We start from the raw sequence: 115,343 nt of genomic DNA, 5'->3' as shown, positions 1-115,343 counted from the left end.
TTGACGTTGCGGCCTTCAAACACGATCTCCCCGCGCTCAACGTCAAACCCTTTCAGCCTGCCGTCCTGCACCAGCGCCTGGGCGGCGGCCAGGGTGGCGTTATGGGCGTTGATAAACCCGCAGCCGTCGCAGGTGATGCCTGAGGGATTGGCAATAATGACGTCCGCTCGGCCGCCGGCCACTTCGATAGCACCGTTTAGGTGGCTTCCGTGGGGGGAATTCACCTCATTGAGTATCACGCTGGCCTCGCCACGGGCCAGGGATGAATTGCCGTCCACCAGACCGCCGAGCTGCGTTTGCGTATGTTCCCGGCTGTTATTAAGGATCACACCGGACGGATCCACATCAAATTGGCTGAAAGAATTATGGGAAAGTCCGTGTTCGTTGGGCGTTTGGATATCGATTTGCGGAATGCCGTTGGCGGTTTGGGTGATATTGGGCTGTTGATCTCCGGGAGCATGGGGATCGACTGCGAAGCTGGCCCGGGCGGAAAATGAAATGCCCCCGAAAGCCATTAGCAAACAAAAGTTCAGCGTCGCCAGCCGGCAGGGGCGACCGGCCTTCGGTAGTATCCGGCCGGGTTGGCCCCGCCCTGAGCATACGTGACCGGCGCAAGCGATATCCGCCACCACCATCAGCATGCCGCGCGCCTGGTTAAAAATGATTCGGTATAGATGTTTGTTCATTGCGTCTTCCTGGTTTCCTTGCCGACCAAATGCCGCGTCCATGTGATGGGGGGAATAGCAGATGATGATTCAGTGCTGCCAAATCAGATTGAATCCGAAGGCGAGCCCGTCGGTTCCCAGTCCGTCCGGTTTCGACAGGGGGACGCCGCTGAACACATCGTAAGAAAGCCCGATGGCGGACCAAGCGCCGCGCAACCCGGTCACGCCCCCCGCCAGGCGCCGCCCGGGAGACTTGCTGTCGATTCTGCCGTGCAATTCGCCGTAATCGATGCCCAGGTAGAGTTCCTGGCTCGGCACCGGGGTGCGCCAGGCGATATCGTTGCGCAGATACCAGCCGTTATCGGCACTGAGGGTGCGCCCGCCGTCAAAACCGCGCACCGTCCAGCGGTTGCCGATGGCGAATTGATCCGGCGGCGTCAGGAGCCTGTGGCTCAATTGATGGCTGTATTGCGCCACGTAGCGAAAACGTTCGCTCCCCAGGAAGAAGGGCGCATTGAGCAGAGCGGACCAGCGGGTGATTTTCCCCAGCGCGGTGCCGGTGCCGATGTATTCTTCGTTTGCAGGCACGGCGCCGAACCAGCGAGTGCCCTGCTGATAGCTCAATCCGGCATCCAGGGTTGCCGCGCCGATATGGTGGCGATGGGATAACCCCATTTTCCAAGCGCTGGTACGCCGCGTATGGTTGTCCAACCGGTTATTATTGAAGGAGTTTTTAGTCTTACGCGTCATGACGTCATAGGACAGCGAAGTTTTATGGCTGGCGCCGCGGTGCACCACCCGCTTTGCCTGCACCGACAGGTTGCCGCTGTCGCCCTGATAGCGTTTATATTGCGGGACGCGCGTGGCGATTTCCGCCGCGTTTTGCGTGTAGTCATAATGGCCGCCGTTGACGCTGAACAGCCAATAGCCGAACGGTACCGAATAATGGGCGCCGTAGGTTTTGATTTGTTTTTTACCGGCGAAACCTAAATCCCGGCCCAAAGTGACATAAAACAAATCGCTGAAGGACAACGGATTATCCAGAGCCAGCATCAGGCCGCTTTGGTATCGTCCGGTGGCCTGGGTGCCCCCGTCGTCCAGCCAGGTTCCCAGACGGTAGTAGCGTGATTGGCTGCGGTGGATACGGATGTCGCTTTCACCGGCAAGCTGCCCGGGGTTAAGCTCGACATCGGCTTTTACCGTGGGCAACCGTTGCATATTTTCCAGGCCCTGTTCGATATCCCGCAGGTCTAAGAGATCACCCTTGCGAGCCGGGACAGTATTTACTAAGGCGGCGTGACTTGAAGAATCATCGCTAAAGCGAACCTCACCCACCCGGCCGGGTAAGATCACCAATTTGAGATTCCCGCTGCGCAGATCCTGCTGTGGCGCCAATACGCGAGTGGTGATCCAGCCATGATCGGTCAGCCGGTTTTGCAGTGCGGCCATTAATTGATTGATCCCCTGGGCGCCGAGGCAATGGCCCTGTGCATGCCCGGTCAAATCCTTGAGCCGCAGCCAGCGCGGCAAGGCGTCGGTGCCGTCCACTGTGATGCGATGAATTATCTGGCAGGGAGATTCAGTGGGAAAAACCAGCGCCGAACGGTCCGAAGGTGGTGCGGAAAGCGTGATATCCGGCGCCTGCGGCGTTAATTGCCGTTCAAGGGCCTTTTGCTGCGCCTGCTGGTGCATATCTTGTCCGCCGCCCTGGCTGGCCGAGGCCTGAAAAGAGCAGAGCGGCGATAGCAGCATTGACCATAACAACATTGGCCTTAGCAGCACCGGCCATAACGACACCCTGGCCGGCAAAAAATAATGGGCGGGCAAGTAATGATAATGCCGTCCTAGCATAGAAATATCCTTTGATTCCCTGGAAAAGATTATCGTCTCTCTTTATCTGATATTTGATTTAGCGGGAGATGATAAGCAGTGCAATTGATTTTATGAAAGTCATGAGATATCCAATATTATATTTATTAGAGCATCTTTTCTCATGGTATTTATTAATTTATGCAATATTGGCATTGAGTAATAAGCCTAAAATGATCTTTTACATTGTTAGTACCTCATATTAATAGAAATATTGACAACAGCTTTATTTATGGAACTTCATAACTATTATCATCAGTACACTTATTTATCTTGATGGCCATGTTAACGGAGGTTTTTGAATGAGCCTCAATTTCAAAGTAAAAAAGACTAGTGGATACATGATGATAAGTTTGATTTACCTTTAAGGAACATTATATTAGGCACAAGAAGATGATCTTTATTTATAATATTGGCGATAGTAATAGATGCACACCGATGTGCTTGATTTATTTTTCCAGCATCCCTTAGCTATTAGATAACGCCTTATCATATTTATAGGTAAAACATTTTTATTTAATTTAAAGTAACTGAAATAAATAATATATCCTCCATAAAAATTCGTCTGTTGCGCTAAATGCTATATTGAGGAAATTATCATAATAAGTTAATGCCGGGCGGTCAATTTCTATTATGGAAAAATGGCGCAGAGTGATGAGCGATTTAAACACCTCGCCTTCACCGCCAACAGGCCGGGGATGGGGCGAGGGGATAGGGCCGGCCTTATGACTGTGCTGATTCGGCGACAGCGATTTCATCGGGAAAGGCATTTCGCCAGGCTTCAAATCCGCCGTCGATACTGTAGGCCGCTTTTAAACCCTGTTGCAGCAGATATTGCGCGGCGCCCTTGCTGCTGTTGCCGTGATAGCACATGACCATGACCGGACGTTCGGGGTCGGTCCGTTGCAAAAATGCGCCCAGAGTATCGTTGGTAAGGTGAAACGCTCCCGGCGTATGCCCGGCGGCATAGCTTTGCGGATCGCGGATATCCACCAATTCGGCATCGCCCTGCTGCAAACGCTGACGGGCCTGCTCTACGCTTATCGACTCAAAGTGTTCCATAGTGCTCCGCCGCCTCGCTTGAAGTCATAGATTTTCCCCCACACGGGGCTTTTCCAGTTTAGCAATCCTTCCACCGGCGTCTAGCCTTTTTCCATCGGGATTCCTTTTAGCAGATCCGGTGAAACTGTTACCTCCATCACGCATAAGTTTAAATTTTCAACAGAGACTTGGCATAGATGTTGGTTTTCGATTACAATCTTGAGCGAAAACGAAAATAAAAGAACCATTTTCGAACATCTGGAGGAAGCGATTGTGGAAACCAAAGATCTGATTGTGATTGGCGGCGGCATCAATGGGACCGGCATTGCGGCCGATGCAGCCGGGCGCGGACTCTCCGTGCTGCTGCTGGAGGCAGATGATTTGGCCTGCGCAACCTCATCCGCCAGTTCCAAACTTATTCACGGCGGTTTGCGCTATCTCGAACATTACGAATTTCGTTTGGTCAGCGAAGCCCTGGCTGAACGGGAAGTTTTATTAAAAATGGCGCCGCATATCGCTTTCCCGATGCGTTTTCGTCTGCCCCATCGCCCCCATCTTCGTCCGGCCTGGATGATCCGCCTCGGCTTGTTTATGTACGACCATCTGGGCAAACGCACCAGCCTGCCGGCCAGCAGAGGTATTCGTTTTGGCGCGGATTCCGTTTTGAAACCGTCGATTGTGCGCGGTTTTGAATATTCCGACTGCTGGGTGGACGATGCGCGGCTGGTGGTGGCCAATGCGCAGGAAGTGCTGGACAAAGGGGGCGAGGTGCGTACCCGGACCAAGGTGACCCGTGCCTGGCGTAAAGAAGGCCTATGGCATGTTGAAGCGCTGGATGCCTTAACCGGCAAAACCCTGACCTGGCAGTGCAAGGGATTGGCCAACGCCACCGGCCCGTGGGTGAAGGAGTTTATTGATGACAGCCTGAAGCTGCCGTCTCAATACGGCATCCGTTTGATCAAGGGCAGCCATATCGTGGTGCCACGCGTGCATAACGGCCAGCAAGCCTATATTTTGCAAAACGAAGACCACCGCATCGTTTTTGTCATCCCTTGGCTGGATGAATTTTCCATTATCGGCACCACCGATGTGGAATATCACGGCGACCCGAAGGGAGTGGCCATTGATGAAAACGAAATCGATTATCTATTGAACGTCTATAATGCCCATTTCAAAAAGCCGTTAAGCCGCCAAGATATTGCCTGGACCTATTCCGGCGTCCGGCCGCTCTGTGATGATGAATCCGACTCTCCCCAGGCGGTAACCCGCGATTATACCCTGTCGGTAACCGACGAACACGGCAAAGCCCCGTTGCTGTCGGTGTTCGGCGGTAAACTCACCACCTATCGCAAGCTGGCGGAACATGCCTTGGACAAGCTGGCGAAGTATTACCCATCCGCATCCGGAGCCTGGACCAAAGGCGCGATATTGCCCGGCGGCGATCTCCATGGCGATCGGGATGATTATGCCGCCACCCTGCGGCGTAAATTCGCTTTTCTGCCTGAAAGCCTGGCGCGCCGGTATAGCCGCACCTACGGCAGCCAAAGCGAACTGCTGCTGAAGGGAACCGCCCGTATGATGGATCTCGGCGAAGACTTCGGCCACGGTCTGTACGAAGTGGAGCTGAATTACCTGGTGGCGCACGAATGGGTGGTGGCCCTTGATGATGCTATCTGGCGGCGTACCAAGCTGGGTATGTGGCTGGATGATAAACAAAAACAGCATATCAGCGAGTGGCTGGCGGAACACGCCAGGACCGGCCGGTCGCTGTCGCTGGCGTCGTAGCGCAAACGACGGCTGCGCCGGGGTTTTCCTCCCATAGGCGCGGCGCTAAATGGTTCCGTCTTCTACCGCGGGGAGAGACGGTTGACTTTGCAACACCGCGGGAAGCGCCGCTAATCAGTCCGGTGTCAACGCGGCGTTTTGCACGATATGCTCCCATAGCTCTTCCGCCGTACGGGTCATCGGGGCGGCGTGTCTGAACAGGCGAACTTCAACCGGTATCTTCAATTCAGTATCGATTGGCGTCACCTGCATCAGGTTGCCTTGCAGCATCTCCCCTAATGCAATGGAAAACGGCAGCCAGGCCACCCCTTCCCCGCTCACCGCCATCGCCAAAAGCGTGCTGGCTAAATCAGACGTGAATACCGTCCGCATATGCCTGGTCAATTTCACCACCGCCGGTTGCCCGGATAAGATTCTTCCCAGGCCGGATTCGCCGCTGTAGGAAAGGAAGGGAATTGCCTTATCTTCCAGGCTCCATTTAGGCTTGCCGCTATCCGGGTCGGGAGCGCTGACCAATACCATATTATCCGAGCCGACTTTTATGCTTATGTAGTCGCCGGATTCCAGCTTAAGGTTCATTTTGGGAAGATGATGGCAAAGCAGGAATTGAGATTGTCCTTGGGTAAATATCCTTTCACAGGCGCGCATGGTATTGGAAACCAGCTGAAAAGTGTTGAGGAGATTGGCGGTTTTACTCCTCTTTATCCAGGAGGGAAAAAAGGCAAAAGATAAAGAATGGGTAGCAGTAAAAACAACTTCCGCATCGTATAACTCCGAGGTTTCCAGCGTCTTCCTGCGGGCGTTATACAGCAGGTTGATGAGCGTCGCCGCCTCGTCGCAAAAGACTTCACCGGCTTTTGTCAGCGTGACGCTGCGTCGTGAACGCTGAAACAGCATTGTGCCGATCCATCCTTCCAAAGACTGAATCCGGCGACTGAACGCCGGCTGGGTGATATTTCTGATTGAAGCGGCCTGTGAAAAATTTAATGTCTGCTTCAAGGCTAAACAGTCTTCGAGCCAGATTAACTCTATTTGAATATTCTGATGCATAGAAACCTGCGCCACGCTGTTATCAGTAATTTCAATGTAATCTATTATGCCCTCCTTCTTGTACAAAAAAACCCGTTATGGTGTTTAGATTAGTTTCAGCGCCAGGGAGATAGTAAACGGAACGGTGATCACCGCTAAAAGCGTACTTGCCATAATAGCGCATGCCGCTTTTTCAGGGTGAACATTCAATAATGTGGCAACCGCGGAAATATTACTGGCCAAAGGATTACAGGCGATCATAATTACGACTATTTTTTCAGGCTGAGAGAGATTGAAGCATGAAGAGAACAGGACGATCACCGCCACGGTATAAATCACATGTTTCCACAGCAATGCCAGACCGATAAATTTCCAATCCAGGATCAGCTTTTCATATTTGGCCAGGGATAACCCGATTATCATCATGCCTAATACACTGTATCCGCCGACAAAGGTATCCATTCCGGATATCACGATGGGAGAAAGAGCAACGTTGAAATGTTTAAGCACCAGGGCCAGGGCAGAAGCATAAAGCGTCGGCATCTTCATGACCAGTATCAAGCTGTCGACGATGGAATTTTTTCCCCGTGCGGTGAGATAAAAAGCCGTGGTAAACTCATAGATATTTGACGATACTTTGACAAAAACCACAATGGCAATGGCCACGGCTCCATATTCCGTGCCCTTCAACAGGCCGATAGCCAATGGCAAGACAAAATAACCGACGTTGCCTGCTCCACCAACCGCGCCAAATAAATTAGCGCGGCTGTCTTTCCATACCACTTTGCCGATAGCGAAAGCGATGAGTGCGGCGATACTGGCACCGATATAAAAAACAAAGGTATACACAACATACCCCACCGTGGCCGGGGATTCGTAGATAAGTATAAAACAGGCGGCCGGCGTGAAGACATAAATCAATAAGCCGGAAATATCTTTACTGTTGATTTTAAATTTTTTCCCAACGTACCATCCCAATAAAGATACGGCAATCAGGAAAGCAACGCGATATAATACTTCAGTAAACATATTATGCCTCATAATTGTAATGTAGGAAACATGACCGATGGCTATCTAATGGTATTGCTTAATCTATAAAAAATATTATTTTCAATCTCAATAACAGTCATTTAATTAAAATTGGTTATAGGCTGTTATTTTTTTCACTTACAATTTCAAGATTATCACGCAATAAAAACAGAATGCTTCATCAATATTTCCCCCGTCGTGCCGACCATAATTAAAGGTGTCATAAATAAACAATCTTAAAATACAGCATGTGGATTTGACAGATCGGTAAGCTGTCCCTTAAGCGGCGAAACGGCATAATAACTTGGCATAATAGGAAGTCTTTTTATACCAAGCCATTATGTTTGGTTTATTCCGCCAGCTCCCGCATAACCTTAATCAGATCCGATTTTCCCTCAAAGCCGATCCCCGGCAGTTCAGGCATAACGATATGGCCTTCTTCAACCCGGACAGAATCAGGGAAACCGCCGTAAGGCTGGAATAGGTCGGGATAACTTTCATTGCCGCCCAAGCCCAGACCGGCAGCGATATTGAGGGACATTTGATGACCGCCGTGAGGGATGCAGCGCGACGGAGACCAGCCGAATGCAGCCAGCACGTCCAGGGTCCGCAGATATTCCACACAGCCGTAAGACAAGGCGCAGTCAAACTGCAGGTAATCGCGGTCAGGGCGCATACCGCCATACCGCAGCAAATTCCTGGCATCCTGATGGGAGAACAGGTTTTCCCCGGTAGCCATCGGGGCGGAATAGAATTCGGCAATGGTCGCCTGTAGCGCATAATCCAGCGGATCGCCGATTTCTTCATACCAGAATAAAGGGTATTCACGCAACATTTTGGCATAGGCGATGCCGGTTTCAAGATCGAATCGTCCATTGGCATCCACCGCCAGCCTGGCTTCATCGCCTATTTCGGCCAATACCGCATCGATACGCCGGCGATCTTCGTCAATAGAGGCGCCGCCGATTTTCATTTTGACGACATTATATCCACGATTAAGATAACTACGCATTTCCGTGCGCAGGGCGGTAAGATCTTTACCTGGGTAATAATATCCCCCTGCCGCGTAGACAAAAACACGGGGATTGGCTTTACGTCCTTTCATTTCGGCAAGCAACCGGAACAAGGGCTTGCCGGCAATTTTCGCCGTGGCGTCCCATATAGCCATGTCCAGGGTGCCGACGGCAACCGAGCGTTCTCCGTGGCCGCCGGGTTTTTCATTGGTCATCATGATGTCCCAGATACGGGAAGGCTCAAGATTATCCCCTGCCTCATTTAATAGCGCTGCCGGCGGCGCCTCCAAAATCCGATTGCGAAAACGCTCCCTGATCAAGCCGCCCTGCCCGTAGCGTCCGTTGGAATTAAAGCCATAACCCACCACGCGCTGCCCGTCGCGGACGACATCGGTAACAACGGCAACCAGGCTGGTGGTCATTTTACTAAAATCTATGTATGCGTTCCGAATAGGAGAGGCAATGGGTTTGGTCTTTTCGACAACATCAATGATATGCATGCTATTTCCCTAAGATGTTAATCTTGCTGGTCTGTTTTCATATTCCCATTATATTTTTTGAATGAGTCCTGACTAATGCCCATTAATATTCTTGTTATGCTTACAGCGCATCACAGAAATATGAATCACTAAAGCGTTTTTTAATGATTGTATTATAAGGTTTTTTGATTTATGTGATTTATTTCCTAACGCTTTTTAACTGTGGTTACATTAATTTTAAGTCGTTAATTTGTGATGAGCATTACATTTTCATCCCGCGAAAGTAGCGTTTACTTTTCGTCAGGCTATATTTAAATTACAGTGTAATCACTTAGGAGGGGGGTTATAAATTTATCGTAAACGCGCAAAATATGTTCATTTATTGCCTGACAAACTTAACCGCCGACGAGAATTCACCCGTCGGCGGCTGTGGCAATAGGCGTTGCTTCACTACAACCGTATCGGTTTCACATGCCAAATCTCATCGGCATATTCCTGGATGGTGCGGTCCGAAGAGAAATATCCCATGCTGGCGATATTCATTACGCAACGGCGCGTCCATTCATCCTGATTGTGATAGAGAAGATCCACTTTATCCTGGGTATCCACATAGCTGCGATAATCCGCCAACAGCTGATAATGATCGCCGAAATTCACCAGGGTATCGAACAAATTTCTATAACGGTTGGGTTCGCCGGGGCTGAAGGCGCCGGTAGCGATTTGCGTCAACGCCTGGTTCAGTTCGGCATCCTGGTCGAAATACTCGCGCGGGTTATAGCCTTTACGTCGCAGTTCTTCCACTTGTTCAGCGGTATTACCGAAAATAAAGATATTTTCGTTCCCCATACGCTCGCCCATCTCGATATTGGCACCGTCCAGCGTGCCGATAGTCAGTGCGCCGTTGAGGGCAAATTTCATATTGCTGGTGCCGGAGGCCTCGGTTCCCGCCAGGGAGATCTGTTCCGACAGATCCGCCGCCGGAATAATCAATTGCGCCAGGCTGACGCCGTAATTGGGAATAAAGACCACTTTAAGCCGGTTCTTCACCACCGGATCGCTGTTGATTACCGCCGCGACATCGTTAATCAAATGGATAATATGTTTTGCCATGTAGTAGGCCGATGCGGCTTTGCCGGCGAAAATATTCACCCGCGGCACCCACTCCAGGTCAGGATCCTGTTTGATACGATTGTAACGGGTAATGATGTGAAGCACGTTCAGCAGTTGGCGTTTATATTCATGGATACGCTTGATCTGTACATCGAACAAGGCAGCCGGATCGGTGACGACATTCAGCTCCCGCGCCAGATAGATAGCTAAGGCCCGTTTGTTGCTCAGCTTGGCTTTCTGAATGTCCTGGATAAAGGCCGGGAAATCGATTTGGCCTTTTATCTCTTCCAACTGGCTTAAATCGGTACGCCAGGTCTGGCCGATATTCTCGTCCAGCACCGCCGACAGCGGCCGGTTCGCCAGCGCCAGCCAGCGGCGCGGCGTAACGCCGTTGGTTTTATTGCAAAAACGATCGGGGTAAATACGGGCGAAATCGGCGAAAAGAGACTGTACCATCAGCTCCGAGTGCAGGGCGGACACGCCGTTCACCTTATGGCTGGCTATCACCGCCAGCCAGGCCATTCTAACCCGCCGGCCGTCGTTCTCGTCGATAATCGACACCCGCGCCAGCAGGGCGGGGTCATCAGGAATGTCTTCCTGTACGCCGTTCAAAAAGTGGTCATTGATTTCAAAGATGATTTGTAAATGCCGGGGCAGGATTTTGCCCATCATCTCCACCGGCCAGGTCTCCAGCGCTTCGCTCATCAAGGTATGGTTGGTATAGGAGAAAACGGAGCAGACCACGTCCCAGGCCTGTTGCCAGGTGAATTTATGGTCGTCGATTAACAGGCGCATTAATTCCGGGATCGAGAGCACCGGATGGGTATCATTAAGATGGATGGCGATTTTATCCGCCAGATTATCGAAGGTTTGATGCATCAGCCAGTGGCGATTCAGGATATCCTGCATCGTGGCGGAAACCAAAAAGTATTCCTGGCGCAGGCGCAATTCGCGGCCTGAATAGGTGGAATCGTCCGGGTATAACACGCGAGAGACGTTTTCAGAAAAGTTTTTATCCTCTACCGCGGCGAAATAATCCCCCTGGTTGAATTTGCCCAGGTTGATTTCATTGCTGGCCTGCGCTCCCCACAGCCGTAGCGTATTGGTGGCGTCTGTATCAAAGCCGGGGATGATCTGGTCGTAGGCGCATGCCAGCACCTCTTCCGTCTCTACCCAGCGGGTTTTGGCGCCTTCCTGCTGCACTCGTCCGCCGAAACGGACTTTAAAACGGGTGGAGTGGCGCATGAACTCCCACGGGTTGCCGTATTCCAGCCAGTAATCCGGCGATTCGGCCTGCTGCCCGTTGATGATATTCTGTTTGAACATGCCGTATTCATAACGAATACCGTAACCCCGTCCCGGCAACGCCAGGGTCGCCATTGAATCAAGAAAACAGGCGGCCAGCCGCCCCAAGCCGCCGTTGCCCAGCCCCGGATCGTTTTCCTCTTCCAGCAGGTCGTCCAGCTCAAACCCCATATCCTCCAGGGCCGCTTTGGTATCGTCATAGATGCCCATGGCCAGCAGCGCGTTGGACAGCGTCCGGCCGAGCAGGAACTCCATCGAAAGATAATATACCTGGCGCACATCCTGTGACAGCTGGGCGCGGTTGGAACGCAGCCAGCGCTCTACCATGCGGTCCCGCACCGCCAGTAGCGTCGCATTCAGCCATTCATGTTTATTGGCCACGGAAGGATCTTTACCGATGGTAAACATGAGCTTATACGCGATGGAATGTTTCAGCGCTTCAACGCTGAGCGTGGGTGAGGCATAAATAAACGGTGAGTTCATGACATTCATTCCCCATCAGTGAATATCTACAAGCGTTGATACAGAGACTGATAAGCCCGGGCGGCGACATGCCAGCTAAAATCCAGCCCCATCGCCTGTCGCTGAACAAAGCGCCAGAGGGCAGGTCTTGACCATAACACAAAAGCCCGGCGGATTGCCCGCTGTAAAGCGGCCGCTGTAGCATCCTCAAACACAAAACCGCTGGCGATGCCGTCGGAGAGGTTTTCCAGCGAGCTGTCGGTCACCGTATCCGCCAGCCCGCCGGTGCGCCGCACCAAAGGCAATGTGCCGTATTTCAAGCCGTATAACTGCGTCAGTCCGCAGGGTTCGAAACGGCTGGGCACCATAATCACGTCCGCCCCGCCGATAATGCGGTGGGAAAAGGCTTCGTGATAACCCAGCTGCACACCCACCTGGCTGGGGTATTCCGCCGCCGCCGCCAGGAATCCCTGTTGCAGGGTGGCGTCGCCGGCCCCCAGCAGCGTGAGCTGGCCACCCTGGTCCAGTAAATCCGGCAGGACTTCCAGCACCAAATCCAGCCCCTTTTGGCTGGTGAGGCGGCTGACCACGGCAAACAGGGGTACCTTTTCATCCACCGTCAAGCCCATGGCGGTTTGCAAGTGGCGTTTGTTATGAACCTTGGCTTCCAGCACGTCGCGGTTATAACGAGTGGAAAGCATGGGGTCGTGGGTCGGGTTCCAAATAGCGTCGTCGACGCCGTTGAGAATACCCGTCAGGCGCCCCTGGGATTGCAGCGAAAGCAGTAGCCCCTCCATGCCGTAGCCGTACGCCGGCTGGGTGATTTCCCTGGCATAGGTAGGGCTGACGGTGGTGACATGATCGGCGAAAAACAGCCCGGCTTTCAAATAGGATATCTGGCCGAAAAACTCCATGCCGTAGGTTTGGAAATAGCCCTCGGGCAACCCCAGCTCCGGCAGGTGGCGCGGGGAGAACAGCCCCTGGTAGGCCAGGTTGTGCACCGTGAACACCGATTTCGCCGGCCGGCCTTTGGCGGCCAGATAGGCACAGGTCAATCCGGCGTGCCAGTCATGGGCCTGCACGATATCCGGCTGCCAGGTCCTGTCCAGTCCGGTGGCCATTTCGCTGCCCACCCAGCCCAGCAGCGCGAAACGCAGGTAGTTATCCATATAGGCATACTGATCCTGGTCGTGATACGGGCTGCCCGGACGGTCATAGAGGCTGGGGACATCGATAAGATAGATTCCGACCCCGTTAAACCGGCCGTATAATAACGTGACGTGCTGGTTAAACGCATCGAACTGATTCACGATGCGGGTATCCGGTATACCTTTACGTAAATCCGGAAACGCGGGCAGCAGCACCCGCACATCATCGCCTTCGATAATTTGCGCGGCGGGCAAAGCGCCGACCACATCCGCCAGCCCCCCGGTCTTCAGTAGGGGAAAAAGTTCGGAACATACATGTAAAACCTGCATTATCGCTCCCATTCTTATCTTATTGCTGTTCTATGACCGCAAACGTAATCGGCTTAATTAATTTAGACTCGCCAGCATTTTGCGTGTCACCAGTACGATTCCTTCTTCAGAGCGATAGAATCGTCTTTCGTCTTCTTCGGCGTTCTCCCCGATCACCATGCCTTCGGGAATGGAACAGGCGCGATCGATAATGCAGCGCCGTAGCCGGCAGGAGCGGCCCACATTGACATCCGGCAGCACCACCGCTTCATCCAGGGTGCAAAATGAGTTCACCCTCACCCTGGGAAACAGGACGGAATGCATGACATGGGTTCCGGAGAGAATGCAGCCGCCGGACACCAGCGAATTGAGGGTCACCCCATGGTTGCCGGCCCGATCCTGCACGAACTTGGCCGGCGGCAGCGGCTCCATATGGGTACGGATCGGCCATTGTTGATCGTACATGTCCAGTTCCGGCGTTACCGATGCCAGGTCGAGATTGGCGCGCCAATAGGCGTCGAGGGTGCCCACGTCGCGCCAGTAGGGCGGCGCCGAATCATCCTCGGCGGAGGAGACGCAGGATAGGGTAAAGGGGTGCGCCCAGGCTTCTCCGGCGGCGGTGATCTTCGGAATGATATCCTTGCCGAAATCATGATTGGAGCTGTCGATGAGCATGTCCTCTTCCAGCAGTTGGAAAAGATAATCGGCATCAAAGACATAGATGCCCATGCTGGCCAATGCCTGATCCGGCGAGCCGGGCATGGCCGGCGGATCCGCCGGTTTTTCCACGAAATCCAGCACCCGATACTCATCGTCAACCGCCATCACGCCAAAATCCCTGCCTTCGTGACGCGGAACCGGTAAACAGGCCACGGTGCATTTCGCCCCCTTTTCCACATGATCGATAAGCAGGCGGGAGTAGTCCATTTTATAGATATGATCACCCGCCAGAATGACGATATATTTGGCGCGGTAGCGGCGGATGATATCCAGGTTTTGATACACCGCATCCGCCGTGCCGCGATACCAGTTTTCGGTGGCGAAGCGCTGCTGCGCCGGCAGCAGATCGACGAATTCGTTCATTTCCTCATTAAGGAAAGACCAGCCGCGCTGGATATGCTGCACCAGGGTATGGGACTGGTACTGGGTAATCACGCCGATACGGCGAATGCCGGAATTCAGGCAGTTGGATAGCGCAAAATCAATGATGCGGAATTTTCCGCCAAAATGTACCGCCGGTTTGGCGCGTTTAGCGGTCAGATCCTTCAGACGCGAACCACGTCCGCCCGCCAGAATCAACGCGACGGACTGAATGGGTAATTGTCTGGCCAACATCACCGGGTCACTACTTTCAAACCTAACCATGGCCGACTCCTTATTATCGTTTTACCAGCACATAAACCGCACGGGCTTCCACGAAAAAGTGGTCGGCCGATCCCGGTTGTTCTGGGCGTTTGAACGGTTCAATTAACGTCCACTTCCCTTCAGGTAAGGTCATTTCACAGGCTTTTGTCGTGGCGTTGATCACAAAGAGATGATCTCGGGAGAGCCGGATTTGCATTTGGCGTTCGCCCTGTTCCCATTCTTGTGCGTTCAATGCCTGCCCGCGGCTATTTAACCAAAGTACCGTTTGCTCATCGTTCTCCCACCACCAGCGATCGTCTGTGAGGGCGGGTATCTTTTGGCGCAGGCGGATCAGGGCGGCGGTAAAGTCCGCCAATTCCCGATCCCCCCGCCGCCAGTCCAGCCAGGTCAATTCGTTGTCCTGGCAATAGGCATTGTTATTGCCCTGCTGGCTGTGGCCCAGTTCATCTCCCGCCAACAGCATCGGCGCGCCTTGGGACAACAACAGCGTTGCCAGCAAGGCCCGCTGGCTATCCCGCCGCGCCTGCCGGACCGAGGGTTCGGCACTGGGTCCCTCTTGGCCATGGTTGTTGCTATGGTTATCGCCGGCCCCGTCGCGGTTGCTTTCACCGTTGGCCTGATTATGTTTTTCGTTGTAGCTCACCACATCCTGCAGGGTAAAACCGTCGTGGGCGGTCAGCATATTTACCGAGGCGCAGGGGGATCGCCCCTGGGCGCCAAAGAGATCGCTGGAGGCGGCAAAACGCCGGGCGAACGTTCCCAGCGGCACATCGCCGTGTAGCCAAAACCGGCGCATATCGTCACGAAAATGGTCATTCCATTCGCCGAAAGGCGGCGGGAATTGTCCCACCTGATAGCCGCCGGGCCCGATATCCCAAGGTTCAGCAATCCACTTGCAGCCCGCAAGGTCTGGATTGTCCCGCAGCGCGGCAAACAGCGGCGCGTCGCGTACGAAATCCGGGGTGCGGCCGAGCACCGTGCCCAGGTCGAAACGAAAGCCGTCCACATGGCAGGTCCGGCGCCAGAAGGCCAGACAGTCCAGCACCCAGGCGGCGACCGCCGGGCTGCTCAGGTTCAGGGTGTTGCCGCAACCGGTCCAATTGCAATAATCGCCGTCTTCATCCAGCCAGTAATAAGCGGCATTATCGATACCGCGCAGCGAGAGCGTAGGTCCCTCGACATCCAGTTCCGCGCTGTGATTGAACACGACGTCCAAAATCACTTCGATGCCCGCCCGGTGCAGTACTTTCACCATATCGCGGAACTCATCCAGGGCGCTTTTACCGTCGAGGCCGGAGGCGTAACCCGGCTCCGCCGCATAAGGCGCCAGCACGTTATACCCCCAGTAATTGCGCAGGCCCTGCCGCTGCAGGCGCGGTTCATCGACATGCAGCTGCACCGGCAACAGCTCCACGGCGGTAATGCCGAGATGCCGCAGATAGTCAATCATCAGCGGATGCGCCAGGCCGGCATAGGTGCCGCGCACCGACTGCGGAAGGTCCGGATGTAATCGGGTCAGCCCCCGCACATGGGCTTCATAAATCACGGTTTCGCCCCAGGGCACGGCGGGGAATTCGTCTTCCTGCCAGTCGTAACGCTCATCCACCACCAGGCATTTCGGCATCGCCGACGCGCTATCGGCGGTATCGGGCTGCGCCAGGCCGCCGTTCAGGGCCGGGTCATCGGGCACCTTGCCGTCCAGCGCCCGGGCGCAGGGATCGATGACCAGCTTGGCCGGATTGAACCGATGCCCTTGCCGGGGCTCGAACGGGCCGTAAAGGCGATAGCCGTATCGCTGGCCGGCCTTTACGCCGGCCAGATAGCCGTGCCGGATATCCCCGGTGCGTCCGGGCAAATCTATTTGCCTCTCCCGCCCCTGTTCATCGAACAGGCATAACACCACCCGTTCGGCATGGGCGGAATAGAGGCTGAAATTCGCCCCGCTGCCGTTATAACTCGACCCCAACGGCGACGCGGCGCCGGCGGATATCGCATTTTCACCGTGGTCAGCGTCCGCCATCGGCGCGGCAAAGCCGGCGGACAATCCGCCTTCACCGTCAAAGCCAGCGTCCTGTGGGGCCGGGGAACCGGCGGGCCGTGGGATCATCACGCCTCCCTGGCCAGGAAAATGGTCGCCAGCGGCGGCACGGTGAGCAGCAGTGAATGCTCACGGTGGTGGCTGGGGACCTGTTCACTGTGCAGTTCGCCGCTGTTGCCCATATTGCTGCCGTTGTAATACTGAGAGTCAGTGTTGAGCACCTCGCGCCAGCGGCCGGGAGTCGGAATACCGATGCGATATCCCAGGCGCGGCACCGGCGTAAAGTTACTGACGACGATCATTTCATTGCCATGGCTGTCGCGGCGCAAAAACGCGAACACCGAATTTTCCGCATCGTCCGCCACCAGCCACTCAAAACCGTCATAGCGGTAATCAAGATCATAGAGCGGCGAATGCTGCCGGTAGCATTGATTCAGATCCCGCACCAGCCGCTGCACGCCGCTGTGCATGTTGTCGGCATCGTCAAGCAGATGCCAGTCCAGGCTGACATCGTGGTTCCATTCTTTCCATTGGGCGAATTCATTGCCCATAAACAGCAGTTTTTTGCCCGGATGGCCCCACATAAAGCCGTAATACGCGCGCAGGTTGGCGAATTTCTGCCAGACATCGCCGGGCATGCGGTTGAGAATGGATTGTTTACCATGCACCACTTCATCGTGGGAAAGCGGCAAGACGAAATTTTCACTGTAGGCATAGACCATACTGAAGGTCATTTGATGATGGTGATACTTGCGGTGCACCGGATCCAGCTGCATATAGCGCAGCGTATCGTTCATCCAGCCCATGTTCCATTTGTAATGGAATCCCAGCCCACCCGAATCCGGGGGCGCGGTGACGCCGGAAAACGAGGTGGATTCTTCCGCCACGGTAATGGCGCCGTCCCGCTGGGTGCCGACGGTATGATTGGTGTAACGCAGGAAGGCGATGGCCTCGAGATTTTCATTGCCGCCGTAATGATTAGGCACCCATTGGCCCGCCGGCCGGCTATAATCGCGATAGATCATCGACGCCACGGCATCCACCCGTAACCCGTCGATACCGTACCGCTCCAGCCAGAACAGAGCATTGCCCGCCAGATAGTTGCGCACCTCGTTGCGGCCGTAGTTATAAATCAGGGTATTCCAGTCCTGATGCAGCCCTTCGCGGGGATCGGCATATTCATACAAGGAGGTGCCGTCAAATTTCGCCAGGCCGAATTCATCGCCGGGAAAATGGCCGGGCACCCAATCCAGCAGTACGTTGATGCCTGCCTGGTGCGCGGCGTCGATAAACAGCCGGAAATCCTCCGGCGTGCCGAAACGCCGGGTGGGCGCGTAAATACCCAAGGGTTGATAGCCCCAGCTGCCGTCGAAAGGATGCTCATTGATGGGCAACAGTTCGAGATGGGTAAAGCCCATGTATTTGACATAATCCACCAGCTGTTGGGCCAATTCTCCGTAGCTGAGCCAGTAGTTGTTTTCCACATGACGGCGCCATGAGCCTAAATGCACTTCATAGATGGAAATGGGCTGGTGGCGCCCGTTGGCTGCATTCCTGGCCGGATCTCCATCGGCAATGGCGGGTATTCCCCGCGTGACCGAAGCGGTCTCCGGGCGCATCTGCGCTTCAAAGGCATAAGGATCCGCTTTCAGACGGGTTTCGCCATTGCAGTCGATGATTTCATATTTATACAGCTGACCGATCGTTACCGCCGGTAAAAACAGTTCCCAAATTCCGTTTTCGCGCCGCTGCCGCATGGGATGCCGCCGGCCGTCCCAAAAATTGAACTGGCCCACTACTGAAACGCGCTGGGCATTGGGCGCCCAGACCGCAAAACGCATGCCTTCAACCCCGTCTAAAACGTCAGGGTGGGCGCCTAAGCGCTCATAGGGCCGTAAATGGGTGCCTTCCGCCAGCAGCCAGCTATCAATGTCCTGCAATAGGGGACCAAAACGGTATGGATCTTCAATAATATAAGTATGCTCGTGCCAGGTGACGGCGAATTGATAGCGAAACGGTTTTTTGCGCCGGCTTAATAACACCGAAAAAAACCCGCGGTCGTCTTCACAGTTTAATTCCGTGATTTTACGTCCGGTTTTACTTTCAATTAATGTCACGGCACTGGCGTCTGGTAATAACGCCCTGATCTCCAATCCTTCGCTGGTGAGATGCATACCCAAAATTGAAAATGGATCCGCATAACGTCCTGAAACCAAAGCTGTGATGACCTCATGGCCCGGAAATCCCGACATGGTATTCTTCCTTAGATTACTCCATGAAATAAAAGAATATTTCCAAAAAATTCAGTTCGTATCCTTTCATCACACATCCCAGTTTCCCCAAAGCGCAGCGATCCTTGCCGACCGTGTCGGCAAGAAAAATGGGGGATGACAGCATGCTCAGAAATCCCTTCAAAGGATTATTTCACTGTGGGCATAACCATACCCATCCAATAATAAGCATAGACAAAGGTTTAAAGGAAAGATTAATACTCAACAATGAAAATTTAAATCATTTATTAAACTATTGAAAATTCATCACTTCGCTGCAAGATTTCTATTGTTAATCATTGCAATAAGTCGAGATTGATCACAGAGGAGAAGATTGATTGTTAAGTTTTATTAATATATTGACGTGGAACAAAGAAAGTTCAACCAAGCAGGCGTCTGCCGGTCCCCTGCCCTGGGACCGGTGTATAGATGGCGGGGGAAGATCAGGCCAATAGGCGCAGCATGCGGCGTAATGGTTCAGCCGCGCCCCATAGCAGTTGATCCCCCACGGAAAACGCCGCGAGGTACTCCGGTCCCATGTTAAGCTTACGCAAACGGCCCACCGGCGTTTTCAGCGTACCGGTGACCGCAGCCGGACTTAATTCACGCATCGACAGTTCACGATCATTGGGCACCACATTAACCCAATCGTTGTGGGTCGCCAGCATCTGCTCGATATCCTGTAATCCGACATCCTGCTTAAGCTTGATGGTGAACGCCTGGCTATGGCAGCGCAAAGCGCCGATACGCACGCACAAACCATCAATGGGAATCACATGCCCGGTATTCAGGATTTTGTTGGTTTCCGCCTGCCCTTTCCACTCTTCCTTGCTCTGCCCGTTTGGCAGCTGCTTATCTATCCAGGGAATCAGGCTGCCTGCCAGCGGGACACCGAAGTTATCCGTCGCCAGGGTGCCGCTACGGGTCAAGGCGGTGACTTTACGTTCGATATCCAAAATCGCCGAAGCCGGATCCTGCAATTCCTTGGCCACTTCGTTATGAAGCTGGCCCATTTGTACCAGCAGTTCGCGCATATGGCGGGCACCGGCGCCGGAAGCCGCCTGGTAGGTGGCCACGGAAATCCATTCCACCAGATCATGGGCAAACAGCCCGCCTAAGGACATCAGCATCAGGCTGACGGTGCAGTTGCCGCCGACAAAGGTTTTGATACCGTCGTTCAAACCCTGCTGGATAACCGCCTGATTCACCGGATCCAGGATAATGATGGCGTCATCGTTCATGCGCAGGGAGGACGCGGCATCAATCCAGTAACCCTGCCAGCCGATTTCCTTCAGCTTTGTATAGATTTCGTTGGTATAATCCCCACCCTGGCAGGTGACGATAATATCCAGCGCGCTGAGCGCGTCCAGATCATAGGCATCCTGCAACATCCCTTGTTGTCCGTTAATGACCGGCGCAGCCTGGCCATGCTGGGATGTTGAAAAGAATACCGGGCGGATGGCGTCAAAATCGCGTTCTTCGGCCATGCGCTGCATGAGCACCGAACCGACCATACCGCGCCAGCCTATAAAACCAACGTTTTTCATGTTAACTGTCCTGCCTTGGAGGGTGACAAAGAGACTTGGTAGTGTTTTGGCTGCATGGAACTTGCAGGTTACACAACGACCACATTACAAAAAGTGATTGAATTGCTGCAAGTGAAATTATTCGATTAGAGCAAATTTTTCAGCAGCACTGCTTATATCCGCCAAATGGTGAGGGAATGGGTAGATTAGCATCCTACCCACCCTCAAGGATAAGGTTTGATGGCGCATGGGTTAAAAAGCTGAAAATCGAGGTAATTAATAATGACTGAAATGATTTCGGCTACCGTTTTGCTGTTTTTGATCATGGACCCTTTAGGAAACCTGCCGATTTTCATGTCGGTATTAAAACATCTGGAACCGAAAAGGCGGCGGATAATTGTCATTCGTGAAATGCTGATTGCGCTGCTGCTTATGCTGCTGTTTTTGTTCGCCGGTGAGAGTATTTTGTCATTTCTCAATCTGCGAACGGAAACCGTATCGATTTCCGGCGGCATAATCATGTTCCTGATCGCGCTGAAAATGATTTTTCCCACGCCGGAAAGCGGCGGCAGCGGGTTGCCGGCCGGGGAAGAGCCCTTTCTGGTGCCGCTGGCCATCCCGCTGGTGGCCGGCCCGTCCATACTGGCGACCCTGATGCTGTTGTCCCACCAGTATCCGCAGCGGATCCCGCACTTGGTGGTGGCGTTGCTCATTGCCTGGGGCCTGTCGGTCATTATATTGATGCAATCCACGCTGTTTTTGCGGTTGCTGGGGGATAAAGGCGTCAATGCGCTGGAAAGGCTGATGGGCCTGCTGCTGGTAATGCTCTCCACCCAAATGTTCCTGGACGGCGCCCGGGCCTATTTGCGCAGCTGAACCAGGCTATCACCGCGGTATGGGGCGCTACCACCGATCGTGCAACGAGCCTGTTAAAGGGAGACCGCGGCGATGGGGTCGAAGCGGCCATTGTCGGCCGCGGAGCGCCCCATGCCACGGTAGGCCCGCTACCACCGATCGTGCAACGAGCCTGTTGAAGGGAGACCGCGGCGATGGGGTCGAAGCGGCCATTGTCGGCCGCGGAGCGCCCCATGCCACGGTAGGCCCGCTACCACCGATCGTGCAACGAACCTCTTGAAGAGCGCCCAGCCCAAACTTATTCCCCTGCCGGGAAATCCGCCCCTTTAGTCACCTCGGCCCAACCGTCAAAATCCCGCTGCAGCAGTTGGATCTTTTTATAGGCATTCTCCAGAGCGGCATTACCCAACAGCAATCGCAGCGGCGGGTTATCCGCCTCCACCGCCTTGACGATGGCTTTCACGGCGCGCACCGGGTCCCCCATCTGTTTTCCGCTATAGCCCCGGCTGACCTGCGTCCGCTTATGGGCGGTCTCGGCATAATCGGCAATGGATTGCGGCGCTTCGGCGGCCGACCGGCCGGCCCAATCGGTCCGGAAAGGCCCGGGCTCGACAAGTAAAATGTTGATACCCAACGGCGCCACTTCCTGCGACAGCGACTCGGAAAGCGCTTCCACCGCAAATTTGGTGGCATGGTAAAAACTCAGCGCCGGGAAGGTGGTAATGCCGCCGATAGAAGAGATATTCACTATCGTACCGCTCCGCTGCTTGCGCAACGTCGGCAATACCGCCCGGCTCATGGCGGCCAGGCCCCAGACATTGATATCGAACATCCGGTGCACATCCTCCATCCGGCTCTCTTCAAATGAACCGAAATAACCGATACCGGCGTTATTCACCAAAACGTCGATCCGGCCAAAATGCTTCAGCGCGGCGCTGACGGCTTCGTCAATCTGATCCTGCTGCGTCACGTCCAGCTTCAGCACCAGGGCATGGCCTTCATGGCCGGCGATTAAATCCTGTACCTGATCGGGATTACGCGCCGTCACCACGGTGGGATAGCCCAGCGACAGGGTCAGCTCGGCCAGCTCACGGCCAAAGCCGGTGGAACAGCCGGTAATAAACCAAACCGCTTTTTGTTGTGATTGCATTTTCTTCTCCACATCTTGCAGTTTAAATATCGCACTCGCATCCTGTCCCCGCCAGCGGAAACGGATGGTTTGCATCCCTTAGGATGCGGGCTGTACGCGCTGCCAAAAATCATTAAACGCGATGCTGTCGTAAAAGGCGGTGGCGTTAACAATTTTGTTGCCCTTATAGGTTAAGAACCAGGCATACGTATTACGATAGGGTTTATTGTCCTTTGCCATGCCGGCGGCATCAAAATGCACGATCACCGTGTCGCCGTCGGTATAAATATTGCGAATAGTCGGAATCAGGCGTCCCGACATCCGGGCGTTGAAGGGGCGAATGACGTTTGCCATCAAATCCTCGCGGCCATTATAGGTCCGGGAAGCCAGCGAATGGCCTTCGATAGTCCAGGTCGCATTATCGGCAAGTTGCTCATAAGGGCTGCCGGTACCGTTTTTCCAGGCGTCGAACCCGGCGACGACCATCGCCTTGTTTTGCGCTTCAACGCCATTCTCTTCCGCCCATGTCGTCGGGACCAGCAACACCCAAGCCAAAACGACACAAAAACCGACGAAGCTGTTTTTTACATTGCCGAGACGGCGTTTAAAAATCAACATGACAGTTCTCCTTACATAATGAGGAATAGAAGTAATTGCACCGGCATTCATTCCGCTGTTGCTTATTCAGGAAAGTCCGTCGAGGCTGACAGCGCAGCCCAGGCGTTCATCTCCTGTTCAACCAAGGCATTTTTCTTGGCTATCGCCGCGAGAGTATCCGTCCCCATGGGCAATCTCAGGGGCGGCGTCTCGGCGTTAACCAGTTGGATCATCGCGGCTGCCAGACGGGCGGGATCGCCAGGCTGTTTATGATTCAGCGTGGCGGCGACCCGGCGTACCGCGCCTGCGGTCTCGTCATAATCGTCGATGATATGGGCGGATTTGCTCAGAGAAGAAGCATCGAGAAAATCAGTACGGAAATAACCCGGTTCCACCACCGTGACATGAATGCCCAAAGGCTTGAGTTCGTCATGCAACGCCTCGGATAATCCTTCGACAGCGAATTTGGTGGAGCAGTAAACGCCGAAACCGGCGGCGGAACGGTAACCGCCAATAGAAGAAAAATTGATAATATGCCCGGCGCGCTGCTGGCGCATCTGCGGCAATACCGCCTGGGTCATGCTCAGCAGGCCGAACACATTGGTGTCATACATCCGCCGCACATCTGACAGAGCCGATTCTTCAACCGCCCCCAGCAGACCGAATCCGGCGTTATTCACCAGCACGTCAATCCGCCCAAAGGTGGCGACCGCCGCTTTCACCGCGGCATGGATTTGTTCCGAATCGGTCACATCCATTTTCAGCGGCAATAGCCCGGGAGAGATGCCTAAACGCTTGACAAGGGCGTCGGGATTCCGGGCTGTGGCGATAACCGCGTCGCCTTCCGCCAGCGCGGCCTCGGCAACCAGGGCGCCGAACCCGCGCGCCGCGCCGGTAATAAACCACACGCGTTTGAATGCAGAATAGCTTTTCATGATTTTTGCCCCTGTATTTTGAAAGTGAAGAAAGTATAAAGAATGGTTTGTAATAAACTAGATGACATTTGCTAGACTGATAATCCGTATTTACTTGCGAATCACGGGACGGGCCATGAATGAAATTCGCGCGATAACCACTTTTATCCGGGCCGCGGCGCTGGGTAGTTTACGCAAGGCCGCCATTGACCAAGGGATTTCACCCCAGGCGGCCAGTCAGGCGGTGATGCAACTGGAAAATAGCCTTGGTATCCGCTTGTTCCATCGCACCACCCGCAAATTAAGCCTGACGCAAGAAGGGCAACGTTTTCTGGACAGCGTGAAACCCGGCATAGAACTGGTCACCGGCGCCTACGCCGCCGCGCGGCGGTCCACCGAGATCATTGAAGGACCGTTAAAGGTCAGCGCCCCGAGAGCGTTGGGTCTATCGTTGTTTCATACCTATTTCATGGCCTTTTGTGATGCCTATCCGGAAGTACAGCTGGATGTCCAGCTTGAAGACCGTTTCACCGATCTGGTGGGGGATCGGGCGGACGTGGGTTTCCGGGGCGGCGCCCTGCCGTCGGAGGGGGCCATTGCGTGTCATCTGCTGCCGATTCAGATGATCGTTTGCGCCGCGCCGTCTTATATTGAACGGCACGGGGCGCCGGCCTCAATAGAACAGCTTGCCCTGCATTCCTGTACCGGCTACCGCACGGCGAATACCGGAAAAATCGCCCCCTGGGAGTTTCGCGTCAACGACGAACTGGTATATCAGGACGTAACGCCCCGTTTTTGCACCAATGATATCGAAGGGGAGGCCCAGGCGGTGCTCGACGGGCTGGGCATCGGCCAGTTGGGCAGCTTCACCGCCGCCGAGCCTATCCGCAGCGGCAGGCTGATACCGCTATTGGTTCAGCATGTCACCGATCATGAAGGTATCTATATGTATTACGGCCAGCGGACGGAATTGCCGCTGAGGGTAAGGACCTTTATTGATTTTATGGTGAAGCATCTGGCGGGCAACCGCCGATTTTTTCTGGAGCCGGCTGAGTTAAGGGCGCTGGCTTTGCCACGGGATGGCAATGCATTGCTGCTGATGAAAAATACCAGAGATAATGTATGAACAGTTTATGTAGTACTGTTTATATAGAAATATGTCCATAAAATAATTTTTAAGATAATATTTCCGAGCAAATATGTAATTAAAATTAAATACAAAATAAACTTCCTGAAAAAAAATCTAATTCAACGTCTTCGGTCTTTATTTCTTAATTATTACCTGTAGGATGAAGCAGTGAGCCTATCTGCTCGACGCCATTATCCATTACGCTCCAACACTTCATATTCCGTAAGGGTGAGATATGCTCCCAGTATCCGCAAACCAGCAACCCCATATGCCGTTGCATATTCTCAACAACGAGAACAACACCTATTCCGGTTCGCCGGGAAAGAGGATGCTTGAGCTGCTTAAGATAAGCCTTAACAGCGGACATTCGCAACCTAACGCCCTAGAAACCGATAATCCTCTTTATACCCTCAACGGCGCTCAAAGAGAAGATTATATTAATGATCTGCACAATATTTACCTGTCATTGGCCTTGGAATCGTCTGCCGGCTCAGAGGGCACGAGAGTCACCTTATCAAATAATATGGTTTTCATTGTCGAAAATAACGGCGACGGCATGGTGCTGACCATCGGGGAAAAAATATATTTTGTTGACTATATCAATTTCGTAGAGATACCCATAATTATTGAGCGTTTTATCTTCAATAATAAGAATTTTTTCAAGGGCACCGATACTTACGCTACCGTATTGAAACATTATACTGAAAGAAAACATAATGAATTAGATATAATTATAAATATTCATGCCCAAATAGAACCACTCTGCTATGTGATCTCGGAATATTTACGCAGCGGCGCAACGGACCCACACAAATTTGTCTTACCTCCTTCACTTGAGTACATAGCCAAACGTAGCCTGCAAATTGATTTTGGCTGCCTTATTTCCGGCGAAAAAGACGTGATTTATATCGGTGATATCAACGTCGAGCAGTACAAAAGCTCTATAAATAAATCCAGCCTGTTTATCAGGGCATCGGAAAAAATGCTGAAAGAAAATGCGGATAACCTTCGGGATCACATCGTAAACGCCTATCCTCAGGGCTGCATTCTACAAATCAGCGGCGGAGTGGGACATTTCAGCTACTATGACGTCCAAAAGGATATCTTGTTTTCTGGCGGAAAAGCCATCAAGGGCCAAGGTATGTCCGGTATGGGTCTGCGGGATTATTTTGCCCACAGGTTTAATAGCGCAAATGTCCATCGAAAAGAAACGCTTATCCTGACCGATCATAACGCACAGGAGATGTTGGAAGTCTCTAACCTGATAGCGTAGGAACCGGGCGCAGGGACTGAAGATTTTGTCTAATTTGCGGCGACTGAGAGGATCGCAAATCGCCGGCGGGATGATGGGTGAATAAATCGTCCGGACACACTGACGGCGCATTACATTCCCGGCCGGGGGGCCGGGACGTCCGTTAGGCAATCGCCATATTCAGCAGCAGACAGCCTACCAGGCCGCAGACCGAAATAATGGTTTCCAGTACCGACCATGACCGGATGGTTTCCATAATGGTCAGGTTGAAATACTCCTTGAACAGCCAGAAGCCCGGATCGTTCACATGGGAGAAGATAACGCTGCCGGAACCCACGGCGATCACCATCAGCTCGGGGCTGGCGCCGGTGGACGCAATGAGCGGCGCGGCGATACCGCCGGCGGTGATGGCCGCCACCGTGGCGGATCCCAGGGCGATACGCAGGATGGCGGCGATGGACCAGGCCAGCAACAAGGGTGAAATTGAACTGCCCGTCATCAGCCGAGCGATATAGGTACCCACGCCGCTATCCACCAGCACCTGTTTAAACGCGCCGCCACCGCCGATAATCAACAGGATCATGGCAATGATCTTTACCGCGTCGCTGATGCTTCCCATCACCTGATCCACCGTACGGCCGCGGTTGATGCCAAAGGTAAAGATGGCAATCAGCACTGAAATCAGCGTCGCCATAATCGGGTCGCCGAGGAAATCGGCATAGGTCCGGATCGGGTGGCCGGCGGGCAAAGACATTTCCGCCACCGCGCGCAAGGCCATCAGCACCACCGGTATCAGCGAGGTCCAGACGCTGACGCCGAAGCTTGGCATTTCCGCATCGGTGAAGATTTTCGGGTTATACAGACCTTCCGGCACCGGTTTATCGATATCTTTGAGAAAGCGGCTGTAAACCGGGCCGGCGAGGATAACCGTGGGCACGGCCAAAATCGCGCCGAACAGCAAGGTCTTGCCCATATCAGCATGAAATATGGTGGCTATCGCCGTCGGTCCGGGATGGGGCGGCAAGAAACCATGGGTGACGGACAGCGCGGCCGCCATGGGCACCCCCACATACAGCAGCGGAATCCGCGCCGTCGCGGCGATACTGAAAACCAGCGGGATCATCAAGACGAAACCGATTTCGTAAAACAAGGCGAAACCCACGGTAAAGCCGGTCAATACCACAGCCCATTGAACGTTTTGCTTACCGAATTTTTCAATCAGGGTGGTGGCGATGCGCTGCGCGCCGCCGCAATCCGCCAGCAGCTTACCCAGCATGGCGCCGAAGCCGATAATCAGCGCCAGGCTGCCTAATGTCCCGCCGACACCATTTTTAATGGAATCAAGCACCTTGCTCACTGGCATTCCTTCAAGCACGCCGACCAATAGCGCCACCACGATCAAGGCAATAAATCCATTCAGTTTAAAACGAATCATCAGGAGCAGCAGTAATGCCACACCGACAGCAACGATAAAGAGCGGCATAAAAAATCCTCAATGGCTTTTTTTCCCGGCAAGGGTTTGAATTCCCCGGCCTTCGAGTAGTTATGCATTCGGGTTAGTGATGCGCAATTAGGGGTGATTTCCCAACCAACCGTTTGAGCATAGTAGTATTGGTGATGTTACCGGTATCATGATACCGGTAACATTCGCAGATAAGGAATCCACTCTGGAGACTAAATTAGCGTTTTGGGATGTGGATCATAAATATGACCCTGGTAAATGACGCTGCGATGAATAAGAAGAAGATGGGGGGTAATGAACAGGTGAATCAGATACTCTCGCCGGCCAGCAACGTAAAGCCAAGATCCACTTTTACCGGATCGACAACCTCGCCCCGTAACCGGGCCAGCAATTTTTCCGCGCCAAGGCGGCCCATCTCCTCGCGAGGTGTGAGCACGCTGGCCAGTTTGGGTTGCATGACCTGGCCTATATCATGGCCGTGGAAACCCGCCACCGCAATGTCCTGCGGAATGCGCAGGCCGAGCCGCTGGCATTCAAACACCGCGCCGATGGCCAGGTCGTCATTGGTGCAGATTATGCCGTCGATGGCCGGATACTCTTGCCGAGCCTGGCGCAACAAATCCACGCCGGTGGAATAGGACGATGACTCGACGATCATTACGCTATGGACAGGCAACCCCTGTTCGCGCATGGCCTGTTCGTAACCCCGCTGTTTGATAATGGTGCGCTCATCCAGGCGGGCGCCGAAATAGACAATATGGCGGTGGCCGCGATCCAGCATCAGCAGCGTCATCTGCCGCGCCGCTTCGAAATTATCGAAACCCACCGCGATATCCAGGCACGGCGAGACGCTGTCCATGATCTCCACCACCGGGATACCCGCCACTTCAATCATTTTCAGGGTACGGGGCGTATGGGAACGCTCCGCCAGGATCAGGCCGTCGATATTATAGGACAACAGCGAGGTCAGCCGCAGCTCTTCCGTTTCCGGCTGATAACCGTAGTGGGCCAGCATGGTTTGATAACCGTTGGCATCGGTGACGGTTTCAATGCCGCGCAGCACCTCGGCGAAAACCTGGTTGGTCAGCGAGGGCAGCAGCACGCCGATAGCCCGGCTGGTGGCGTTGGACAGGATGTCCGGCGCCCGGTTGGGGATATAGCCCAGCTCGTCCAGCGCGCCGGCGATTTTACATTGCAACGCTTCGGAAACCAAAGCCGGGTTGCGCAGATAACGGCTCACCGTCATTTTGGTGACGCCCACTTTATCGGCAACATCTTGAAGACCCGGTCTTTTTTTCTTCATTAGCGTGATAACGGCCCCAGCTCGGAATGGGGTGTAGTTTAGCAAAAAAAACCGGCGGCGAGTATGTTTATAGCGAAAGCCCCGAGGGCGCGGGGGCAATCCACTGCTTCGAACGCCGCAATCCATTCTTGACCACCAAAACGTGAAACGGCGTAATGACGTTAAGATAGGCGCGGCCAAGAGGGTTGTGGCAATGGACAATGCTCGTGGCCACCAGCTGGTAGCCCGATTTATGCGCCGGCGCGGCGCGGATCAGCAGAGAAAGGCTGAAATCCAGATGCCGGTCATCGGCGCCGAGGATAATCTCATGGGGCGAACGCGATTTGACGGGGAAAAAATCGATGGGGCTTTCGTGGCCGGCCCGCGCCTCGCGGCGCAGTTCACCGGAGGTCTTCAGACCGAAACCGGACACGGCGATATCCCGCAGCGCCAGAAGCGTGCGGACCCAGAGAGCGGGATGTCCGAGTACGGCGCCGGCCCACTGGTTTATATCCAGGGAGGCGTGAGGCGGTATCGCTACGGCGAACGCATCCGCCAGGTCGGCGCCGGCCGCCAGCGGCGCGATGCCGCTTTCGGCCGGTAAAGGAACAGACCTGACCCGGCACAGGTCCCAACCGTCGATTCCCGGCAGTATGCTGGTCCGGTTCATTGAGGAGCCATTATTGTTTTATCGAATACCGCCTCAATAGGTAGCCAGGGGCCCAGATGGACCACCCGTCGTTCCAGCAGGCCGGCTTTGATCATCGGCAGTCGGTCCAGTTCGATATGGACATCGGCCACATCCGCCGCTTCGTAAATCAACGTCACCTCCGGCGGACTGGATTGAAAATAGCATTCACGCAGTTGTCCGTTCCGATACGCACCCCATATGGCTATTTCCTCTTCAATAGCATAAGGCGCGAACTCGGCTAAGGTCCGTTGTGCGGCTGGGGTTAACAGGGCTAAGAATTTCATATTCATCTCCTTTTCAACGAGAGACAATGATTATCGATGGTTAATAATGGTACTGGTAGAGACTTGTGGTTCATGTTAGTGTTGAATTCATGTCAATACCGCCGTTACCCTCCGGACTGCTTCAGCTGTTATGGTTTGTCCGTATTGTCGAAGCAGGTTCCTTCGCTGAAGCCGCCCGCCGGGCAGGCACAACCACGTCATCCATGTCAAAAGCCGTCAGCCGGTTCGAAAAGGCCCATGGCGTTCGCTTATTGCACCGCACGACTCACTCCCTCTCCCTGACTGATGAGGGGGATCGTTTGCTGGTGGAAGGACGCCGTTTGATAAGCGAGCTCGCGCAGGCGGAAAATCTGCTGGCGGACCTTGGCAACGGCGGCGCCTCGGGACGGGTTAGGATAGCCGCTCCGGCCGCGTTCGCGCGAAGGTGCATTATGCCTGAGCTGCCCGTTTTCCTGAGAACGCATCCGGAAATCCAGATTGAGCTGCAGTTTGGCGACGATATCGCGGATCTGGCTGCGCGGGGCATCGATATCGCCATTCGCGCCGGTGAGCTCGGCGGCTGGCCGGGCTATGTTTCCCGTGAACTCTACCGGTTTCCCTGGATAGCCTGCGCCTCCCCGGACTATCTCCAGCGCCATGGCATACCGGACACACCGTCGGCGCTGTCATCCCATGCATTGATTGGTTTTAGAAACAAGGCCACCGGCCAGATTGATAACTGGCATTTTACCTCGCCGGCCACCGGGGACGATGTACGCCACATTCCGCGGGCGGAGCATGTATTCGATGATGGCGAAATGGTTTGGGAGATGGTCCGCGCCGGATTCGGCATCTGCTGGGCGCCCTCATGGCTGGGATTGGATGACCTGCGCAGCGGCAGGGTGGTGGAAATCCTGAAAGAGTGGCGGACTGATGCGTCAACGCTCTCCGCCGTGCGCCTGCAAAGGCGATTAACTCCCAGGCGGACACAAATCGTGATGGATTTTATCGCCGCCTTGCCGTCGTCCTGGCAGGTTTGACCGCTGGGAAACCGCCGCACGCTTGGCAAAAAAACAGGCTTTCGGCAAGATACCGAAAACCTGTCCGTTCACCGCCCGTTTGCCGCTTTCTCATTGACAAAACGCATCCCTTATACCGGCGGTAAATCAAATACCAGTATTTCACTGTCCTCTGTGGCCCGCAGGGTTAAGACGCTTTCATCCCATATCGCCAGCCCGTCGCCGGCATGCGCCTGTTGCCCATTGATATCCACTTGGCCGCGCACCACCTGGATCCAAACCCTGCGGCCGGGTTCCAGCGCCAGCGTGTCCTGCGCCTCGGCTCCCAAAGCCCAGCGGGTCAGGGTCATATCCTGGAATACCTTCAACGAGCCTTCCCGCGCATCCGGCGACAGCACCAGTTGCCGTCCCTGCGGCGCGTCAAAGCGGCGCTGTTCGTAGCGCGGCGTCAGGCCGGCTTCTTGCGGCAGGATCCAAATCTGGTACAAGTGCAGCGGAACGTCGTCACGGCCATTGTATTCAGAATGGCGTATGCCGGTACCGGCGCTCATGATCTGGAACTCACCGGCATGGATTTGTTCTTTATTGCCCATGCTGTCCTGGTGTTCCACCGTCCCTTCCAGTACGTAGGTCAGGATTTCCATGTCCTTATGCGGATGGGTCCCGAAACCTTTACCTTCCGCGATACGGTCTTCGTTAATGACCCTTAGAGCGGAAAACCCCATGAAATTGGCATCGTAGTAGTCGGAAAACGAAAACGAATGCCAGCTATCCAGCCAGCCGTGGTTGGCATGACCCCGATCTTTTGCAGCACGTAAATAAATCATGTTCAAGTCTCCTCAATGTTTTTTACAGTCTATCCCTGGGCTGAGAATATGAAAGGATAAAAAACTCACCGCAGACATCAAAAAATTTGAATGTATCAAGCCGGTAGCTTCAGAGGTTTTGCCTGCAGATAAGGACGCTGGAAGATTCACTTTTTTTTCAGATAACGTACCGATAGATAAACATCGCTTTACAATCATATAACTATAATCGATCAATAAACAAAACATGATAGTCGCCGCCTATCATAAAATTTTCTAAGAAAGATTAAACCGATCAAAATCGTAAAGAAGCGCTCCGCCTATCCGATAAGTAAGCTGAGTGCAGAAACATCGTCTTCATTTTCCACGTTAGGAAAGCGCATTCCCCCATCTGAAACGACACACAGGGATAGGGGTTATGAAATGGCTGTAGTTATCTAGGAGTGAGTATGAGGCTTGCGAATATAAAAATTGGTCGCAGATTAACGATAGGTTTTACGTTGCTATTAATCTTAATTCTACTATCCGGCGTAATATCCATCTTTAATCTTGCTAAGTTCAATAAAAACATCATTCGTATCGTTTCAGTGGACTACCCGGTCACTGTCAGCGCAAATAATATCGTCGACGAATTCAATCAAATTATAGCAACGCAGCAATATATTCTGCTGGCTGCCGACACCACCGGTGTCAACCACCAAATCAATCATATAATAGATATTCGGAAACAGATCGGAGAAGAATACGATTCAATGGCGAGCGCCCTGACGGATCCGCCCTCCATGCAGATTTTGAAAGACCTCATCACCGTACGGCAGGATTTTATCGCGTCCAACAAACGTTTCGAGGCCGCTATGCTCAGCGGAGATAAAACGACGGCGACCCGCGAGTTTATGGAGACATCTTTGCCCCTTATTGCCGAATACCGTTCGGGAATAAAAAAATTCATTGCCCTCCAAGATAGTAAAATGCTCAATTCCCAGTTCCGGGTTTCAGAGGATTTTAAATTAATCCGTTTGGTGCTGATAATATTGATTCTCGGTAGCCTCGCCATGGGTATCCTCATTGCCTGGCGCATTACGCTGAGTATTACCCACCCGCTTCAGCGGGCGGTAAACGTGGCCAGGAAGGTGGCGGAAGGCGACTTGACCGGCTCGGCAACCATCACCGCCAAGGATGAGACCGGCTTATTGCTGCGGGCGTTGGAAGATATGAATATCAACCTGCATCGTATTGTACAGCGTGTCAGGGATGGCGCGGAGGCGATTGCCGCTGCCACGGCTCAAATCGCCTCGGGTAATCAGGATCTCTCATCACGCACCGAGGAACAGGCTGCTTCCATCGAGGAAACCGCGGCCTCACTGGAGCAATTGACTTCAACTATCAAGAACACGGCGGCGAATACCGCCGAGGCAACGGATGTGTCGGCGCGGGCGTCCGGCATAGTGAAACACAACGGTGAACTGATGGGGCATGTCACGGACAAGATGCGCAGCATCCGCAAATCATCGGAGTCTATGTCGGAAATCATCGGCGTTATCGACAGCATTGCGTTCCAGACCAATATTCTGGCGCTGAATGCCGCGGTCGAAGCCGCCCGCGCCGGCGAAAACGGTCGCGGTTTTGCCGTGGTGGCCAGTGAAGTAAGGGCCTTAGCCCAACGCAGCGCAACCGCGGCCAAAGAGATCAAAAACCTGATTGATGAATCCGTCAATCAGATACATGACGGTATGAAACTTGTTGAAGAAGCGGGTACTTCTATGGCGGACATGGTGGCCAACGTGAACAATGTCACTGATATTATCAAGGAAATTTCCCAGGCCAGTAACGAACAAAGCGACGGCATTCACCAAATCAATGTCGCTGTCGGACAGATAGACAGTTCCACGCAACAAAACGCGGCGTTGGTGGAAGAAGCAGCCTCGGCGGCAGTTTCACTTCAGGCCCAGGCGGCATCCCTGACGCAAATAGTCAGTACGTTCAAACTGACTTCAGCCTCGCTGGCCGATGCCCTCTCGCACCATGAGGCGATTGAGGACAAACCTTCCGCGGACCAGGACCCGCAGCCGGCCAAAGAGGGGCAACCGGGCAAAGGGGAAAGCTGGGCGTCATTCTGAGGTTTGACATTGGCCTTACGGCGCGCAAAAAAAAGCCGGCACCCAAGCCGGCTCAAGTATTACTGGAAGCAATGTGAGCAATGTCGTGCTTTCGCGGCTTCCTCTCAGCAGAGAGGAAATCCGGAACGCATGGAGATAATAATCATTATCATTCGCACTTGTAAAGTCTTTTTTTAGCCCAGATACATCTTTCGCAATAAACGGGACACGGCTTCTTCTTCATTGGTGCCAATCACTTCCAGCTCGGGCAACAGCTCCTTCAGGCGCTGATGGGAATTACCCATGATAAAACCTTTGCCGGCCATGGCCAGCATCTCTTTATCATTCATACCGTCGCCAAAGGAGATACAGTCCGCCAAAGAGTAGCCGATGGTTTTAGCCACCTGATCCAGCGCATGGCCCTTGGAGACCCCGCCGGCCATGACTTCCAGACAAACCGGCAGCGAGAAGCTGACATTGACCCGATCGCCCCAGCGCGCATTGAGCGCGGCTTCCAGCTCCGTTAACCGGTCATGATCGTCACTGGTGTAATACACTTTGCAGATGCCGTCAGTGGGCAGCATGCCCGGTTCGAACAGCTGGTAGTTGAAATCTGACTCCCGGAAAAAATCCTGCTGATCGAGGCGATCACGGTTCATATACCAGTCATCACGGCGATAAACGTTGGTGAGTATTTTCGGATCGTCATGAACCAGGCTGAACAGCTCGCCGGCAATATCGCTGTCCAGATCGTGGGCGAAAATCAGTTCACCGTCGGGATTATGCACGCGAGCGCCGTTGGAGGTGATCATATAGGCGCAGATGCCCAGATTATCGCGGATTTGAGACACATCAATGTGGTGCCGGCCGGTGGCGAACACAAAATGAATATCCCGGGCGGTGAGCAGTTGCAAAGTTTCTTTGGTGTAAGGCTTGAGGGTGTGGTCCGGCGCAAGCAGGGTACCGTCCAAATCAGATACGACAACGTGAAACATGATTCTTGTTAAACCTCTGGCGTTAGCGACGGTGAAGACCGCCGGAATAAAATTAATGATGCCGCGCGAAAAAAGCGGTGATGATGTTCAGCGCCTGGGCGCGCAAGGGATCCTTCTCGAACAGTATCTCGTGCCGGGCGCCTTCGATCCTGACGGGTTTATTTCCTTCACATGGGTGACCGGCGTCGGCCATGGCCCGGCAGAAAGCATTCTGGCTACGGTTATCCACAACCTTTTCTTCACCGGCCTGGAGCAGCAGCAGCGGCGTGGTAATGGCGGCGGCCTTGGCCAGGATATCGTTGCCCGCCAGAATTCCCTCCCTGACCCAATGATAGGTCGGGCCGCCAATCCGTAATTCCGGATCGTCGGCATAAAACCGTAAACTGCGCCGGTAGCGTTGCCAGCTGTGGGTCAGCAAATTAAGCATAAAAGGCATCGGACGCCACTGGCCGGTGCCGATTGCGTAATAATCGCGCATGGCGGGCCGCCGTTCGGTCCATTCCAGTATCTTCCAGGCCAGCCAGTGCGGCATCGGTAAACGGATACCGAACATGGGGGCGCATAATACCGCGGCATCGCAGGATTCAGGGTAGGCGGCCAGGAACAAAGCCAATATCGCGCCCCCCATGGAGTGCGCCAGGGCGAAACGGCGGCTGTAACCACCTGTCTCAACGTAACATTGCCAGAATTGAGTAAAATCCGCAATATAATCATTGAATTGCAGAACATGTCCGCGATGGGTATCCGCCAGCAGGCGGCCGGATCGCCCCTGGCCGCGATGATCGATTATCATCACATCATAACCGCAATGGTACAAATCATAAGCGATTTCAGGATATTTAACGTAGCTTTCGATGCGGCCGGTGCTGATAACCACCACTTTATTATGGCGGGGAGAACGTAAACGGACAAAACGAATCGGCATACCCTGGGCGCCGATAAATTCGCCCTCCTCGCGCCGGCGCCAAAAATCCAACAGCGGGCCGGTGTAAAAAGCAGCGAATTGTTCTTCGCGTGTCAACCAGCTCTGTTTATGTCCTGAAACCACCCTTGATACTCCTGGCATGACGCGGGGCAAAAGAATTAAGGTCCGGCGCGCCGGAAAATATTGCTGTAAAGTAGAGGAAAAGCTTACATTGTAATACAACCTAAACTATTCGGGTTGCAGTGATATTAAAATACCTATATAGGGAGCGCATTTAATGACCTGGGACTGGTGGCTTACCTATCTCCTGACCACAACCCTCCTCAGCCTTTCCCCCGGTTCCGGCGCCATCAATACCATGAGCACCGGCATCAGCCATGGCTATCGGGGCGCCGTGGCGTCCATTGCCGGGCTGCAGGTGGGCCTGGCCACGCATATTCTGTTGGTGGGTATCGGGCTTGGAACGCTGTTCTCGCATTCCCTGCTGGCATTTGAAATCCTGAAATGGCTGGGGGTGGCTTATCTTTGCTGGCTGGGCATCCAGCAATGGCGCGCCGCCGGCACCTTTACCCTTGCCGCTCCGCCAGGCAAAATGCCGCGCCGGCAATTGTTCCGGCGCGGTGTTTTTGTCAACCTCACCAATCCCAAAAGCATCGTCTTCCTGGCGGCGCTGTTCCCGCAATTTGTCCTGCCGCAACATCCCCAGGGGGCGCAATACCTGGTGCTTGGCGTTACCACCCTGGTGATGGATATTATTGTCATGATTGGCTATGCCGGCCTGGCAACCCGCATTGCCCATGCCCTGAAAGGACCCCGTCAAATGCGGCGGCTAAACCGCACTTTCGGCTCGCTGTTTATCATGGTGGGCGCGCTGCTGGCTACCGCGAAATAATCAGGCTGATGCCAAAACCGGCGAAAAATACTCCCGCCACGCCGTCTATCCAGCGCGCCAGGCGCTGGTAGCCGCGGCGCATGGCCGGCAGGGCGAACACTATCGCCACCAGCGTGAACCAGAACAGGGTCTCGCCGACGATCATGAAAAACAGGCCCCAGCGCGCGCCGGCGGCGACATTATCGCCGACGAACAGCGAGAAGACGCTGCCGAAATAAATCAGCGCCTTGGGGTTGGCCAGATTGGTAAACAGGCCGCGCAAAAAGCTATATCCCTGATGCGGCAGCGGCTCGGCGGTTTGTGTCCCGGGATGGCGGGCGGAACGCAGCAACTGCCAGCCCAGCCAGCAAAGATACATACCGCCCCCCACCGTGATAATGCTATGCAGCCACTGCATTTTCGTCAGCAGCAGATGCAGGCCCATTAACGCCAGCGCCGCCCAAACGGCAACGCCGAGGCTGATGCCCAGCACGCCCAGCATGGCGTCGTGGCGGGAACGGCTGACCGCGGTTTGGGAGATGAAGAAAAAATCCGGCCCCGGGCTCATCAGCGCAATCAGATGGACCATGGCCACGGTGGCGAACAACATTAACATTATCTACTCTCCTCTCTACCCGTCATACTTCAAGCTGCAGGTGTGTGGGTATCTTGATTCTATTCTCGGCGCATCAGCGCACCGGCAGCGCGTCGTCGTCAATCAGGTGATCGCGGATGATCGTCAGGAAAGGCATGCCGAAACGATCGAGCTTGCGGTGACCGACGCCGTTCACCCTTAATAAATCATTGGCGGTGACCGGCAATTGTTCCGCCATTTCCAGTAGAGTGGCATCATTGAACACCACATAGGGCGGCACGTTGGCCTCGTCCGCCAGGGACTTGCGCAGTTTACGCAGCTTGGCGAACAGTTGCCGGTCATAGTTGCCGCCATAGGTTTTCGGCGCGCTGCGGGATTTCAGGTTCGCCACCCGCGGCTCCGCCAGCATCAGAGGCACTTCGCCCCGAAGCACCGGACGGGCCGATTCGGTCAACTGCAGCGCCGAATGCCGGGTAATATTCTGGCTTACCAATCCCAGGTGAATCAACTGCCGCAGCACGCTGACCCAATGCTCGCTGGTGCGATCGCGGCCGATGCCGTATACCGGCAGCTGGTCATGGGCATATTCCCGTATACGCTGGCTATTGGCGCCGCGCAGCACCTCGACGATATAGCCCATGCCGAAACGCTGCCCCACCCGGTAAACGCAGGAGAGGGCCTTGCGGGCCTCTTCCAGCCCGTCGTAGCGCTTCGGCGGATCGAGGCAAATGTCGCAGTTGCCGCAGGGCTGCTGGCGGCCCTCGCCGAAATAATTCAGCAACACCAGCCGGCGACAGGTTTGCGCTTCGGCAAAGGCGCCCATGGCGTTGAGCTTATGGCGCTCGATATCCTGCTGCTCGCCGGGAGGTTTTTCCTCAAGGCAGCGGCGCAGCCAGGCCATATCCGCCGGATCGTAAAATAAAATGGCTTCCGCCGGCAGGCCGTCGCGGCCGGCGCGGCCGGTTTCCTGATAATAGGATTCGATATTGCGAGGGATGTCGTAATGCAGCACAAAGCGCACATTGGGCTTGTTGATGCCCATTCCGAAAGCCACCGTGGCCACGACGATCTGCAGATCATCGCGCTGAAAGGCCTCCTGCACCTGCCCGCGCCGATCGTTACTGAGGCCGGCATGATAGGCATCGGCGCTGATGCCCTTGCTTTGCAAGCGCGCGCTGATATCTTCCACCCGCGATCGGCTATTGCAATAGATAATACCGCATTTGCCGCGCTGCCCCTGCACAAAATGCCACAGCTGTTCGAAAGGTTTGTATTTTTCCACCAGCGTATAGCGGATATTGGGGCGATCGAAACTGCTGATTTGAATCAGCGGATCCTGCAAGTCCAGCAGGCGGACAATATCCTGCCGGGTGGTATCGTCCGCGGTGGCGGTAAGGGCAATAAACGGCAGACCGGGGAAATGCCGCTTGATTTGCCCCAGCGCCCGGTATTCCGGACGGAAATCATGGCCCCATTGGGAGATGCAATGGGCTTCATCCACCGCAATCATGGCCGGTTGCCATTGCAGCAGTTGATCGAGCATGTTGTCCATCATCAGACGCTCGGGGGCGATATAGAGCAGTTTGATGCGTCCTTCACGGCATGCCGCCATGATTTCATGCTGCTGCTCGCGGGTCTGGGTGGAGTTCAGGCAGGCGGCGGCCACGCCGTAGGCCAGCAGCTGATCCACCTGATCCTTCATCAGGGAAATCAGCGGCGAGACCACCAGCGTCAGCCCCTCCATCACCAGGGCGGGTATCTGGTAGCATAAGGACTTGCCGCCGCCGGTGGGCATAACCGCCAGACAATCCCTGCCGCCCATGACGGCATTAATCAATGCTTGCTGACCCGGCCTGAATTGCTGATAGCCGAAGGTGTCGTGCAACACCTGTTCAGCCAGCGCTTCCCGATCTATCACCAACGCCGTCGACACATCATCCCCAACTTATTCCCTGCAGAACAGCGCCATTTCCCGCGCCCGTCATTAACACCGCAACATTTTACATCATGTCGTTAAGCATGAAACCCACGCCGATTCGGGTTTGGCGGTGATTATAATCAATTAGCGACTCGCCGTAACCACTAAAAAGCTGGGTGTAGAAACGTACGTGTTTGGTAAGAGGATAGCTCCAACCCAGCTGGCCGCTGCCGTAACCGCTGTTCCAGTTATAATGGCTCTCCACCGAAAACACGCTGGGTCCCCAAGCGTAGCCGATTTTCAGACGATAATAACCCATGTACTTGGAGATATCCGGATTATCATCCATGCTGCCGAAGTGCAGCCAGGGTTTCAGCTCCACCTGCCAGTTGCCGTTTTGCGCCATCAGGCGGGTATAGGCGCGGTCCCAGCTGCGTGAAGTGGGATCCGACCGGCCGTTGGACTGATGGTTGACGCCCACTTCCACATCCCGCAGTGTCCAGCCGGCGAAATCATAGTCGGTAGCCCAGCCGAGAAACAGCTGCGGTTCATAATTGGTTTCGCGAAACGGTGAGGACTCTTTGGTATTGGAGGCCTGCCACCAGGATCCCTGGGTATAGGACGCCGCCAATAACGAGTTGTCGCCGGCGATACCGCGCCAGAGGGGGAATGCCAGGCTCAGTTGGAAATCAAGTTCATCTTTGCGGGCATGATCGGACCAGTCGTAGCTCTTGATGGCCTCTTTATTGATGTCGCTGGTATAAGTGTAAATCAGATAGTTACTTTCATAGGGATAAAGAAGGAAAGGATTATCGTGGTCCTGCAGCAGATTGGCGATAATACTGCCTCGGACCGGGGGTGCATCCGGAACGGTTTTTACTGTCGCTTCTTGTGCATATACAGCGGTGGATGATCCTGCCAAAAGTACTGCGGCCCCCAAAAGCTTACGCATATTTTTTATCTCCTAAGTGCGCAACGCAAAAAGTATGCAATTGAATTAGTTTACACACAAATAGCTATTTTCATTAACGATAAGCTTTTATTTATCACGATTTGCCAAAACATGATTTTTTTTAACGAAAACCTTACTCTCTGCCAAACCCGACGGGCTTGGCTTATACTTGCTGGCTTCTTTACTGCCGTTGGTTGATTCATGTATAAACAATCCACGCGCCGAGGCGTGTTATGCGCGCTCGGCGCATACTTGATTTGGGGACTGGCGCCGGCCTATTTCAAGCAGATCCAGCAGGTGCCCGCCACCGAGATCCTGACCCACCGGATTATCTGGTCGGTATTTTTCATGGCGGCGTTGTTGACCCTTTGCGGCAAATGGGCGCAGGTCAGGGCAATATTCCGCCAGCGCAGGACGCTGCTGATGCTGGGCCTGACCTCGCTGTTGGTGGGGGGCAACTGGCTGCTGTACATCTGGGCGGTGAATCATCGCCATATGCTGGAAGCCAGCCTCGGTTATTTTATCAACCCGCTGGTGAATATCCTGCTGGGCATTCTGTTTCTCGGCGAGCGGTTTCGGAAATTGCAATGGCTGGCGGTGCTGCTGGCGGCATGCGGCGTGCTGATGCAGCTGTGGAGATTCGGTTCGCTGCCGCTCATTGCCCTTGGCCTGGCCTTCAGCTTTGCCTTTTACGGCCTGCTGCGAAAGAGGCTCGGCATCGACCCGCAAATCGGCATGCTGATTGAAACCTTATGGCTGTTGCCGGTGGGCGCCTGGTATCTGTTCTACTTCGCCGACAGCCCCACCAGCCACCTGGGGGATAACAGCCTGTCGCTGAATCTGCTTCTGATCTCGGCGGGGATCATCACCACGGTGCCGCTGCTGATGTTTGCCGACGCCGCCAATAATCTGCGGCTTTCCACCCTGGGGTTTTTCCAGTATCTCGGCCCGACGCTGATGTTTTTACTGGCGGTGTTCTGCTATGGCGAGGCCATGACCCAAGACAAGCTCTACGCGTTCAGCTTTATCTGGCTGGCGCTGGCCGTGTTTATCTTCGACGCCGTGCTTTGGCAGAAAAAATCACGCCACGGGCGGCGCGGCATTGCGTGAAATAAAGCGCGCTATGGCCGGGCCGAGCAACAGGATGGAGAGTAGCCGCAGGCTCTGCATGGCCATTACAAAACTCATATCCGCATGGCTGCCGGCGGCAATAATGGCCACAGTGTCCAATCCGCCCGGGCTGGTGGCCAAATAGGCGGTAAGCAGGCTCACCGGCAGCAAGAGGGTCATAATCCAGGCCATCACGCTGCACAGCAGAATCAATCCCACGATGGACGCCACCATCTGCGGAAGGGTTTTCAAGGCTTGCAACACAATGGCCGGGGTGAACCGCAAGCCGACGCTCCAGCCGATAAAAGCATAGGCCAGCGCCAATAGCCACTGCGGGACCTGTATGGTAAGGGTACCGGTAATATGCAGCATCGCCCCCGCCAGCATGGGAATCAGCAGCGCCCCGGCCGGTATATGCAGTTTTCTGCCCAGCCAGGCGCCGACGGCGGCAATGATAAGCGTCGCGGCAAAACGATAGTCCAGTGGGGGAAACCAGATTATCTCCGCCGACGCGTTATTCTGCGCGCCGAGGCTGAGGTGGGCTACCATCGCGGCGGCCGCCGCCACAAACAAGACGCGCAGGTATTGCATAAACGCCACCAGCCTGACATCCGCGCCGAACTCCCCCGCCATGGCCACCATGGCCGACGCGCCTCCCGGCGAGGAGCCCCATGCCCCGGTAGGTCCGGGCAGGCTGCTGAACCTCACCAGCAGGAAGCCGGACAGGCCGCTGGCCACCAGCGTCATCAAGACCACCACTACCACCAGCCACCAATAGGATACCAGGATCCCGAGAATGGACGGAGAGAGCACCAAGGCTATCATGCAGCCGATCACCGCCTGGCAAGCGATAAAAACCTTAGGCGAGATATGCAGGGTTGATCCGGACAGAGCCATCACCACGCCCACCAGCATCGGGCCGAGCAATAGGGCGGCCGGCAGGTGATACAACTGCAGGGCGGACCCCAGCGCCAACGAGAAAAACAGCAATATCAGCCACTGGAGAGATAACGGCAAATGTTTCATTGTTAATTGTCTGTAATGCTAAAACATATTGTTTTAGCATAAACCAGAAACAAGATAAGTAATTATCGTACAAATTATCTTCTTATTTCCGGCGCGCCCTCAGCGTTATAGCCAGTTTTTACGCTTGAAGTACAGGTAAGGCGCCAGGCCTGCCAGGATCATCAATGCAATGGCGCCGGGATAGCCAAACGACCATTTCAGCTCGGGCATAAACTCGAAGTTCATGCCGTAGCTGGACGCCACCAGCGTCGGCGGCAGAAAGACCACCGATACCACGGAGAAGATTTTGATGATGCGGTTTTGCTCGATGTTGATAAAGCCCATTGCCGCTTGCATCAGGAAGTTGACCTTCTGGAACAGCGATTCATTATGGGGCAACAGCGATTCGATATCCCGCAGGATTTCACGCGCCTGCTCCAGCTGGCCGGAAGGTAAACGCGCCTTGCGCACCAGGAAATTGAGCGCGCGCTGGGTATCCATCAGGCACAGGCGGACCTTCCAGCCCACGTCCTCCAATTCCGCCAGGGTAGACAAGGCTTCATCGTATTCATCGCCCTGATGCCCTTCCATAATGACCAGGCTCAGCGCTTCCAGATCGCTGTAGATGTTTTCAATCTCGTCAGCCAACTGCTCTATTTTTGTTTCGAACAAATCCAGCAGCAGCTCATAGGCATTGCCGTCAGTGAGGGTCTGGCTGCGGGCGCGCATGCGGTACAGCCGGAACGCCGGCAGTTCACGCTCGCGAAGGGTATAGAGGCGGCCGTCGCGGATGGTGAACGCTACCGTGGCGTTACCGGCATGATCCTCAGCGTCTTCATAAAAAAAGAACGAATGGATATGCAGTCCGTCCTCGTCTTCGAAAAAACGGGCGGAGGCTTCGATATCCTCCAGTTCGAGGCGGGTCGCCAGGCTTTGTCCCAGCTCATCCTGAACTTTTTCGCGCTCTCCGTTCTCGGGCTCGATCAGATCCACCCAGAGAGAACCGGTTAACGTATCGCCTTCATCCAATTCAAGACGGGATAGGCGATTATGATCCAATTTAAACGCGTTAAGCATACGCCATGGCTTCCTTAGCGGTGTCTAGCGGGAAACGCATTAGAGGAGAAACCGGGGGGTGAGAATGTCACCGACAAGTTCCAGACCATCAAAGATCTGACTCAGCGCGACACATACATGCGGGTCGCTGACAACCGCTAAGGCCATCAGCATAGGGGAAGCCTTAGTGGTACCTGATAAACAGATTATCGAGCCAGTATCTACTGGGGGCGTCCAAGGCGTAATCCTCTCACAATCATAGTGCGCGCATGTTACGCCGAGATTAAAAAGGCTGTCAATATGCAACGACGACACAATGGCCTATTTTTTGCACAATCTGCTTTTTGATTGATGAATTATTTGTGACGTCTGCCGCAGGAGCCTGCCGGCGCGGATATTTTTTATACCGGCCGGCACGGCACAGGCTGAGTCAAACCGTCTCCAGCCGGGCATAGGCCGCCACCAGCCATTTGATGCCCTGCCCCTGGAAGGCTATCTGCAAGCGGCTGTGCTCGCCGCTGCCTTCCAGATTGATAACGGTTCCTTCACCAAATTTGGGATGGCGCACCCGCTGCCCCAGGATGAAGCCGCTGTCGTTTTCGCTCAGGGGCGTCCCCATGCGCTGATGGTTCGCCGGCCGCGACACGCTGGCCCGCAGACGCACCTCTTCCACGCACTCCTGGGGCAGTTCGCCCACAAACCGCGACGGCCGGTGAAAGGCCTCTTTACCGTAGAGGCGGCGGGTTTCGGCGTAGGTGAGGGTCAGTTTTTCCATGGCCCGGGTGACGCCCACATAGGCCAGCCGGCGCTCTTCCTCCAGACGTCCGCCCTCATCCAGTGACATCTGGCTGGGAAACATGCCCTCTTCCATGCCGACGATAAACACCTGCCTGAACTCCAGGCCTTTAGCGGAATGCAGCGTCATCAGCTGCACCGCGTCCTGATACGCGTCCGCCTGCCCTTCGCCGGCTTCCAGCGCGGCATGGGACAGGAAGGCCTGCAGCGGCATCAGATCTTCATCCTCGTCCTGGTAGCTGTACTGCCTTGTGGCGGTTACCAGTTCCTCCAGGTTTTCGATGCGCGCCTGGCCTTTTTCGCCTTTTTCCTGCTCATACATCATCCACAGCCCGGAGTTCTTGATCACCCGGTCGGTTAACACGTGCAGGGGGAGATCGGCGGTCTCTTCCGCCAGGGCGTCCACCAGTTCGATAAAGCGCCGCATGGCCGAGGCGGCGCGGCCGGCCAGTACCTGCTCATTCAGCAACTCGCGGGTGGACTGCCAAAGGGTGAGCTGGCGATCCCGGGCCGCTTGCCTCACCACATCCAGGGTACGATCGCCGATGCCGCGGGTGGGGGTATTCACCACCCGCTCGAAGGCCGAGTCGTCGTTGCGGTTGGCGATAAGGCGCAGATAGGCCAGTGCGTCCTTGATTTCCTGCCGTTCGAAAAACCGCTGGCCGCCGTAGATACGATACGGCATGGCGCTTTGCAGCAGAGCTTCTTCCAAGACGCGGGACTGGGCATTGCTGCGGTAAAGAATGGCGCTGTCGTTAAGGGCGCCGCCGCCCTCTTGCCAGGTTTTGATGCGGTTGACCACAAAGCGCGCTTCGTCCAGTTCGTTAAACGCGCAGTAAATGGAAATGGGTTCTCCGGCGGCGTCCTCGGTCCAGAGGTTTTTCCCCAGCCGGCTGCCGTTATGGGCAATCAGGGCGTTGGCCGCCGTCAGGATATTGCTGGTGGAGCGGTAGTTCTGCTCCAGGCGGACGGTCTGCGCGCCGGGAAAGTCATCAAGGAAACGTTGGATATTCTCCACCTGCGCGCCGCGCCAGCCGTAGATGGACTGATCGTCGTCCCCCACGATCATCACGTTGCCCTGGTCGCCGGCCAGCAGGCGGATCCAGGCGTACTGAATGCGGTTGGTATCCTGGAACTCATCCACCAGGATATTGCGGAACCGATCGCGATAGTGCTGCAGGATATGCGGTTTGTTCAGCCATAGCTCATGGGCGCGCAGGAGCAGTTCCGCGAAATCCACCAGCCCGGCGCGATCGCAGGCCTCCTGATAGGCCTGATAAATACGCAGCCAGGTGGCTTCAATGGGGTTGCCGTAGGTCTCCACATGCTGCGGACGCAGCCCTTCGTCTTTTTTGCCGCCGATGTACCACATGGCCTGCCGGGGCGGCCACTGCTTTTCATCGATATTCAGCGCGCGGATGATCCGCTTGAGCAGCCGCAGCTGATCCTCGCTGTCCAGGATCTGAAAATCCTGCGGCAGGCCGGCATCCATATGATGGGCACGCAATAAGCGGTGCGCCAGACCATGGAAGGTGCCGATCCACATGCCGCCCTGGCCCGGGCCGAGCAGATGCTCGATGCGATGGCGCATCTCCGCCGCGGCTTTATTGGTGAAGGTCACCGCCATGATGGAATAGGGCGAGCTGTTTTCCACCGACAGCAGCCAGGCGATACGGTGCACCAGAACCCGGGTTTTACCGCTGCCCGCGCCGGCCAGCACCAACAGGTTGCCCCGCGGGGCGGCGACGGCTTCGCGTTGTTTGTCATTCAGGCCAGCAAGCAGTTCAGTGACGTCCATAAAGAGCCTTTTAGTACGTATATACTGGTTATTTATACAGCAACCGCGATGCTTATAGCAAGGCTGTAAGGGATTCCAGCCGCGAAATTTCCAAATGCGGCAACAAGCGGGCGTCGGGGGCCTGGCGGAAATTGCCGCCGCGATCGTTTATCCAGCAGGCCTGCAGGCCGCTTTGTACGGCACCGGTAATATCCGCCGCCAAATCATCGCCCACGTGCAGAATACTCTGCGGCGACAGGCCGAGCTTTTCCGCCGCCAAATGGTACATATCGCGAAAAGGTTTGGCGCGCCCGTCGGGACCGGCGCGCAGCACAAACGCAAAATAGCCGGCCAGGCCGCAGGCCGCGGGCGATGCATTGCCGTTGGTAATGGCCACCAGCGGCCAGCGTGCGCCGAGAGCGCGCAGCGTTTGGTGCGTGATAGCGGGAACATCAATGCTGCTGCGCCAGCGGGCGAACTCCGCCATGGCGGCATCCGCGCCGGCGCCGGCCTCGGCATCGCTGAATCCCTGATTGCGCAAGCCCTGTTCCAGCGCGCGCCAGCGCCAGCGCGTCACATCGTGATAGATTTCCGGCTCCCGCTGGCGCAGCTCGGCCCGGATACGGCGGTAGTATGACGCGTCAAGGGATTTCAGGGCCGGATGATAATTCTGCAAAAACAGCAGCGATTCCCGTTCGGTACGGGCGATCACCGGCCGGTTATCATACAGGGTATCGTCTAAATCAAAGGTTAATGCCCGCAGGGGGCGCAGGGGACGGTAAAAACGCATCAAGACTTCCCTCGCTTGGCCCTGGGATGCGCGGCATCATAAACCTGGGCCAGATGTTGAAAATCAAGGTGAGTATAGATTTGCGTGGTGGAGAGATTGGCATGGCCCAGCAATTCCTGCACCGCCCTTAAATCGCCGCTTGATTCCAGCATGTGGGTGGCGAACGAATGGCGCAGCTTATGGGGATGGACATGGCTTTCAACGCCCTGTTTTATTCCCCATTCGGCAAAACGTTTTTGCACATTGCGCATGGAGATGCGTTTACCGGTTTTCGCCAAAAATACCGCATTATCCTCGGGGGCGAAAAATTCCCGCAGCGCCAGCCAATGCCGCAGCCAGGCGACGGCGGATTTGCCCAGCGGCAGCTTGCGCTCTTTGTTGCCCTTCCCCACCACTCTCACTTCACCGGCGTCCAAATCGATATGGCCGCAGTCGAGATTCACCATTTCCGCCAGACGCAGGCCGTCGCCATACATGATTTCCAGCATGGCGCGATCGCGCACCGCCAGCGGGTCAGTGCTGTCAATGTCCAGCAGGCGATCGACTTCGTCTACGTCCATGTTTTTCGGCAGATGGCGGCCGTTGCGGGGCGCGGAAACGCCTTTGGCCGGATTGGCCTTCAGCTCTCCCCGTCCCACCAGGAAATCAAGAAAACTGCGCAGCGCCGACAGACGCAATGCCAGGCTGGCGGCCTGTAAGCCCTGGCGCTTGCTGCGGGTCGCCATCGAACGCACATGGCTTACGTCCAGCTGCGTCCATTCGGCGACGCCGAGATCGTCGGCAATTACCACCAGCGCGGTTAACTGATGGGCATAACTGGCCTGGGTCAGCGGACTCAATTGCCGCTCCACCCGCAGATAGCGCAAAAAGGCGTCCACCTTCGGCTGTAGGGGCGATTCTCCGGCGGTCATAGCCGAGCGACCCAACGCACCAGCAAACCGGGCAGCAGAGCGGCCAGTTGTTGCAATAAAACGGTGCCCATGCCGGATTGATAATGCTGGCTGTCGCGGCTGGTGAAGATCACCACGCCGAGGGAGCCGTCATCACCCATCAGGGTCATGGCCACCGAACCGACCTGTCTGGCCTGGGGTATCAACAGCAGCAGCTCCGGGCCGTTAAGGGTGCCCAGATAATGATTACCCTGGCCTAGGCGCTGGATGCGCAAAGGCTCAAAGGCGGTTCTGGACAGGCCGAGATGGGTGAAATCCGACGGCGCGCCAATCAGCCATTTATCGGTGAATAAACGCACATGCGCACCGGATAAGCCGAGGCTGCGCGCCCAGCGTTGCAGCCGGCTCAGGAAATCCTGCAGGCTTTCGGCGGTAGCCAGGTCGGTTTGCAAATCCAGCAGGCGATTGAACAGCTGTTCATTATCCGCCGCCGCCTCCATGAGCCGGCCGATGTCCTCTTCCAACTGCTGGATATGCCGGCGCTGGCGCGTTATCTGCCACTCCAGCAGGGAGACGCTGCCCCGGTTGACATGGGGAATGCGCATCTGTTCGACCTGGAGAGCGTTGCGGATAAAAAAGTCCGGATTTTGTACCAGGAATTGCGAAACCGTACTGTCGTCCAGGACCGGCGCCGTCTCGACTTGCTCCCCGATATTCTTCATAGATGAATAAACCCGTCGTAGATATGCACCGCCGGCCCGGTCATAAAGAGCGGGTTGCCCGGACCTTTCCAACTGATTTCCAAACTGCCGCCCAGTAAATCTACCTTCACCTGTTGCGACAGTACGCCCTGCAGGATGCCCACCGCCACTGCGGCGCAGGCGCCGCTGCCGCAAGCCTGGGTTTCCCCCACCCCGCGCTCAAACACCCGCAGGCGAATGTTCTGGGGATTGACCACCTGCATAAAACCGATATTAGCCCGTTCGGGAAAACGCTCGTGATTTTCCAGCAGCGGACCGAGGGAGGATACCGGCGCGGCGTCGGTATCCTCCACCTGAATAACGCAGTGGGGATTACCCATGGAGACCACGCCGCACAGCACCGTCTGCTCCGCTACCCGCATAATGTAGGTTTTTTCCGCTTTGGCGGCGCGAAAAGGGATGTCCTGCGGCTCGAATTTCGGCTCGCCCATATTTACCCGCACCTGATCATCATCGGTAATGGTGATGATCATCCGCTCGGTTTGGGTACTGACGTGTAATTCCCGCTTATTGGTCAAACTTTTCATTCTGACGAAACGGGCGAAACAGCGGGCGCCGTTACCGCATTGCGCCACTTCGCTGCCGTCGGCGTTGAAGATACGGTAGTGAAAATCCAGTTCGGGATCGTACGGGGGCTCCACCACCAGCAGTTGATCGAACCCCACGCCGCAATGCCGGTCAGCTAGACGACGGATAAGCTCCGGCGAAAAATAGACGTTTTGCGTAACGGCGTCAACGACCATAAAGTCGTTTCCCAGACCGTGCATTTTGGAAAACTGCATATCGAACTCCGCTGACTTACCCTGTGCGCAGCATAGCGCTTCTCTTGTCTGGATGCGACAGAATCGCGTTTTGAGCACCAGTTGCGACACTTTTACGACACTATGCGATTCTACTTGGGGTACTTTTACGGTACGACAGAATCCCCTGAATGAGGCGCATTGCTGCCCGGATTCGCCGTTTGCACCGGTGATTGGCTGGAAGTGTCCGTCGTGGTCAGCTTGTGAGTCTCAGCGGGTTTAGCGGTGGTTTTAGGCGCCGGCGGCATAAAAAGCGGCCCTTTTAACCCGCATCCGTACAATCCCAGTACTAAAAACGCCGTTATCAGGGGGCGTAATTGACTATTCATCCGATTCATTACCTGTCATTCATGCTCTCAAGCCCTCTATCATCGCAGTTGGATCTTGAAAAGCAATAGGAATCGATAGGAAGCACGCCAGGTTACACCGTTTAGCGGCCCCCTTGGCGCTCTGGGTTGAGGATATGCGGGACGTTCGCAAGACGACGCGGCAGGCGGGACAGTTGCCAAAACCGGAAGGTTCAGTTCGACCGCGCCTGCTGCGCAGAGGCATCCTGATCATAGGGAGCGGCGGCCACCAGATGCGACAGCACGCTGTTGCGGAACGGCACCACCTGGATACGCCCGTCAAGCTGCACAATCTGGTAGAACTGGGGCAAATTGAAGTTGATAAAGCTCGAACCGTAGGTAAAACGATCGTGGGATGATGAATAAAAACGGCTCACATCCCGCACCAGCTCTTCCTTGCTTCCCTCGCAATGATGATATGCCTCGACCCGGTTGGTTTCATCAAGAATATAAATATTGAAACCCTGTTCATCCGCGCTCTCTTCGAAGAAGAACTGAATGATGCCTTCGCTGGCAAAGCCGTCCACCACCGGCGGCAAATGCACCTTATCGGTTTCCATCTGGATGGACAGGCCGTGCAGCTTGTTATTGGAAATGGCGCCGTAAAATTCAATGGCGTTTTCTAGCTTCTGCACCGATACGCTCAGACGCTCGAAGAACAGCCCCCAGGTCTGGCCGGCAACCCGCACCGCTTTGAAACGGGCCGGATCCTGGCGGGTGCTGGAGAGCCGCAGTTCGATACATTCGGACACCAGCTGCTGTACCCGGGTTCGGATCAAGCCGCGCAAATGCTGGCTGTAGCAGAACACTTCCACCGTGTCGGGAGGCGAGGCATCCTGATGCATCTTGCCGAGAATGGTTTTCAACGCTTCCAGTACCGCCTGCTCGCCGCTGAAATGCAAGGTACGCACTTCGTTCCAGGAGTTGCGGTACAGCAGATCGATGCTGCCCACCAGGCACTCCTGCTGCTGGCCGAAGCTGAAGACATCCAGTTTCCGGAAATCGAAATGCACCACCTGATTGCGGAAAACGGCGGTGGGATCGTATTCGAGATTGACAATAATGGCCAGATGGCGGATTTCACATGGGCTGTACAGCGCCTTGGGCGTCGGCACCGGAACCCGTAGCGGGAAAGTGCGGGACACATCCGCCACCAGTTCCTGCAACCGGCCCAGATCGCACACATCGCTGCCTTTGATATGCAGGCAGGTCTTGGGCGTCAACAGGCCGTTGAACCAGGCCCAGGCCACCAGCTTGTTCAAATAGCGGTTATATTCCAGCGGCTGATGGCTGATGATGGATTCCATCGACGGCGACTGGTTATACAGATACCAGCCGGCCCGGTTGGCCCGCCCCTGCGGCACATGGATAAACGTCAGGTGCTGCTCGGATAAATCCGGGGAAATCTGCGGGTTGATAAGCGTGACCTTGCCGGGCAGCGCCTCGAATGCCGCATAGAGCTTGCGGGTCAATACCCCGATATCCTGCGGGCTGGCGCTGACGCTCAGATTGTTACGCCGGGCGAAACGAATCAGGTTGCGGTAGCTTTGCATCATGGCGTCGAGCAATTCGTTATGCGCTTCCCGCACCTGGCCGATTTTCCAGTTGGCGCGATCGTCGAGCATGCTCAGACGCGCTTCGTCCCAGCCCCACTCCTTCACCTGCTGGCTGAGGATCTCCCGCCGCCAGACCACGCTTGCCGGGGTGGAGGATAATTTCTCGCAGACTTTAAGGTAAAAACAGCGCCGCACCAGATCCAGCCGGGTCATGTCGTTAATCTGGGTCAGGTAATGGGTGACCCGTTCCAGCATCATGCAATAGGGATCCAGGCCGAAAGAGACGATCTCGCCGTCATGGAGATGCTGCTTGATATTCATCGCCAGCAGCTGGGTGTGGGGATACTCCCAGGAGTAGGCTTCCAGCAGCAGGGTCTTCAGCACCGCTTTATAGGGGGAGTCGATGCTTTTATAAAGCTGCCACAGGCTGGCGCCGAAATACTCTTCGGCGGAAAGCGTGCCCAGGCCGCCCAAATCCAGCCACTCATTGGGGGTCAGCGCGCCGCGGGCATACAGCGACATCACATATTCATCGTAATGATCTTCTTCATCACCCGGCACCATGTTCCACAAAATGCGTTTGCCGGCCATGCGTACCGCGGTGCGGTAGAATTCGTCCAGCAGCAGGATATGCTGCGTGGATCCGCAATCATCGTCGCCGAGATTGCCGCTTTCATTGTGGCGGAAGCGATTTTCGTCAATAAGGAAAAAATTGACCTCCACGCCCTGGGCCGCCGCCCATTTTTCCAGCAGCAGGCATTTGCGCTGCAATTGGGCCCGTTCCACATTGTCGAGCCAGGACTGGTGACAGACCCAGACATCCAGATCCGAATTGGCGTTCTGGCCGATGGAAGACGTGCTGCCCATGGAGTAGACGCCGGTAATGGGCCGTTCGCCGCTCACGGGAGCCACCAGCGGAATGGCCGATTTTTTGGTCATCTCGGTGAGCAAGGCGGTTTGTTTATCATCGGACGTGTAAAAGCAAACGCCGCAGGGTACGTTACCTTCGAGGTAACCCGGAAGCATTGGGTGATGATAATGTAATAAGGTTGGCAGCAGACTGTAGACTTGCTGAAAGGCCGGCCCCATGGCCGCCAATGCCCGATCCACCCTAAGTTGGTTGATCGCGTCCAGTCTCTGTTTCAGTGTCTCGATATAGAAGTACAAGACGTCTCGCCTGGTTATCCCGGTGCCTAAAAAATCCCGTTTCCAAAGCCGCCCGCATATAATGTTATTAGAAGAATGCTCGGCTGGTAATTGCTGGAAACGTGATCAATTTAACACCTTGCTGTTTGACCGTAAAGGAAGTTAAGCTACTCATTAATTATAACACTTTTCCCTGTTGCTACCTTTAATTCCAAGATGTCGGCGGGTTGCCCGACGCTTTTCCCCCCCGATCCCTATACCTTACAGAGCCTTACCATCAATGATAGGATGCAATGATAGGATCCAATGATAGGATGGGCGGTGAATGATTAAAACGGTAACGAACACTATGCAAGATAACCTGATAAGGATCGCCACCCGGCAAAGTCCCCTGGCATTGTGGCAAGCCCGGTACGTACAGGGGGAGCTGCTGCGGCATCATCCGAATCTGCGGGTGGAGCTGGTGCCGCTGATAACCCGCGGCGACGTTTTGTTGGACACCCCGCTGGCCAAAGTCGGCGGCAAAGGTTTATTTATCAAGGAACTTGAGCGGGCGCTGTTGGAAGACAGCGCCGATATCGCCGTGCATTCCATGAAAGACGTCACGGTTTCCTTTCCCGACGGGCTGGGTTTGGTGACGATTTGCGAACGGGAAGATCCCCGCGATGCCTTTGTCTCTTCCCGTTACCATAGCCTGGAAGATTTACCGCCGGGGGCGGTGCTGGGCACCTCGAGCCTGCGCCGGCAGTGCCAGGTGCGGGAACGCCGGCCGGATTTGATCATCCGCGATCTGCGCGGCAACGTGGGCACCCGTCTGGCCAAGCTGGATCAAGGAGACTACGATGCGGTGATCCTGGCGGTGGCCGGCCTTAAGCGGCTGGGCCTGGAAGATCGGATCCGATCGCCTCTTGAGCCTGAAGCGTGCCTGCCCGCCGTCGGCCAGGGCGCGGTGGGCATCGAATGCCGACTGGACGACAGCCGCACGATCACGCTGCTGGAACCCCTTCATCATCGGGAAACCGCCATTCGGGTCAGCGCCGAACGGGCCATGAACGCCCGTCTTGACGGCGGCTGCCAGGTTCCTATCGGCAGCTATGCCGAAATCCACGGCGACCGGCTGTGGCTGCGGGCCTTGGTGGGCAGTCCGGACGGCAGCCGGGTAATCCGCGCGCAGCGCAGCGCCCCGCTCGCCGAGGCGCAAGCACTGGGCGAGGCGCTGGCGGAAGAACTGCTGCGGGACGGCGCCCGTGAAATTCTCGACCAGGTCTACCGGGGAAACCCGCCGCAATGACGATACTGGTCACCCGCCCATCACCGGCCGGCGAACAGTTGGTCAATCGCCTGCGCTCCCGGGGACAATCCGCCTGGCATTTACCCTTGATTGAATTCTCTCCCGGCGAGGAACTGGCATTATTGCCGTCGCGCCTTGAGGCATTGACGGCGGGGGATATGCTGTTCGCGGTATCCAAATATGCCATTGATTACGCGCATGCTTTGCTGACCCGGCAAGGACTGGCGTGGCCCCCGCAGCTCAATTATTTCGCCGTAGGCCGTACCAGCGGATTACTGCTGCACACCTTGAGCGGATTAAACGTTGACTATCCCCGCGACGGCGAAAGCAGCGAGCATTTGCTCGACCTTCCCGCCCTGCAACGGGTGTCGGGGCGGCGGGCCTTGATTCTGCGCGGTAACGGCGGACGGGAAGTTCTTGAACAGACGCTGCGTCAACGGGGCGTGGACGTCGGTTACTGCGAATGCTACCGCCGCAGCCCGGTGAGTTACGACGGCGATGAGCAAAGTCGGCGATGCCTGCAACTGGGTATAAATACTTTGATCATAACCAGCGGCGAAATGTTACAACAATTCTATACTTTAATTCCTGCTTACTATCGCGACTCCTGGCTGCTTGCCTGCCGGCTGATTGTGGTGAGTGAACGATTAGGGGCGTTAGCCCGCCAATTGGGCTGGACGGATATCGTCGTAGCCGACGCGGCAGACAATGATGCGCTTATGCGCGTGCTGCTCTAAATTCAACATGGGATAGGCCAATATGACGGAACACACTACTCCAACAATGCCGCAGGAAAACGTGACCGGCACAGCGGATAACCCCGGCGCATCCCGGTCCGGAGCAACGGCACCCCCATTAGGCGAGGCGCAGCCGGCGCCGGGAGGCAAAAACGCCCGTCCCGGCGGAGCTAAACCGACCATAGGAATCATCCTGGCGATCATTGCCATTATCCTCGCCCTGCTGCTGGCCGCCGCGCTCTATTCCTACACCGTCCGCCAGGGCAAGGCGCAAGCCGCCGCCGGCCAGCAGCTGCAATCCCGCCTCAGCGAACTGCAGCAGGCGCAACAGCAGCAGCAGCAGCAATTCCAAACCGCTTTGCAACAGCAGGGCCAGGCATTGACCGCCGCCCGGCAGCAGGCGGCGGATCAGACCAGGCAACTGGGGGAATTACGAGAGAAAGTCGCTACTATTTCAGGCTCTGAAGCCAATACATGGCTATTGGCGCAGGCGGATTTTCTGATAAAACTGGCGGGTCGTAAACTGTGGAGCGATCAGGACGTCCTCACCGCCGGCGCATTGCTGAAAAGCGCCGACGCCAGCCTGGCGGACATGAACGACCCCAGTTTGATGCCGGTGCGGCGCGCGATTACCGACGATATCGCCGGTTTGTCCGCCGTCAGCCAGATTGATTTCGATGGCATTATTCTGAAAGTGAATCAACTGTCGAATCAGGTGGATAACCTGCGCCTGGCGGATAACGACAGCGATGAAGCGCCGATGGACGGCGTCGGTGACAGCAAGCTTTCGGGATCGGTGCGCGAATGGCGGCAGAACCTCAGCAAAAGCTGGCATAATTTTATCAATGATTTCATTACTATCCGCCGTAGGGATACCGGCGCCGAACCTTTGCTGGCACCTAATCAGGATATTTATCTGCGGGAAAATATCCGCTCCCGCCTGCTTATCGCCGCCCAGGCGGTGCCTCGCCATCAGAACGAAGTGTATCAGCAGTCCCTGGAAACCGTGTCCACCTGGGTACGCGCCTATTTTGATACCGATGACGCCAGCACCCGCGCCTTTCTCGCCGATGTGGACGCCCTGAGCCAGCAAAGCGTGTCCCTGAACGTACCGGATCAGCTGCACAGCCAGCCCCTAATGGAAAAACTGATGCAAACCCGCGTGCGCAACCTGTTGGCGCAACCCACTGCTGCCGCCGCCAGCCAGGGGGAATAGACCATGCTACGGGTATTCTTGCTGCTTATCCTGTTGATTGCCGGCATTGTTATCGGTCCCATGGTGGCCGGTCACCAAGGCTACGTATTAATTCAGACCGACAATTACAATATTGAAACCAGCGTCATAGGCCTCATCATCATATTGATTGTGTCGCTTTCCGTGCTGTTTGTTATCGAAGCAATCCTGCGCAGGATGTTCCGCACCGGCGCGCGCACGCGGCGTTGGTTCGTCGGCCGTAAAGGCCACAATGCCCGCAGGCACACCAAAGCGGCGATGATGAAGCTGGCCGAAGGGGACTACCGCCAGGTGGAAAAATTATTGACCCGTGACGCCGAGCATGCGGAGCAGCCGGTGGTGAACTACTTGCTCGCCGCTGAAGCCGCCCAGCAGCGGGGGGATGATATCCGAGCCAACCAGCATCTTGAACGCGCCATGGAAGCCGCCGATAGCGATCAGTTGCCGGTGGATATCACCCGGGTCCGGCTGCAGTTGGCGCGCAATGAAAATCATGCTGCCCGCCATGGCGTCGACCATTTATTGTCCATTGCCCCACGGCACCCGGAAGTCTTGCGACTGGCCGAACAGGCGTTTATCCGCACTCATGCCTGGCAGGCGTTGCTGGATATCCTGCCGGCCATGCGTAAAGTCCGCGTCTATGAGGAAGTGAAAATAGATGCGCTGGCCTATCAGGGTTACACCGGCCTGATGGACCAGATTATGGAAAATGAGGGCAGTGAAGGGCTTAACCGCTGGTGGCGCGGCCAGGACCGCAAAACCCGCGGCGATACGCGCCTGCTGGCGGCCCTGGCGGAACATCTTATTGAATGCAATGATCATGAAACCGCACAGGCCATTATCGTCAAAGGGCTGAAAAATCAAAAAGACGAACAGTTGCTGCTGCTGATTCCCCGGCTAAAAACCGGCGATCCCGAACAGTTGGAAAAAGTACTGCGCCTGCAGATTAAACAGCAAGGCGCCACGCCGCTGCTTAACAGTACCATTGGGCAATTGCTGATGAAGCGCGGGGAATGGCAGGGCGCCGCCGAAGCCTTTCGCGCCGCGCTCAAACAGCGGCCGGACGCCCATGACTACGCCTGGCTGGCGGATGTGCTGGATCGCCTGCATTTGCCGGAAGAGTCTGCGCAGATGCGCCGAGACGGTTTGCTGATGACCCTGAAATCGCCGTCGCAATGAAAATCGCCTGTGCATAGGCAAGATTTCCCGCTTAGGGAGATAGTGATAGAGGGATGAGCCGATGCTATAATAACCCCGTCGGAAAAGGCTGACTTGGTTTGGTAAGCCCAAGTCCTTTCGGAAACGAAAGCTCTGTCTCTCCCTTGAGACCCCACGACGAACATCCGATGCCGCTTAGGCATCCATTGTTCGTCCGTGTGGTTCTGCAGTCCGACGAACCGCTCCGGTCGAACGCCGACAAAGGAGCGATCCATGCAAAATCTTTCCCTGGTTTCCCATACAGCGCTGATTACTGGCGTAAGCCGTTCCCTGGGCCTTGGCTTCGCAGTTGCCCGCCAGCTCGCCGAGCAGAATTACCACGTCATCCTTGCCGCCAGGGACGAGACTCAAGCAGAACGGCTAGCGGCAAAACTGCGCGAAGCCGGTCACAATGCGACGGCTCTGCGCCTCGATCTGGCCGACCGGTCTAGTATCTACGAAGCGGCCGATCGCCTCTCCCGCATGATCGATCGTCTCGATGTGCTGGTGAACAACGCGAGCCCCATGCCCGACTTTTGCACCCGTTCGGCGCTGGAAATCGATCTCGATGCGCTTCACTCGGCGTTCGAGATCATCGTGTTCGGCTGCTGGGGTCTGATCCAGTCACTGCTCCCGCTTCTCAGAAAGGCGCCTGCCGCGCGTATTGTCAATGTTTCAAGCGCCGCAGCCCGGCAAATAGAGAACCGCGATTCCGGACCGCTCTTCTCACCCGCCTATTCCCTCGCCAAGCACACCCTCAATACGCTGACGGCCACTCTCGCCACGGCTCTCGCCGACACGCCGATTCTCATCAATGCTGTGGACCCGGGGCCGGTCGCCAGTCATCCCGAGCGAGGCGACGACGCCTACGACCGTTCTCCGGCCGAAGCCGCCAAGGGCGTCGTCTGGGCGGCAACGCTTGAGGACGGCGGCCCCTCGGGCGGGCTCTTCTACGACGGCAAGCCGATAACCGTGGGCTTGCCATGAGCCTAGCATCGATAGTCAGGCCGCTGGTGTTTTCTAACGTCTATTTCGTCGTCAGGCAACAATGGCCAGACGCCATCTGGCTATCGGCTTTGGTTATATATGCGATTGCCGTACCGATTGTGCTGAGCTTACGGTTTGATTCTGCGGTAAATATTACACAGGGTCAGGAATGATATCTGTCAAAGACGCATGTGGCGGGCGAAGCCTGCGGCGCATAAAAAAAACACTTGCCATCAAGGCAAGTGCATAAGGTCGGATCAAAGACAACAGGTGGTGCCTCACTCAACGGTTTGTCCGGGATGTCTGATGAAAATTCATCAAGAGGATGGACAATAGGCACCCTAATTTGGCTCTGCGTCATTCCCGGGTTTATGAGGCGTAGCTATGAAGCATAAACGCGAACATAAGGGTTGGAATGAGCATCTACATCGAGGCTACTGCATATCCTATGCCATCTAGGCGTTATGGCCGAAAAGAACATTAGGAAACAGGCCCTACAAGCCGACTGCATGAAAAACTCATTAAAATTCATATAATTAAATACCATGACATCCACAAGTTTTTATCCCTCCATCCGGCGTCTATGCCCGAAATCATTATCCCCACAGCCATTAACTGTCCCTGAATAACGACAGTTTTTCTCTCACCAGGAATATAATCATTTTTTTCAATCTGTTAGATGTCGCCATTCAGTGACATTCTATACTAACGGCGTAAGGCTACCGCCATTTATTGCCTATTCACCCCATATGATTTACGTTACCGCAGCGATGGGAGGATGATATGCTGCATTTTCCCACCCTAAAATCTCCCTATTTATGTCATGTTTGTATACACGACGATCTCTAAGGAAATGTGATGAATTTCAAACTCAAACATGCCGTATTGGTGACGACCCTTGCATTGATAAGCCGGACCGCCCTGGCGGATACCACGGCACAGGCGCCCTTCACGCCGGCGCAGCAGGATGCCATCGGCAAAATTGCCGCCGACTATTTGATGGCGCATCCTGAAATATTGGTTCAGGTCAGCCAGAAATTACAGGCGCAACAGGCCCAGGAGCAGGCCAGCGCCTTGACCGAAGGCGTGTTGAATAATCAGGCCGCGCTACTCGCCGATAAGGATACTCCCGCGGCAGGTCCGGCGGATGCCAAGGTGGCGGTGGTGGAATTCTTTGATTATCAATGCGTCTACTGCAATCAGATGGCCCCCATCATGGAATCCGTGATGCAGGCTAACGGCAAGGTGAAATTTGTCTTCAAGGAGTGGCCGATTTTCGGCGGCCGCTGGCAGCCGTCCATCACCGCCGCCGAAACCGGCCTGAGCGTGTGGAAAGAGCAAGGCGCCAAAGGATATATCGCTTATCACAACGGGATCTATAAAACCGGCCACAACGAAGGCAAGTTGACGGATGAAGATATCTCCGGCGTGCTTAAACAAATCCATTTCCCACAGCCGTCGGCGGCGGAACTCCATAAAAATGTCGCCACGCTGGGCCATATCAACGAGCTGGCGCAGCAAATCGGTTTTAGCGGCACCCCCGGCTTCGTCATTATGCCCACTTCAGGCGCCACCAAAGACAATATCACCGTTTTTGCCGGCGCGGTTGATCAGGAAGCCTTACAAGCCGCCATCGATAAAGCCGCCGGCCATTAACCGCATCTGAATGTGACCCGGCATGGGCCGCCATGCCGGGATTATTCCCCGGAAAGCGCTCTATTCAGGCCTGAATGGTTCTTAAGCGCTGTTCGCCCAGCCCTTCCACGCCCAAACGCATGGTTTGACCGGCCCGGAGATATACGGGTTGTGGTTTTTGCCCCATGCCCACGCCCGGTGGCGTCCCGGTGGCGATGATATCGCCGGATTGCAAGCTCATGAACCGGCTCAGATAACTGATAACGTGCCTGACGCCGAAAATCATCGTACCGGTATTGCCGTTCTGGTAACGCTTGCCGTCAACCTCCAGCCATAAATCCAACGCCTGGGGATCGGGAATTTCATCCGCGGTCACCAGCCAGGGACCAATGGGCCCGAAGGTATCGCAACCCTTGCCCTTATCCCAGGTGCCGCCCCGCTCGATTTGCCATTCGCGTTCGGAGATGTCGTTCACCACACAATAACCGGCCACATGATCCAGGGCATCCTGCTCGCTGATATAGCGGCCCCCTTGGCCAATAACGACGCCCAATTCCACTTCCCAGTCGGTTTTGACCGATTCCCTTGGAATTTGCACCTCATCGTTCGGCCCGATAATCGCGCTGGTCCACTTATTGAATACAATAGGTTCCCCGGGGATCGCCGCGCCGGTTTCAGCGGCATGGTCTGCGTAATTGAGGCCGATGCAGATAAATTTTCCCACGCCGCCGACGCAAGGCCCCAGCCGGGGCTCGCCGCCCACCAGTGGTAACTGCTGGATATCCAATCCGCGCAGGACATCAAGGGAAGCCGGCAATAATGCGCTACCGCCCACATCCAGAATATATTTATCCAGACTGCGAATTCGGCCGTGATTATCCAGTATGCCGGGACGTTCTTCTCCGGGTAGACCATAACGCAATAATTTCATTCATTGCCCCCATTCTAAGATTGTTTTAACTTCGCTTTTTGACATATTCGTGCCAAAGAGTACGAATTAAAAGTGTAAGATCGCATACGCACCGGCGACCACCATTTTTTATCAAAAACGATAAGTCACACAATTACTGGGGATAAAGGAAGTCAGGCAAGAGCAGCAGGCTGGAGAATTGTTTCAAATATTTACTTGAAAGAAGCAGAAACCCTTATTTATTAGGGCCGTCAAAAGTATAGCATCTCACTTTAGGTAAAACGATGAGCATCTTTTTTCGAGTTATCTCAGTGCTTCAAGACCCGACGTTTTTATCAACGCATTGACTTTCTCAACTTTAAGATCATCCATACTGGCATAAAGGTAAAATTTCCCTTCAAAATAGGCATAATGCACATAATATGTTTCAATAGTGCTAATTTCCAGTTTCTGCGCCGCCTCGCTTTTCGGCCCTATATTTATATTATTATCAATTTCATGTATCACTTCTCTCGGGTAGGGTTTTTCGAGTATTTGTCCACCTAAGGAACCGCCAATCATTAAAAATTTAGCCACAAGGGCCTCCCAAATCAGTCACGGAGATTAATGCTCATTAACATGAGTGACTTGCCTCTTTCGACATAAAGATGTCCCGCCTAACCTAGGTTTTGATCAAGCAACAATCTGCTAAGACGGGGAAATAACCGGAATGGAGCACCAACTGCCTCAACACCCTTTTTAATCCGCGCTGAGCAAGCCGATAGCTTGAAAATGAATTTTTACAGAGGCAACGGTTTCGGAACCGATCTTTTGATTAACTCATCGGTTTCAAGCGCAGATAACGTTTTCCCTGAAAATGCCACCGCGTATCGCTGTCCGTCAGCGCTGATATGAACAACCGTATCATAACTCCTGGCAATCGGGGCTGATTTTCTCTTTTTGCTTTGGGCCATACCCATCAAGGTCATCTTTGGCACCACCAAGATACGCCCAATTTGAAATTCACCCCGATAAACGGATGTTTCCCCGTCGTTTTCAATTAATAAGAAATCAACTTCCATTCGTCACCTCTCATCGACTCTTATGCGTTGTAAAGGGTACATGCTTTATCTTCTGGCGAATTTCAAACTGCCTGGCAAAAATCACGGCTTCCAGGAAAGGTTTCCTGAATATATTTTCAGCACCGCACAACATGCGTAGGCTGTTTGATAGATATAAGCTTTTTTACCGATACCCGCAGGGTATTTTATCCTTCCAAAGTCCGACTTAATTTTTCATATAACCATCCCGCCTGCGATTATTCTCGGCTATCGGTCATATGGCAGTATTGCTGTCCATAAATAATCACTTTTTGACGTTCTCATGGCAGAAAAAAGTATTTTCAGCCGATTTTTCAATTGAACGACGCTAATTTCTTCCTAAAACACGTCAAATTCAATTTATATTTATGATAGGTAACATCAGTGATGTTCAGTTAAAAGTACCCATATACCAGCCTACTCTGTTTTCCTCAACATACCAGTCATCCTTGTGTAAGAGGACGAAAAATGCGTAGAATCTCTAAACAAGTATAGAGCAAATTTCAGATTCGTCTTTGGGGCAAAACGGTGATTGATCTTTATCGCTGGGTTGACGCCATAGGGATGCGCTGGCGCCCTACCGGCCAATGTCAGGAGGTTATAACGAGAATGCGGGAGACGCTACAAACAAAAAAAACAGCAAGTTAAAATAACTCACTGTTTTTCAGTATTTTTTAGCTCAGACCGAAGGTCCACAGACTAAGCTTACAAGGAATTTGGTCGGCGAGAGAGGATTCGAACCTCCGACCCACTGGTCCCAAACCAGTTGCGCTACCAAGCTGCGCTACTCGCCGATTTTTTGCATTTATACATTTTCTGACGCAGCATACTACAAGCCACTGCATTAACAGCCGCCGTTTACGCGGAAAGGCTATACAGGGAAAAACACAGGATGCCGACAATCGATATATCAAGGTTGTGGTGCGAAGAGAGGGACTTGAACCCTCACGTCCGTAAGGACACTAACACCTGAAGCTAGCGCGTCTACCAATTCCGCCACCTTCGCATGCCCACTGATTCTGGGGTGACTGATGGGACTCGAACCCACGACAACTGGAATCACAATCCAGGGCTCTACCAACTGAGCTACAATCACCATTACCAAATACCGCAACGCGGCGAAGCAACTGCTACAGCACTTGCGCACTAAAAATGGTGCGCCCGACAGGATTCGAACCTGAGACCTCTGCCTCCGGAGGGCAGCGCTCTATCCAGCTGAGCTACGGGCGCTTAGCGCCGTTGCGGGTGGGGATAGTACGGAATCGCGGCCTGACTGTCTAGTGCTTTTTCATACTTTTGATGTGTTTGATGACGCTTTGCTCATTTCCTGCCCATTAAAGGCGCCCGCTGACATAATAACCCACAAAACGTAAAAGTTTGCACTGGCGCCAAATACGGCCCGGCTGGCTCATCAGCCGATAGAGCCATTCCAGGCCCATATTCCGCCAGATGAGAGGAGCGCGCTTGACATGTCCGGTAAAAACATCATAAGTGCCTCCTACGCCCATATACAGCGCGTCCGGGTGATAGCGACGGCACTCGTACATGATGTTTTCCTGCCGGGGCGATCCCATTGCCACGGTAACGATGGCCGCACCGCTCTCACGGATCAGATTGTAAAGAGCGGGCTTTTCATCTTCAGTGAAATAACCGTCCCGACAACCGACAATGGCGACGTTCCATCTGGCGCGCAGCATTGCCGCGGTTTGCTCCAGCACCGCCGGCCGGCCGCCGACAAGAAATACCGGCGTACCCTCCTTTCCCGCCCGCTCCATGATGCCTTCCCATAAATCGGCGCCGGCGACGCGGGTAACCCGGGCTGAGGCGTATTTGCGGCGGATGGAACGCACGATGCTGATGCCGTCGGCATATTTGATTTCCGCTTTATCGAGCAGGGCAAACAGGGCGGCGTCCCGTTCGGCCTTTAACACCTTCTCGGCATTCATCGCCACCAGACAGCCGCTTTTGACCCGCTGGCCGTCAAACAGGTAATCCACACAGTGTTGTTGATCGCGAAAGCCCCAGATAGCCAAACCGCGAATCCGATACTGAGGTACCCCGTCAATGTTATCCATGTTTTTTATCCTTGCAGAGGGGTGATTATAACGCCTCTGTCGTTCCGCGCGGCTGTCGGGGCCGGATCAGGCCCGCACGGTCAAGCAACCAAAAAAGCAATTTAGCCAGTACCAGGCAAAATCCGTAGATCAAACAAAAAAACACCACCCGGGATACGAACGCATCAACGCCTTCCCGGGCCAGCACAATGATATTAAATACCGCGCCAAAACAGAACGCCTGCAATATTGCCGAGCGATAGCGATCGGACGCCGCCTTGCCACGCTCATATAAGGTATCGAATCCCTTAAGAATCAGGCCCACCGCGATAGCACCGAGGGGAATGAATACAACGCCTCCCATCACCAGTAAAGAACCGATAAGGGTCGGGGAAATCGCCAGGCCGGAATGGTTATCCAATACATTCCAAGTGAAATAATTGGCGGTATTCAACACCAGACTAGGCCGTTCCGGCCAGACCCAACCGGGGATGAAAACATAAAAATCCCGGATAATCGGCGCCAGTCCCTGAAAAATGATTTTATCGTAATTTTGCAATAGCAGCGCCAGGTTTTCCCAGGGGGAGAACGTATCGCGCGTCAGATACAAAAAAGTGTAAAAAGCTTCGTCGCCTTTGACATTCAGTCCATAGCGCTTCAGCGCCAGCCAGAACATGCCCGCAATCGCCATCACCCCTGCCCCACACAGTACCCACAGGCTTATCCAGCCGCGCTGTATCCCGATAAACAGGAACAGGGCAAAGGCGATAATGATATTGGCCCGGGTCCCTCCCACCACCATATAGGTGAAGATGCCGAAGGCAACGGTACTGAGCAGGAACAGCAGCCAGCTGCGGCGATGGGGATTGAGAAAATAGAGCACCAGCATCGCCGGGATAAAGAAATAGAAAAACCGTTTGAGCGCCACATCGGAGACATCGCGGGAAAAAATCTGGCTATAGGATTGCAGGCGAAACAGCAGGAAACCGTTGTGTATAAAAAAGACCCCCACGGTACCCACGGCAATGAGCGCCAGTAATATCCAAACCAGATGGGTCTCTACCCGGTTAAACGCCAGCAGCCCGAGGGGGCGGGTTTGCGTTGGGGCAAACCAGCGTGTTTTATAGCTGACATAATACACTCCGTAAAATGACGTAGCCGCCAGTAAGGCGTACATCAGGTATTCCGCGGGCACCACCTGGACGTTATAACGGAAGGCCAGCACGCAGGTGAACGGAAATCCCAGATAAAAGGTCAGCAGGTAGAGCACCGAGAAAAAAACGTTGAAGTTAAATCTGATGCGTCTGAATTCCCGATAGGTCAGCGTCAGGACAAATACCAGTCCCAGCAGATACACGAGCAATAATCCGCCAAACTGCCCCAGCGTCATAGGGTGGTCCCCGCCGCAACGGCCAGCGCACGCCGCCAGCCCTGCATATAATTGGGATAGAAAAACGCGATACGGCTTTTGTCCACAGCGGCCAGCTGCCGCTGCGCTTCCCCTACCACCGCCGTATCCAGGGTATCGCCATGGAATAATACCGGCACCTGCTGCTCCGTTAAATCCCGCCAGAACGGATTTTGCCGGCTCAGCACGAAGGGCACGCCGAACTGAATCAGCAGGCAAAGCGTACCGATGCCCTGCTGTCGGTTAAAAAGAAAATAGCCCAGATCGCATCGCCGCAGCAAGGAGAGATAGTCTGCAAAGACCACCGGTTCGGTTAATAACTCCAACTGCTCCGGGGGAAAATACTTTTCCGCTTCCGCCCGTACCCGGGCGATATAGCCGTCATTGTTCGACGGATAGCCCATGGGTATAACGATCCGTACCTGGGCGCCGAACTGCCGGTGGATGGATTGCAGCCCCTCCAGATGCCGGTTGGAGCTATCGCCGGAATTGCCCAGCAGGATGGTCAATGTTTTGCCCGCCGGCATCGCCGGACGGGCATAAGACAGGTCGGGATCCATGCGGGTGGGGAAATAGAGCGGCTCGCACGGCACCTTGGGATAACGAGGTTGATAAACCGAGAGATCCCCAAGCGTAGCGAACACGTGTCCGATGCGGCCCTGGGCGCGGCGGCGCAGCAGATAAAACAGGCGATGTTTCCACTGAACGGATTCCTCATATAAATCCGCCCCCCAAATATGCCAGCTCACCCTCGCCGCGGGTAGCCGGCCGGTGAGCAGCGCCAGCCATAAGCCGGCATTAAACTGCCCGTGCAGGAAAAAACGCGCAGTAGGGTCGGCGGCGGCGCGCTTGATGACAGCCTGCGCCAAGGCGGGTTTATCCGCATAGGCAGCAATGTCCAACGCCGGGAAGTCCGAATAGCGGGCGAAATCAGACGCCGCCACCATAAAATGCCGCACCTGTTCAGCCGGCAAAGCTCCGGCCAGGCGGTCATTGAAAAATTTCATAACCGTCACATTGTGATGGGGTATATCGGCACCCAATACGTGGATCAGCAAAGTCATTTTTTCCTGGAATAGAGAGTAAACACGCCGCCGCAAAGTAAAAAATAGACGATATAGGTTGCCATATAGGCCTGGGTCGCGCCAAGGGCCCCATGAAGAGGGATAAGCCATTGGGAAAAGCCGGTCAACAGAATAAATTGGCTCAATTCAGTCAGAAGATAAAAGCGCAAAGAGGCTTTGGCAATCACCAGATAACCAAATACGTAAGCACCCACTTTCAGTACATCTCCAATCAGCTGCCAGGCAAAAAGATCGCGCATTGCATCGAACTGTGCGGACAGCAGCAAACGGATGGCAATATCGCGCAATAGCCACAGCATCAGGCTGACGACGGCCACCGCCGGCAGCACGAACAACAGCGTGCGGCCGATTTCTTTGCTGATATCGCGCTTATCGGTCAAGCGCGCCAGCGTGGGCAGCAGATAGACGGTAAACGAGGCGGTGATGAATTGGAGATAAGCGTCGGAAATGCTGCTGACGCCCTGCCAGATACCCACTTCCGCCCAGCTGTAATGGCGCGCCAGCAAATTTCGCATCAGGATGTAGGCTACCGGCAGGGTAAAGGAGGTCATCAGCGCCATCAGGGTGAACTTGCCAAGCTCAGTGGCTAGGATCCGATCCCATGCCGGGCGCAAATCGTCCAGGCGAACCTTACGCCGTCGGGCAACGATCAGGGCCGCCGGCAGCAGGGTGGCGGCCGGTACCAGCGCCAAACCGGCCAGGGCCCCCTGATAGCCGCCAAGATAATAACTAAGAAAGTAAGCGCCCGCTCCCAGTATGCTGCCGGAGCCCACGGCCAAGGCATTTCCCGCCGCATCGCGAAATCCTTTCAGAATGGCCAGCATCAGGTTGGCATAGGCGATACCGAGCTGAATAAACGCCACGGCGTAGATCACATACCGATATTGGTCATGACCGAACAGGACGCGGCTTATAGGTCCGGCGGCCCACAGGAACACCAGCGCCAGCAGGACGGAAGACCCCAGCACCAGGGTGGAACCGGTACCCAGCACTCTGCGCAGCGACTCCGGCTGGTGCTGATACTGCGCCACATACTTGGTGATGCCGTTGAAAATACCGGCTCCGGACAGTACGCCCAGCACCGTCACCAACTGCCTGAAATTGCCCGCCTGGCCGACGCCGCCGGGTCCGAAGGAGACCGCCAGCAGCTTCACCACCAGCAGGCCGGCGCCGATCTTTACCAGCGTCGACGCGGCGGTCCATAATGACGCCCCCGCCAGCGACATATCAGGAGAAATATCCGTTTATGGCGTCGATAATCCGGGATTGAACATCGTCGGTAAGATTGTAGAACAGCGGCAAACGCACCAGCCGGCGGCTTTCCCGGCCGGTAAAGCGCTCTTCGCCGTGGAAGCGGCCGAAACGCTGTCCCGCCGGGCTGTCATGGAGGGGGATATAGTGGAATACCGTCAGGATATCCGCCGCCTTCATATGGTTGATAAATGCCGTACGATCGTGGATATCCCGTAACTTCAGATAAAACATATGGCCGTTTTGCACGCAGCCCGGCGCGATAAAGGGGATATCGATGCGCCCCTGCTCCGCCAGGGGCGACAACGCGTTCCGGTAGCGGTGCCACAAGGCCAGGCGGCGTTGGTTAATCTCATCCGCCGCCTGCAACTGCCCCCAGAGATAGGCGGCCTGGATATCCGCCATGAGATAGCTGGAACCGATATCCCTCCAGGTGTATTTATCCACCTGGCCGCGAAAGAACTGGCTGCGGTCAGTGCCTTTTTCCCTGATGATTTCCGCGCGCTCAATCAGCGCCGGGTCATTTATCAGCGTGGCGCCGCCCTCACCCCCCGCCGTGTAGTTTTTGGTCTCATGGAAACTGAAACAGCCGATATGGCCGATGGTGCCGAGAGCCTTGCCTTTATAGGTGGACATGACGCCTTGGGCGGCATCTTCCACCACAAACAGCCGGTATTTTTTCGCCAGCGCCATGATAGGGTCCATGTCGCAGGCCACGCCGGCATAGTGAACCGGCACGATAACGCGGGTTTTCTCGGTGATGGCCGCTTCAATCAGGGTTTCGTCCATATTCAGGGTATCCGGGCGGATATCCACGAATACGATGACGGCGCCGCGCAGCACAAAGGCATTGGCGGTGGAGACAAAAGTGTAGCTGGGCATGATCACTTCATCACCGGGGCGGATATCCAGCAAAATAGCCGCCATCTCCAGCGACGCGGTGCAGGAAGGGGTCAGCAATACCTTGGCGCTGCCGAAACGCTGTTCCAGCCACTGCTGGCAGCGCTGGGTAAAACCACCGTCGCCGCAGAGTTTGCCGCTGCCCATCGCCGAGCGGATAAAATCGATTTCAGTGCCCACCACCGGCGGTGCGTTAAACGGAATCATATGTTCACCTGTATAACCAATAAGCGGCGCCGTCAATGGTCGCTCCGCATGCTATGTATAGCCGTAACGCGGCGATATTGCCGGTCTGGGTTGCCACCCGCAGGCGTTTCTTGTGACGATCGCGGCACCAGTCCTGGGCCGCGTTAAACAGCAGGCGGCCGATGCCCCGGCCGCCGAATACCGGGTCCACCGCCAGCAGCCCGATACGCGCCTCGCCAGCAGAGATATCCCGCAGGGTCGCCATGCCGATGACGGCCCCCGGCGGGCCGGCTACCAGGCAGCCGTGATCAAAACGCCCCAGCACGGCGTTCTCGGCCCACAGGGCGTAAAAACGGCTGCTGTCCGGGCTGGAATACCAAGGCTCACGAAACCGGCTCAGGGTAAATGCAGTGGAGGCCATGGCGCGCAATGCCGGAATATCCGCCGCCCCGGCAAGACGAATTTCCGCGGGGAGGCCTAAATTGGCCTCGGATTGAACGTTTTTGTCCTTGGCGGGTTTGAGGGTCGGTGTTATTTCAACGCTGAGGTCGGTTTCACCCTCAACAAGACGAAAGCCCAGAGCCGCCAGCGCATCAAGCTGCTGCGGACACTGGGCCGCCACTTTGGCTTGGACGATTTTGAAGGCGTCCAGGCCGGCTGACGACACCGGCGGAGCCGCCGGGTCAAAGACCAGTTTGCCGCTGGCGAAACCGAAAAAATCGCTTTCCCAGCGCAAAGGTTCAATATTGGCGTGGACGGGCATGAAGTAAATTCACCAGATATTGGCCGTAGCCGGTTTTTGACAATGCCTGGGCCGCGCGGCGCACGCCGTCGTCATCCAGCCAACCGTTACGCCAGCCGATCTCCTCCAGGCAGGCGATTTTAAATCCCTGGCGTTTTTCCACCGTCTGCACAAACATACTGGCCTCGATCAGGCTGTCGTGAGTGCCGGTATCCAGCCAGGCGAAGCCCCGGCCAAGGAGCTGCACCTGCAACTGGTCGCGCTCCAGGTACATCTGGTTAATGGAAGTGATCTCCAGTTCGCCGCGGGATGACGGTGTGACTTGTTTGGCGAACTCTATCACCTGGGCGTCATAAAAATAGAGGCCGGTAACCGCCCAATTGGATTTGGCCTTGATCGGTTTCTCTTCGAGCGACAATGCCCGAAAATTATCATCGAATTCAACCACGCCGAAGCGTTCTGGATCCATTACCTGATATCCGAAAATAGTCGCGCCCTGGGTGCGCGCCGCCACCTCCCTGAGTTTCGGACTGAACCCCTGGCCGAAGTAGATATTATCCCCCAGCACCAGGCAGCAGGGTTCACCGGCGATAAAGGCTTCGCCGATCAGAAAAGCCTGCGCCAGTCCATCGGGACTTGACTGAGCGGCATAGCTCAGGCGGATACCGAACTCGTCGCCGTTGCCCAGCAATCGCCGGTAAGAAGGCTGGTCCTCGGGTGTGGTGATGATCAGGATGTCACGGATACCGGCCAGCATCAGCACCGACAAGGGATAATAAATCATCGGCTTGTCATATACGGGTAACAGCTGTTTGGACACGCCGCGGGTGATGGGATGTAGGCGGGTGCCGGAGCCGCCCGCCAGAACGATGCCTTTCATAGGCTCTCCTGCCGTCGTTTCATGAAATACAGCCGTGACCGGACACCAACCGGTCCGGCCGCAGACGGAGCCTCAGCGAGCCAGCCCCAGACGTTCGCCGGCATAGGTACCGTCCTGCACTCTACGCCACCAGGCCGGATTTGAAAGATACCATTGCACGGTTTTACGCAAACCGCTGTCGAATGTCTCCCGCGGCAGCCAGCCCAATTCACGTTCGATCTTCCCGGCGTCGATGGCATAGCGGCGATCGTGCCCCGGCCTGTCGGTGACAAACTGGATTAAATCGAGAAAATTCACCACTCCGGCCGGTTTGGTTACCCCACTATCTTCCAAGATCCCGCAGATAGAGGCCACAACGTCGATATTTTTACGTTCGTTATGGCCGCCGATATTATAAGTTTCACCGATTTTCCCCGCCTCTGCCACCCGATACAAGGCCCGTGCGTGATCTTCCACATACAGCCAGTCGCGAATCTGCCCGCCGTCGCCGTATACCGGCAACGGTTTTCCCGCCAAGGCATTCAAGATGACCAGCGGAATCAGCTTTTCCGGAAACTGATAGGGACCGTAATTATTGGAACAATTGGTGATAAGCGTGGGCAAACCAAAAGTCCGCAGCCAGGCCCGCACCAGATGATCGCTGGCGGCTTTGGAAGCTGAATAGGGACTGCTGGGGGCATAAGGGGTATTTTCGGTAAACAGGTCCTGGGAGGCGCCAAGATCCCCGTACACTTCATCGGTGGAAATATGGTGCAGACGAAACGCCGCTTGCTTTACCCGGTCAAGCGTCTGCCAATAGCGCAGAGCCGCTTCAAGAAGGATATAAGTACCGTTGATATTGGTGTGGATAAACTCCGCCGGCCCGTCGATGGAGCGATCCACATGGCTTTCCGCCGCCAGATGCATGATAAGGTCGGGCCGGTAGGTCTGCAAAAGCCGGTCCAGCGCCGGGCCGTCGCAAATATCCAGCCGTTGGAAATGATAGCGTTCATCCCCTGCGACAGGCTCCAGGGAGTCCAGGTTGCCGGCATAGGTCAGCTTATCCGCCACCAGCACGCTGTCCGGGGTAGCGGTGATGATATGTCTGACCAGCGCGGAACCGATAAACCCGGCGCCGCCGGTAACCAGTATCCGCTTCACCGCCAAACCCCCCTTGTATCCACCAACCATTTCTGGCGTATTGCCGAGGGCGGCAGCGCTTTGAACTGACGATGATCCACCAGCATTACCAGCACATCCGCCCGGTTGAGCGCATCCTCCAGCGCGGTGAGGGCGGCATGCCCGGCCAACGCCTCGGGCAGTTGCCGGACATTGGGTTCAACCACCAGGGTCGTGCCCTGATGCCAGGATACTATCCGTTGGACAATGGATACCGCCGGACTTTCGCGTAAATCATCGATATCCGGTTTAAACGCCAGCCCGAAACAGGCGATAATCACCTCCCCTGCCCGTTTATTGGTTTCAAACAGGCACTCCGCCACCGCTGACTTCACCTGTTCCACCACCCAGGCCGGCTTATCATCGTTCACCAGGCGCGCGGTGCGGATCAAGCGCGCCTGCTGCGGGTTCTGCGCGACGATAAACCAGGGATCCACCGCAATGCAGTGGCCGCCCACGCCGGGGCCGGGCTGTAAAATATTTACCCGCGGATGGCGATTGGCCAGACGGATAAGCTCCCACACATTGATGCCCTGCTCGGCGCAAATCAGCGACAGCTCATTGGCGAAGGCAATATTCACATCCCGGAAGCTGTTTTCCGTGAGCTTGCACATCTCGGCGGTACGGGAGCCGGTAATGACACATTCGCCTTCCAGAAAGAGTCGATAAAGCTCGCTGGCGCGCGCGGAACAGCGCGGGGTCATCCCGCCGATCACCCGATCGTTTTTAATCAGTTCGGCCACGATTTTGCCCGGCAAGACCCGCTCCGGGCAGTAAGCGATATTGATATCCGCCAGCTCACCCGCCGTCTGGGGAAAATGCAGATCGGGACGCGCATCCGCCAGCCATAACGCCATCTGTTCAGTGGTGCCCACCGGAGAGGTGGATTCAAGAATTACCAGGTCCCCCGGTTTTAATATCGGCGCCAGGGAGAGGGCCGCCGCCCGGACATAGGTCAGATCCGGCTCATGGCCGTCTTTAAACGGGGTCGGTACCGCGATCAGAAAGGCGTCCGCCGCCTCGGGACGGGTCACCGCCCGCAGATAACCATCGTCAACAGCGCTCTTGACCAGCCGCGCCAGATCCGGCTCGATAATATGAATTTCGCCGCGGTTGATGGTATCCACCGCCCGTTGGTTGACATCCACCCCCACCACGTGTTTCTGGCGAGAGGCGAACGCCGCAGCGGTCGGCAGACCGATGTAGCCCAGCCCGATGACGGAAATCGTGTCAAAACTCATACTTTCACCTGATGATTTTTTAATGCTTCGATTATTCGCCGGCACGCTTGTCCATCACCGTAAGGGTTATGAGCCCGGCTCATGGCCTGATATTCATCGACGTCATTAAGCAAGGTCGACACCGCCGCCTGTATCCTGGCGGGATCGGTCCCCACCAGCAGTACCGTGCCCGCCGCTACCGCCTCGGGCCGCTCGGTGGTGTCACGCATCAGCAGGACCGGTTTACCCAGGGAAGGCGCTTCCTCCTGAATACCGCCGGAGTCGGTGAGAATCATGTAAGCCCGATCCATAAGATAGACAAACGGCAGATAATCCTGCGGATCGATGAGTTTGATATTGGCTATGCCGCTCAGAATACGGTTAACCGGTTCGCTGACGTTGGGGTTCAGATGCACTGGATACACCACCTGAACCTCGGGATGGTTGCGGGCAATATGGGCCAATGCGCTGCATATACGCTCAAAACCATCGCCAAAACTCTCCCGGCGGTGGCCGGTAACCAGAATCAGTTTTTTTTGTCCATCAAGAAAATCGTAGCGCTGCTCAAGGGAGGCGCGCAAGGCGGCGTTATTCAAGACGCGATCGCGCACCAAAAACAGCGCATCGACAACGGTGTTGCCGGTGATGAAAATCCTTTCCGCCGCCAAACCCTCGCGCAAGAGATTTTGCCGGGCGTTTTCGGTGGGAGAGAAATGATACATGGCCAGATGGCCGGTCAGTTTACGATTGGCTTCTTCCGGCCAGGGCGAGTAAAGATTGCCGGTGCGCAATCCCGCTTCCACATGGCCCACCGGAATATGGTGATAGAATGCCGCCAGGCTGGTGGCCAGGGTGGTGGTGGTGTCGCCGTGCACCAGCACCACATCGGGCTCAAACGACTGCAAAACCGGTTTCATTCCGGTAAGGATCCGGCTGGTGATTTCCGTCAGCCCTTGATCCGGCTGCATGATATTCAAATCGTAATCGGGAATGATATTGAAAAGACGCAAAACCTGATCCAGCATCTCCCTGTGCTGGGCCGTGACGCAAATTCTTGACTCGAAGGCCGGATCATTGGCCAGGGCCAAGATCAACGGTGCCATTTTAATGGCTTCCGGCCTGGTGCCGAAGACACTCAACACTTTCACAGCAATTCCCTTCCGTCTCGTGTAAGCCACCGGGATGGCTCGTATAAGTTCTGCCGCGTGGCGGGCGAAGCATCTATCCGGATTGATGCCCGGTCTAACCCGTCATACTTCCAGTTGCCGGTGCGTTGGCGTTCCCGCAACTCGAATTATTCAGGGTAGACTTTGTGCTGCGGCAACATCATAGACGGCGGCTTAACGCTATCCCTGCGCCCACCAGCACACCCATGGCACCCCAGAGAATGAGCAGGAAAACCCGGCGAGGTCTGTCGCGTTTTACCGGTTCCTCGGGCGTTCTTAAATAACGATATGTCTGGAATTTATGTTGCAATGCCGGTCCTACATTCAGCGTAGCCAACATTGCGCGATTCTGATCGTACTCCAGGTCAAAATTGGGCCCGGCGGCCTGCAATGCCGACAGCCTGGCTTGCAATACCGGTTGCCCCAGCAGGTAAAGGGCGGATTGAGGTAAAGACTCCGCCGGCGTATCGGTTTGACTATGGCTTATGCCTTGCCGCTTGGCAATCTCCAATGCTTGCCGAAGCGCATTCACATCCCGTTCAAACATGGCCTGGGACACCGCTTCCTGACGCTTGACCTGGGCCTTAAGTGAGATGGCGCGGGCCGTCCAGGCGCCGGTGACATCTTCGTTCAGAACCCCGTCCGCGCGCTGGTTGGCATAAGCGACATACGCGCGCAGCAGCGTATTGGCATCCGCCGCCGTTTCGGCCGTCAATGTCACCTGGTCCGGCAACTTTTTCGCATCGTCGCGGGGAACGAACTGAACGTTATTGATCATCTCGTCCAGCAGCAGCGCATCGGCACGGGAACGTCCCTCTTTACGGGCAATGTAATAAGCGCTCTGTAGCCAGAAATCACGCCGGGTATCATAGGAGGAGAGCTGGCGGATAAACTCCTGGTAGGCTTCATCCCCGATAGACGGCATATCCGACGTCGGCAAGGTAGAGTTTTTCACATCCAGGTTACGTAAAAATTGCTGTTGTGAGAAATAACTGCCCAACATATTCACCGTCGGCCGATCGGTGATGGCGGTAGCGGTCCATTCCTGCTTCACCAATAGAGAGTAGATCAAGGCGCACGCGGCAAAAATCGCCGCCATGGCGACAATCCAGCGCTTGCCGCGCCATAACCGGAGAACAAGACCGCGAATATCCAGTTCATTATCCAGTCGGGGGTCGTGTGAGGAAGCATGTTTATCTGGTGTCATTTCCGTCCCGAAGTGCGGCCGGCCGGTAATCTTTTATCGCCGAACCGCCGCTTTGTCCGCTTTACGAAGCGCGCTACTCGCCAGGCGCATTTAAGCAAATAGCCATAAAGCAAGAATACCAGCACGAATAAAATCAGCATCACGGATTCAGGCCAGACCAGCCAGCGTTCTCCCGCGACGCCGAAAGCAGCCAGCAAAGCTGCGGTAACGGTAATAATAACAAAGGCTTGTCTGGAACTAAAGCCGGCTCGCATAATTAGGTGGTGGATGTGCTGCCGATCGGGAGAAAACGGGCTCATTCCCTTGCGCATCCTGCGGTACATAATGGCTATCATGTCCATGAGCGGAACGGCGATAATCCACAATGCGGTAACCGGGCGCATTGGATGGCCGTCGCCTTGGGTGCTTTGCAAAATTAGCCAGATGATGCTGAATCCGATCATGGTGCTGCCGGCGTCGCCCATAAACACTTTGTAATGCCGGCCAAATATGCCGAGGTTAAGCAGGATATAGGGCAAGATGGCGGCAATCAGGGCAAAGCACCACATCCCCAGGGCAAAATCATTGTCCAGCCATAGGAGTATGCCCATAGCGCCAAGGGAAACGCAGGACAGTCCTCCCAGCAGACCGTCAATACCGTCCATCATGTTAAAGGCGTTAATTGAGGCCCATACAGCGAATAGGGTAACCAGATAGCCAAAGAGTCCGAGCAGCATCTCCCATGGGCCGAAGATGAACCCCAGGCTACTCATATAAAGACCGCCGAAAACCATCATGGCAATTGCGACTAATGCCTGAATGGCGGCGCGGGATATAACGCTGATATCGTATTTATCATCAAGAGCACCCGTAATGACCAGAATGCCCGCGCATAATAAATAGAGTTCGATATGGGGTACGGCAAGATCAGTATAAATGAAAGTGAAACAGATACCGGCAAAGATTGATATGCCGCCCACCAGCGGGATCTGCCCTTGATGGCGTTTGCGGTAATTGGGCCGGTCCACCAGACCTATCTTCTTGGCAATCTTGCGCAGAAAAAACAAAAAAACCATTGAGAACAGAAAAATGGCAATAAAATCAGTACTCATATTGAGTAAGTTCACAATAGAAAGCTCTCTGCATCCATCGGGCTGTTTGGGACGCTACTGTGGTGTACGCCTCGCACTTTTTGCCTCAATTGTCACCAAATTCCGTGACACTGAAATATTTTTTCTTTCATCTTTTTCATCGTACCCGGCTCTCCGCCAGGTTTACTGAAGCAAAAAGACCGCTTGCCTTTACCCTATAGCTGCAACCTGAAATATCTTTGGTAGAAAGGTATGACAAGCAAGATGCGACTATCCTAGCATCACAAACAAAAAACGCCACGTTTAGACGTGGCGTTACCCGAGTTTTTGTTGTTTAAGAGCGTTTCATCATGTCAAAGAATTCATCATTGGTTTTGGTCATGGCCAATTTGTTCATTAGGAATTCCATGGCATCGGTTTCACCCATGGGATGGATGATTTTACGCAGGATCCACATCTTTTGCAGCTCCTCCTGCGTGGTAAGCAGCTCTTCTTTACGGGTACCGGAACGATTGTAATCAATGGCGGGAAAGACGCGTTTTTCCGCAATTTTCCGCGAAAGGTGCAATTCCATATTACCGGTACCTTTGAATTCTTCGTATATGACTTCGTCCATCTTCGAGCCGGTATCGATTAGCGCCGTCGCGATAATGGTCAGGCTGCCGCCTTCTTCCATATTACGCGCCGCGCCGAAGAAACGTTTCGGGCGATGCAATGCGTTGGCATCCACGCCGCCGGTCAATACTTTACCGGACGCGGGCACCACGGTGTTGTAGGCGCGGGCCAGGCGGGTAATGGAGTCCAGCAGGATGATAACGTCTTTTTTATGCTCCACCAGACGCTTGGCTTTTTCGATGACCATCTCGGCCACTTGTACATGGCGTGAGGCCGGTTCATCGAACGTTGAGGCAATGACTTCGCCTTTCACCAAACGCTGCATTTCGGTCACTTCTTCCGGTCGTTCGTCAATCAGCAGCACCATCAGCACGCAATCAGGGTGGTTGTAGGCGATGCTCTGCGCAATATTCTGCAGCAGCATGGTCTTACCGGCCTTGGGAGGGGCCACAATCAGTCCGCGCTGACCGCGACCGATAGGGGCGGCCAAATCCAGCACCCGGGCGGTGAGATCCTCGGTGGAACCGTTACCGCGTTCCATGCGCAAACGGGAGTTGGCATGCAGCGGAGTCAGGTTTTCGAACAGGATTTTATTACGGGCATTTTCCGGCTTGTCGTAATTGACTTCGTTGACTTTCAACAGTGCAAAGTAACGCTCGCCCTCTTTCGGCGGCCGGATCTTGCCGGAAATGGTATCCCCTGTTCGCAGGTTGAAGCGGCGGATTTGGCTCGGAGAAACATAGATATCGTCGGGACCGGCCAGGTAGGAGCTGTCACTGGAGCGCAGGAAACCGAATCCATCCTGCAATATTTCCAAAACGCCATCGCCAAAGATATCCTCACCACTTTTGGCATGCTGCTTTAAAATGGCGAAGATGATGTCTTGTTTGCGCATGCGGGCCAGATTTTCCAGCCCCATATTCTCGCCGAGAGTTACTAGCTCAGAAACCGGCGTATTTTTTAATTCGGTAAGGTTCATAATGGTGGGTTCTTAAACTCGGGGTATTTCTCGAACTATTCTTGTGGATGGTATGGCAGCGTAAAATCGTGCCTGTCTAACGGCATTTAATCCCAGTGCATCCCGTTTGGGCTGATGAACAGCAAATCATGCAATATGAATACAAGAAGACTGAAGATTGAGAGCGCCTAAAAACGGATCAATTCAAATCCAGATTGCCTGAACACCTTGCTTGATCACGCCAATGCTGTTCTATAACGGGACTCGGGCAAAGAGTAAAGCTCAGATTCAAACTACGGGTAAGATCTAAATGCAGTGGACATAAACTTAGCATGGTTCTTGGCGGGCGTCTAGCGGTCAATACGAGAAATCATAATGAAGCCAGAGCCCGGCAAAAAATCACCCTGGGGCAATTACAAATTTTTATTCAGAAATTCTTTTAATTGACCCTTGGACAGCGCGCCGACCTTGGTTGCCACCACTTCGCCATCCTTGAACAACAACAGCGTCGGAATGCCCCGGATACCGTATTTAGGCGCCGTGGCCGGATTCTCATCGATGTTCAGCTTGGCGATGGTCAATTTGCCTTCGAATTCATCAGCGACTTCAAGGAGTATAGGCGCTATCATCTTACAGGGACCGCACCACTCCGCCCAGAAATCCACCAGGAACAATCCCTTTGCCTGCAACACGTCCTTGTCGAAGCTGTCGTCACTTAAGTGAATAATTTTATCGCTCATGTTCTACTCCACAGGATTATCATTACCCGGCTGATTCACAGCTTACAGACGCCGGGTTGACTTTATTTCACTGGATACGCTTTCGTAATGCAATAGTTAACTGTTATTCTACCACACTATGAGCAAAACACACTTAACCGAAAAGAAGTTTTCCGACTTCGCCCTGCACCCGCTGATTATTGAATCCCTTTTAAAACAAGGATTTAGTAATTGTACGCCTATTCAGGCGCTGACGTTGCCCATCACCCTCGACGGGAAAGATGTGGCGGGCCAGGCGCAAACCGGAACCGGAAAGACGCTGGCCTTCCTCGCGGCCGCGTTTCATCATTTACTGACACATCCCGCGGATGAGCAGCGCCAAATCAATCAGCCGCGTGCTCTTATCATGGCGCCGACCCGCGAGCTGGCGGTGCAAATCCATTCGGATGCCGAACCCTTAGCCCAGGCAACCGGCCTGAAAATGGGTCTGGCCTACGGTGGCGACGGCTACGATAAGCAGCTTAAGGTTCTCGAATCCGGGGTCGATATCCTGGTGGGCACCACCGGCCGTCTCATTGATTATACCAAGCAGAACTATGTCAATATGGGCGCCATTCAGGTGGTGGTGCTTGACGAAGCCGATCGCATGTTCGATTTGGGTTTCATCAAGGATATCCGCTGGCTGTTCCGGCGTATGCCCGCCGTTGAACAACGCCTGAATATGCTGTTTTCCGCCACCTTATCCTACCGGGTGCGCGAGCTGGCGTTCGAACATATGAACAACGCCGAATATGTGGAAGTGGAACCCCTGCAAAAAACCGGCTACCGCATCCAGGAAGAGCTGTTTTATCCCTCCAACGAAGAAAAGATGCGCCTGCTGCAAACGCTGATTGAAGAAGAGTGGCCGGATCGCTGCATCATTTTCGCCAATACCAAGCACCGCTGCGAAGATATCTGGGGCCATCTGGCCGCCGACGGACATCGTGTGGGCCTGCTCACCGGCGACGTTTCGCAAAAAAGGCGTTTGCGTATCCTGGAAGACTTTACCCAGGGAGCGCTGGATATCCTGGTGGCCACCGATGTCGCCGCCCGCGGCCTTCATATCCCGCTGGTTACCCATGTATTCAATTACGATCTGCCCGATGATTGCGAAGATTATGTCCATCGTATCGGCCGGACCGGACGCGCCGGGGAAAGCGGCAGTTCCATCAGCCTGGCCTGTGAAGAATATGCATTGAACCTAACGGCGATTGAAAGCTATATTGGCCATCAAATCCCCGTCAGTAAATACAATAGCGATGCGCTATTGAATGAGCTTCCTGCGCCGAAACGGCTCACGCGCGCCCGGCCTGGTACGGGCCCGCGCCGCCATTCCGTATCCCGTCGCAGCGGAGCGCCGCGTCATAACCGCAAACGTCCGGGCTAACCAAGATGCCGAGCTGCACCTCTCTTTACGCCGCCATTGACTTAGGCTCTAACAGTTTCCATATGTTAGTGGTTCGTGAGGTGGGCGGCTCCATCCAGACGCTGGCGCGCATTAAACGTAAAGTGCGCCTGGCTGCCGGATTGGATGCCGACAATCGGCTATCCCAGGAAGCCATGCAGCGCGGCTGGCACTGCCTGAAGCTTTTTGCCGAACATTTGCAGGATATTCCGCCGGCGCATATTCGCGTGGTGGCGACCGCTACGCTGCGTATTGCCGTCAATGCCGACGCCTTTCTGGTCCCCGCCCGAGAAATCCTGGGCAGCCCCGTACAGGTCATCAGCGGCGAAGAAGAAGCGCGGCTGATTTATCAGGGCGTGGCCCACACCACCGGGGGGTCGGACGAGCGCCTGGTGGTGGATATCGGCGGCGGCAGCACCGAGCTGATAGTGGGACGCGGCGCCCAGGCGCTGGAACTGTTCAGCCTGGAAATGGGATGCGTTACCTGGCTCGAACGCTGGTTTAACGATCGCAGCCTGACCAAAGAGAATTTCGAGCAGGCGGAACAGGCGGCGCGGGAGATGATCCGTCCGGTGGCATCAAGTCTTCTGGCCTCGGGCTGGCAGGTTTGCGTCGGCGCGTCCGGCACGGTACAGGCTCTGCAGGAAATCATGGTGGCGCAGGGCATGGACGAACACATCACCCTGAGCAAGCTTCTTCAGCTCAAACAGCGGGCCATTCAGTGCGGCAAGCTGGAAGAACTGGAAATCGAGGGACTGACCCTCGAGCGGGCGTTGGTATTCCCCAGCGGCCTGTCGATATTGCTGGCGATTTTCCATGAGCTGGGCATCAAAACCATGACACTGGCCGGCGGCGCGCTGCGGGAAGGCATCATGTACGGCATGCTGAATATTTCGGTATGCGTGGATGTCCGCGAACGGACGCTGAAAAATCTGCAGCACCGCTATCAGCTTGATGTCGAACAGGCGCAGCGGGTGAGCCGGCTGGCGGATGATTTCGCCCGTCAGGTGGCCAAGGCGTGGCAGTTGGATGAACGATGTTTCACCTTGCTGCACTGTGCCACCATGATTCATGAGATTGGACTGAGTATCGATATCAAAAACGCCCCGCAACATGCCGCCTATCTCACCCGGCATACCGATTTACCCGGTTTCACCCCCGCCCAGCAGAAACTCATCGCTACGCTTTTGCAAAATCAGAGCCATCAGATTGACGTCGCCCAGCTAAACCAGCAAAACAGCCTGCCGCCCCGGATGGCGCAGCGCCTGTGCCGCCTGATGCGTTTGGCGATTATTTTCGCCAGCCGCCGCCGCGACGAGACGGTTCCCGAGGTCAAACTGCGGGCGCTGGACGATACCCTGCACGTGCTGTTGTCCCACGGCTGGCTGAAGGCGCATCCGCTGCGGGCGGAATACCTGGAGCAGGAGAGCCAGTGGCAAAGCTACGTCCATTGGCCGCTGCTGCTGGAAGAAATTCATTAAAGCTACGTTCATGGGCCGCTGTGAGCGAAAGAGCCGGTAATCGAGCTTGTTGACAAAGTTCTGAGTTCCCGGTCGGGACAGGATGCTAGATCGGGTCGCAACGCCCACATACCGTGGCCATGTACAGCAGAGAAGATTATTGCGGGCTTTGCCCTTTGGCTTTGGCCAGTTGCGCCTTGATATTGGCCAGATGGCTCTGTCCTTTAGCCATGCGGTCTTCCGGGCTGACGATTTTCCGGCTGCTTTCCCAGGCCAGATCGTCCTGGGGCAGCTCCAGTAAGAACCGGCTGGGTTCGGGCTTGATGGTTTCGCCGTACTGGCGCCGCTCGCGGCACAGGGTGAAGGTCAGCTCCTTCTGCGCCCGGGTGATGCCGACATAGGCCAGCCGGCGCTCCTCGTCGATATTGTTCTCGTCAATGCTGCTCTGGTGCGGCAGCAGGCCCTCTTCCATACCCACCAGAAAGACATAAGGAAACTCCAGCCCTTTAGAGGCATGTAGGGTCATCAACTGCACCTGATCAAGTTCTTCGTCGTTATCCCCCCGCTCCATCATTTCCCGCAGGGTAAAACGGGTCACCACCTGATCCAGCGTCATCGGCTCGTTCAAATCCGACCCTTCCAGCATCTCGGTCATCCAGGCGAACAGCTGATCGACATTTTTCATCCGCATCTCGGCGGCTTTCGGGCTGGGAGAAGTTTCATACAGCCAGCTTTCGTATTCCATGCCGCGGACAAGATCCCTTACCGCCGGCACCGGCTCGCTTTCCGCCAGCCGGGCAATATGCGCCATCCAGCCGGTGAACTGCTGCAGCGACTCCAGGCCGCGGCCGGTAAGGGTCTGGCTCAGCCCCACATCAAAACTCGCCGAGTACAGGCTTTTCTGACGGGTGGCCGCCCACTCCCCGAGCTTTTGCAGCGTCGCCGGACCGATTTCACGGCGCGGCGTATTCACTACCCGTAAAAAGGCGCTGTCATCATCTGGGTTAGTAAGCACTCGCAAATAAGACAACAGGTCCTTGATTTCCGGTCGGGCAAAAAACGACGTACCGCCGGAAATACGATAAGGAATGCGGTTTTGCATCAGCATTTTTTCAAACAGCCGGGACTGATGGTTGCCGCGATACAGAATGGCATAATCACCGTAGCGGGTTTTATGGATAAAATGATGGGCTATCAATTCACCCACCACCCGCTCCGCCTCGTGATCTTCGTTATTGGCAGTAACCACTTTGAGCGCTTCGCCATAACCCAGGCTGGAAAATAGGCGCTTTTCATACAAATGGGGATTGTTGGCAATCAGGATATTGGCCGCTTTAAGGATACGTTCGGTAGAGCGGTAGTTTTGCTCCAGCTTAATTACCTGCAGGGCGGGAAAGTCCTGCTGCAGCAATGCCAGGTTTTGCGGCCGGGCGCCGCGCCAGGAGTAAATAGACTGATCATCATCTCCCACCACGGTGAAACGGGCGCGGGCGCCCACCAGCATCTTCACCAACTCGTACTGGCTGGTATTGGTATCCTGGTACTCATCCACCAGCAGATAGCGCAGCCGGTTCTGCCAGCGCTCACGGGCCTCGGCATCCCGCTGCAGCAAAAGCGTGGGCCTAAGAATCAAATCATCGAAATCCAGCACATTGCAGGCTCTGAGATGAGCGTCGTACAGGCCGTAACAGTGAGCGAACAGCTTCTCCCGTTCGGTGCGCGCCAAGGCTTCGGCCTGCTCCGGACCCAGCAGATCGTTTTTCCAGTTGCCGATGGCCGATGCCAATTGCTTGAGCAAATCCTTGTCGCCATCGATCCACTGTTCGGTCAGATCCTTTAGCAGCGCCTGCTGGTCGTACTCATCGAACAGGGAGAATTTCGCCTTCATCCCCAGCGCCTTGTATTCCTTTTTAATAATTTCCAGGCCCAGGGTATGGAAGGTGGCGATGGTCAACCCCCGAGCTTCCTGCCGTCCCAGGGTCTGCGCCACGCGCTCTTTCATTTCCCGCGCGGCTTTGTTAGTAAAGGTCACCGCGGCGATATGGCGCGCCTGATAACCGCACTGGCGTATCAAGTGGGCGATTTTATTGGTAATGACCCGCGTCTTGCCCGATCCGGCGCCCGCCAGCACCAGGCAGGGCCCGGTAACAAATTCTACGGCATGTTGCTGGCTGGGGTTCAAACGCATAAGGCTTCCGGGATTCATAGGGCTGAAAGTGACGGAGGGAGATTGTAGCAGAAAGCGCGGGGGAGATTGAGGGCTTCCCGGAGGATAGCGCCTGGTAGAGATCGTCTTAGGATCGTGACAAGTACCTGCGTTTACATATATAAAATGTTTGCATTATACGACGAAGGCCCCAGTCCTAAAAATAACCCAACCCTGGCAAGAACTTATGTACTGTAATTATCTATTGTTGACTACTTGGGAAAGAATCGCTCCGCTCACCCCTCCCCATGCACCCGCGCATAAGCCCCCAATTCCTACCCCTACCAACTCCGGGACCCCGGAAATATTTTTCGAGAGGTAAAGACCGGTCTTCCCGCCGATGAACATGCCGGTAGCAGACCCCACCGTTGTGCATGCGATTAACGAAGCCAGGCGCGCCTCCGGCGAAGCAATCAGCCAGGTCTCCAAAACCGTCATTCCAAGAGTGGCCGTACCGGCAGCAAAAGTGGCGGCGATGGCCGTCAGGCTTACTTTATCGCCATGCTGATTATATTTAATGGCTGTTTCCGGGCTATTCCTGGCATTATTTAATGCCATTGCTAATTTTTCTGAAGAATTAATAGCCTGTGAATTAATTTCCGAAGTAGTATCTGTGCAAGATAATTTTGACTCAGTGCATGCGATCTTCATTAGATTACCTCTGAACGATATTTATCAAAGCGTAGGAAAATTGTCACAGGCTGTAAAAGCAAATAATAGAGTTGCGCCGGTTATTTGCATTCATCCAACATAATTCTATAATTAATCGCTTTAAAAATAAGAATGCCACGCAGCTAAGCGCGGACCGCCGGCACCTGGCAATATTCGCAGAGCAAATCGGAATCGGGTTCAAAACGGGGTGATGACAGAGGAAGTTCGTCCACCGTAAGTCTATCCATCATGTAATGCGAAATGGGATCGCCAAGCTTAGGGTGCAATAGCGCCAGACAATCGTCAAGCCGTTCGCAAAGCGCATGCCGCAATCCGGGATCGCTGCTTTCCAGCAAGGTTTCGGCGAACCGTTCGCAATATCCGGCCAGCTCGGTGAAATCCGTGGTTGAACTGAACGTGAGTGAAAGCAAGGGGTGTTTTGGTTAAGGATCATAGCCAAAAGGCAGCCTCCACTAAGTGATCTGTAAACCACCACCGAAGAGACCAATCCCGACGCCTGATTTTGCAGGCGCGAAAGTACAGTGCAACGGCGTAAATCAAACGGCAAGAATTTTCGATATTCGTTTATACCTCTTGAAGTGGCGTCGCAAAAAAATGAATGCTATATCGGTCATTATCATTCTTAATGCTCAATATGGCATACAATATAAGAATATTCTGCGTTGAGCAGGTTGAAGAAACTGGGCCGCGATATACAGGATGCGCGTAAACGGCGGCGCATCAGCACGTCGCTGATGGCGGAGCGTATCGGCATCACCCGCGCCACGCTCAGCAGGCTGGAGGCCGGCGATCCGAAAGTCTCCATGGGAAGTTATGCCATAGCGCTCTATGTGCTGGGCAAGCTGGATGAATTGGAAAAAATCATCGACAGGACGCGTGATCCCCTAGGGCTGGATTTGATGGATGAACAATTACCCGTTCGCATCCGTACCGGGAGACAAGGATGAAGTCTATCAACGTCGTCATTGACTGGCACGGCAGCCAACGCCTGGTGGGCCAACTGGACGTGTACGCATCCAGAGGGACGGAACGTTATCAGTTCGCTTATACCACAGACTGGGCCAGGAATGGATTTGCCATTGATCCGGCCTTAGAACTCATTCCCCGTATTCCGTATACTGAAAATAAACTTTGGGGAGCATTCCAAGATATTTCTCCGGACAGATGGGGACGATTAGTCCAGTCAAGAGTGCAAAACCGCCATTTGTCCGAAAGCGATTTTCTCCTTGGCGTCAGCGATCATATGAGTTTGGGGGCGTTGCGCCTCAGCGATATCGCTCAGTCAGACGTGTTTTTAGCCGATAACCACGATGTCCCGAAATTGGTGAATTTACGGGAACTGGAAGCCGCCGTTCATCGTTTTGAAGCCGGTGAGGAAAGCCCGGCGGATCTGGTCATGATTGCGCAACCCGGTTCTTCCCTGGGGGGGCTCACCCCAAAGCCTCAGTGGAAGACGAAAATAAGCTGTGGCTGGCGAAGTTTCAGAGCAATACCGACACAGAACGGGTATCACTTTGGGAGGCCACCATGCTGGACCTCGCAAAAAATGCCGGAATTCGCACTGCCCATTACCGGGTCCTTAATGGCGGTGGCGACAGACCTGTGCTCCTGGTGGAGCGGTTTGATCGGGTGAAGGGCAAGCGGATCCCCTTTATTTCCGCCATGACCTTACTGGAGCGTAACGAAAATAGTAAAGAAGGCGCCAGTTATATTGATATTGCCGATGCCCTCACCCATTACTCACCACTGCCCGCAGCGGATAAGCTGGAACTGTTCAGCCGCATGATTTTTAACGCGATGTCGGGCAATATCGACGATCATTTGCGTAATCATGGATTTTTACGCGAGCCAAGGGGTTGGCGGCTCGCCCCCGCTTACGATATCAACCCGACGATGGAACATTATGCGAGACGACATCATAACCTGTCATTCGATAGCGACCGTTCCAGGCCCTCCCTTGATACCTGTTTGGAGCTGGCGGAGTTCTTCGGTGCGGGAAAGACTGAAATGAATACAGCGTTGGTCAAGATTGCCTACGCTTTATCAAATTGGCGCAACGTTGCGAAACGCAATGGTCTCAGCGGCGATGAAATTAAACGAATGGAGCGGTCGTTTGAGCATGATGATACTGAGAATTTATTGCGTTATTTGCCGTTACGATGACCTTCGTTACGGAAATAAAGTAAACAAGCGGCGGATGAACGGCCGCTAGGCTATTTAACGGTGCGCATTCTTACTGCGCCCGAAGCTTCAAGCACCGGTGATGACTGGCGCTTGATACTTTGATAGATTGGCGCAAATATTTCTAGAAAGGACAAAGTCCCAGCCGATGGGCCAAGACTTTCAGCAAATTGAATCAATGAACGATGGGTTTCAAACTCAGGGCAAACCGATCCAGAGTCAATGAAACTGGCAGGATTCAGCAAAGCCAAGCCGTCCGCGCCGGCAATGGCGCGGAACCATACTCAGTTCGCTACCGCGATGCGCTTCATGTCTTTCATATAGCCGCGCAGGGTGGCACCGATAACTTCGATGGGATGCTGGCGTATAGCCTCGTTCACATCACGCAGCTGGGCGTTATCGATCTCAGCGGCGGCGGCCGGCTTGCCCAGATCCCCCGGCTGCAGGCTGGACATGAATTTCTCTTTCAACAGCGGAATGGCGGCGTTGGCGAACAGATAGTTGCCATATTCGGCGGTATCGGAAATCACCACGTTCATTTCATACAGGCGCTTGCGGGCGACGGTATTGGCGATCAGCGGCAGCTCATGCAGGGATTCGTAATAGGCCGATTCGGCGATAATCCCTGAGCGGGTCATGGTTTCGAAGGCCAACTCGACGCCGGCTTTCGCCATGGCTATCATCAGCACGCCGTTATCGAAATATTCCTGTTCGCTGATTTTGCCTTCGTATACCGGGGCGTTTTCAAACGCCGTGGCGCCGGTTTCTTCACGCCAGGTCAGCAGCTTGATGTCGTCATTGGCCCAGTCGGCCATCATGCCGCTGGAGAATGCGCCGCTGATGATGTCGTCCATGTGTTTTTCAAACAGCGGCTTCATCAGGGTTTTCAGCTGTTCGGACAGCGCGAAGGCGCGCAGTTTGGCGCTGTTGGACAGGCGGTCCAGCATCAAGGTAATGCCGCCCTGCTTCAGGGCTTCAGTGGTGGTTTCCCAGCCGAATTGCACCAGCTTGCCGGCATAGGCCGGATCGGCGCCGTCGGCCACCAGCTTGTCGTAGCACAGCAGTGAACCCACCTGCAGCATGCCGCACAGGATGGTCTGTTCGCCCATCAGGTCCGATTTCACTTCGGCGACGAACGAGGATTCCAGCACACCGGCGCGATGACCGCCGGTGGCGGCGGCCCAGGCTTTGGCCAATGCCATGCCTTCGCCCTGGGGATCGTTTTCCGGATGGACGGCAATCAGGGTCGGCACGCCGAAGCCGCGTTTGTACTCTTCACGCACTTCGGTACCCGGACATTTCGGCGCTACCATGATGACGGTAATGTCTTTACGGATCTGTTCGCCCACTTCAACGATATTGAAGCCGTGGGAATAGCCCAGCGCCGCGCCTTTTTTCATCAGCGGCTGCACCGCTTTCACCACATAGGAGTGCTGTTTGTCCGGCGTCAGGTTCACCACCAGATCCGCCTGGGGAATCAGCTCTTCGTAGGTTCCCACTTTAAAGCCGTTTTCCGTGGCTTTGCGCCATGAGGGGCGTTTCTCGTCAATGGCGGCCTGGCGCAGGGCATAGGAGATATCCAGACCGGAATCACGCATATTCAGGCCTTGATTAAGCCCCTGGGCGCCGCAGCCGACAATCACCACTTTCTTGCCTTTCAGATAACCCGCTTCATCCGCAAATTCATCCCGGCCCATAAAGCGGCACTTACCCAACTGCTCCAGTTGCTGGCGCAGGTTTAAACTATTGAAATAATTGGCCATCTTGCTACTCCGTATCTATGACATCTATAGGGTATGAATTCCCGGCAACGGCCCGCCGAAGTCAATCGGCCGGTTCCAGCCGGGTCTAGGGATCACTGGCCCGGCGGGAGCGTTGTGCGGGATCGATATGCTGCCCACTATAAAGCATGCATCACGTTGCTGAAATTGATATATTAACAATCTCATGTTGCAGATTGTGCAATGACGTTTAGGCGACCCTTTTATGGATCTCAGAGATCTGAAATTATTCCTTCACTTGGCGGAAAGTCGCCATTTCGGCCGCACCGCCAAAGCGACCCATGTCAGCCCTTCCACGCTGTCCCGGCAGATCCAGCGGCTGGAGGAGGACGTAGGCCGCACCCTGTTTTTACGTGATAATCGCACTGTTCAGCTTACCGACGCCGGCGAGCAATTGAAAATCTTCGCCCAGCAAACATTGCTGCAATATCAACAGTTATCACACCGCCTGGGCCAGCACGGCCCGTCGCTGAGCGGGGAATTACGCCTGTTTTGCTCGGTGACCGCCGCATACAGCCATCTGCCGCCCATTCTCGATCGTTTCCGCGCCGAACATCCGCTGGTGGAGATTAAACTTACCACCGGCGACCCCGCCGATGCGGTGGAAAAAGTACAGTCCAACGATGCGGATTTAGGCATCGCCGGCCATCCGGAGATCTTGCCCGCCAGCATCGATTTCGCCCCCATCGGCCAGATTCCGATGATCCTTATCGCCCCGGCGCTGCCCTGTCCGGTGCGCGCCCAGGCGCTGGCACAAACCCCTGATTGGTCCCGCACGCCGTTTATTTTACCGGAACACGGTCCGGCGCGCCGCCGCATCGATCACTGGTTTCGCAGCAACCATATCTCAACCCCGCAAATTTATGCCACCGTGGCCGGTCACGAAGCCATTGTTTCCATGGTGGCGCTGGGCTGCGGCATAGCGTTGATTCCATCGGTGGTGGTGGACAATAGCCCCGAGCCGGTGCGCAACCGCGTACAAATCATCGAACACGGCACCCCGGTGGCGCCGCTGGAGCTGGGTGTCTGCGTACAAATCAAAAGATTGCAGGAACCGCTTATCGATGCGTTCTGGCAGCGCCTGGAACGGACATAGCTAATAGCTATAAAAGGTTTAAGTCACGTTATAAACGTAAAGGTATTATCTTCGACGTTTCTAACGGAGACCCTTAATGATAAATATCCGCTCAAGCTTATCTGCTCAAACAGTAACCATAAACTACTCTGACCCCGAGACCTTACGCACCTTACTATGGCAAATCTGGGAAAACGAAGCGAGACCGGGACAGGGAGAAAAAAGATCCATCGCGGTACAACGCATGATGGAATGCGAACGTAATGATAGTAATATACTAGACCTGAGCAGTCTTGGCTTGACCAGCCTCCCGCCAGTACTGCCCAAGAAACATCAAATATTATATATACACGATAATCAACTCAGCGATATAACGCCGGTTTTGGCGCCGAACCTTATGGAACTTAATGCCAGTGACAACCGGCTTACAATTCTTCCGGATATGAATAATCATTATAAATTAAAATCGCTCAATGTCAGCCATAATCATCTTACTGTACTGTCTAATAATTTGCCACCTGCGCTGGAGATACTTAATATCGGTAACAATCGGCTGAAAAAATTACCGCAATTACCATTATTCCTTGTTGAATTTGATGCGCACAATAACGACTTGATGAATTTCGATGAGGCACTGCCGGCTACCTTGCAATTTTTGGATTTAAGAAATAACCGTAGGTTGACCCGGCTTCCGGCGAAAATGCAACAACAGTTAATTAAATTATTTGTTAGTGGCCCACGCTCTGAATCTAAAATTTCCGGGTCACCGATAGACTTAAAGAAATTTTTTGCAGACGAGAGGCTATTTATCTCCATTTTTGGTAACGTTCCCTCGACGTTGAAACTATAGGGGGCCAACGGCGGCTGAATGTTTCACTCGATTTAAACCTGCTACGGGACTCAGGAAATATTGAAACTCATTGGTTCACCAATGCGTAACGCCGCCCTCATTGGCCATCCATTGTCTTGGGATTTTTATAATTGATTTAACGGAGAGGGTTTTAAATTACGTCGACTTTCGGGCCTGCCCCACAGGCCCGCTTATTAAAACCAAACGAAGCTCAATTCCTCTCTACCGCGCCCTGTAGGAAAAACCGGAACGCCGGGTTTTGGGTTTCGTTATGGCATTCGTAACCCAGCGCCGACAAGTGCCTGTCAAATTCCGGCTCCCGCTCCGACAGTTCAAACCCCGCCATGACCCGGCCGTAATCGGTGCCGTGGCTGCGATAGTGAAACAGGGAAATATTCCAGTGGGTGCCAAGGGTTTGCAGGAATTTCAACAGCGCCCCCGGCGATTCCGGGAATTCAAAGCTGTAGAGGCGTTCGCGCAGTGGCTTGGAAGGACGGCCCCCTACCATATAGCGCACGTGCAGTTTGGCCATTTCGTCATCGGACAGATCCACCACCTGATAACCGCCGGCGGTGAGTTCGGCCAGGATTTCATCTCGTTCCGCATGGCCGCGGGTCAGGCGAATACCGACAAAAATACAGGCATTATCCGCATCGGCATAGCGGTAATTGAATTCGGTCACCGCCCGGCCGCCCAATAGCTGGCAAAACTTCAGGAAGCTGCCCTTTTGCTCCGGAATGGTGACCGCCATCAGGGCTTCCCGCTGTTCTCCCAGTTCGCAACGCTCCGAAACATACCGCAGCCCGTGAAAATTCACATTGGCGCCAGACAGGATGTGCGCCAGCCGCTCACCGCGGATATTATGCTGCTGGATATACTTCTTCATACCCGCCAGCGCCAGCGCCCCCGCCGGTTCCGCGATGGCGCGGACATCTTCGAAAATATCCTTCACCGCCGCGCAGATGGCGTCACTGTCCACCGTCACTACATCATCCAGATATTCCCGGCACAAACGAAAGGTTTCGTCGCCGATACGCCGCACCGCCACGCCTTCGGCAAAGCCGCCCACGCGGGCCAAATCCACCGGTTCGCCGGCATCCAGCGCCGCCTTGAGGCAGGCGGACTCCTCAGCCTCGACGCCGATGACCTGGATTTGCGGCATCAGGTGCTTAATCAGCACCGCGACGCCGGCGGCCAGACCGCCGCCGCCCACCGGCACAAAAATGCGATCCAGATGGGCATCCTGTTGCAACAGCTCCATGGCCAGCGTGCCCTGCCCGGCGATCACCGCCGGGTGGTCGAACGGCGGCACAAAGGTGTAATTGAACTCCCGTGAGAGTTCGATGGCTTTGGCTTTGGCTTCGTCAAAATTGGCGCCGTAGAGCAGGGCCTCGCCGCCAAAGCCGCGCACCGCGTCCACCTTGATGTCCGCCGTCGCCACCGGCATGACAATCAGGGACTTGATGCCCAGTTTAGTGGCCGATAGCGCCACCCCCTGGGCATGGTTGCCCGCCGAGGCGGTGACCACCCCGTGGGCTTTCTGCTCTTCGGTCAGGCCGGAAATCATGGCGTAGGCGCCGCGCAGCTTGAAGCTGTGCACCGGCTGCCGGTCTTCCCGTTTCACCAAAACGTTATTGCCAAGACGCGCCGACAGCTTGTCCATGTGCTGCAATGGCGTGACCTGGGCCACTTCATACACCGGCGAGCGCAGCGTGGCGCGTAGATACTCCGCGGCGCACGGCGCGGCGGGAAGCGGTTGTGAATCTGCCATGGCCTTAGCCTCCCAGCTTGCTTTTATCACGCACCGCGCCTTTATCGGCGCTGGTGGCGAGCAGGGCATAGGCTCGCAGGGCAAGCGACACCTGACGCTCGCGGCCATGGGGGTGCCAGGCGGCGTCGCCGCGCGCCAGCTCAGATTCGCGCCGGGCGGCCAGCTCGCTGTCCGCCACGTCCAGGGCGATACTGCGCTCATGGATATTGATGGCGATGATATCGCCGTCGTTTACCAGACCAATCAGCCCGCCGCTGGCGGCTTCAGGTGAAACATGGCCGATGGACAGCCCGGAGGTGCCGCCGGAAAATCGGCCGTCGGTAATCAGCGCGCACTGTTTGCCCAGGCCCATGGATTTCAGGAAGGTGGTGGGATAGAGCATTTCCTGCATGCCCGGTCCGCCCTTGGGACCTTCGTAGCGAATAACCACCACATCCCCCGCCACCACTTTACCGCCGAGGATGGCTTCAGACGCCTCTTCCTGGCTTTCATAGACCTTGGCCGGTCCGCGGAATACCAAGCTGTTCTTATCCACACCGGCGGTTTTCACGATACAGCCGTCTTCGGCAATATTGCCGTAAAGCACCGCCAGTCCGCCGTCCTGGCTGTAGGCGGATTCACGGGAACGGATACAGCCGTCTTTGCGATCGGTATCCAGGGACGGCCAGCGGCAGTCCTGCGAGAACGCCTGAGTGGTGCGAATACCGGCCGGACCGGCGGAATACATGCTTTTCACCGCCGGATCATCGGTGACCATCACGTCGTATTGCCGCAAGGTTTCCGGTAATGTCAGGCCCAGCACGTTGCCCACCTCGCGGTTAAGCAGCCCGGCGCGGTCCAGTTCTCCCAGAATACCCAGCACGCCGCCGGCGCGGTGAACGTCTTCCATATGGTATTTCTGCGTGCTCGGCGCCACTTTGCACAGATGCGGCACTTTACGGGACAGGCGATCGATATCCGCCATGGTGAAGTCCACTTCCCCTTCCTGAGCCGCCGCCAGCAGATGCAATACGGTATTGGTGGAACCGCCCATGGCGATATCCAGCGTCATGGCGTTTTCAAAGGCGGCCTTGCTGGCGATGCTGCGCGGCAATACGCTTTCATCGTCCTGGTCATAATAGCGTTTGGCCAAACCAACGATGCGGGTACCGGCATTGAGGAACAGCTGCTTGCGATCGGCATGGGTGGCCAGCAGCGAACCATTGCCCGGCTGGGAAAGGCCGAGGGCTTCCGTCAGGCAGTTCATGGAGTTGGCGGTAAACATACCGGAACAGGAACCGCAGGTGGGGCAGGCGGAGCGCTCAATCTGGTTGCTGTCTTCGTCGGACACGTTGGGATTGGCCCCCTGCATCATGGCGTCAATCAGATCCAGCTTGATGATTTTGTCGGATAACTTGGTTTTGCCGGCTTCCATCGGGCCGCCGGACACAAAAATCGCCGGGATATTGAGCCGCAGCGCCGCCATCAGCATCCCAGGGGTGATTTTATCGCAGTTGGAAATACAGACCATGGCATCGGCGCAGTGGGCGTTGACCATGTATTCCACCGAATCGGCGATAAGCTCGCGGGAGGGCAATGAGTACAGCATACCGCCGTGGCCCATGGCGATGCCGTCATCCACGGCAATGGTATTGAATTCTTTCGCTACGCCGCCGGACGCCTCGATTTGTTCGGCGACCAATTTACCCAAATCGCGCAGGTGGACATGCCCCGGCACAAATTGGGTAAAGGAGTTCACCACCGCGATAATCGGCTTGCCGAAATCATCATCGGTCATTCCGGTGGCGCGCCATAAGGCACGGGCGCCGGCCATATTGCGGCCATGGGTTGTGGTCGCGGAACGGTACTTAGGCATGCTCAATACTCCAGTTAATCTTTTTTGTCAGGCGGCCGATGCCGCCTAAATTTCTGATTTTGTGCCCGGGCAGGCTAGCAACCAGAGAAATCTGATGCCACCTGCTCTGTAATCTCTTTTCAGCTATTGACCGGATCCAGCCAGCCCCATCTGTCTTCGGTTTTGCCGGTAAACAAGCCGAAGAACGCCTGTTGCAGTTGCTTGGTCACCGGACCGCAGCGGCCGATGCCCACCTGGATACCGTCGACGCTGCGCACCGGGGTGATTTCAGCGGCGGTGCCGGACATGAACACTTCGTCCGCCAGGTAGAGGGATTCACGGGATAGGACCTGTTCGCGAACCTCGATGCCGAGCTGCTTGGCCAGTTTGATAATGGCGTCGCGGGTGATGCCGGGCAAGGCGGACGAGGTAAAGGGCGGCGTAAACAGGATGCCTTCTTTCACTTCAAACAGGTTTTCGCCGGCACCTTCGGAAACATAGCCATGCACGTCCAGCGCAATCCCTTCCTGATAGCCGTGGCGGCGGGCTTCGCTGCCCACCAGCATGGATGAAAGATAGTTACCGCCGGCTTTGGCCGCCGTGGGTATGGTATTGGCCGCGACGCGATTCCAGGAAGAGACCATGGCATCGATACCCTGATCCAATGCGTCTTCGCCCAGATACGCGCCCCAAGGGAAAGCGGCGATGATGACATCGGTGGTGTAGTCCGGCGGCGGGTTAACGCCCATGCCCACGTCGCCCACGAATATCAGCGGGCGGATATAGGCGCTCGTCAGTTTGTTTTTGATCAGCACCGCGCGGGTTGCCGCCATCAATTCGTCCACGCTCTGGCTTACCGGCATGCGATAAATCTTGGCGGAATCGCGCAGGCGCTGCATGTGTTCACGATGACGGAAAACCACCGGCCCTTTATGGGAATCATAGCAACGCACACCTTCGAAGACTGATGATCCATAATGCAGCGCATGGGACATCACATGGACCTTGGCATCCGCCCACGGAACCATTTCGCCATTGAACCAGATAAAATCAGCTTTCTTCGTCGTCATTTTCTTTTCCTTACTCGTGCCTTAGGCGCGTATTTGTTGTGATGCCAATTGCAGGATCTCGACACAGGCGACATCCATAAGTTTACTTAATTGTGAAGACAGTAAATCGACCGGGCGTTGGCTTGCAACGGTCAACTGAATATTTATATTTTCAGGGTTGGTTTGCGGCGCCATATTCAACGCGCAGACGCGGAATCCGCGATGGCGAACCACCCGCAAAACTCGCTCCAATACTTCGGGACGGGAACGGGCGTCGATGGAAAGCTGATGCTGCATCATGATAATTTCTCCAACATGGTTTCATTGCCGGCGCCGGGAGGCACCAGGGGCCAGACGTTATCGTTTTCGTCGATGGAGACATGCAGCAGGTACGGACCCTGGTGGGTGAACATGGTCTCAAGGGCGGCATCAATCTGGTCTTTGCGGGTGATTCGTTGGCCGGGAATGTCAAAAGCGCTGGCCAGTACAAGGAAATCGGGGTTATCTGAGAGGATGGTTTCGCTGTAACGTGCATCGAAAAACAATTGTTGCCACTGTCGAACCATGCCTAATCGCTGGTTATCCATTAAAACAATTTTTAACGGCAACCGTTTTCGCTTGATGGTGGTTAATTCCTGGACGTTCATCATAAACGAGCCGTCGCCGGAAACGCAGACCACGGTATCCTGCGGACGGGCTACCTGCGCGCCTACCGCCGCCGGGATACCAAATCCCATGCTGCCCAGGCCGCTGGAAGTAATGAAATTTTCCGGGCGGCTGAAACGCATATGCTGCGCCGCCCACATTTGATGCTGGCCGACATCGGTGGTGACGACGGTATTTTCCGGCGCCCGGCGGGACAGCTTATCGAGCAAGGCCGGCGCGTATATCGCCTGGCCGGGATGATCGTAACGCCAGCGGTATTCCGCTTTCAGCGCCCGGGTCTCGGAACGCCAGCCGTTTATGGACAGCGGCTGCGCAAGAGCCGGCAGTATCCGGTTCAAGTCACCCTGTAAGGCCACATGCGGCTGCCGGAGTTTACCCAATTCCGCCGGATCGATATCCAGATGAATCACTTTGGCATGGGGGGCAAAGGCATTGAGCTTACCGGTAACCCGATCGTCAAAACGCGCCCCTACCGCCATCAGCAGATCGCAGGACTGCACCGCCAGATTGGCCGCCTGATTACCATGCATACCCAGCATGCCCAGATAACACTCATCGTCAGGATCCGGCGCGCCGAGACCTTTGAGCGTCGCCACGTTCGGCATGCCGGTTTGGGCGATAAAATCCCGCAGCGCCGGAACCGCGCGCGCCATGCCCACCCCGCCGCCGATATACAGCATCGGTTTTTTGGCCTGGCTCAATAACTCCCGCGCCGCCGCCACATCGCCCTGGACTACGCCGTTCTGGTCGTCGACGCTTATTAAATGCGGGTTGAGATCCCCGACAGCCAGTTGGATATCCTTGGGAATATCGATAAGTACCGGTCCGGGCCGGCCGCCGGCGGCAATGGCGAAGGCCTCGGTCATGATGGCCGGCAACTCCTCCAGCGACTCCACCAAAAAGCTATGTTTGGTGCAGGCCAAAGACAGCCCCAGCACATCGATTTCCTGGAAGGCATCGGTGCCTATCAGCGCCGAGCCCACCTGGCCGGTAATGGCCACCAGCGGAACAGAGTCCAGTAAAGCATCCGCCAGACCGGTGATAAGGTTGGTGGCGCCGGGACCCGAGGTGGCGATGCAAACGCCTACTTTGCCGGTAGCCCGCGCGTAGCCAATCGCCGCCATGGCCGCACCCTGTTCATGCCGGCAAAGCAGATGCTCCACCCCGCCGTCATAGAGCGCATCGTATACCGGCATGATAGCGCCGCCGGGATAACCGAACACCATATCCACGCCTTGAGCGCGCAACGCCTGTACCACCCACTGAGCCCCGTTCATAGTCACATCCCCGCCCGCTGGTGGCAGGAACAGGATTTTCTGCCGTTAATCATGGTCTGTTCCTTATACATTTTACGTTTACCCTGCCAAAAAATAAGGTGCAAAAAAAAACCCCCGTCCTTTCGGTGCGGGGGTTTTCTTGAGAGTTAAGCTTGTTTGCTAAGCTATTCGTCGTCCAAGTGCAGCCCCGCACGGTGGGATAATAATCACCACCACGCTAATCACGACTAGGCTAATCACTTGGGCTAGGACTTTCATAAATAGGTTTTCATTTTACTTCGGGTCGAATGAATGCCTACAGAGTTATCACAGTAGTGACGCCGGTGACAACTCTTTTTTATTTCCCGTGCCGCGGAGGGCGGCGCAAAAAACGCATAAACACAAACATATTCAATAATTTGTTTACATATGAATTTTTTTCATTTTGTCCCTGTGGTTCGTCCGGATTACCACGGCGGCATACCGCAAAAAGAGCGTGCGAGACCGGGCGCATAACCCGTGTCATGGGCATCATGGGAAAAAATAGTTTCCCCATGGGCGCCGCAAGATCGCTTTTTGCGGCCATTATTCACGGCATCGTCGGGCAGAATGGGAAAAACACGGCATGGAGGCAGTTATGTCACTGGCATTCGTCTATACCCGGGCTTCAATCGGCATCCAGGCGCCCTTGATAACAGTGGAGGCCCACATCAGCAAAGGATTGCCCGGATTTACCCTGGTGGGGCTACCCGACGCCACCGTCAAGGGCGCTCGGGATCGGGTACGCAGCGCATTATTGAATAATGGCTTCGATTTTCCCGCCCGGCGCATTACCGTCAGTCTGGCGCCGGCGGATCTGCCCAAAGAGGGCGGACGTTATGATTTGCCTATTGCCTTGGCCATCCTGGCGGCGTCAAAGCAGATCCCTCCTGAGGAGCTGGCCGGGTTTGAATTTCTCGGTGAACTGGCGCTGTCCGGTGAAATACGGCCGGTGCAAGGGGCAATCCCCGCCGCGCTGGAAGCGTCACGGGCAGAGCGGCAACTTATACTGTCGAACCACAACGGCGCCGAAGCCGGGCTGGTGCCCCATAGTCGTGTTCTGACAGCCGAACGGCTGCAGGAGGTCTGCCGGTTTATACAGGGCGCGGGAGAACTGGCCTCGGTGGCACACCACGCCGACCCGCCGGACGAGTATAAAGGGACCGATTTACGGGATGTTATCGGCCAGCAGCAGGCCAAGCGAGCGCTGGAAATCGCCGCCGCCGGCGGCCATAACCTGTTGCTGATGGGGCCGCCGGGCACCGGCAAAACCATGCTGGCCAGCAGGCTGCCCGGGTTGTTGCCGCCCCTGGACGATAACGAGGCCATCGAAACCGCCGCCATCGCCAGTCTGATAAATGTCGATAATGCCCGCTGGCACTGGCGCCGACGTCCCTTCCGCGCGCCCCATCACAGCGCCACCTTGGCGGCATTGGTGGGAGGCGGCGCCATACCGCGACCCGGTGAAGTTTCCCTGGCCCATAACGGGGTACTGTTCCTTGATGAACTGCCGGAATTTCAGCGGCGGGTACTGGATGCGTTGCGCGAGCCGCTGGAGGCAGGCGAAATCAATATCTCCCGCGCCCAGACCAAGGTTCTCTATCCGGCGCGCTTTCAGTTGATCGGCGCGATGAATCCCAGCCCCTCCGGCGATTACCAAGGCATCCACAGCCGCAGCGGCCCGCAGCAGACCTTGCGTTATCTGAACCGTTTATCCGGTCCGTTCCTCGATCGTTTCGATATGTCCATTGAAGTGCCGCTGTTGCCTCCCGGCATGCTGCGTCAGCCGGGTACGAACGGCGAAGAGAGCGCTACGGTACGGGAACGTGTGCGGATAGCCCGGGAGATGCAGCTGGACCGCTGTCAGAAAATCAATGCGCATATGAATAATCAGGAGGTAGGAGTTTATTGTCGCCTGGACGAAGCTGAAGCGATTTTTTTGGAAAATGTCATGGAAAAGCTTGGCCTTTCCGCCCGGGCCTGGCACCGAACGCTGAAGGTAGCCCGTACTCTGGCTGATTTGGCCGGTGTGCCGGAGATACGGCGTTGCCATTTGGCGGAAGCCGTCAGCTACCGCAGCATCGACCGCTTACTGCAACAACTTTGGCAACAAATGGAATAACATGGGGCGAAAGCCCCATGAAAGGATTAATCTTCGCTATCGGTATAATCTTCCACTACATCCATCTGCGGTTTGCCGCCGGACAATGTGTGGAAGCGTTTGGGGCGACGGATATGCTCTATGTACTTGAACCACACTTTTTCATGTTCCGTTGAAGGTTCCCGTTCACCGTGACATACAGCGACAAATTGTTTCTCTTCGTCGGTCACTGGCTCGCGTTTGCCGCTGTCCAGATCGTTGTAGGCATGGCCGCAACGTTCCAGTAATTGGGCTTCCCGAATGGTGAAATGGCCGTGTCGGGAAAACCCGCGAGGGTAGTTTTTGTTATCGAAATACCGGTTGGTAGTAGAAAAGCTGTCCGCCATCTTAAGCGCTCCCCATCCTTTCATAAGCCGTACTGTTTATGGCGCGGAGTATTAGATAGGCTTGACTTTCTGTAAAACAAAACATTTAAATCGTCACGATAAAAATTTTTTGGAGATGGCCGTGGACACGGAATTACTTAAAACCTTTTTGGAAGTTAGCAGGACCAGACACTTTGGTCGCGCGGCCGAAGCGCTGTACCTGACGCAGTCCGCGGTGAGCTTCCGTATACGTCAATTGGAAACACAATTAGGCGTCAGTTTATTCACCCGGCATCGCAATAATATCCGATTAACCCCCGCCGGAGAGAGCCTGCTGCCCTACGCTGAGAACCTGATGGCCACCTGGCAGTTGGCCAAGCAGGAGGTCACACGCTCGCTCCAGCATAACCTGTTGTCTATCGGCGCCACGGCGTCGCTTTGGGAGGCTTGGCTGGGACAATGGCTGCAGTTGCTGTACCAGCAACGTCCTACCCTGCAGGTAGAGGCCCGCATCGCCTTGCGCCACGCGCTGATAAATCAATTGCATGAACGGCAGTTGGATCTCCTCATAACCACGGAGGCTCCCAAAATGGAAGAGCTGACCTGCCAGCTGCTGGGGAATTTTTCGTTAACACTTTTTGCCGCCTCCAGCGAGCCGGAGGAAGAGGAGCGGCCTTATATCCGTTTGGAATGGGGCGCGGATTTTCATACGTATGAAAGCCGGTTGCTGGTGCATAATCCGAATCCGATCATGAGCACCACTTCGGCACATTTGGCACGTTATTTATTGCCCACCACCCAGGCATGCGTTTTTTTACCCAGCCACTGGGCGGAAAGTTTCCCCGAGCTCATCGCCATCGCCGAGATGCCGCCGTTGCTCCGTCCTTTGTATGCGGTTTGGTTACAAAATAGCGATCAACGCACGCTCATACGCCAGCTGCTGAAAACCCCCGTTATTTAAGCGCCTTAACGCGGCCATATTCTCTTAAAAAACGTCTGCCTAACCCCCAACAGCCTCTACAGGTTAAAAATGCGTTAAAAGCCGTTTTAGGCGGATTAAAGAGATACCGATCACAATCCCGCCCCTGATGTTTTGACGCTTTGATTCCCTACGGTACGGGGAATGTTGGTAACTTTGGCGTTTTGATTGTTTTCCCACAGCGAATTCAGCAAGCGCTGCAAGGCGATAAACGCAAACAGCAAAATCCCGATGACGATTTTGGTCCACCACGAGCTAAGGGTGCCGTCAAAATTGATATAGGTCTGGATCAGCCCCTGGATCAACACGCCGAACAGGGTGCCGAATACCGTGCCGATACCGCCGCTGAGCAGGGTGCCGCCGATAACCACCGAGGCGATGGCATCCAATTCCACCCCCATTCCCGCCAAGGCATAGCCGGCGGAGGTATAAATCGAAAAGACGATGCCCGCAAGCGTGGCCAGCCCGGTTGACAGCATGTAAATACGAATGGTGGTGCTGCGCGTTGAGACGCCCATCAGATTCGCGGCCGTAGCGTTGCCGCCGATGGCGTATACCTGGCTGCCGAACCGGGTATAGCGCGCCAGGATCATGCCGAATACGATGACCAGCAGCATCAGTACCCCCATGGCGCTCAGGCGCCCTCCCCCCGGGATCTGCCAGGCCAGGTTGGAGAGAGTGTCATAGATGGGATGATTGATGGGCAGGGACTCTTCCGACACCAGATAACTGGCGCCGCGCAGAAAAAACATGCCCGCCAGGGTGATGATAAAGGCCGGAATCTTCAGGGTATCCACCAGCCAGCCCATAAAGGCGCCGAACCCGCAGCCCATGACCAGCACCAGCGGAAACGCCAGCAGCGGGGACATATGATAGTCGCCGATAACCCGCGCCAGGAAAACGCCGGTAAACGCGATAACCGATCCCACCGACAGGTCGATGCCGCCGGAAAGAATCACAAACGTCATGCCCACCGCAATGATGCCGAGAAAGGCATTATCCGTCAGGATGTTACAAATGACCCGGGTGGAGGCGAACCCACGGAACTGGGTCAAGCAGAACAGATAACCCAGAATAAAGACCGAGATGGTGATCACCAGGGGAAGGTTGCGTTTAAACATGGCGGCGGCGCCTCCTGAGAAAAGCGATAAAACTGGATGACTGCATCACCAGCACGCAGAGCACGACGACGGCTTTCACCACCTGGTTAAGTTCCGGCTGGAAGCCCGAGAGAAGAATGCCGGTATTCATTCCCTGAATGATCAATGCGCCCAACAGCGACAGGAACAGATTGAAACGGCCGCCCATCAGCGAGCCTCCGCCGATAACCACCGACAGGATGGCATCCAGCTCCAGCCACAAACCGGCATTGTTGGCGTCGGCGCCGCGTATATCGGCGGCGACGATAAGCCCGGCGACGGCGGCGCATATTCCGCTCAGTATGTAGGTGGACATCACGATGACGCGCGTTTTTACGCCAGCGTTCTTGGCGGCGCGGATATTGATTCCCACCGCCTCGATAAACAACCCCAGCGCTGTTTTACGCGTCAGCAGCCATGCCAGGACCAGGGTAATAAGGGTAATAAAGACCGGTACGGGGAAATACAGCAGTGAACCGCTGCCAATCCAGGCCAGGGACGGATTGTCGAAGGTAACTATCTGCCCTTCGGTAATCAATTGGGCGATACCCCGTCCGGCCACCATCAGAATCAGGGTTGCGACAAAAGGCTGTATTTTTAACAGTGCCACCAGCGTGCCGTTCCACAAACCGGATAGCACACCGACGCCTATTGTGGACAAAATGACAACGGGCAGGCTGTAGCCATGTACCGTCAGCGTGGCGGCCACCGCACCGGCGATGGCCATTACCGCGCCCACCGATAAATCGATGCCGCCGGTGGCGATGACCAGCGTCATGCCGATGGACAGCAAGGCCACCGGCGCGCAGCGGTTCAAAATATCAATCAGGCTGCCGAACAGCCGGCCGTCCTGCATATGTATCGAGAAAAAATTATTGGCGACAATACCGTCGGCGATCAATACCACGATCAGCGCAGCCAACTGAGGCATGCCGCTCGGCCACCGCTTGGCGGCAACCGTTTTAGTCAAGGAAGGCGTTGAACCGGACATAACCTCATGCTCCTTAGGCGGCAATGGCATTCATAATGGCGGTAACCGACAATTCTTCCAGGGGAATGGTGGTGATATGTTTGCGGTCACGCAGGATAACCACCCGATCGGCGTATCCCACCAATTCCTCCAGTTCCGAAGAGATAACCAACAGGGCAAGGCCATCGGCGCACAAGGTTTCAATCAGCCGAATGATTTCAGCATGGGCGCCGACATCGATACCCCTGGTGGGTTCATCGAGAATCAGGAACTGCGGTTTGGTCAATAACCAGCGGGACAACAGCACTTTTTGCTGGTTGCCGCCGGAAAGGAAGTCAACGGGCTGTTCGGGACTGGGTGTGCGAATCCCGAGCTGCCTGATAAAGCGCTCGGCAATATTGTTTTGCTCCTTGCGTGAAATGGGTCGCAGCCAGCCGCGCTGAACCTGCAAGGCAAGAATGATATTTTCCCGTACCGACGCCGCGGCGATAATGCCGTCGGTTTTGCGGTCCTCGGGGCAAAAGCCCAGCCCCAGCCGCGAGGCCTGGTTGGGAGAGCGTATAATTTTTCTTTTCCCTTTGATGAGGGCGCTGCCCGAATCCGCCGTGCGGATGCCGAAAATGACCTCCGCGGTTTCCGTCCGTCCCGATCCCAGCAAGCCGGCAAGACCGACAATTTCCCCCGGCCGTACCGCCAAATCGAAAGGCATGATGGTATTCTTCTTACCGTAGCCTTCAAACGCCACCACCGGCTTGTCGTTGAGCAGCGTGCGCCCGGCCCGCTGCAAGGCATGTTCATCCAGTTCGCGCCCCAGCATCATCTTCACCAGCTCTATATGGGGGAGCTCCCGGGTCTCGCGGGTACCGACGAATTCACCATTGCGCAATACCGTAATCCGGTCGGAAATCTTGTAAACCTGATCGAGAAAATGCGTAACGAAAATGAGGCTGATTCCCCGATCGCGCAACTGCCGCATGATGGTAAACAGCATTTCAACTTCGTTGGCATCCAGGCTGGCGGTGGGTTCATCCAGTATCAGCACCTTGGCGGACAGGTCCACCGCGCGGCAAATCGCCACAATCTGCTGCATGGCGACGGAGAAATGCCCCAGTGGTTCCGTTACATCCAGGGCGAAGCCGTAGCCGGCCAGAATGTCCCGTGCCCTGAGGTTGATTTCCTTGCGATTGATAAAACCAAACCGCCGCGGCTCGCGGCCGATAAAGAGATTATCGGCAACCGACAGATTGGGCAGCAGGTTGATTTCCTGATACACGGTGCCGATACCCAACGACTGTGCATGAGCGGTATTTTTGGGATGAATGTCCTGACCATCCAGATTGATTGAGCCGCTGTCGCGCTGATAGACACCGGTTAATGCTTTGATTAATGTGGATTTTCCTGCGCCATTTTCCCCGAGCAGCGCCATAATCTCACCCCGTCGCAGACTTAACGAAACGTCATTAAGCGCCTTGACACCGGGAAAGCTTTTACTCAGACCGGTAATCCTGAGTAATACGTCATCGTGTTTTTCGTTGATGCCCACGGAATATGCTCCTGAAAACGTAGCCGGAAAAACTGCCTTATCAATACACCTAAGGACCCGGATTTTGACAAACCGTGCCACGACCCGCCAGGCAGGATGCAGAAGAATAAACCGTCGCCGCTGGCAACCCACCGGCCAGGAGCGTTTGAAACAACACGGGTCATGTGCTGTTGCCGCGTCATGGGCCTTAGCGCGGGACCCATGACGCGGAATGTTTTACGTTGAATATTCCCTCTGCCCCTGTCCCAGTGGCGAATTTTTATAATGTGCGATCACTCGCAGTTCGACCTTCCCTCTTTTAGGTATAAAACAGCGACTTTTTAGTACCCCATGCCACTTTTCTTGGCTAACTGCGCCTGAGCGTCGGCGGGCAGATATAATCTGCTTTCTGTTTTAATGATTTTAGGTGGTTTTGTTCCGTCCTTTAAATATGCGTTAAGCGCATCAAATGCCGGGCCAGCCATATTAGGCGTCAATTCCACGTTAGCATTGGCTTCTCCCGCCAGCATTGCTTTATAAATATCAGGAACACCATCAATTGAACCGGTAAGAATATCCTTGCCCGGTTTAAGCCCCGCTTCTTTGATTGCCTGTATCGCACCTATTGCCATGTCATCATTATGGGCGAAAACCATGCAAATATTTTTACCATTGTTTTCAGCTTTAATAAAACTTTCCATGACTACTTTGCCGTTAGTGCGAGTAAAGTCACCGGACTGAGAGCGAATAATTTTTATTGCCGGCGCTTTTGCTATGGCTTCCGCAAAACCTTTCTTACGATCGATTGCCACGCTGGCGCCCACCGTACCCTGCAGTTCCACTACGTTACAAGGTTTGCCGTTCATGGTTTTCACCAGCCAGTCGCCTATCAGCCGGCCTTCAAGCACATTATCAGCGGTTACTACGGCCATATATAACGAGTTGTCTTTGACTACAATAGCGCGGTCCAGCAAGAAGACCGGGATTTTAGCGCTTTTGGCTTCCTGTAAAACGGGTTCCCAACCGGTTTGCACCACCGGCGCTATAAATATGGCGTCTACGCCCTGGGCAATGAATGAACGGACCGCTTTAATCTGGTTTTCCTGTTTTTGCTGTCCATCGGCAATTTTCAACGTTATGCCGCGCTTCTGGGCTTCACTTTTTGCTACCGTAGTTTCCGCCGCGCGCCAGCCAGACTCTGAGCCGACCTGAGAAAACCCCACCGTCAACGGCGCGGCCAGTGCCATTGCAGACATCGCGACAGAAATGGCAGATCCTAAAAGTAAACGCTTCCACATAGTCATCGTCCTCTTATAATCATAAAATGTACGGGTATTTCTTAAAGGCTAACAACAATAAAATTAAACAAGAAAAGGCTTTTTTATATCGTAGCGCATCACACTTTTGACAAATAGGACTAGAGAGGCATCGCAATTTTTTTCATTTAAATCTGTGGCTTATGGATATATTTTTGTACAGTGTCCATACAGAGGAAAAATTAAATGCTTCAAAATTAGGGAAATACCGCCTTAACATTTCACTCATCAACATGTAACATGAGTTGAGCCATGCATTAATCTGCTATATATTTTTTGGCGAGAACATTATGGTTTTTCACATTTATTGCAACATTTTGAGCTGCGGCATTGCACAGTGTCTCTCGATCATATGAAACCCCTAGTAAAATCGGTTTGAAAATATGGATTACATTGCTGTTATTTCCCCGGATTCTATTTTTGCAACGAAATCCTGCATCAGACCAGATCGCCTACGGCTGGGGCGGCAGTTGCCGGGAAAGCATTTCGCTATGATCTTGAAAGTCTTGGCGACGGCTTAATTTTATAAGCCCTGGTGATAGCTGGTAGAGGTCACTCCCGCCGTAAAACGAGAATCGGGTGAAGGGGCTCGAACCGACAGATCACCCTAGCTTATTTAGTCATGCTTTCGAATGGCTGTTTTTATCAATTCTGTTTTTTTCTTTCAAACTATTTATTAGTAATAAGAATTGAATTCAAAATCATATAGTTAACTATGTTATCCAAAGTATATTTCCTCTTGCATTGATAAAGGAAATTTTCATTTTTAAATTTGGCAATTGACGGAATTACACGCAACCAATATTTTATAGAAAAAAATAATAATTTTTAAATTCTAATAAAAACTTATGGGTATATTTTTATCTAAAAAGTTAAGATTCCAATGTTAATTATATTTACTGTTAAATGCCTTCACTCCAACAATGTTTATTGCACATCGCCATCTGTTTATAGAAAAGTAACTCATATCGCGTCTGATTGATTATAGTGTTGACCTGATATATTGAGGATATTATTATGACGAATTCTAATTTTTCCTACTGTAACCGGCCAAGCAATGAAAGGCCTGCATCGCCCGCCAATATGGTGGCCAGCAATCTTACTCCAACGTCAGCATTGCTTAGCTGGACGCCCGGCATCGGTGGTGCGCCCGTGGCATACTATAATGTATGGCAAGCCGCCAGCCCCGGCTACTGGGCGGGACAAACCGATGGAAATACTCCCTGGCTTGCTTTGTATAATTGAACCCGAACACTAATTATGCTTTCCAAGCGTTCGCCGTCGGCTATGATGGACAATACAGTTTAGAGCCTGCCGGTACTTATTTTGTTACTCCGCCGCTTTATTATAGGCAGCCATTTTATCCGCCGCACCCAGGGTGCTATCCGCCTCCGCCGTACTCTTGCCCGCCGCGTCCGAATTGTGGAACGCATAAGAAATCAGGCTGGTAAATCATTTTATAAAAACCGCCCTATCAAAGGGCGGTAACATCAGCCAATGACACTTCCATCGTTAAAAGTAGACTGGTTATCTGAGCATTATTTTGTGTAAGTGCATAACAAAAATAGCGCCATACTACGAGGGATGTATTGCGTTTAAAAATATAAAAAAAGCCCCTCGCGTAAGCGAAGGGCTTTATCTGTTTTCTGGCAGGGGCGGAGAGACTCGAACTCCCAACACCCGGTTTTGGAGACCGGTGCTCTACCAATTGAACTACGCCCCTAAATAGGGTGGCGGTGCGGACGGGACTCGAACCCGCGACCCCCGGCGTGACAGGCCGGTATTCTAACCGACTGAACTACCGCACCACGATTCGGTACTACACCCAAACTTAACATTTGCGGGGTCAACGCATGTCATAAAACCGTTTGTGGTGCTTCACCAACGCCTCTCGTTACACTCGAGGTATCGGTCTTAATGGATGCCTGGCAGTTCCCTACTCTCGCATGGGGAGACCCCACACTACCATCGGCGCTACGGCGTTTCACTGCTGAGTTCGGCATGGGGTCAGGTGGGACCACCGCGCTAGTGCCGCCAGGCAAATTCGTTATCCAACCGTCATCTTTTACTGATGACCATTGGCCTTTATCCGGAACAATCGCTGAAAATTCTCTCATCGCCCTTGCGGACAACGCTCTCACAGCCCAAACACCTTAGGTGTTGTAAGGTTAAGTCTCACGGGTCATTAGTATCGGTTAGCTCAACGCATCGCTGCGCTTACACACCCGACCTATCAACGTCATCGTCTTTAACGTCCCTTCAGGTGGCTTAAAGCCACAGGGAAGACTCATCTCGAGGCAAGTTTCCCGCTTAGATGCTTTCAGCGGTTATCTCTTCCGCACGTAGCTACCGGGCAATGCCATTGGCATGACAACCCGAACACCAGTGGTGCGTCCACTCCGGTCCTCTCGTACTAGGAGCAGCCCCTCTCAATCTTCCAACGCCCACGGCAGATAGGGACCGAACTGTCTCACGACGTTCTAAACCCAGCTCGCGTACCACTTTAAATGGCGAACAGCCATACCCTTGGGACCTACTTCAGCCCCAGGATGTGATGAGCCGACATCGAGGTGCCAAACACCGCCGTCGATATGAACTCTTGGGCGGTATCAGCCTGTTATCCCCGGAGTACCTTTTATCCGTTGAGCGATGGCCCTTCCATTCAGAACCACCGGATCACTAAGACCTGCTTTCGCACCTGCTCGAGCCGTCACTCTCGCAGTCAAGCTAGCTTATGCCTTTGCACTAACCTCACGATGTCCGACCGTGATTAGCTAACCTTCGTGCTCCTCCGTTACTCTTTAGGAGGAGACCGCCCCAGTCAAACTACCCACCAGACACTGTCCTCGACCCGGATTACGGGCCGGAGTTAGAACATCAAACATTAAAGGGTGGTATTTCAAGGTTGGCTCCATAAGGACTGGCGTCCCTACTTCTAAGCCTCCCACCTATCCTACACATCAAGGCTCAATGTTCAGTGTCAAGCTATAGTAAAGGTTCACGGGGTCTTTCCGTCTTGCCGCGGGTACACTGCATCTTCACAGCGAGTTCAATTTCACTGAGTCTCGGGTGGAGACAGCCTGGCCATCATTACGCCATTCGTGCAGGTCGGAACTTACCCGACAAGGAATTTCGCTACCTTAGGACCGTTATAGTTACGGCCGCCGTTTACCGGGGCTTCGATCAAGAGCTTCTCCTTACGGATAACCCCATCAATTAACCTTCCGGCACCGGGCAGGCGTCACACCGTATACGTCCACTTTCGTGTTTGCACAGTGCTGTGTTTTTAATAAACAGTTGCAGCCAGCTGGTATCTGCGACTGGCTTCAGCTCGGGAAGCAAGTTCCTCCACCTAATGCCAGCGTGCCTTCTCCCGAAGTTACGGCACCATTTTGCCTAGTTCCTTCACCCGAGTTCTCTCAAGCGCCTCGGTATTCTCTACCTGACCACCTGTGTCGGTTTGGGGTACGATTCGATGTGACCTGGTGCTTAGAGGCTTTTCCTGGAAGCGTAGCATCAACCCCTTCACCACCGTAGTGGCTCGTCATCACGCCTCAGTGTTACAAGAGAACGGATTTTCCTGTCCTCTCCACCTGCACGCTTGAACCGGGACAACCGTCGCCCGGCCGGTCTAGCTTTCTCCGTCCCCCCTTCGCAGTCACACCCAGTACAGGAATATTAACCTGTTTCCCATCGACTACGCCTTTCGGCCTCGCCTTAGGGGTCGACTCACCCTGCTCCGATTAACGTTGAACAGGAACCCTTGGTCTTCCGGCGAGCGGGCTTTTCACCCGCTTTATCGTTACTTATGTCAGCATTCGCACTTCTGATACCTCCAGCAACCCTCACAGGCCACCTTCTCAGGCTTACAGAACGCTCCCCTACCCAACGGGCGTATCCTTAAAACGCCTTACCGTGCCAGGCGGGCACAGGATAACGAGTCGTAAACACGCCGTGAATCCCTCCCTGGAGGCTCGATCCACGCCATCCATGGCGTGGACGGTTTACTCTTTCGTTACCCTGACCCGCCTCTTTGACGCCTTACGCGTCATCAGGCACCTTAACCCGCGCTGATACGCGATTAAGCATTTTAAGTGATACGCCCGCTGCCGCGGCTTCGGTGCATGGTTTAGCCCCGTTACATCTTCCGCGCAGGCCGACTCGACCAGTGAGCTATTACGCTTTCTTTAAATGATGGCTGCTTCTAAGCCAACATCCTGGCTGTCTATGCCTTCCCACATCGTTTCCCACTTAACCATGACTTTGGGACCTTAGCCGGCGGTCTGGGTTGTTTCCCTCTTCACGACGGACGTTAGCACCCGCCGTGTGTCTCCCGTGATAACATTCTTCGGTATTCGCAGTTTGCATCGGGTTGGTAATCCGGGGTGGACCCCTAGCCGAAACAGTGCTCTACCCCCGAAGATGAATTCACGAGGCGCTACCTAAATAGCTTTCGGGGAGAACCAGCTATCTCCCGGTTTGATTGGCCTTTCACCCCCAGCCACAAGTCATCCGCTAATTTTTCAACATTAGTCGGTTCGGTCCTCCAGTTAGTGTTACCCAACCTTCAACCTGCCCATGGCTAGATCACCGGGTTTCGGGTCTATACCCTGCAACTACACGCCCAGTTAAGACTCGGTTTCCCTACGGCTCCCCTATGCGGTTAACCTTGCTACAGAATATAAGTCGCTGACCCATTATACAAAAGGTACGCAGTCACCCCATCACTAAGCCCCCTCTGCTTATTTTGTCGGTTGGGCGTCGCTTTCGCTCCGCCTACCGCACCTTTAGCAAAGGATGCATATGCAGCTTCACCACTGGCTTAGTGATGGGGCTCCCACTGCTTGTACGTACACGGTTTCAGGTTCTGTTTCACTCCCCTCGCCGGGGTTCTTTTCGCCTTTCCCTCACGGTACTGGTTCACTATCGGTCAGTCAGGAGTATTTAGCCTTGGAGGATGGTCCCCCCATCTTCAGACAGGATATCACGTGTCCCGCCCTACTCATCGAACCCACAACCTCTGCACCTTCGGATACGGGGCTATCACCCTCTGTCGCCGGACTTTCCAGACCGTTCTCCTGATGCAAAAGCTGATGGTGGTTCTGGGCTGTTCCCCGTTCGCTCGCCGCTACTGGGGGAATCTCGGTTGATTTCTTTTCCTCGGGGTACTGAGATGTTTCAGTTCCCCCGGTTCGCCTCATTGCGCTATGGATTCACGCAATGATAGTGCAACGAATTGCACTGGGTTTCCCCATTCGGACATCGCCGGCTAATAACGCTTCATATCAGCTTACCGACGCTTTTCGCAGATTAGCACGTCCTTCATCGCCTCTGACTGCCTAGGCATCCACCGTGTACGCTTAGTCACTTAACCTCACAACCCTAAAGTGTCTGCGGAATGGCTGCGAAAGGCCCCTGCCGGTGTTGCGCGGTGCTCGCCATGCTCATGGACATCTAGTCCACTCCGCTGGCTGCGCGCCGGGCGCCTTGGCCGGGGCTTTCTCGCTCATCCCTCAACAGGGTCATCACTGACGCGATGACCTGCTTAGGTTTGCTTGCTTTGAGAGACTCGCATACTGATTTTGCTCAGCATGTTTTTTTCAAATTTTCAGCTTGTTCCGGATTGTTAAAGAGCAGTATTTCGCAGCGCACTCTTTCAAATGCGCTCTGAAATTTATCAGACACGTAGGCTGTTTGGCGTCCCCTAGGGGGTTCGAACCCCTGTTACCGCCGTGAAAGGGCAGTGTCCTAGGCCACTAGACGAAGGGGACAAAGATACGCGTTCGCGAAGCTGCGCTTCACAAACAAAACCATACGAGCTGTTTGCTCATCACTTCTATCAGACAATCTGTGTGGACACGTCACTTGACGCGTATCTTTCGGTAAGGAGGTGATCCAACCGCAGGTTCCCCTACGGTTACCTTGTTACGACTTCACCCCAGTCATGAATCACAAAGTGGTAAGCGCCCTCCCGAAGGTTAAGCTACCTACTTCTTTTGCAACCCACTCCCATGGTGTGACGGGCGGTGTGTACAAGGCCCGGGAACGTATTCACCGTGGCATTCTGATCCACGATTACTAGCGATTCCGACTTCATGGAGTCGAGTTGCAGACTCCAATCCGGACTACGACGCACTTTGTGAGGTCCGCTTACTCTCGCGAGTTCGCTTCTCTTTGTATGCGCCATTGTAGCACGTGTGTAGCCCTACTCGTAAGGGCCATGATGACTTGACGTCATCCCCACCTTCCTCCGGTTTGTCACCGGCAGTCTCCTTTGAGTTCCCACCATTACGTGCTGGCAACAAAGGATAAGGGTTGCGCTCGTTGCGGGACTTAACCCAACATTTCACAACACGAGCTGACGACAGCCATGCAGCACCTGTCTCAGAGTTCCCGAAGGCACAACTCCATCTCTGAAGTCTTCTCTGGATGTCAAGAGTAGGTAAGGTTCTTCGCGTTGCATCGAATTAAACCACATGCTCCACCGCTTGTGCGGGCCCCCGTCAATTCATTTGAGTTTTAACCTTGCGGCCGTACTCCCCAGGCGGTCGATTTAACGCGTTAGCTCCGAAAGCCACGGCTCAAGGCCACAACCTTCAAATCGACATCGTTTACAGCGTGGACTACCAGGGTATCTAATCCTGTTTGCTCCCCACGCTTTCGTACCTGAGCGTCAGTCTTCGTCCAGGGGGCCGCCTTCGCCACCGGTATTCCTCCAGATCTCTACGCATTTCACCGCTACACCTGGAATTCTACCCCCCTCTACGAGACTCTAGCCTGCCAGTTTCAAATGCAGTTCCCGAGTTAAGCTCGGGGATTTCACATCTGACTTAACAAACCGCCTGCGTACGCTTTACGCCCAGTAATTCCGATTAACGCTCGCACCCTCCGTATTACCGCGGCTGCTGGCACGGAGTTAGCCGGTGCTTCTTCTGCGGGTAACGTCAATGATTGAATCTATTAAACCCAACCCCTTCCTCCCCGCTGAAAGTGCTTTACAACCCGAAGGCCTTCTTCACACACGCGGCATGGCTGCATCAGGCTTGCGCCCATTGTGCAATATTCCCCACTGCTGCCTCCCGTAGGAGTCTGGACCGTGTCTCAGTTCCAGTGTGGCTGGTCATCCTCTCAGACCAGCTAGGGATCGTCGCCTAGGTGAGCCGTTACCCCACCTACTAGCTAATCCCATCTGGGTTCATCCGATGGTGTGAGGCCCTAAGGTCCCCCACTTTGGTCTTGCGACGTTATGCGGTATTAGCTACCGTTTCCAGTAGTTATCCCCCTCCATCGGGCAGATCCCCAGACATTACTCACCCGTCCGCCGCTCGCCGGCAAAGTAGCAAGCTACTTTCCGCTGCCGCTCGACTTGCATGTGTTAGGCCTGCCGCCAGCGTTCAATCTGAGCCATGATCAAACTCTTCAATTAAAAGCTTGATGCTCAAAGAATCTACTGTTTCATTCATTACTGAATTAACTGGTAAACACTCTAAGACTTGTATTGTTGTGTTTCGATACGGTCTTGTGAGTGCCCACACAGATTGTCTGATAAATTGTTAAAGAGCGTGCGTCGGGGAGCGCTATTCTCACCTGGCGCGGGTTGCGTATATTACGCTTTCCCGTTGAAGAGTCAAGCTTTTATTTGCTTTAGCAAAGCGCTTTTCCCTTTCCGACCCGGCCCGTCGCAGCGGTTAATCCCGGTCAGTGGAGGCGCATTATAGGGATTTCCTGAGGCGAGACAAGTGCTAATTGCAACATTTCCACCGATCGGTTTATTTTTCACCAAATCCCTTCGCTTCGCCCTCCTGGCGGGAAGCTTTATCGGTTAAAACTGCAAAATCCCGGGCGAAGGCCGTAACCTGTTCCCAGTCGGTGTATTCGACTTCTTTTGAACTGTCGGTCTCGCCGCCGGTCATCCGCATGATCAACTGGATCATGACCCGATCCAGCCAGCGGTATTGCGGATAGCGCAGCGCACCGGCGAAAACGGCGCATCCATCAGGTCGCCAGGGCGTAGCGGCCAGGAATTTACGGGTATACACATTGGTTTCGGGCGTTCGTTTATCCGGTTTACGCGCCGTCAGATTAACGGAGAAAAAAGCGCTGGGCAGCGTATTCAGCCGGTCCAGATGCCGCCGGATGAAATTATGCAGGTCGGCGGCGTAATGGCCGTACCGGATGGCGGCGCCGATAATAATGCCATCGTAATTCTGAAGCGAACAATCATCGGCCTGGCTGAGATCAACGACATCACAGGTCGCGGTATCCGTAAGGGCGGACGCAATAAACCGCGAAATTTTTCGGGTTTGTCCGTCCCGGCTGGAATAAAGAATCAAAATATGCATAACAAACCTACTCGCGCCAGAAAGTGGGCGTGAAGAGCACCAATACGGTGAATACCTCCAATCGGCCGAACAGCATGTCGGCAATCAGTATCCATTTGGCCACCGAATTCATGGCGGTGAAATTTTCCGCAACCACCCCCAGCCCCGGGCCCAGATTATTCAGGGTAGCGGTTACCGCAGCAAACGCGGAGAAATTATCAACGCCGGTGGCGATAATCGCCAGCATACTGACAATAAAAACCAGGGCGTAGGCTGAAAAGAACCCCCACACCGCCTCAAGGATACGTTCCGGCAAAGCCCTGGTGCCGAGCTTGATGGTATAGACCGCATTCGGGTGTACCAAGCGCTTCAGCTCCCGCGAACCCTGCAGATAAAGCAGCAGAATACGGATGACTTTCAGGCCGCCGCCGGTAGAACCGGCGCAGCCGCCGATGAATGCCGAGCACAACAGCAGTATCGGCAGGAACAGCGGCCAGCGGGCGATGCTGTCGGTGGTAAAACCGGCGGTGGTGGCCATGGAAACTACTTGGAAAAAAGCCTGGTTCAGGGTTTGTAGTCCGGTCTGGTACACGTTGAAACGCCAAAGGATGAGCGTGGCCACCACCACCAGGATGAACTGCACGGAGATAAATACCTTGAACTCCGGGTCGCGCCAGTATACCCGCAGGTTATGCCCGCTCAGCACGGCAAAATGCAGTCCGTAGTTACAACCGGAAATCAGTAAAAAAACCGCCACGATAGAGTTAATCATCGGGCTGTGGTAATAGCCGATGCTGGCATCATGGGTGGAAAAACCGCCGAGGGCCACGGTGGAAAAACTGTGGCCGATGGCGTCGAAAACCGACATCCCGGCGCCCCAGAGCGCCGCGGCGCAAATTATGGTGAGAGTGAGATATATCAGCCAGAGGGTTTTAGCCGTTTCGGCAATGCGCGGCCGCATTTTATTGTCTTTTAACGGTCCGGGCATCTCGGCACGGTAAAGCTGCATGCCGCCAACCCCCAGTATTGGCAAAATTGCTACCGCCAACACAATGATCCCCATGCCGCCGAACCATTGCAGCATCTGCCGATAAAAGAGAATGGCCTTGGGCAGGTTATCCAGGCCAACCAGCGAGGTGGCGCCGGTGGTGGTCAGGCCGGAGAATGACTCGAAAAACGCATTGGTCAGCGACAGATCGGGGTGATCGGCGAACAGGAACGGCAATGCGCCGACGCTTCCCAGCACCGTCCAGAACAGCACCACAATCAAAAAACCTTCCCTGGGTTTTAATTCATACCTCTGGCGGCGGTTCGGCAACCACAGCAGCAAACCAATCAGCAAAGTGAAAAAGAAGGTCTGGGTAAAGGCGCTGCCGGCCCCATCTCGATAAATCAACGCCACCAGACCGGGAACAATCATGGTCCCGGAAAATAACATGACGAGCAGACCGACTATGCGGATTATGGCGCGAAAATGCATTTCAGCATGTTCCTTAATAAAAATTCAACGGTAGCCGGGGACGGGATTATTATGTAATCGGCAAGAAATGCAAAGCACCGCGACTTAAATCGCCCAATTTCCGCGAAGCCTCGCCCACTTTGTCGAAGGGAATGGCCACACGAAAGTTAATGGATTCGCCATACTCGCTCTGGACAATGCGGCCGGCAACCTGTTTGACCGCCATTTCAATCCATGCCTGCTGTTCATAACGACAAGATACAACGAATTCCACCTGCGGGACTATTTCCACACGGACCATGAGTTTTAGCGCCTGCTGCACACCGCCGCCGTAAGCCCTTACCAGTCCGCCGGTACCCAGCTTTATGCCGCCGAAATACCGCACCACTACCGCCGTGATTTCTCCCGCCCCGCAGCCCTGAAGTTGTGCCAGCATGGGACGTCCGGCGGTGCCGGAGGGCTCGCCGTCGTCCGAAAAGCCGAACTGCGATGAATCCTGCGGCGGTCCGGCAATATAGGCCCAGCAATGGTGTGTCGCCGAGGGGTGCTGCTCGCGGGCCTGCCGGATGCACTCCCTGGCGGCATCAATCCCTCGAGCAGGTGACAGGAAGGTGATAAAACGACTTTTTTTAATTTCCATCACCGCGGTGACCGGCGCCGCGGGAACGAAATAGGCCTGCATTATGCCAGCTTCAAATCGCGGGTCATGTTTTCAGTCTGCTTTTCTTTTATGACGATATTGTCTTCGATGCGGATACCGCCAAAAGCCTTGAACATCTCGATGCGCTGCCAGTTGAAATGTCTGCTTAATGCGCCGCTGCGCCAGGGCGAAAGCAGCGATTCGATAAAATACAGGCCGGGCTCGATGGTCATGACCATACCCGGCTCCATAACGCGAGTACAGCGCAGGTATGGATAAGCGGCCGGGGGGGCGAGATGGGTACCGGTATCGTCCTGCATGAAGCCCCCCA

The 115,343-nt window shown here is 54.8% G+C and carries 93 protein-coding genes, 7 tRNA genes, 3 rRNA genes and 1 pseudogene (2 of these 104 running past the window's edge); 24 read left to right on the top strand and 80 right to left on the bottom strand.

Going from position 1 to position 115,343, the window contains the following annotated elements; genetic code table 11:
• The 3 genes from ACL2XJ_RS09885 to glpE form a co-directional block, all read right to left on the bottom strand.
• Positions 1-686 carry the 5' end (the start) of a hemagglutinin repeat-containing protein gene (locus tag ACL2XJ_RS09885; RefSeq protein ID WP_413726391.1) on the bottom strand. 8,413 nt of this gene lie to the left of the window's left edge, so only the first 686 of its 9,099 coding nucleotides appear in the window; the start codon lies at positions 684-686; its stop codon lies off the left edge, out of view.
• A gap of 69 nt (positions 687-755) precedes the next feature.
• Positions 756-2,432: a ShlB/FhaC/HecB family hemolysin secretion/activation protein gene (locus ACL2XJ_RS09880; RefSeq protein WP_413726878.1), complete on the bottom strand. Its 1,677-nt coding sequence runs from the start codon at positions 2,430-2,432 to the stop codon at positions 756-758.
• Positions 2,433-3,257: 825 nt separating this feature from the next.
• Positions 3,258-3,596, bottom strand: a complete 339-nt coding sequence (gene glpE, locus ACL2XJ_RS09875; RefSeq protein WP_413726390.1) for a thiosulfate sulfurtransferase GlpE — start codon at positions 3,594-3,596, stop codon at positions 3,258-3,260.
• 252 nt (positions 3,597-3,848) lie between these two features.
• Here glpE and glpD point away from each other — a divergent pair, with 252 nt between their 5' ends.
• Positions 3,849-5,360, top strand: coding sequence for a glycerol-3-phosphate dehydrogenase (gene glpD / locus ACL2XJ_RS09870; RefSeq protein ID WP_413726389.1), 1,512 nt, complete (start codon positions 3,849-3,851; stop codon positions 5,358-5,360).
• Positions 5,361-5,474: 114 nt separating this feature from the next.
• On the opposite strand, the gene ACL2XJ_RS09865 is transcribed toward glpD, so the two are convergent.
• From ACL2XJ_RS09865 to asd, 9 genes are all read right to left on the bottom strand, one after another.
• Positions 5,475-6,410, bottom strand: a complete 936-nt coding sequence (locus tag ACL2XJ_RS09865) for a LysR family transcriptional regulator (protein ID WP_413726388.1) — start codon at positions 6,408-6,410, stop codon at positions 5,475-5,477.
• An 84-nt stretch (positions 6,411-6,494) separates the two neighbouring features.
• The gene (locus tag ACL2XJ_RS09860) at positions 6,495-7,418 is read right to left on the bottom strand and encodes an AEC family transporter (protein ID WP_413726387.1); all 924 of its coding nucleotides are present in this window, start codon (positions 7,416-7,418) and stop codon (positions 6,495-6,497) included.
• 349 nt (positions 7,419-7,767) lie between these two features.
• Positions 7,768-8,931 carry a mandelate racemase/muconate lactonizing enzyme family protein gene (locus ACL2XJ_RS09855; RefSeq protein WP_132923774.1) on the bottom strand — a complete coding sequence of 388 codons (1,164 nt, stop codon included), beginning with the start codon at positions 8,929-8,931 and terminating at the stop codon, positions 7,768-7,770.
• A gap of 429 nt (positions 8,932-9,360) precedes the next feature.
• Positions 9,361-11,808, bottom strand: a complete 2,448-nt coding sequence (gene glgP, locus ACL2XJ_RS09850) for a glycogen phosphorylase (RefSeq protein ID WP_413726386.1) — start codon at positions 11,806-11,808, stop codon at positions 9,361-9,363.
• Between the two features lie 26 nt (positions 11,809-11,834).
• Complete coding sequence (gene glgA / locus ACL2XJ_RS09845) at positions 11,835-13,265, bottom strand: glycogen synthase GlgA (protein WP_132923776.1); 1,431 nt, start codon at positions 13,263-13,265, stop codon at positions 11,835-11,837.
• 57 nt (positions 13,266-13,322) lie between these two features.
• The gene (gene glgC, locus ACL2XJ_RS09840; RefSeq protein WP_413726385.1) at positions 13,323-14,609 is read right to left on the bottom strand and encodes a glucose-1-phosphate adenylyltransferase; all 1,287 of its coding nucleotides are present in this window, start codon (positions 14,607-14,609) and stop codon (positions 13,323-13,325) included.
• Positions 14,610-14,622: 13 nt separating this feature from the next.
• Positions 14,623-16,629 carry a glycogen debranching protein GlgX gene (gene glgX / locus ACL2XJ_RS09835; protein WP_413726877.1) on the bottom strand — a complete coding sequence of 669 codons (2,007 nt, stop codon included), beginning with the start codon at positions 16,627-16,629 and terminating at the stop codon, positions 14,623-14,625.
• 86 nt (positions 16,630-16,715) lie between these two features.
• Complete coding sequence (glgB, locus tag ACL2XJ_RS09830) at positions 16,716-18,899, bottom strand: 1,4-alpha-glucan branching protein GlgB (RefSeq protein WP_413726384.1); 2,184 nt, start codon at positions 18,897-18,899, stop codon at positions 16,716-16,718.
• Positions 18,900-19,360: 461 nt separating this feature from the next.
• Positions 19,361-20,464 (bottom strand): aspartate-semialdehyde dehydrogenase, encoded by a 1,104-nt coding sequence (asd, locus tag ACL2XJ_RS09825; RefSeq protein WP_132923779.1) that lies wholly within the window; start codon positions 20,462-20,464, stop codon positions 19,361-19,363.
• 261 nt (positions 20,465-20,725) lie between these two features.
• Here asd and ACL2XJ_RS09820 point away from each other — a divergent pair, with 261 nt between their 5' ends.
• Entirely contained in the window at positions 20,726-21,319 is a 594-nt protein-coding gene (locus ACL2XJ_RS09820) for a YhgN family NAAT transporter (protein WP_132923780.1), read from the top strand.
• A 277-nt stretch (positions 21,320-21,596) separates the two neighbouring features.
• Here the strand turns inward: ACL2XJ_RS09820 and ACL2XJ_RS09815 are convergent, their stop codons facing one another.
• The 3 genes from ACL2XJ_RS09815 to ACL2XJ_RS09805 all read right to left on the bottom strand — a co-directional run bounded on the left by ACL2XJ_RS09815 (position 21,597) and on the right by ACL2XJ_RS09805 (position 23,959).
• The gene (locus tag ACL2XJ_RS09815; RefSeq protein ID WP_413726383.1) at positions 21,597-22,448 is read right to left on the bottom strand and encodes an oxidoreductase; all 852 of its coding nucleotides are present in this window, start codon (positions 22,446-22,448) and stop codon (positions 21,597-21,599) included.
• Between the two features lie 78 nt (positions 22,449-22,526).
• Entirely contained in the window at positions 22,527-23,096 is a 570-nt protein-coding gene (locus ACL2XJ_RS09810) for a nuclear transport factor 2 family protein (RefSeq protein WP_413726382.1), read from the bottom strand.
• 11 nt (positions 23,097-23,107) lie between these two features.
• Complete coding sequence (locus tag ACL2XJ_RS09805) at positions 23,108-23,959, bottom strand: oxidoreductase (RefSeq protein ID WP_132923782.1); 852 nt, start codon at positions 23,957-23,959, stop codon at positions 23,108-23,110.
• Between the two features lie 115 nt (positions 23,960-24,074).
• Between ACL2XJ_RS09805 and ACL2XJ_RS09800 the strand changes: the two genes are divergently transcribed.
• Both ACL2XJ_RS09800 and ACL2XJ_RS09795 read left to right on the top strand, forming a co-directional pair.
• Positions 24,075-25,064 (top strand): LysR family transcriptional regulator, encoded by a 990-nt coding sequence (locus ACL2XJ_RS09800; RefSeq protein ID WP_413726381.1) that lies wholly within the window; start codon positions 24,075-24,077, stop codon positions 25,062-25,064.
• Between the two features lie 238 nt (positions 25,065-25,302).
• Entirely contained in the window at positions 25,303-26,340 is a 1,038-nt protein-coding gene (locus tag ACL2XJ_RS09795) for a hypothetical protein (RefSeq protein WP_413726380.1), read from the top strand.
• Between the two features lie 142 nt (positions 26,341-26,482).
• Here the strand turns inward: ACL2XJ_RS09795 and gntT are convergent, their stop codons facing one another.
• From gntT to ACL2XJ_RS09775, 4 genes are all read right to left on the bottom strand, one after another.
• Positions 26,483-27,802, bottom strand: a complete 1,320-nt coding sequence (gntT, locus tag ACL2XJ_RS09790; RefSeq protein ID WP_413726379.1) for a gluconate transporter — start codon at positions 27,800-27,802, stop codon at positions 26,483-26,485.
• 286 nt (positions 27,803-28,088) lie between these two features.
• Positions 28,089-29,084, bottom strand: coding sequence for a gluconate operon transcriptional repressor GntR (gntR, locus tag ACL2XJ_RS09785; RefSeq protein ID WP_413726378.1), 996 nt, complete (start codon positions 29,082-29,084; stop codon positions 28,089-28,091).
• A gap of 67 nt (positions 29,085-29,151) precedes the next feature.
• On the bottom strand, positions 29,152-29,733 hold the full coding sequence (locus ACL2XJ_RS09780) for a DUF2867 domain-containing protein (protein ID WP_413726377.1): 582 nt from the start codon (positions 29,731-29,733) through the stop codon (positions 29,152-29,154).
• Entirely contained in the window at positions 29,730-30,038 is a 309-nt protein-coding gene (locus ACL2XJ_RS09775; protein ID WP_413726376.1) for a hypothetical protein, read from the bottom strand. The genes ACL2XJ_RS09780 and ACL2XJ_RS09775 overlap by 4 nt, the downstream gene beginning before the upstream one ends.
• A gap of 89 nt (positions 30,039-30,127) precedes the next feature.
• Here ACL2XJ_RS09775 and ACL2XJ_RS09770 point away from each other — a divergent pair, with 89 nt between their 5' ends.
• Complete coding sequence (locus ACL2XJ_RS09770) at positions 30,128-31,057, top strand: LysR family transcriptional regulator (RefSeq protein ID WP_413726375.1); 930 nt, start codon at positions 30,128-30,130, stop codon at positions 31,055-31,057.
• 110 nt (positions 31,058-31,167) lie between these two features.
• Here the strand turns inward: ACL2XJ_RS09770 and ACL2XJ_RS09765 are convergent, their stop codons facing one another.
• Positions 31,168-31,863: a pirin family protein gene (locus ACL2XJ_RS09765; protein ID WP_413726374.1), complete on the bottom strand. Its 696-nt coding sequence runs from the start codon at positions 31,861-31,863 to the stop codon at positions 31,168-31,170.
• A 428-nt stretch (positions 31,864-32,291) separates the two neighbouring features.
• Between ACL2XJ_RS09765 and ACL2XJ_RS09760 the strand changes: the two genes are divergently transcribed.
• Complete coding sequence (locus ACL2XJ_RS09760) at positions 32,292-33,959, top strand: methyl-accepting chemotaxis protein (RefSeq protein ID WP_203524333.1); 1,668 nt, start codon at positions 32,292-32,294, stop codon at positions 33,957-33,959.
• Between the two features lie 173 nt (positions 33,960-34,132).
• Here ACL2XJ_RS09760 and yigL read toward each other — a convergent pair whose 3' ends face one another.
• Together yigL and pldB are read right to left on the bottom strand one after the other, a co-directional pair.
• Positions 34,133-34,933 carry a sugar/pyridoxal phosphate phosphatase YigL gene (yigL, locus tag ACL2XJ_RS09755; RefSeq protein WP_413726373.1) on the bottom strand — a complete coding sequence of 267 codons (801 nt, stop codon included), beginning with the start codon at positions 34,931-34,933 and terminating at the stop codon, positions 34,133-34,135.
• Between the two features lie 52 nt (positions 34,934-34,985).
• Entirely contained in the window at positions 34,986-35,981 is a 996-nt protein-coding gene (pldB, locus tag ACL2XJ_RS09750; RefSeq protein ID WP_413726372.1) for a lysophospholipase L2, read from the bottom strand.
• 154 nt (positions 35,982-36,135) lie between these two features.
• On the opposite strand from pldB, the gene rhtB reads away from it, so the two are divergent.
• On the top strand, positions 36,136-36,750 hold the full coding sequence (rhtB, locus tag ACL2XJ_RS09745) for a homoserine/homoserine lactone efflux protein (protein ID WP_203524334.1): 615 nt from the start codon (positions 36,136-36,138) through the stop codon (positions 36,748-36,750).
• Here the strand turns inward: rhtB and rhtC are convergent.
• The 3 genes from rhtC to pldA form a co-directional block, all read right to left on the bottom strand.
• Positions 36,737-37,345, bottom strand: a complete 609-nt coding sequence (gene rhtC / locus ACL2XJ_RS09740; protein ID WP_132923795.1) for a threonine export protein RhtC — start codon at positions 37,343-37,345, stop codon at positions 36,737-36,739. The two genes, rhtB and rhtC, sit on opposite strands and share 14 nt — an antisense overlap.
• 73 nt (positions 37,346-37,418) lie before the next feature.
• On the bottom strand, positions 37,419-39,257 hold the full coding sequence (gene recQ / locus ACL2XJ_RS09735; RefSeq protein WP_132923796.1) for an ATP-dependent DNA helicase RecQ: 1,839 nt from the start codon (positions 39,255-39,257) through the stop codon (positions 37,419-37,421).
• Between the two features lie 67 nt (positions 39,258-39,324).
• The gene (gene pldA / locus ACL2XJ_RS09730) at positions 39,325-40,194 is read right to left on the bottom strand and encodes a phospholipase A (RefSeq protein ID WP_203524336.1); all 870 of its coding nucleotides are present in this window, start codon (positions 40,192-40,194) and stop codon (positions 39,325-39,327) included.
• A gap of 201 nt (positions 40,195-40,395) precedes the next feature.
• Between pldA and rarD the strand changes: the two genes are divergently transcribed.
• Positions 40,396-41,304 (top strand): EamA family transporter RarD, encoded by a 909-nt coding sequence (rarD, locus tag ACL2XJ_RS09725; RefSeq protein ID WP_132923798.1) that lies wholly within the window; start codon positions 40,396-40,398, stop codon positions 41,302-41,304.
• On the opposite strand, the gene ACL2XJ_RS09720 is transcribed toward rarD, so the two are convergent.
• The 9 genes from ACL2XJ_RS09720 to ACL2XJ_RS09680 form a co-directional block, all read right to left on the bottom strand.
• Entirely contained in the window at positions 41,275-42,330 is a 1,056-nt protein-coding gene (locus tag ACL2XJ_RS09720; protein WP_413726371.1) for an AbrB family transcriptional regulator, read from the bottom strand. The two genes, rarD and ACL2XJ_RS09720, sit on opposite strands and share 30 nt — an antisense overlap.
• A 105-nt stretch (positions 42,331-42,435) precedes the next feature.
• Positions 42,436-43,386 carry a magnesium/cobalt transporter CorA gene (corA, locus tag ACL2XJ_RS09715; RefSeq protein WP_132923800.1) on the bottom strand — a complete coding sequence of 317 codons (951 nt, stop codon included), beginning with the start codon at positions 43,384-43,386 and terminating at the stop codon, positions 42,436-42,438.
• Between the two features lie 409 nt (positions 43,387-43,795).
• The gene (gene uvrD, locus ACL2XJ_RS09710) at positions 43,796-45,958 is read right to left on the bottom strand and encodes a DNA helicase II (RefSeq protein ID WP_132923801.1); all 2,163 of its coding nucleotides are present in this window, start codon (positions 45,956-45,958) and stop codon (positions 43,796-43,798) included.
• A gap of 52 nt (positions 45,959-46,010) precedes the next feature.
• Entirely contained in the window at positions 46,011-46,727 is a 717-nt protein-coding gene (gene yigB / locus ACL2XJ_RS09705; RefSeq protein WP_413726370.1) for a 5-amino-6-(5-phospho-D-ribitylamino)uracil phosphatase YigB, read from the bottom strand.
• Positions 46,727-47,638 (bottom strand): tyrosine recombinase XerC, encoded by a 912-nt coding sequence (gene xerC / locus ACL2XJ_RS09700; RefSeq protein ID WP_132923803.1) that lies wholly within the window; start codon positions 47,636-47,638, stop codon positions 46,727-46,729. Before xerC ends, yigB begins: the two co-directional genes overlap by 1 nt.
• Positions 47,635-48,339, bottom strand: coding sequence for a DUF484 domain-containing protein (locus ACL2XJ_RS09695; RefSeq protein ID WP_413726369.1), 705 nt, complete (start codon positions 48,337-48,339; stop codon positions 47,635-47,637). The genes xerC and ACL2XJ_RS09695 overlap by 4 nt, the downstream gene beginning before the upstream one ends.
• Positions 48,336-49,160: a diaminopimelate epimerase gene (gene dapF, locus ACL2XJ_RS09690; protein WP_132923805.1), complete on the bottom strand. Its 825-nt coding sequence runs from the start codon at positions 49,158-49,160 to the stop codon at positions 48,336-48,338. Before dapF ends, ACL2XJ_RS09695 begins: the two co-directional genes overlap by 4 nt.
• 125 nt (positions 49,161-49,285) lie before the next feature.
• On the bottom strand, positions 49,286-49,507 hold the full coding sequence (lptM, locus tag ACL2XJ_RS09685; protein ID WP_413726368.1) for an LPS translocon maturation chaperone LptM: 222 nt from the start codon (positions 49,505-49,507) through the stop codon (positions 49,286-49,288).
• A gap of 191 nt (positions 49,508-49,698) precedes the next feature.
• The gene (locus ACL2XJ_RS09680; protein WP_413726367.1) at positions 49,699-52,248 is read right to left on the bottom strand and encodes a class I adenylate cyclase; all 2,550 of its coding nucleotides are present in this window, start codon (positions 52,246-52,248) and stop codon (positions 49,699-49,701) included.
• Positions 52,249-52,576: 328 nt separating this feature from the next.
• Between ACL2XJ_RS09680 and hemC the strand changes: the two genes are divergently transcribed.
• The 6 genes from hemC to ACL2XJ_RS09650 all read left to right on the top strand — a co-directional run bounded on the left by hemC (position 52,577) and on the right by ACL2XJ_RS09650 (position 59,329).
• A complete protein-coding gene (gene hemC / locus ACL2XJ_RS09675) occupies positions 52,577-53,518 on the top strand; it encodes a hydroxymethylbilane synthase (protein WP_413726366.1) in 942 nt (313 codons plus the stop codon).
• Complete coding sequence (hemD, locus tag ACL2XJ_RS09670; RefSeq protein ID WP_132923809.1) at positions 53,515-54,255, top strand: uroporphyrinogen-III synthase; 741 nt, start codon at positions 53,515-53,517, stop codon at positions 54,253-54,255. Before hemC ends, hemD begins: the two co-directional genes overlap by 4 nt.
• A 22-nt stretch (positions 54,256-54,277) precedes the next feature.
• Positions 54,278-55,471 (top strand): uroporphyrinogen-III C-methyltransferase, encoded by a 1,194-nt coding sequence (gene hemX / locus ACL2XJ_RS09665; protein ID WP_413726365.1) that lies wholly within the window; start codon positions 54,278-54,280, stop codon positions 55,469-55,471.
• A 3-nt stretch (positions 55,472-55,474) separates the two neighbouring features.
• A complete protein-coding gene (hemY, locus tag ACL2XJ_RS09660) occupies positions 55,475-56,668 on the top strand; it encodes a protoheme IX biogenesis protein HemY (RefSeq protein ID WP_413726364.1) in 1,194 nt (397 codons plus the stop codon).
• 252 nt (positions 56,669-56,920) lie between these two features.
• Positions 56,921-57,673 (top strand): SDR family NAD(P)-dependent oxidoreductase, encoded by a 753-nt coding sequence (locus ACL2XJ_RS09655; protein WP_413726363.1) that lies wholly within the window; start codon positions 56,921-56,923, stop codon positions 57,671-57,673.
• An 858-nt stretch (positions 57,674-58,531) separates the two neighbouring features.
• A complete protein-coding gene (locus ACL2XJ_RS09650) occupies positions 58,532-59,329 on the top strand; it encodes a DsbA family protein (RefSeq protein WP_413726362.1) in 798 nt (265 codons plus the stop codon).
• A gap of 64 nt (positions 59,330-59,393) precedes the next feature.
• Here the strand turns inward: ACL2XJ_RS09650 and ACL2XJ_RS09645 are convergent, their stop codons facing one another.
• The 21 genes from ACL2XJ_RS09645 to trxA form a co-directional block, all read right to left on the bottom strand.
• Entirely contained in the window at positions 59,394-60,239 is an 846-nt protein-coding gene (locus tag ACL2XJ_RS09645) for a fumarylacetoacetate hydrolase family protein (RefSeq protein ID WP_413726361.1), read from the bottom strand.
• A 282-nt stretch (positions 60,240-60,521) separates the two neighbouring features.
• Entirely contained in the window at positions 60,522-60,794 is a 273-nt protein-coding gene (locus ACL2XJ_RS09640) for a hypothetical protein (protein ID WP_413726360.1), read from the bottom strand.
• 203 nt (positions 60,795-60,997) lie between these two features.
• Positions 60,998-61,279, bottom strand: a complete 282-nt coding sequence (locus tag ACL2XJ_RS09635) for a hypothetical protein (protein ID WP_413726359.1) — start codon at positions 61,277-61,279, stop codon at positions 60,998-61,000.
• 735 nt (positions 61,280-62,014) lie between these two features.
• Positions 62,015-62,091 (bottom strand) — tRNA-Pro (locus ACL2XJ_RS09630).
• 125 nt (positions 62,092-62,216) lie between these two features.
• Positions 62,217-62,303: transfer RNA gene (locus tag ACL2XJ_RS09625), tRNA-Leu, on the bottom strand.
• 14 nt (positions 62,304-62,317) lie between these two features.
• A tRNA-His gene (locus ACL2XJ_RS09620) sits at positions 62,318-62,393 on the bottom strand.
• A 57-nt stretch (positions 62,394-62,450) separates the two neighbouring features.
• Positions 62,451-62,527: transfer RNA gene (locus ACL2XJ_RS09615), tRNA-Arg, on the bottom strand.
• Between the two features lie 104 nt (positions 62,528-62,631).
• A complete protein-coding gene (gene wecG, locus ACL2XJ_RS09610; RefSeq protein WP_413726358.1) occupies positions 62,632-63,372 on the bottom strand; it encodes a lipopolysaccharide N-acetylmannosaminouronosyltransferase in 741 nt (246 codons plus the stop codon).
• Between the two features lie 25 nt (positions 63,373-63,397).
• The gene (gene wzyE / locus ACL2XJ_RS09605) at positions 63,398-64,741 is read right to left on the bottom strand and encodes an ECA oligosaccharide polymerase (RefSeq protein ID WP_413726357.1); all 1,344 of its coding nucleotides are present in this window, start codon (positions 64,739-64,741) and stop codon (positions 63,398-63,400) included.
• A complete protein-coding gene (locus tag ACL2XJ_RS09600) occupies positions 64,738-65,823 on the bottom strand; it encodes a TDP-N-acetylfucosamine:lipid II N-acetylfucosaminyltransferase (RefSeq protein ID WP_413726356.1) in 1,086 nt (361 codons plus the stop codon). Before ACL2XJ_RS09600 ends, wzyE begins: the two co-directional genes overlap by 4 nt.
• The gene (gene wzxE, locus ACL2XJ_RS09595; protein WP_413726355.1) at positions 65,820-67,070 is read right to left on the bottom strand and encodes a lipid III flippase WzxE; all 1,251 of its coding nucleotides are present in this window, start codon (positions 67,068-67,070) and stop codon (positions 65,820-65,822) included. Before wzxE ends, ACL2XJ_RS09600 begins: the two co-directional genes overlap by 4 nt.
• Before the next feature lies 1 nt (position 67,071).
• A complete protein-coding gene (gene rffA, locus ACL2XJ_RS09590) occupies positions 67,072-68,202 on the bottom strand; it encodes a dTDP-4-amino-4,6-dideoxygalactose transaminase (protein WP_132923821.1) in 1,131 nt (376 codons plus the stop codon).
• A 4-nt stretch (positions 68,203-68,206) separates the two neighbouring features.
• The gene (gene rffC / locus ACL2XJ_RS09585) at positions 68,207-68,944 is read right to left on the bottom strand and encodes a dTDP-4-amino-4,6-dideoxy-D-galactose acyltransferase (RefSeq protein WP_413726354.1); all 738 of its coding nucleotides are present in this window, start codon (positions 68,942-68,944) and stop codon (positions 68,207-68,209) included.
• On the bottom strand, positions 68,922-69,803 hold the full coding sequence (gene rfbA / locus ACL2XJ_RS09580) for a glucose-1-phosphate thymidylyltransferase RfbA (RefSeq protein WP_413726353.1): 882 nt from the start codon (positions 69,801-69,803) through the stop codon (positions 68,922-68,924). The genes rffC and rfbA overlap by 23 nt, the downstream gene beginning before the upstream one ends.
• A 72-nt stretch (positions 69,804-69,875) precedes the next feature.
• The gene (gene rfbB / locus ACL2XJ_RS09575) at positions 69,876-70,943 is read right to left on the bottom strand and encodes a dTDP-glucose 4,6-dehydratase (protein ID WP_413726352.1); all 1,068 of its coding nucleotides are present in this window, start codon (positions 70,941-70,943) and stop codon (positions 69,876-69,878) included.
• Entirely contained in the window at positions 70,940-72,202 is a 1,263-nt protein-coding gene (gene wecC, locus ACL2XJ_RS09570) for a UDP-N-acetyl-D-mannosamine dehydrogenase (RefSeq protein ID WP_413726351.1), read from the bottom strand. The genes rfbB and wecC overlap by 4 nt, the downstream gene beginning before the upstream one ends.
• A complete protein-coding gene (wecB, locus tag ACL2XJ_RS09565) occupies positions 72,199-73,329 on the bottom strand; it encodes a non-hydrolyzing UDP-N-acetylglucosamine 2-epimerase (RefSeq protein ID WP_413726350.1) in 1,131 nt (376 codons plus the stop codon). The genes wecC and wecB overlap by 4 nt, the downstream gene beginning before the upstream one ends.
• 178 nt (positions 73,330-73,507) lie before the next feature.
• Positions 73,508-74,554, bottom strand: coding sequence for an ECA polysaccharide chain length modulation protein (wzzE, locus tag ACL2XJ_RS09560; protein WP_132923827.1), 1,047 nt, complete (start codon positions 74,552-74,554; stop codon positions 73,508-73,510).
• Positions 74,551-75,660, bottom strand: a complete 1,110-nt coding sequence (wecA, locus tag ACL2XJ_RS09555; protein WP_413726349.1) for a UDP-N-acetylglucosamine--undecaprenyl-phosphate N-acetylglucosaminephosphotransferase — start codon at positions 75,658-75,660, stop codon at positions 74,551-74,553. Before wecA ends, wzzE begins: the two co-directional genes overlap by 4 nt.
• Positions 75,661-75,958: 298 nt before the next feature.
• Positions 75,959-77,218, bottom strand: a complete 1,260-nt coding sequence (rho, locus tag ACL2XJ_RS09550; protein WP_132923829.1) for a transcription termination factor Rho — start codon at positions 77,216-77,218, stop codon at positions 75,959-75,961.
• Between the two features lie 392 nt (positions 77,219-77,610).
• Positions 77,611-77,937, bottom strand: coding sequence for a thioredoxin TrxA (gene trxA / locus ACL2XJ_RS09545; RefSeq protein WP_132923830.1), 327 nt, complete (start codon positions 77,935-77,937; stop codon positions 77,611-77,613).
• A 118-nt stretch (positions 77,938-78,055) separates the two neighbouring features.
• Here trxA and rhlB point away from each other — a divergent pair, with 118 nt between their 5' ends.
• Positions 78,056-79,342 (top strand): ATP-dependent RNA helicase RhlB, encoded by a 1,287-nt coding sequence (gene rhlB / locus ACL2XJ_RS09540; RefSeq protein ID WP_132923831.1) that lies wholly within the window; start codon positions 78,056-78,058, stop codon positions 79,340-79,342.
• Positions 79,343-79,347: 5 nt separating this feature from the next.
• Positions 79,348-80,841, top strand: a complete 1,494-nt coding sequence (gppA, locus tag ACL2XJ_RS09535; protein ID WP_413726348.1) for a guanosine-5'-triphosphate,3'-diphosphate diphosphatase — start codon at positions 79,348-79,350, stop codon at positions 80,839-80,841.
• 136 nt (positions 80,842-80,977) lie between these two features.
• Here gppA and rep read toward each other — a convergent pair whose 3' ends face one another.
• The 3 genes from rep to ACL2XJ_RS09520 all read right to left on the bottom strand — a co-directional run bounded on the left by rep (position 80,978) and on the right by ACL2XJ_RS09520 (position 84,108).
• Positions 80,978-83,008 carry a DNA helicase Rep gene (rep, locus tag ACL2XJ_RS09530; protein ID WP_413726347.1) on the bottom strand — a complete coding sequence of 677 codons (2,031 nt, stop codon included), beginning with the start codon at positions 83,006-83,008 and terminating at the stop codon, positions 80,978-80,980.
• A gap of 216 nt (positions 83,009-83,224) precedes the next feature.
• On the bottom strand, positions 83,225-83,677 hold the full coding sequence (locus tag ACL2XJ_RS09525) for a hypothetical protein (protein WP_413726346.1): 453 nt from the start codon (positions 83,675-83,677) through the stop codon (positions 83,225-83,227).
• Positions 83,678-83,820: 143 nt separating this feature from the next.
• Positions 83,821-84,108, bottom strand: a complete 288-nt coding sequence (locus ACL2XJ_RS09520) for a hypothetical protein (RefSeq protein ID WP_413726345.1) — start codon at positions 84,106-84,108, stop codon at positions 83,821-83,823.
• A gap of 252 nt (positions 84,109-84,360) precedes the next feature.
• Here ACL2XJ_RS09520 and ACL2XJ_RS09515 point away from each other — a divergent pair, with 252 nt between their 5' ends.
• The 3 genes and pseudogenes from ACL2XJ_RS09515 (at position 84,361) to ACL2XJ_RS09505 (ending at position 85,861) form a co-directional block, all read left to right on the top strand.
• On the top strand, positions 84,361-84,645 hold the full coding sequence (locus ACL2XJ_RS09515; protein WP_207917865.1) for a helix-turn-helix domain-containing protein: 285 nt from the start codon (positions 84,361-84,363) through the stop codon (positions 84,643-84,645).
• A pseudogene (locus ACL2XJ_RS09510) lies at positions 84,642-84,905 on the top strand (HipA N-terminal domain-containing protein); the annotation flags it as partial. The gene ACL2XJ_RS09515 and the pseudogene ACL2XJ_RS09510, both read left to right, overlap by 4 nt.
• 239 nt (positions 84,906-85,144) lie before the next feature.
• The gene (locus ACL2XJ_RS09505; RefSeq protein ID WP_413726344.1) at positions 85,145-85,861 is read left to right on the top strand and encodes a type II toxin-antitoxin system HipA family toxin; all 717 of its coding nucleotides are present in this window, start codon (positions 85,145-85,147) and stop codon (positions 85,859-85,861) included.
• A gap of 302 nt (positions 85,862-86,163) precedes the next feature.
• Here ACL2XJ_RS09505 and ilvC read toward each other — a convergent pair whose 3' ends face one another.
• Complete coding sequence (ilvC, locus tag ACL2XJ_RS09500) at positions 86,164-87,642, bottom strand: ketol-acid reductoisomerase (RefSeq protein WP_132923837.1); 1,479 nt, start codon at positions 87,640-87,642, stop codon at positions 86,164-86,166.
• 223 nt (positions 87,643-87,865) lie between these two features.
• On the opposite strand from ilvC, the gene ilvY reads away from it, so the two are divergent.
• Positions 87,866-88,756 (top strand): HTH-type transcriptional activator IlvY, encoded by an 891-nt coding sequence (gene ilvY / locus ACL2XJ_RS09495; protein ID WP_413726343.1) that lies wholly within the window; start codon positions 87,866-87,868, stop codon positions 88,754-88,756.
• 76 nt (positions 88,757-88,832) lie between these two features.
• Positions 88,833-89,585 carry a hypothetical protein gene (locus ACL2XJ_RS09490; protein ID WP_413726342.1) on the top strand — a complete coding sequence of 251 codons (753 nt, stop codon included), beginning with the start codon at positions 88,833-88,835 and terminating at the stop codon, positions 89,583-89,585.
• A 211-nt stretch (positions 89,586-89,796) separates the two neighbouring features.
• Here ACL2XJ_RS09490 and ilvA read toward each other — a convergent pair whose 3' ends face one another.
• From ilvA to ilvL, 6 genes are all read right to left on the bottom strand, one after another.
• Positions 89,797-91,356: a threonine ammonia-lyase, biosynthetic gene (ilvA, locus tag ACL2XJ_RS09485; protein WP_413726341.1), complete on the bottom strand. Its 1,560-nt coding sequence runs from the start codon at positions 91,354-91,356 to the stop codon at positions 89,797-89,799.
• Positions 91,357-91,360: 4 nt separating this feature from the next.
• Positions 91,361-93,211 (bottom strand): dihydroxy-acid dehydratase, encoded by a 1,851-nt coding sequence (gene ilvD / locus ACL2XJ_RS09480; RefSeq protein ID WP_413726340.1) that lies wholly within the window; start codon positions 93,209-93,211, stop codon positions 91,361-91,363.
• A 119-nt stretch (positions 93,212-93,330) separates the two neighbouring features.
• On the bottom strand, positions 93,331-94,260 hold the full coding sequence (locus tag ACL2XJ_RS09475) for a branched-chain amino acid transaminase (protein ID WP_132923842.1): 930 nt from the start codon (positions 94,258-94,260) through the stop codon (positions 93,331-93,333).
• Between the two features lie 21 nt (positions 94,261-94,281).
• Entirely contained in the window at positions 94,282-94,539 is a 258-nt protein-coding gene (gene ilvM / locus ACL2XJ_RS09470) for an acetolactate synthase 2 small subunit (protein ID WP_132923843.1), read from the bottom strand.
• Positions 94,536-96,182, bottom strand: a complete 1,647-nt coding sequence (gene ilvG / locus ACL2XJ_RS09465; protein WP_413726339.1) for an acetolactate synthase 2 catalytic subunit — start codon at positions 96,180-96,182, stop codon at positions 94,536-94,538. Before ilvG ends, ilvM begins: the two co-directional genes overlap by 4 nt.
• 159 nt (positions 96,183-96,341) lie before the next feature.
• Positions 96,342-96,440: an ilv operon leader peptide gene (ilvL, locus tag ACL2XJ_RS09460; RefSeq protein ID WP_132923845.1), complete on the bottom strand. Its 99-nt coding sequence runs from the start codon at positions 96,438-96,440 to the stop codon at positions 96,342-96,344.
• Between the two features lie 358 nt (positions 96,441-96,798).
• On the opposite strand from ilvL, the gene ACL2XJ_RS09455 reads away from it, so the two are divergent.
• Positions 96,799-98,322 (top strand): YifB family Mg chelatase-like AAA ATPase, encoded by a 1,524-nt coding sequence (locus ACL2XJ_RS09455; protein WP_413726338.1) that lies wholly within the window; start codon positions 96,799-96,801, stop codon positions 98,320-98,322.
• A gap of 26 nt (positions 98,323-98,348) precedes the next feature.
• Here ACL2XJ_RS09455 and ACL2XJ_RS09450 read toward each other — a convergent pair whose 3' ends face one another.
• Positions 98,349-98,687, bottom strand: coding sequence for a DUF413 domain-containing protein (locus tag ACL2XJ_RS09450; RefSeq protein ID WP_132923847.1), 339 nt, complete (start codon positions 98,685-98,687; stop codon positions 98,349-98,351).
• Positions 98,688-98,808: 121 nt separating this feature from the next.
• On the opposite strand from ACL2XJ_RS09450, the gene hdfR reads away from it, so the two are divergent.
• Positions 98,809-99,627: an HTH-type transcriptional regulator HdfR gene (gene hdfR, locus ACL2XJ_RS09445; RefSeq protein ID WP_203524399.1), complete on the top strand. Its 819-nt coding sequence runs from the start codon at positions 98,809-98,811 to the stop codon at positions 99,625-99,627.
• Positions 99,628-99,737: 110 nt separating this feature from the next.
• On the opposite strand, the gene yjfF is transcribed toward hdfR, so the two are convergent.
• The 4 genes from yjfF to ytfQ form a co-directional block, all read right to left on the bottom strand.
• On the bottom strand, positions 99,738-100,766 hold the full coding sequence (yjfF, locus tag ACL2XJ_RS09440; RefSeq protein WP_132923849.1) for a galactofuranose ABC transporter, permease protein YjfF: 1,029 nt from the start codon (positions 100,764-100,766) through the stop codon (positions 99,738-99,740).
• The gene (gene ytfT, locus ACL2XJ_RS09435) at positions 100,759-101,775 is read right to left on the bottom strand and encodes a galactofuranose ABC transporter, ATP-binding protein YtfT (protein WP_413726337.1); all 1,017 of its coding nucleotides are present in this window, start codon (positions 101,773-101,775) and stop codon (positions 100,759-100,761) included. Before ytfT ends, yjfF begins: the two co-directional genes overlap by 8 nt.
• A 13-nt stretch (positions 101,776-101,788) precedes the next feature.
• On the bottom strand, positions 101,789-103,291 hold the full coding sequence (ytfR, locus tag ACL2XJ_RS09430) for a galactofuranose ABC transporter, ATP-binding protein YtfR (RefSeq protein WP_413726876.1): 1,503 nt from the start codon (positions 103,289-103,291) through the stop codon (positions 101,789-101,791).
• A gap of 326 nt (positions 103,292-103,617) precedes the next feature.
• On the bottom strand, positions 103,618-104,574 hold the full coding sequence (gene ytfQ, locus ACL2XJ_RS09425; RefSeq protein WP_132923851.1) for a galactofuranose ABC transporter, galactofuranose-binding protein YtfQ: 957 nt from the start codon (positions 104,572-104,574) through the stop codon (positions 103,618-103,620).
• Between the two features lie 1,035 nt (positions 104,575-105,609).
• Between ytfQ and ACL2XJ_RS09420 the strand changes: the two genes are divergently transcribed.
• Positions 105,610-105,837: a hypothetical protein gene (locus ACL2XJ_RS09420; RefSeq protein ID WP_413726336.1), complete on the top strand. Its 228-nt coding sequence runs from the start codon at positions 105,610-105,612 to the stop codon at positions 105,835-105,837.
• Positions 105,838-106,239: 402 nt separating this feature from the next.
• Here ACL2XJ_RS09420 and ACL2XJ_RS09415 read toward each other — a convergent pair.
• The 10 genes from ACL2XJ_RS09415 to pepQ all read right to left on the bottom strand — a co-directional run.
• Positions 106,240-106,315 (bottom strand) — tRNA-Trp (locus ACL2XJ_RS09415).
• 8 nt (positions 106,316-106,323) lie between these two features.
• Positions 106,324-106,400, bottom strand: a tRNA-Asp gene (locus tag ACL2XJ_RS09410).
• A 115-nt stretch (positions 106,401-106,515) separates the two neighbouring features.
• Positions 106,516-106,631, bottom strand: a 5S ribosomal RNA gene (gene rrf / locus ACL2XJ_RS09405).
• 125 nt (positions 106,632-106,756) lie between these two features.
• Positions 106,757-109,966 (bottom strand): 23S ribosomal RNA (locus tag ACL2XJ_RS09400).
• A gap of 321 nt (positions 109,967-110,287) precedes the next feature.
• A tRNA-Glu gene (locus ACL2XJ_RS09395) sits at positions 110,288-110,363 on the bottom strand.
• A 112-nt stretch (positions 110,364-110,475) separates the two neighbouring features.
• A 16S ribosomal RNA gene (locus ACL2XJ_RS09390) occupies positions 110,476-112,018 on the bottom strand.
• The 16S, 23S and 5S rRNA genes sit together here with 3 tRNA genes alongside, the layout of an rRNA operon.
• Before the next feature lie 343 nt (positions 112,019-112,361).
• Entirely contained in the window at positions 112,362-112,934 is a 573-nt protein-coding gene (gene hemG, locus ACL2XJ_RS09385) for a menaquinone-dependent protoporphyrinogen IX dehydrogenase (protein WP_203524402.1), read from the bottom strand.
• A gap of 7 nt (positions 112,935-112,941) precedes the next feature.
• Entirely contained in the window at positions 112,942-114,393 is a 1,452-nt protein-coding gene (gene trkH / locus ACL2XJ_RS09380; RefSeq protein ID WP_132923855.1) for a Trk system potassium transporter TrkH, read from the bottom strand.
• 49 nt (positions 114,394-114,442) lie between these two features.
• On the bottom strand, positions 114,443-115,054 hold the full coding sequence (locus tag ACL2XJ_RS09375; protein WP_203524403.1) for an IMPACT family protein: 612 nt from the start codon (positions 115,052-115,054) through the stop codon (positions 114,443-114,445).
• On the bottom strand, positions 115,054-115,343 hold the final stretch of the coding sequence (pepQ, locus tag ACL2XJ_RS09370; RefSeq protein ID WP_413726335.1) for a Xaa-Pro dipeptidase. It continues 1,042 nt past the right edge of the window; only the last 290 of its 1,332 coding nucleotides appear in the window; its start codon lies beyond the right edge, outside the window; it ends in the stop codon at positions 115,054-115,056. The genes ACL2XJ_RS09375 and pepQ overlap by 1 nt, the downstream gene beginning before the upstream one ends.

Source organism: Sodalis sp. RH16 (assembly GCF_047324245.1).
In the GTDB taxonomy this organism is placed as follows: Bacteria; Pseudomonadota; Gammaproteobacteria; order Enterobacterales; family Enterobacteriaceae; genus Acerihabitans; species Acerihabitans ligni.
The sequence above is the reverse complement of the archived record's forward strand: the minus strand, read 5'-3'. Positions and strand labels throughout refer to the sequence as shown.

Coding starts and splice junctions, on each gene's coding strand:
- wecG (WP_413726358.1), bottom strand. CDS start 63,372: ATGGATAACATTGACGGGGTACCTCAGTATCGGATTCGCGGTTTGGCT.
- hemY (WP_413726364.1), top strand. CDS start 55,475: ATGCTACGGGTATTCTTGCTGCTTATCCTGTTGATTGCCGGCATTGTT.
- ACL2XJ_RS09525 (WP_413726346.1), bottom strand. CDS start 83,677: ATGAAGATCGCATGCACTGAGTCAAAATTATCTTGCACAGATACTACT.
- ACL2XJ_RS09860 (WP_413726387.1), bottom strand. CDS start 7,418: ATGTTTACTGAAGTATTATATCGCGTTGCTTTCCTGATTGCCGTATCT.
- ACL2XJ_RS09810 (WP_413726382.1), bottom strand. CDS start 23,096: ATGAATGCCGGTGCAATTACTTCTATTCCTCATTATGTAAGGAGAACT.
- ACL2XJ_RS09820 (WP_132923780.1), top strand. CDS start 20,726: ATGACTGAAATGATTTCGGCTACCGTTTTGCTGTTTTTGATCATGGAC.
- hemD (WP_132923809.1), top strand. CDS start 53,515: ATGACGATACTGGTCACCCGCCCATCACCGGCCGGCGAACAGTTGGTC.
- rhtB (WP_203524334.1), top strand. CDS start 36,136: ATGACCTGGGACTGGTGGCTTACCTATCTCCTGACCACAACCCTCCTC.
- gntR (WP_413726378.1), bottom strand. CDS start 29,084: ATGAAGAAAAAAAGACCGGGTCTTCAAGATGTTGCCGATAAAGTGGGC.
- ytfQ (WP_132923851.1), bottom strand. CDS start 104,574: ATGTGGAAGCGTTTACTTTTAGGATCTGCCATTTCTGTCGCGATGTCT.
- ACL2XJ_RS09765 (WP_413726374.1), bottom strand. CDS start 31,863: ATGATTTATTTACGTGCTGCAAAAGATCGGGGTCATGCCAACCACGGC.
- trxA (WP_132923830.1), bottom strand. CDS start 77,937: ATGAGCGATAAAATTATTCACTTAAGTGACGACAGCTTCGACAAGGAC.
- wecC (WP_413726351.1), bottom strand. CDS start 72,202: ATGAGTTTTGACACGATTTCCGTCATCGGGCTGGGCTACATCGGTCTG.
- rhlB (WP_132923831.1), top strand. CDS start 78,056: ATGAGCAAAACACACTTAACCGAAAAGAAGTTTTCCGACTTCGCCCTG.
- ACL2XJ_RS09475 (WP_132923842.1), bottom strand. CDS start 94,260: ATGACGACGAAGAAAGCTGATTTTATCTGGTTCAATGGCGAAATGGTT.
- ACL2XJ_RS09795 (WP_413726380.1), top strand. CDS start 25,303: ATGCTCCCAGTATCCGCAAACCAGCAACCCCATATGCCGTTGCATATT.
- hemC (WP_413726366.1), top strand. CDS start 52,577: ATGCAAGATAACCTGATAAGGATCGCCACCCGGCAAAGTCCCCTGGCA.
- yigL (WP_413726373.1), bottom strand. CDS start 34,933: ATGTTTCACGTTGTCGTATCTGATTTGGACGGTACCCTGCTTGCGCCG.
- ilvY (WP_413726343.1), top strand. CDS start 87,866: ATGGATCTCAGAGATCTGAAATTATTCCTTCACTTGGCGGAAAGTCGC.
- ilvG (WP_413726339.1), bottom strand. CDS start 96,182: ATGAACGGGGCTCAGTGGGTGGTACAGGCGTTGCGCGCTCAAGGCGTG.
- wzyE (WP_413726357.1), bottom strand. CDS start 64,741: ATGACGCTGGGGCAGTTTGGCGGATTATTGCTCGTGTATCTGCTGGGA.
- ACL2XJ_RS09800 (WP_413726381.1), top strand. CDS start 24,075: ATGAATGAAATTCGCGCGATAACCACTTTTATCCGGGCCGCGGCGCTG.
- uvrD (WP_132923801.1), bottom strand. CDS start 45,958: ATGGACGTCACTGAACTGCTTGCTGGCCTGAATGACAAACAACGCGAA.
- rep (WP_413726347.1), bottom strand. CDS start 83,008: ATGCGTTTGAACCCCAGCCAGCAACATGCCGTAGAATTTGTTACCGGG.
- ACL2XJ_RS09420 (WP_413726336.1), top strand. CDS start 105,610: ATGACGAATTCTAATTTTTCCTACTGTAACCGGCCAAGCAATGAAAGG.
- hemG (WP_203524402.1), bottom strand. CDS start 112,934: ATGCATATTTTGATTCTTTATTCCAGCCGGGACGGACAAACCCGAAAA.
- ACL2XJ_RS09775 (WP_413726376.1), bottom strand. CDS start 30,038: ATGAAATTCTTAGCCCTGTTAACCCCAGCCGCACAACGGACCTTAGCC.
- ACL2XJ_RS09770 (WP_413726375.1), top strand. CDS start 30,128: ATGTCAATACCGCCGTTACCCTCCGGACTGCTTCAGCTGTTATGGTTT.
- ACL2XJ_RS09865 (WP_413726388.1), bottom strand. CDS start 6,410: ATGCATCAGAATATTCAAATAGAGTTAATCTGGCTCGAAGACTGTTTA.
- gntT (WP_413726379.1), bottom strand. CDS start 27,802: ATGCCGCTCTTTATCGTTGCTGTCGGTGTGGCATTACTGCTGCTCCTG.
- ilvA (WP_413726341.1), bottom strand. CDS start 91,356: ATGGCAGATTCACAACCGCTTCCCGCCGCGCCGTGCGCCGCGGAGTAT.
- ACL2XJ_RS09815 (WP_413726383.1), bottom strand. CDS start 22,448: ATGCAATCACAACAAAAAGCGGTTTGGTTTATTACCGGCTGTTCCACC.
- ACL2XJ_RS09600 (WP_413726356.1), bottom strand. CDS start 65,823: ATGACTTTGCTGATCCACGTATTGGGTGCCGATATACCCCATCACAAT.
- xerC (WP_132923803.1), bottom strand. CDS start 47,638: ATGACCGCCGGAGAATCGCCCCTACAGCCGAAGGTGGACGCCTTTTTG.
- ACL2XJ_RS09805 (WP_132923782.1), bottom strand. CDS start 23,959: ATGAAAAGCTATTCTGCATTCAAACGCGTGTGGTTTATTACCGGCGCG.
- ACL2XJ_RS09635 (WP_413726359.1), bottom strand. CDS start 61,279: ATGGAAGTTGATTTCTTATTAATTGAAAACGACGGGGAAACATCCGTT.
- pldA (WP_203524336.1), bottom strand. CDS start 40,194: ATGCGTAAGCTTTTGGGGGCCGCAGTACTTTTGGCAGGATCATCCACC.
- rarD (WP_132923798.1), top strand. CDS start 40,396: ATGTATAAACAATCCACGCGCCGAGGCGTGTTATGCGCGCTCGGCGCA.
- rffA (WP_132923821.1), bottom strand. CDS start 68,202: ATGATTCCGTTTAACGCACCGCCGGTGGTGGGCACTGAAATCGATTTT.
- dapF (WP_132923805.1), bottom strand. CDS start 49,160: ATGCAGTTTTCCAAAATGCACGGTCTGGGAAACGACTTTATGGTCGTT.
- gppA (WP_413726348.1), top strand. CDS start 79,348: ATGCCGAGCTGCACCTCTCTTTACGCCGCCATTGACTTAGGCTCTAAC.
- wzxE (WP_413726355.1), bottom strand. CDS start 67,070: ATGTCGCTGGCGGGGGCGTCATTATGGACCGCCGCGTCGACGCTGGTA.
- ACL2XJ_RS09855 (WP_132923774.1), bottom strand. CDS start 8,931: ATGCATATCATTGATGTTGTCGAAAAGACCAAACCCATTGCCTCTCCT.
- ACL2XJ_RS09695 (WP_413726369.1), bottom strand. CDS start 48,339: ATGAAGAATATCGGGGAGCAAGTCGAGACGGCGCCGGTCCTGGACGAC.
- rffC (WP_413726354.1), bottom strand. CDS start 68,944: ATGCCCGTCCACGCCAATATTGAACCTTTGCGCTGGGAAAGCGATTTT.
- ilvC (WP_132923837.1), bottom strand. CDS start 87,642: ATGGCCAATTATTTCAATAGTTTAAACCTGCGCCAGCAACTGGAGCAG.
- glgA (WP_132923776.1), bottom strand. CDS start 13,265: ATGCAGGTTTTACATGTATGTTCCGAACTTTTTCCCCTACTGAAGACC.
- ACL2XJ_RS09375 (WP_203524403.1), bottom strand. CDS start 115,054: ATGCAGGCCTATTTCGTTCCCGCGGCGCCGGTCACCGCGGTGATGGAA.
- ACL2XJ_RS09880 (WP_413726878.1), bottom strand. CDS start 2,432: ATGTTGTTATGGTCAATGCTGCTATCGCCGCTCTGCTCTTTTCAGGCC.
- trkH (WP_132923855.1), bottom strand. CDS start 114,393: ATGCATTTTCGCGCCATAATCCGCATAGTCGGTCTGCTCGTCATGTTA.
- ACL2XJ_RS09780 (WP_413726377.1), bottom strand. CDS start 29,733: ATGAACCGGACCAGCATACTGCCGGGAATCGACGGTTGGGACCTGTGC.
- glgP (WP_413726386.1), bottom strand. CDS start 11,808: ATGAACTCACCGTTTATTTATGCCTCACCCACGCTCAGCGTTGAAGCG.
- lptM (WP_413726368.1), bottom strand. CDS start 49,507: ATGAATAGTCAATTACGCCCCCTGATAACGGCGTTTTTAGTACTGGGA.
- yigB (WP_413726370.1), bottom strand. CDS start 46,727: ATGCGTTTTTACCGTCCCCTGCGCCCCCTGCGGGCATTAACCTTTGAT.
- ACL2XJ_RS09490 (WP_413726342.1), top strand. CDS start 88,833: ATGATAAATATCCGCTCAAGCTTATCTGCTCAAACAGTAACCATAAAC.
- ilvD (WP_413726340.1), bottom strand. CDS start 93,211: ATGCCTAAGTACCGTTCCGCGACCACAACCCATGGCCGCAATATGGCC.
- asd (WP_132923779.1), bottom strand. CDS start 20,464: ATGAAAAACGTTGGTTTTATAGGCTGGCGCGGTATGGTCGGTTCGGTG.
- rfbA (WP_413726353.1), bottom strand. CDS start 69,803: ATGAAAGGCATCGTTCTGGCGGGCGGCTCCGGCACCCGCCTACATCCC.
- glpE (WP_413726390.1), bottom strand. CDS start 3,596: ATGGAACACTTTGAGTCGATAAGCGTAGAGCAGGCCCGTCAGCGTTTG.
- ACL2XJ_RS09760 (WP_203524333.1), top strand. CDS start 32,292: ATGAGGCTTGCGAATATAAAAATTGGTCGCAGATTAACGATAGGTTTT.
- ACL2XJ_RS09645 (WP_413726361.1), bottom strand. CDS start 60,239: ATGAAATTATTGCGTTATGGTCTACCCGGAGAAGAACGTCCCGGCATA.
- glgX (WP_413726877.1), bottom strand. CDS start 16,629: ATGGCGGACGCTGACCACGGTGAAAATGCGATATCCGCCGGCGCCGCG.
- ytfT (WP_413726337.1), bottom strand. CDS start 101,775: ATGTCCGGTTCAACGCCTTCCTTGACTAAAACGGTTGCCGCCAAGCGG.
- glgB (WP_413726384.1), bottom strand. CDS start 18,899: ATGTCGGGATTTCCGGGCCATGAGGTCATCACAGCTTTGGTTTCAGGA.
- glgC (WP_413726385.1), bottom strand. CDS start 14,609: ATGGTTAGGTTTGAAAGTAGTGACCCGGTGATGTTGGCCAGACAATTA.
- corA (WP_132923800.1), bottom strand. CDS start 43,386: ATGCTTAACGCGTTTAAATTGGATCATAATCGCCTATCCCGTCTTGAA.
- rho (WP_132923829.1), bottom strand. CDS start 77,218: ATGAACCTTACCGAATTAAAAAATACGCCGGTTTCTGAGCTAGTAACT.
- ACL2XJ_RS09720 (WP_413726371.1), bottom strand. CDS start 42,330: ATGAAACATTTGCCGTTATCTCTCCAGTGGCTGATATTGCTGTTTTTC.
- ilvM (WP_132923843.1), bottom strand. CDS start 94,539: ATGATGCAGCATCAGCTTTCCATCGACGCCCGTTCCCGTCCCGAAGTA.
- rhtC (WP_132923795.1), bottom strand. CDS start 37,345: ATGTTAATGTTGTTCGCCACCGTGGCCATGGTCCATCTGATTGCGCTG.
- wzzE (WP_132923827.1), bottom strand. CDS start 74,554: ATGACACCAGATAAACATGCTTCCTCACACGACCCCCGACTGGATAAT.
- ACL2XJ_RS09450 (WP_132923847.1), bottom strand. CDS start 98,687: ATGGCGGACAGCTTTTCTACTACCAACCGGTATTTCGATAACAAAAAC.
- hemX (WP_413726365.1), top strand. CDS start 54,278: ATGACGGAACACACTACTCCAACAATGCCGCAGGAAAACGTGACCGGC.
- ilvL (WP_132923845.1), bottom strand. CDS start 96,440: ATGAAAGTCCTAGCCCAAGTGATTAGCCTAGTCGTGATTAGCGTGGTG.
- ACL2XJ_RS09455 (WP_413726338.1), top strand. CDS start 96,799: ATGTCACTGGCATTCGTCTATACCCGGGCTTCAATCGGCATCCAGGCG.
- ACL2XJ_RS09650 (WP_413726362.1), top strand. CDS start 58,532: ATGAATTTCAAACTCAAACATGCCGTATTGGTGACGACCCTTGCATTG.
- yjfF (WP_132923849.1), bottom strand. CDS start 100,766: ATGTTTAAACGCAACCTTCCCCTGGTGATCACCATCTCGGTCTTTATT.
- ACL2XJ_RS09655 (WP_413726363.1), top strand. CDS start 56,921: ATGCAAAATCTTTCCCTGGTTTCCCATACAGCGCTGATTACTGGCGTA.